Raw genomic sequence first — 113,529 nt, forward strand, 5'->3', positions numbered from 1 at the left:
TGGACCGACCAGCTCGATTCGCTGGGACGCTATCTCTATCACCAGGAGGAAATCGCACCATGCCAACCACCGAACAACCCGCCCACGTCAGCCTCCGACGGGTCTACCCCGTCAGCCCCGAAAAAGTCTGGCGCGCGTGGACCGACCCGCAAGCGCTGAGCCAGTGGTTCGGCCCTGGCGCGGCCTCGCTGACCAAGGCCGAGATCGACCTGCGCGTCGGCGGGCAATACCACCTCGCCTTCGCCGGCCCCGACGGCGGCCTGAATCAATTGACCGGCGTCTATCAGGAAGTGGCGCCTTATACGCGGCTGGTATTCACCTGGGCCTGGCACAGCACGCCGGAACGGCAGTCGCGCATCAGCATCGTTTTAACGCCGGTGGCGGAAGGTACGGAGCTGAGCTTCGTACACGACCGCTTCTTCGACGAGCAGGCCCGCATCAACCACGAGCGCGGCTGGGCTCTTTTCTTCAGCAGTCTTGATCGTTACTTTTCAGGAGGTTCGCTATGAAATACCAGGGAAGCTGCCATTGCGGCAGAGTGAAATTCGAGGCCGAGGGCGAGATCGCCTCGGCGCTGTCCTGCAACTGCTCGATGTGCCAGCGCAAGGGCACCTTGATGTGGTTCGTGCCGCGCCCGGACCTGCATTTGCTGACACCGGACGACAACGCCAGCACCTATCTGTTCAACAAGCACGTGATCAAGCACCGCTTCTGCCCGACCTGCGGCATCTCGCCCTACAGCGAAGGCACGGCGCCGAACGGCGATCCGGTGGCGGCGATCAATCTGCGTTGCATCGAAGGGATAGACCTGGCCGCCATCCCCGTCAATCACTACGACGGGCGATCGATTTAAGAAACTCTGCGGCCTGATGTTCCGTGACACCATGTTGCTGGTCCGCGAACAATGGCGATGCGGTGTCGGAGACCATGAAGTCGGGGCGCGTCGTCGGCCCCGTCAACTGGATCTGTCCGTGCAAGCCGAGCGTGCCGGGACGGGTCGGTATTTCGTTAGCCAGCCTACCTTCAAGCGGCGGCTCGTCAAGCTGGCTTTCACTGTCCCACAGCTCATAAATCCTGTCGAAGACAGCCCTGGATACTTCCATCCACACGCCGACGCAGTAGTCGAGGGGACGGGCTATCACCTTCAACGGCAACAGCCCGCGCACAAAGTAGCGATGAGTGTCGTCGCTGTCGCCCCAGATCGCGCACAGGTCCTCGTTCTCGCGGCAGCGCGCTTGCCGCTCGGCGGCCGACAGTGCGGCAATCGCATCGGGGCGCTTGAAAACAAGTTCGAGTTCATCCAGCGCATGCAGCTCGCCACAGTCCGAGCAGGCGGTCAAATCAGTCATATCCATCCTCCGGTTTGCATGGTCTTATTTTTAATATAACATGCTGTCAATTCAAGGAGATCGACACATGAAATGCTGGTCAATTCCATATGCCGTACTGGTGGGTGGCGCAATTGCCGGCGCGCTCGACATCACGTTTGCCATTTCCTTTGCCGTCTACAATGGCCTGACGCCGGAGCGCCTGCTGCAGATCGTCGCCAGCGGCTTGCTGGGCAGCGCGGCCTTCAGCGGCGGCGCATTGACGGCGGTGGTTGGATTGCTGTGCCACTTCGCCCTCAGCTTCGCGTGGATGGCGCTGTTCCTGCTGGCGGCGCGACAGGCGCCGGCATTGCTGGCCAAACCGCTGCTGTCGGCGGTGCTGTTTGGCATCCTGGTATTCCTGGCGATGCGGCTGGTGGTGCTGCCGTTGTCGGCCTTCCCCCGCCCTGTCACGTTCCAGCCGCTGTCGACGGTGCTGGACCTGGCTTCCCATATGTTTTTGTTCGGCCTGCCGATTGTGTGGGCCACCCGCAAGGCAAAGCTCTGAACCCACAAGGAAGCGCAGATGGAATCACGCTCTACCGATGCAACTGAAATGCTGTTCTCCTACGGCACGCTGCAACAGCCGGAAGTGCAGATGGCGACGTTTGGCCGCCTGCTGTCCGGCCATCAGGACAGCCTGCCGGGCTATCGCCTGTCGGCGGTGGCGATTGACGATCCGGCCGTGGTCGAAACCAGCGGCAAGACGCATCATCCCATCGTTTCCCACACCGGCTCGCCGGACGACAAGGTTGCCGGCTCGGTGCTGGCGGTGACAGCCGATGAGCTGCGGGATTCGGACCGCTACGAAGTGGCGGCCTACCGCCGCCAGAGCGTCAAGCTGGCTTCGGGCACCGTCGCCTGGGCCTATGTTGATGCACGAGACGCGGCAGTCCTTTCGTAAAAGGTACTTCACGGTTTGCCGGGAATATGTTTCGCTTGCGCGCCATCCCCGTGCAAACGCGCTATCGCCGCCTTCCGCGCCGACCGGCAGACCTCGGCAAGCAGCCATGCGTCACTACCGGGAAGGCGCAGCCAGATGGCTTTCCAGGCATTGCGGTTGCCGCTGCCGTACAGATTCGCAAAGCAGGACGGCGATACCGCGTGCTCGCCGTATTTGATTTCCGCCCCCTTCACTGTGGCGAAATACTGCTGGCGGTCGAAGCTGGCGCGCAACCGTGTTCCCTCTGGAAGAAAAACCTCTTTCCATTGGTATCCCGCCTCGGACGCCGCAGCCGGCTGCTGCGGGGCCGGCGGCGCGGGGTTGATGTAGTTGCGAATTGCCTCGATAACGAAGGGCTCCAGGTGCAGAGAATCCGACCAGAAATGGCCGGTGAATTCGCCTAACTCGACCAGCACATCGTCGGGTACACGAATCGGGAATTGGAGGCTATACCCGGGCATGGTGGGGACTGCCTAAAATCAGTTTTTACTAAGCGCTGCTAACCACTACTGCCCCGTACTACAGCGCGCTAACACTTACTAAAGATGCCGTGCTGAATACTAAATGCCGCTATATTTTCGGCCTGTATTCGTCAGATGCGGTTAGTGGATTTTAGTTCCGAAAATATCGCGGACTCGCATGAAATATCGATGGTTAGCGGCAGGTAGTACTGGTTATCGTGTTTTAGTAAAAGCCGAAAAAACAGGACCCGCCCTGTGCACGCTCGCGGCGCGGGCAATAAAAAAGGGCAGCCTTTTCATCGGCTGCCCTTCTGCTTTACGGCACTACGCTAGATTCAGATCGCTGCAATCGCCGCGTTGAAGGTGGCGCTTGGACGCATGACCGCTTCGGTCTTGGCTGGATCCGGATAGTAGTAGCCGCCGATATCCATCGCCTTGCCTTGCACCGAGTTCAGCTCTTCGACGATCTTGGCTTCGTTGGCCGCCAGCGACTTCGCCAGTGGCGCGAAGTAGGCTTGCAGTTCAGCGTCGTCGGTCTGGGCCGCCAGCGCCTGCGACCAGTACAGCGACAGGTAGAAGTGGCTGCCACGGTTGTCCAGCTCGCCGGTGCGGGTCGATGGCGACTTGTTGTTGTCCAGCAGCTTGCCGGTGGCTTCGTCCAGCGTCTTGGCCAACAGCTTGGCCTTGCTGTTGCCGGTCTTGATGCCCAGGTCTTCCAGCGATACCGCCAGCGCCAGGAACTCGCCCAGCGAATCCCAGCGCAGGTGGTTTTCCTCCACCAGCTGCTTGACGTGCTTAGGCGCCGAGCCGCCGGCGCCGGTTTCGTACATGCCGCCGCCCGCCATCAGCGGAACGATGGACAGCATCTTGGCGCTGGTGCCCAGCTCCAGGATCGGGAACAGGTCGGTCAGGTAGTCGCGCAGGATGTTGCCGGTCACCGAGATGGTGTCCAGGCCGCGGAAGGCGCGTTCCAGCGTGTAGCGCATGGCGCGGGTCTGCGACATGATCTGGATGTCCAGGCCCTTGGTGTCGTGGTCCTTCAGGTAGGTTTGCACCTTCTTGATCACTTCGTTCTCGTGCGGACGATAGCTGTCCAGCCAGAACACGGCAGGCATGCCGGAATTGCGGGCGCGGGTGACGGCCAGCTTGACCCAGTCGCGGATCGGCGCGTCCTTGACCTGGCACATGCGCCAGATATCGCCTTGCTCGACGTTCTGGGTCAGCAGCACTTCGCCGGTGGCCAGGTCGGTGATGTTGGCGATGCCGCCTTCCGACACTTCGAAGGTCTTGTCGTGCGAACCGTATTCCTCGGCTTGCTGGGCCATCAGGCCGACGTTAGGCACGGTGCCCATGGTCTTCGGATCGAAGTTGCCGTGCCATTTGCAGAAGCCGATCATTTCCTGGTAGATGCGGGCGAAGGTCGATTCCGGCATCACGGCCTTGACGTCCTTCGGACGGCCGTCGGCGCCCCACATCTTGCCGCCGATGCGGATCATGGCCGGCATCGAGGCGTCGACGATGATGTCGTTCGGCGAGTGGAAGTTGGTGATGCCCTTGGCCGAGTCGACCATCGCCAGTTCCGGACGGTTGGCGTGGCAGGCGTGCAGGTCCTTCAGAATCTCTTCCTTCTGCGAGGTCGGCAGCTTTTCGATCTTCTCGTACAGGTTGGCCATGCCGTTGTTGACGTTGACGCCCAGTTCATCGAACAGCGCCGCGTGCTTGGCGAACGCGTCCTTGTAGAAGATGCGCACGCAGTGGCCGAACACGATCGGGTGCGACACCTTCATCATGGTGGCCTTGACGTGCAGCGAGAACATCACGCCGGTCTTGAAGGCGTCGTCGATTTCCTTCTCGTAGAACTCCAGCAATGCCTTTTTGCTCATGAACATGCTGTCGATGATTTCGCCGGCTTGCAGCGAGACCTTAGGTTTCAGCACGATGGTCTTGCCGGAAGCGGTGATCAGTTCCATCTTGACATCACGGGCCTGGGTCAAGGTCAGCGATTTTTCGCCGTGGTAGAAGTCGCCGTGGTGCATATGCGAGACGTGGGTGCGCGAAGCCTGGCTCCACTCGCCCATCGAATGCGGGTGCTTGCGGGCGAACTCTTTGACGGCCTTCGGCGCGCGGCGGTCGGAGTTACCCTCGCGCAGCACCGGGTTGACCGAGCTGCCGACGCACTTGCCGTAGCGGGCCTTCAAGGCCTTGTCTTCGTCGGTCTTGGCATCTTCCGGGTAGTCCGGCAGCTTGTAGCCGCGCGCTTGCAGTTCGCGGATGCAGGTGGTCAGCTGGCCGACCGAGGCGCTGATGTTCGGCAGCTTGATGATGTTGGTGTCGGCCAGCTGGGTCAGTGCGCCCAGTTCGGCCAGGGTGTTCGGGACCTTCTGCTCGTCGCTCAGGAATTCGGGGAATTCGGCCAGCACCCGTGCCGCCACCGAAATATCGCTGGAGGTCACGTCCACGCCAGCCGATGCAGCGAACTTCTTGATAATAGGCAGCAGCGAATAGGTCGCCAGCATAGGCGCTTCATCGGTCAGCGTGTAGATGATTTTAGTTTTCTGTGTTGCCATGTTCATTCCATGTCATGCGGGCGATACCCGCCGATTGAATTCCTCCGTTCCAGATTACAAGATGATGTGTCGTAATCTGGCAACGGCCCCAACCTGCATTTTAGCCCTGTTGGCGGTCCATGCCCAGAGGCGGATTCTGCGTAGTAGGGTTTTTACCGGCAATAAATGCAAAAAAGGCAGCCATCGAGGCTGCCTTTCTTTCCGTCCGCCTGGCGGATTATTGCTTTTTCTTGCGGGAACGCAGTCCGGCCAGCATCAGCAGGCCAGCGCCCAGCATGGCGTAGGTTTCAGGCTCCGGCACCGGCGCCAGCGTCTGCTGTACCGTCATCACGGTCTGCGGAGTGACATAGTAGGCGCCGTAGTCGTCATGCATACCCTGGCGGTATTCGTAGCCTACGCCGTAGCCAGTGTCATAGTTATTCGTTATCTGCAGAGGATAAGACTCGCCCGAATTGTGAGTTTCCATACGGATGGCAGAAAATTCCAGTTTCCCGCCTATTGCATAAGAAAACGAATCAAGGTGGCATTCCGCAGCAAAGGGACCGGAAGGACAATTGAGAATCTTGTTGCCGTCGATGCTGAACGTGGTCAGTTCGGAGCGCTCGACGGTGCCGTTGTGATTCGCATCAACGCCTGTAAACGTGCCGGCATAGGAAATGTCAGGCCGGAACGTACCCCACGCATCGAAGCCGGTCCAGGTGAAGCTCCATGCGCTTGGCACTTCGGCGGCCTGGGCGAAGGAACAGCATACGGCGAGAACGCTGCTGGTAATAAGTTTCTTTAACATGGATAGCCCGTAGAAGATTAGGTTGACAAACAATTATCATATAAATAATTGATTTAAATATAATCATATCATTGACATATCAATGTGCAACTAGTTTTTACAAAATAAACAATTGCTGACGCTTCGACAATCAATACATATTTCTTTGTTGCATGAGTGTTGAAAGTGATTATGTGAGAGTTTACAAGCCTCATCCGCCCTCTAAGATTCATGGAAGCGTTCCACCAAATTCTCATTTGGATATTTGGAATGCATATAAGGCCTTAAGGAGGCAGTATGAAATTTCAGAATTGGACAGTGGCAAACCGCTTGGGACTGGGTTTTGGCCTGGGCGCCGTATTTTTGTTGGTCATCATCGCGCTGGCCCTGACCAGCATGCGGCAGATCCAGGGACGGCTGGACGAAATCACCAAGATCAACGATGTCGAAACCAAACTGGCCCAGGTTATGGACCTGACAGTTACAGAGCGCGCGCTGGCCACGCGCAACCTGATCCTGCTCAAGGAAGACAAGGAAATCCAGATCGAGGTCAACCGTATCGCCGAGCAGCAGAAGAAATATGCCACCGCCCAGGACAAGCTGGGGCAGATGTTCGCAACGGTGAACGGCACCTCGACCGAGGAAAAAGAGCTGCTGGAACAAATCCGCAAGCAATCGGAGCTGGCGCTGCCGTTCATCGAGCGCGCCGCCGCGCTGGCGCTGGAACAAAAACAGGACGACGCCTATAAACTGCTGCGCTATGAATTCCGGCCGGTGCAAAAGCGCTGGTGGGAATTGCTGCGCAAGCTGATCGCCATCGAGGAAAAACAGAACGTCGAAGCGGCCGACGCGGCCGAGGTGGCCTACGCCCAGGCCCGCACCGTGATGCTGATCATCGGCTCGCTGGCCCTGCTGACCAGCGTGGCGGCGGCCTGGCTGATCACCCGCGGCGTCACCCGCGAGCTGGGCTGCGAGCCGGGCGAAGCGGCCGAGATCGCCGGCCAGATCGCCGCCGGCAACCTGACGGTGCGCATCGATCCCAAGGCCAACGACCAGCACAGCCTGCTGTTCGCCATGCGTTCCATGCGCGACAGCCTGGCCCGCATCGTCAACCAGGTGCACGCCAGCACCGAGACCATCGCCGCCGCCGCCGGCCAGATCGCTTCCGGCAACCTCGACCTGTCCTCGCGCACCGAGCAGCAGGCCAGCACGCTGGAGGAAACCGCCTCGTCGATGGAGGAGCTGACCAGCACCGTGCGCCTGAACACCGACCACGCGCGCCAGGCCAACGGCCTGGCCGAATCGGCCTCCGACGTCGCCGCCAGGGGCGGCGCGGTGGTGGCGCAGGTGGTCGACACCATGGCCGCGATCGACGTCTCGGCGCGCAAGATCGTCGACATCATCGCCGTCATCGACGGCATCGCCTTCCAGACCAACATCCTGGCGCTGAACGCCGCCGTCGAAGCGGCGCGCGCCGGCGAACAGGGACGCGGCTTCGCGGTGGTGGCCACCGAGGTGCGCAACCTGGCCCAGCGCTCGGCGGCGGCGGCCAAGGAAATCAAGGACTTGATCGGCGATTCGGTCGACAAGGTCCAGGCCGGCAACCGCCTGGTCGAGCAGGCCGGCACCACCATGCACGACGTGGTGTCCAGCGTCAAACGGGTGACCGACATCATGTCCGAGATCATGCAGGCCAGCCAGGAGCAATCGTCGGGCATCGAGCAGATCAACACGGCGGTCACGCAGATGGACGACGTGACCCAGCAAAACGCCGCGCTGGTGGAGGAAGCCGCCGCCGCCGCGCACGCCATGCAGGACCAGGTCAACAGCCTCAACGACCTGGTCAGCGTGTTCCGCACCGAAGCCAAGTCCGGCGCGCTGCGGCCGGCGCTGCAGCGGGTGGCCGTGGCGGTGCCGGCCAAGTCGCCGCGCACCCCTGCCCTGACCACGGCGGTACGCGCACGCGGCGCAGCCAAGGTCGATGCGCAGGAATGGGAACAGTTCTGATCCGGAGGATGAGTGATGGGTAAGCTGGACAAAATCGAAGACGTGGGCATGCCGGGCGCGCCCAATATATTCTGGCACGGCAGCCAGGTCAGCGCCGAGGTGCGCAGCCGCCACGCCGGGCAACGGGCAGCGACCATCTGGCTCACCGGCCTGAGCGGCGCGGGCAAGTCGACCCTGGCGTCCGCGCTGGAAGGCCGGCTGGTCGGCGCCGGCCACATGGCCTACGTGCTGGACGGCGACAACCTGCGCCACCACCTGAACCGCGACCTCGGCTTCTCGCCCGCCGACCGCCAGGAAAACATCCGCCGCAGCGCCGAAGTGGCGCGGATCATGAACGACGCCGGCCTGTTCGTGATCTGCGCCTTCATCTCGCCGCTGCGCCAGGACCGCGAGATGGCGCGCCAGATCATCGGCGCCAACAACTTCCTCGAAACCCATGTCAGCACCTCGGTCGCCGTGTGCGAGGCGCGCGACCCCAAGGGCCTGTACCAGAAGGCCCGGGCCGGGCTGATACCGGAGTTCACCGGCATCTCGGCGCCGTACGAGGAACCGCTGGCGCCGGCGCTCAAGCTGGACACCGGCGCGCTGCCGCTGGACGCCTGCTGCGAGCGGCTGTTTCAACAGCTGTCGCGCCGCTTCATCTGAGGCCGCCATGAACGCCGCCATGCGCGCCGCGCGGAACTACGATGTCTTCAACGGCGACGCCGACGGCATCTTCGCGCTGCACCAGATGCGCCTGCACACGCCGCTGCAGGCCGAGCTGGTGACCGGCGTCAAGCGCGAGATCGAGCTGCTGCGGCGCGTGCCGGACGGCTGCAGCGGCCAGGTGCTGGTGCTCGACATCGCGCTCGACAGCAACACGGCGGCGCTGCAGCGCCTGCTCGACGGCGGCGCCGAGGTCGACTATTTCGACCACCACTCGGCCGACTGCGCCTTCGACCATCCCCGCCTGCGCCTGCATTGCGACGGCGCGCCCGACGTCTGCACCAGCATTTTGGTGGACCGCCACCTGCAAGGCCGCCACCGGCCGTGGGCGGTGGCGGCGGCCTTCGGCGACAACCTGGCCGAGGCGGCCTGCCGGCTGGCCCGCCGCATCGGCCTGGACGGCGGCGCCGTCGAGGCGCTGGCGCAGCTGGGCCAGGTGTTCAACTACAACGCCTACGGCGAATGCGAGCAGGACCTGCACATCGCCCCGGCCGCGCTGTACCGCGCGCTGGCCGGCCACGAGCACCCTTTCGATTTCATCGCCGGCAGCCAGATCTACCGCGACCTGTGCGCCGGCTACCGCGACGATTGCGCGCGCCTGCAAGGCTTGCGGCCGCACGCCGAACTCGACGCCGGCGCGGTCTACATCCTGCCCGCCAGCGCCTGGGCGCGGCGCGTCAGCGGCGTGCTGGCCAACCGGCTGGCGGCCCAGCACCACGGCGCCTCGTTCGCCGTGCTCAACGAACGCGACGACGGCTCCTACCTGGTCAGCGTGCGCTCGGGAACGCCGTTGACGCACAGCGCCAACGGCTTTTGCCAGCAATTCGACACCGGCGGCGGACGCAAGGCCGCCGCCGGCATCAACCGCCTGCCGGCGGCGGAACTGGGCCGTTTCATGGACAGCTTCCGCCGCTATTACACCGCGCCGCCCGCCGGCCTGCTTACCGAGGAAAAACCAGCATGAACGATATGACCAACAACGGCGGCGTCCAGCGTCCGCGTCCCGTGATGATGATACCGCTGCGCCGCTGCGGCAGCCACGCGCTGCGGCTGCGGCTGAATATGTCGCCGCAGTTCTATTCGCCCTACCCGCTGCACATCGTCGACCTGGTGCCGCTGCTGCCGCTGTACGGCGACCTGCGCGACGACCGCGCCTACTTCAACCTGGTGGTCGACGTGGTGGGCCTGCAGGCGGTCAGCATGGTCAAGTGGCCGGAGGTGGTGTTCGATCCGGTGGAGATCTTCGAAACGCTGCGCGGCCAGCCGCGCAGCGTGCACCGGGTGGTGTGGGAGCTGCTGCTGCGCTCGGCCGAGCAGCGCGGCGCGCAGGTGGTGATGGACAAGTCGCTGGACAGCGTGCACTACGCGCAGGAGCTGATGACGCTGTACCCCGACATGCTGTTCGTGAACGTGGTGCGCGATCCGCGCGCCCAGGTGGCGTCGATGAACCGCGCCATCATCCACGATTTCGACACCCGCCTCAACGCCCAGGCCTGGCTGGCCGCGCACCAGGCGGCGGACCGCGTGATGCGGCAATGGCCCGAGCGCGTGCTGACGATACGCTACGAAGACTTCCTGTCGCAGCAGCAGGCCACGCTGGAGTCGGTGTGCGGCTTCCTCGGCATCGATTTCCTGCCGCAGATGCTGGACGGCGCCGCCTCGCGCGAGGCGCGCCAGCTGTCGCAGATGTCGGCGCTGTGGTCGTCCAACTGCTATCCGCCGATCGCCGCCAACATCGACAAGTTCAAGCAGCAGCTGACCTTGGACGAGATCAACCTGATCGAGACCCTGACCGGCGACTACATGGACCGCTACGGCTACACCCGCCTGGCCGCCGGCGACGCCGCCATGCAGCCGGCGCTGCTCGAACAAGCCCAGCGCAGCTCCAAGGTCGTCCGCGAACTGGCCTGGCGCGAACTGGAGCACAGCAACTTCCGCGACTACGCGCTGCGCCGCAGCCGCGCCGACTACCTGGAACGGCTGCGCGCGCGCCTGCTGGGGCAACCGTCGCCACCCGGCATCGGCCAGCTCGTCACGCTCGACCAGCTGGACCCGGCCGCGTTCGCGCCGGCCGATTAAGGCGAGCGCGAATAGCCGCCTGCTCGTCATTCCCGCGCAGGCGGGAATCCATGCGGCGTATGGGTTCCCGCCTACGCGGGAACGACCGGTACTTCAAGCCAATCAGGCCTGGGCGGCCAGCTGCTCGGCGCACTTGGCCAGCGCCAGCCGCAGTTCGCGCATCTTGGGCGGCTTGCTCAGCACCTGGTCGACATTGACCGGCGCCTCGCCGCTGTCCGGGATCAGGCGCTGGCCCCAGCCGGTCAGCAGCACCACCGGCGTGGCCGGGGCCAGCCGCTTGACCGTCTCGGCCACCTTGCGGCCGTCGACATACGGCATGCCGAGGTCGGTGATCACCACCGCAAACGGATTCCCCGCCTGCTCGGCCGCGCAGAACTGGTCGATGCCGGCCTGGCCGCCGTCGGCCTTGGTGACATGGTGGCCGTCCAGGCTCAGGATATTCTCCAGCGACGCCAGCACCGTGGGGTCGTCGTCCACCACCAGGATGCGCAGGCCCGGCCCCGGGCCCTGCACCTGCGCCGGCGCCGAGCCGGCCGCGGTCGACGGCGCCACCGGGAAATACATCTTGACCGCGGTGCCGTGGTTCAGCCTGGACTCGATGGCGATGCTGGCGGAATGCCGCTCTATCATGCCGTACACCGTGGCCAGGCCGAGGCCGGTGCCGCGCTCGCCCTTGGTGGTGAAGAACGGCTCCAGGCAGCGCCGCTGCGTCGCCTCGTCCATGCCGGTGCCGCTGTCGGCCACCTCCACCAGCACATACGGGCCGGAACCGTCCTCCAGCTGCTCGACGTGGCGGGTGCGCAGGGTGACGGCGCCGCCTTCCGGCAAGGCGTCGACGGCGTTGAAGATCAGGTTGGTCAAGGCTTCGCGGATCTCGCCCTCGACGCCGAGGATGGCCGGCAGCTCGACGCCCAGCTCCTGCCGCATCTCGATCACGATGCCGCGCTGCTGCGGCATGTCCGACCAGCGCGCGCGGGTCAGGTCGACCACGTGCTGCATCATCAGGTTGACGTTGACGGTGCTGTGGGTCAGCTGCGGTTCGCGCTGGCGGTAGAACTCGCGCATGCGCGCCACCGTCGAGGCGACGTCGTCGATGGCGCGCTCGATCACCTGCAGGCAGGCGCGGCCGTTCTCGCTCAGGCCGCGTTCGGTTTCCAGCAGCGACTCGGCATACAGGCCGATCGGCGAGATGGCGTTGTTGATGTCGTGCGCGATGCCGCTGGCCATTTGTCCCAGCGCCCGCAGGCGTTCCTGCTTGGTCACCTGCACCTGGCTCTGGTGCAGGTCGTCGTAGGCCTGCTGCAGCGCGCCGTACAGCCTGGCCTGGTTGGCCGCCAGCGCCACGTGCTCGCTGAGCTGGCGCAGGAATTCGCAATCGGTGCTGGAAAAGGCGTTGACCTCGGCGCGCGCCACGATCAGCACGCCGAACACGGTGCTCTCGGCCAGCAAGGGCGCCAGCACCATCGAACTCATGCCCACCTTGGCCAGGCGCTTGGGGAAGGGAAAATCGACCTCGCGGATATCCGGCTCGTACACCAGGTGGCCGCGCACGCAGCGCGACAGGCCGTTCTCGTCGATCTCGATGCGGGCCGCCTCGCCCATCGCCATCGCCTCCGACAGCTGGTAGCTCTGCATGCCGACGCAGCTGACCACCAGCTCGTCGCCCTGGTACAGGCAAATGGCGCCGAAATCGATCGGCAGCTGGTCCTCCAGGCAGCGCACCACCACCTGGAAGATGCTGGGCAAGTCCTGCCGCTCGCCGATCGAGCGGGTGATCTGGTGCAGCAGGCTCATGCGCGCCAGCTGGGCCACCACCTTGCGCTCGGCCGCCTGCCGCTCCGCCACCTCGGTTTGCAGCGCCACGTTGGCGTGGATCAGTTCATCGCGCGAGACGGTGGTCTGGCGCAGCCGCTCCACCATGCCGTCGAAGGACCTGGCCAGGTTGCCGATCTCGTCGTCGGCGCGCGCGTCCAGCAGCACGTCCAGGCTGCCGGTGCCGATCACCTTGGTGGCCTGCTGCAGGCGCGCCAGCGGCTTGCTGACGCTGCGGATGGTCAGGCCCATCGCGCCGATCACCACCAGCAGCACCAGCACGCCCAGCACCGCGCCCACCGTCACCAGGTCGGACTGCGCCGACAACATCTTGGAGCGGCTGATGCGGGCCAGGTCCTCGGCATCGGACATCATCGCCTGCGCCCGGTTCATCATCAGGCCCGACAGCCTGGCCTCCAGTTCCAGCAGGATGGTGCGCCGCTCCGGCGTGCGCGCGAACTCCGCCTGCAGCCCCTGCAATTCGTTGAACAGGCCCAGCAGCGACTGCTGGCGTTCGCGCACGTCGCGCAGCAGCATCTGCTCGTCCTCGTCGTCGTAGCCGCCGTCGCTGGCGATCATGGTCTGCAGCGACTGGTGCCGTTGCAGCCATTGCGCCTTGGTGCGGGTCTGGTGGTGCTGCACATACTCCAGCGACAGGTAGCGCAGCGCGGCCGCGCCGCGCAGCACATCGCCGGTGATTTCCGCCTTGGCGATCTCATGCCGCATCTGCTGCGTGGTGCGGGCGAACACCACCGCCATGATCGCCAGCAGCGCGATGCAGATGATTTGCGCCAGCTTGAGGCGGGTGGAAATTTTCACGCGATGGCCTCTAGTAGATGATCGTCACTTCGGTCGGGCTCACGGTCCTGAGTCCGTCGAGGTAGATGTAGTCGAGGAAGTTGGGCACCTCGCGCGCGGCCGTCAGCCCGCCCTTGATGGCCCAGCGCGACTGGTCTTCCAGCACCAGCAGCAGGCTCTGGTCGAGCTCCAGGCCGAAATGGTGGGCCGGCCACGCGGCCAGCATGGCGCTGGCGCCGCTGGCCGACAGCTTGGGGAAGAAGGCCACGCCGGCGGCCGGGTGTTCGCGGCAAAAGCGCTCGCCCTGCTCCAGCGCCTGCAACAGCCGCACCATGGTCTGCGGATTCTGCTTGATGTAGCGCGACAGCGCCACCATATTGTAGATGCTCTCGTAGACGTCGGCCCCGGTGAAGCGGATGGCGTTGGCGCCCAGGCTTTCCTCGGCCGAACCCAGGAAGGGATCCCAGCCGCTGACGGCGTCCACCGTGCCGTCGGTGATGGCCTGCTGCAGGCCGTCGGGCGGGTAGTTCACCAGCGTCACGTCGTGGCTGTCGAGGCGCTGGCGATTCAGGAACACCTCCAGCGTGAAGTGGCCGGAGGTGCCCAGCGTCACGCCGATGCGCTTGCCTTTGAGGTCGGCCGGCCGGGCGATGCCGCGGTCGCGCCGCGCCACCAGGCCGTGGTCGCGGCCGGTGCGGAAGATGGTGCTGATCACCTGGATCGGCGTGGCGTCCATGGCGAAGAACATGATCGGGATGTCGGCCACCGTCGCCATGTCGGCCTGGTTCGAGGTCACCGCCTCCAGCGCCTTGCGGCCGCTGGTGTGCGGCTGCAAGGTGACCGCCAGTTGCCGCGCGCTGAAATAGCCCTGGGCCTGGGCCGCCATCACCGGACAGGCGCCCACATATTCGGTGTTGGTGGCGATCACCAGCGCGGTCGGCGCCGGCATGGGCTCGACGGCCGGCCGCAGCACCAGCCAGCTGCCGATGCCGGCCAGCACCACGACCAGGGCCGGCAGCAACAGGGTGGCGAGGGAAAAACGCTTCATGTCAGCCGGCGTGCTGGGTGGGAACGCGCGCGCCGGGCATCGCGGCCACCCCGCTTTGCAGCGGCAACTCGATGCGGAAGGTGCTGCCCTCGCCGGGCCGGCTTTCCACGCTGATGCTGCCGCGCATGGCTTCGACCAGGCGCTTGGTGATGGTCAGGCCCAGGCCGGTGCCCTCCTCGTTGCTCTCGTCGCGGCCGGCGCGGCCGAACGGCAGGAAGATCTCCTCCATCTGCGCGGGATTGAGGCCGATGCCGGTGTCGCTGACGGCGATGCAGCCCTGGCCGCCGCGCGCCACGCTGCAGTACACCGTGACGCTGCCGTGCACATGGTTGTACTTGATCGCGTTGGACAGCAGGTTGACCAGGATCTGCTTGAGCCGCATGCGGTCGACGCACAGCTCGAGCTTGCAGTCGGCCGGCATCATCAGCGCGATCAGGCGCTTCTCGGCCAGCGGCGCGACGATGGCCTGCACTTCGCGCAGCACCTCGTCCAGCAGCACCGCCCCCACCATCAGCGACACCTTGCCGGCCTCGATCTTGGACAGGTCCAGCATCTCGTTCACCAGCTGCAGCAAGTGCCGGCCGGACGAGACGATGTTCTGGCAAAAGCGCTGGCGTTCACCCTCGGCCTTGGGGAATTTGTCGCTGGCCAGGATCTGCGCGAAGCCCAGTATGCTGTTGAGCGGCGTGCGCAGCTCGTGGCTCATGTTCGACAGGAACACCGACTTCTCGCTGTTGGTGCGCTCGGCCTCCTTGCGCGCCGTCTCCAGGAACAGGTTCACGCGGCCCAGCTCGTCGATGCGGTCGCGCAGGGCCGCCTCCAGCTTGATGTTCTGCGTGCGCAGCTGGCGCGAATCGAGCGCGCGCGCCAGCACCGGCAACAGGGTCGCGGCCTTGAAGGGTTTGATGATGTAGTCGAAGGCGCCGATCTTCATCGCCTTGACGGCGGTATCGACGGTGCCCTCGCCGGTCATGATGATGCAGGCGATGGTGGAGTCGAGCCCGCGCGCCGCTTCGATCAGGCTCAGCCCGTTCATGCCGGGCATGATCATGTCGGTCAACAGCAGGTCGAAGCTATGCTCGCGCAGATGGGCCAGCGCCAGTTCGCCGGTGGGAAAGCCGACGGCGTCGAACTCGTGTCGCCCCAGGATGTCGCATAGCGCCTTCAGATGGGCAGCCTGATCGTCCACCACCATGATGCGTGAACGCGGGACAAACTCGGACATGTCGCCTCCTGAAAACCATTGTTGGCTTTAGCAATTATGCCTACTTTACCGGGCGGAAATCTCACCAATTCTATCCAGCGTCCAGCTTGCCTTCTGCCTGCTGCAGCCGGCCGTACATCATCTTCTGGTAGCGGAACGCGTCGCGGATATTTTCGCGCAGCGTCAGGTCGTCCCAGGGCTTGGTGTAGAAGCGGTAGATCTCGCCGCGGTTGATGGCGTTCAGCACCGCCTCCAGCTCGGTGTAGCCCGACAGGATGATGCGTATCGTCTCCGGGTACATGTCCTTCACGCGGCTGAGGAACTCGGTGCCGTTCATGCCGGGCATGCGCTGGTCGCTGATCACCACCTGCACCTGGTGGCTGGCCAGCAGGTCGAACGCTTCCTCGGCGGTGTCGGCGCGCAGGATGCGGTAGCCGTCGGGGCGCAGCAGGCGCGTCAGCGCGGAGCGGATGCTCGATTCGTCGTCCAGCAACAACAGTGTCTGCTGTTCGCCCGGCGCATCCTCGGCCGGCAGCGCCAGCGCGCGCTCTTCGCGCAGCAGCGCGCCGAAGTCGGTCGCCGGCAAGGGCTTGCTGAACAGATAGCCCTGCATCTCGTCGCACTGGTAGCGCCGCAGATAGGCCAGCTGGGCCTCGGTCTCCACGCCCTCGGCGATGACCTTGAAACCCAGGCTCTGGCCCAGCGCGATCACCGAGCGCACGATGGCTGCCACCTTGGGTTCGGCCAGCATCTCGCGCACGAAGGATTGGTCGATCTTCAGGTAGTCGACCGGGAACAGCTTCAGGTAGGCCAGGCTGGAGTAGCCGGTGCCGAAATCGTCGATCGACAGCGCGATGCCCATCTGCTTGAGGCCGCGCACCACCGCCACCGCGCCCTCGACGTTGTGCATCACCAGGCTCTCGGTCAGTTCCAGTTCCAGGTAGTGCGCGTCGAGACCGCTGTCGGACAGCGCCGCCTGCACTTCCCGGCTCAGCCCGGGATCGCGGAACTGGCGCGCCGAGACATTGACCGCCACCCGCTGCGGCGTCAGGCCGGCCTGCTGCCACTGCTTGTTCTGGAAGCAGGCGGTGCGCATCACCCAGCGCCCGATCGCCACGATCAGGCCGGTCTCCTCGGCCACGCCGATGAAGCGCGCCGGCGACACCATGCCCATGCTCGGATGGCGCCAGCGCAGCAGCGCCTCCATGCCGACCACGGCGCCGCTGCGCAGGTCGAGCTTGGGCTGGTAGTGCAGGCTGAGCTCGTCGCGCTCCAGCGCGTGGCGCAGCTCGGCCTCGATCATGGCGCGCTCGGTGATGCGGCTGTGCATGGCCGCCTCGTAGAACTGCAGCTGGTTGCGGCCGCCCTCCTTGGCGCGGTACATGGCGATGTCCGCGTGCTTGAGCAGCTGGTGCGGCTCGCCGCCGTCCAGCGGGTAGACGCTGACGCCGATGCTGCAGGTGACGGTCAGCGCCTGGTCGGCGATGGTGATCGGCGCGGCCACGGTTTCCTGCACCTGCTGCAACACGGCCGAGGCCGGCGATTCCGGCGAGTCCGACAACAGCAGCAGGAATTCGTCGCCGCCCAGGCGGGCCACGGTGTCGCTGTCGGCCAGGCAGGCGCGCAGGCGGATCCCGACCGTGCACAGCAGCTCGTCGCCGGCCTGGTGGCCCAGGCTGTCGTTGACCAGCTTGAAGTTGTCCAGGTCAATGAACACCACCCACAGGTGATGGCCGTAGCGTTCCGCATAGCTGATCGCCTGCGCCATGCGGTCGCCGAACAGCGCCCGGTTCGGCAAGCCGGTCAAGGGATCGTGGTTGGCCTGGTGCTCCAGCTGGTTCTGGTAGTTGATCGACTCCGTCATGTCGGTCAGCACGCATACATGGTGGCTGGGCGGGCCGTTGGGCACCGGCACCGGCGCCACGTGCAGCCGCACCCACAGCAGCTGGCCGTCGCGATGCACGATGCGCAGCGTCATGGTCAGCTCATGCACGCCGCTCAAAGCCACGCGCAAGGCGTCGCGGTCGGCGTTTTCCTGCTCCAGCAGCAGGTCCAGCCGGCGCCCCGCCGCCTCGACCTCGGCATAGCCGAACAGCCGCGTGAAGGCCGGATTGATGTAGTCGATCAGGTCGCCGCCGGGGCCGTGGGCGGTGATCACCACCGCGTTGTCGCTGGCCTCCAGCGCGCGGCCGCGCAGCTGCAAGGTCTGCTCAGCCTGCTTGCGGTCGGTGATGTCCTCGATGGTGCCGAGCACGCCGATGATGTTGCCGCGCTGGTCGTGGAACGGCAGCTTGTTGATCAGGTACCAGTGCAGGCGGCCGTCGCCGCGCAGCAGCTGGTCTTCGTCGTTGAAGCGCGCCTTGCCGGTGGCGACGATGGTGCGGTCGTCGGCGCGGATGGTCTCGGCATTGTGGCGCCAGGGGAAGTCGTCGTCGGTCTTGCCGACCACCTCCTCCACCACCCGCAGGCCGGCGGCGGCGGCGAACACGGTGTTGCAGCCGCAGTATTTGCCGTCCAGGTCCTTCCAGAAGATCTGGTGGGGGATGTGGTCGATGACCAGCTGCTTGAGCTCGCGCGAGGCGTACAGCGCGGCCTCCATGCGCAACTGCTCGGTGACGTCGTGCGCCACCACGAAGCGCGCCTGGCGGCCGGCGATCACCAGCGAATGGGAGGAAATCTGCACCTGGATGCGGCCGCCGTCGGCCTTGACATGGGTCCAGTCGCCGGCCAGCTCGGCGCCCTTGAGCGGCGCGGCGGCCAGGTTGCGTTCCAGCGCGGCGATCTGCTCGGGCGGACGGATGTCCTTGATCGTCATCTGCAGGAATTGCGCTTCGGTGTAGCCGTAATGCGCCACGGCGGCGGCGTTGACCATCAGGAAGCGCAGCGTTTGCAGGTCGTAGATCCACATCGGCTGCGGATGCTGCTCGAACAGCCGCTTGAAGCGCAGCAGCGATTCATAGACGTCGTAGTCGCTGAGTTCGTAAGCCATGCACAGGAAGCGGTCCGGCCGGTGCTCGGTTGCAGGTTGCAACTCGATCGACTGGGTCACCGGATGGAAGCTGCCATCGGCGCCCAGCAATTCAAGTTCGCCATGCCAGTAGCCGCTCTCGTGCGCGGCGGCCAGCGCCGCGTCCTGCAACACCAGCGCCGCCCAGTCGGTGTACAGGCGCGCCGCCGGCTCGCCCAGCTTGTAGGCCCCCAGGTGCTGGCGGCAGTGCAGGTTGAGCGCCAGCACCCGGCCGTCCATGCCCACCGTGAAGACAAAATACGGGCAATGGTCGAAGAAGGTTTGCGGATCGACGGCGTCGCCGTTGACGCGCTGTCGCCCCTCGACCATCGCTGGCATCGACTGGTCTGTTGCAGAGTGAGGCCCTGGATCGATTTGCATGGGTTTATCTTAACAGAAGCAAATCATGCACAGCGCGCACTATTGACCCTGCGCTATTTGGCGGCGTTGACGATGGCGCTGATGATCTCCGGATAGGCCTGGGCGCCGGTCGCGCGGTTGAACAGGCCCGAGGCGTGGTTGGCGGTCGAGCCGCTGTCCCAGTACATCGGCACCAGGCCGTGCAGGTAGGCCGAGCGGGTCAGGTACTGGTCCCACAGCTTGCGGTAGGTCGCGCTGGCGCCGCATTCGGTGCGCAGGCTGGCCGCGTATTCGCCCAGGATCACCGCCACGCCGTTGTCGATGAAGCGCGTCTTCATCTTCTGGAACTGGGCGTCGACGTAGGCCTCGTTGGCCCAGGTCTCGGTGGCGGCCGGATCGGTGGCGCTGGCGCCCCACTGGCAGATCGCGCCGCTGGTGTTGAGCGTGAAATCATACGGGTCGTAATCGTGCACCTCCATCATCAGGCGCTTGCTGGCGGTGTCGCTCGGCACGGTGTTGGTGGCATAGGTGTAGTCGATGTTGGTGTTATATCCCTGCACGATCAGGTGGCGCACGCTGTTGTTGCCGCCGGTCGCGCGCGCGGCGTTGACGAAGGTCTGGTTGAAGCTGTTCTGCACCGCGATGTTCTCGGCGGTCGGCGCGCTATACACGTTGGTCACCATGACCTCGTTGGTGCCGGCGAACAACAGGTAGTCGTCGTAGTACTTGAAGGTATTGCCGATCTGGGTCCAGAACTTGCTCAGGCGCGCATTGACGGCCGCCTGCTGGGCGTAGGTCGGCTGCTGCCAGCCGCCGTCCCAGTGGACGTTGATGACGGCATACAGGCCGGCCGCGCGCGCGGCGTCCACCACTTCCTTGACGCGCGCCATCCAGCTGGCGCTGATGTTGAAGCTGCTGTCGGCGTACTGGCTCCACGACACCGGAATGCGCACGCTCTTGAAGCCGGCGGCCTTGACGGCGTTGAACAGCGCCTGGTTGGCGGGCGGATTGCCCCAGGCCGTTTCGCCGCCTATCGATTCCAGCGAATTGCCCAGGTTCCAGCCGGGCGACATCTGCGCCGCCAGCTGCACGCTGGTCAGGCTGCGCATGGCGCCGGCGCGCACCGCCGTGGCCGCGCCGGAGCTGGAGCCGCCGGTGCTGGTGGTGAACTTGATCCAGTACCAGTAAGGCGTGCCGACCACCGGCGTGGTGTCGGCATAGCTGGTCGCCGAGGCGGCCAGCACCGCCACGCGGCTGCGGCCGTTGGCGTCGCTGTCGGTGTCGCGATACACCTGCACGCCGGTGACGGCGCCGCTGACGGTCCAGCTCAGCTTGATGTTGTCGGAAGCGCCGGTCGCCGTCAGGCAGACCGTGGCGCCGCCGCCGCTGCCGCAGTTCTGCGCCTGCGCCAGCGAGCCCGCGCACAGTGCGAGGACCAGGAGTAATGCCGATTTCACGTTGTGACTTTGCATGCTTGTCTCCGTTAGATTTGTTGTAGCGCGCATCGGGGCGCGCTCAACCATTCTGGGAGTGCATGCAACAGGTCGCAATTGTGATAATCACCAAACAACAGAACGAATTTAAAGGGTCTACAGCATGATGCTCAGCAGCGCTTCAAACGATGCCGGCTTCGCCAGGTGGGCGTTGAAGCCGACCGAGAAAATGCGCGCGTAGCCGCCGGTCTGCTGGCTGCGCAGGGCCGCCGCGGTGCGGAAGCGGTCCATGTCGGGCATATCGATATCGAGGAAAATGACATCCGGCCTGAACTGGTCCGCCAGCGTCAGCGCACCCTCCGCGCCGTAGGCGATGGCGGTGGAATACCCGCAGGCTTCCAACAGGGCGGCGACGGTGCCGGCGGCGGCGTGATTGTCATCAACCACCAGCACGCGCTGGGTTTGCATTCGATCGTCAGGCATGACGCTCTCCTTTTAGTGAATAAGAGCATCATGCGCCTGGCGGCATCAGGTTTCTGTACGGTCGCGTACAGTGGGACCAGGGCGCATCTTACTCAACAGCAACAACAAGCCCGCGCCCAGCAACAAGGCCCTGCCCGGCTCCGGGACGGCGCTGGCCAGCGTGAAGTCGTCCATGACAAACCAGCCGTCGTCGCGCGCGATGTTCAGCCGTGCGACATGGCTGAAATTCGCCGCCACCCAGCTGTAGCTGGCGCCGATGGCGACCTTGCCGGTGCCGCCGATCAGCTGGTTGTCCGCGTCGTAGGCCGTGATGTTGATCCAGCTGGCGGTCGCGCCGTTGGTGGCCGGCGCGGCAAACCAGGCGCCGGCGAAGTTGAAGCCGACGCTGCTGCTGACGCCGAGATCGTCGACGCCATAGCCGTTGGTGACGAACAGCGCGCCGGAATGCGCGCCGTTGCCGTAGCCTTCCACGCTGGTGTCGCCCAGATACCAGTCGCTGCTCCAGCTGAGGCCGGCGTACGGGCTAGTCATCGGCGTCAGCTCGCCATCGGCCTGGAGGTCGTCGAAATTGAGCGCGCCCGCGCCGGCTTGCGCCGCCAGCAACAGGCCGGCGCTGGCGAATAATCCGATCAGAAAGTTTTTCATCGTTGTTCCTTGTTAGTTGCAGGCGTCGCCGGTGACGACGGGAATCGCCGAACCGCTGACCGTCATGCCGAATTCGACCGTGCTGCCCGGATAGATGTCGTGGTTCCAGCTCTGGTTGGGCGTGGCGGTGTAGGTCGGGCTGGCGCCGGCGACGCCGGCGTTCCAATAACCCTGCACCACCGAGTTGTCGCTGTAGGTCCAGCTCACCGACCAGCCCTGGATCACGCTGCTGCGGTTGTTGGTGATGCGCACCGCCGCGTTGTAGCCGCCCTGCCAGGCCGCCGTCACCACATAGCTGCACTGGTTGACCGGCTGGGTGGGCGTGACCGGGCCGGCCGCCACCGGCGTCACCGCCACCTCGCCGCCCACGTCCATCGCGCGGCCGTAGGCGATGCCGCGCCCTGCCGTGCTCATGTACACCTGGCCGTAGATGTTCGTGTCGCCGTTCACCATGCGGGCGTTGCCGGGGCCGCCGAACTGGCGGGCGTCGTCGTTGACGCGCACCCAGCTGGCGCCGGCGTCGGTGGAGCGCAGCACGCCGCTGGTGGTGCCCACCGTGCCCTGCATAAAGAGCGTCGGATAGCCCGCATCCGGCGCCGCCTTGCAGAAGCCGATCGCGCCGCACTGGTTGACGCCGGCGATCTTGCTGAAGCTGGCGCCGGAGTCGGTCGAGCGGGCCAGGCCGCCGCCGTTCAGGCAGACCCAGAGATCGCCCTCGTGTCCCGGCGCGACGCGGATCAGCGGCGAGCCGCCCGCCGCCAGCGTGCCCTGCTGGACAAAGGAAGCGCCGCCGTCGCTGCTGGCCAGCAGCTTGCCGTTGTCGTAGACGTAGAACTTGTTGGGGTTGACCGGATCGGCCACCGGCCGCGCGTTGCTCACGTCCAGGCCGGCCACCGCCGTCCAGCTGGCGCCGAAGTTGGTCGAGCGGTAGCTGGTGGCCGAGCCGGCCGGGCTGTGCAGCATGACGTAGCCGTCGGCCGACAAGGCCAGCTGGCCGTGGTCGCCGTTCATCGCGGCCGCCTTGTTCCAGCTGGCGCCGCCGTCGGTGCTGTAGTAGATCGCCGTGCCGGCGCGCGCCATGATGCGGCCGTCCTGCGCGGCGATCGCCAGGCCGCTGGTGGTGCCCATCTGCGGCGTGTGCTGCACGCCGTACTGGCCGGCGTCGGCGTTGATGAAGCCGTCGAAGTCGCCGATCGCCGACACCAGCGGCCCCTGCGGCACACTCTCGACCTGGAACGGCACCGTCTCCTCGATGCCGGCGACATCGAAAGCCCAGCTGGTGGTGGCGGCGTTGATGTCGCTAGTCTTGAACAGGCCGTTGCCCGAGCCGACCCACACCTTGCTGGTGTCGAAGGGATCGAACTCCACCGAACCGGCCCAGTGGATGGACTGGCCGTTGCCGATCCAGCCCACGCCCCGTTGGTCGAGCGCGAAACCGCGCGCCACCACGTCGGTCCACGAACGGCCGGCGTCGCGGGAGGTCAGGATGCGGTCGCCGTAGCTGTTGGCGCCTTGCGGCAGCCAGGTGTTGATGGTCGACGCCACCAGGTGTTTCGGATCGGCCGGGTCGACGCTGATGCCGCCGTAGGGATGGGCCGCGCCGGCCGGCGTGATGTTGACCCAGTTGCCGCCGACCGCGCTGTATTCCCATACCTGGCCGTTGTCCATCGGCTCGTTGCTGGCGGGATGCGGGCCGGCGCCGTTGGCGTAGGTGATGTACAGCTTGCCCTTGGAGGACATGACCGCGCGTTGCGGCATCAGGCCGGCGGCCGGGCCGCCCTTGACCGGCGCGAAGCTGGCGCCGCCATTGGCGCTGAAATACAGATTGGGTCCGACCGAGCCGTAGCGCGAGACGCCAACGAAGATGCGCTGCGCCACGCCGCCGCTGACGCTGGCCGGATCCAGCAGCACGAAGCTGACGCCGTTGTCGTTGGGCGTGTCGCCGACGGCCAGGCCGTCGACATGCTTCCAGGTCGCGCCCGAGTCGGTGCTCCTGAACAGGCCGTTGCGCCGGGTGCCGACGTACAACACGTTGCCCGAGCCCGGATCGACCTGCAACTTCTCGCCGTTCTGGCGGCCCATGCCGTTGCCGTGGGCCTTGAACTGCGCCGTTACATCGGTCGCGGCGAAGGTCTTGCCGTAGTCGCTGGAGCGCAGGATGACGGTCTTGCCGTTGCTGAAGTAGCTGGTGCCGGCCAGCAGGTAGACATTGGCCGCGTGGCGCGGATCGATCGCCAGCGACTCGATGCCCATCAGGCCGACATCGGCCTCGCCAACCCAGTCGGTCAGCGCGGACCAGCGCGACTGCGCCGCATCCCAGCGGTAGGCGCCGCCGACGTCGGTGCGGACGAACACCACGTCGCGCTCGCTCTTGCTGGCGACGACGCCGGTAACGAAACCGCCGCCGCCGATGGCGACCGAGTCCCAGTGGTAGGTTTCCGCCGTAGCGGCGAGCGGGATCAGCAACGCTGCAAGCAGCGCCGCCAGGGGGTGAACTCTCATTGTTGTCTCCGTTGGATTTATTTTTATCGCGTATCGGGACGCGTGAGACCATTCTGCGAGTTCAGCCCCCCGCTCGCAATTATGAAAATCACCAAACGACAGAACGAAATTGGGTCAGATGCCGCTTCCGCCCTTCGTTGCGGCAAACCCGGATTGACATACCATGCATAGCCGCACAAACTTGCATGATGCACAAGACCCCGACGACCGCCATCCTCCGGATCCAGCGCTGGCTGGCGGGCGGCCTGCTGTGCGCCGGCCTGGGACTGTCCGCAGCCGCCGCTGAACACCTGGTGATCGACTACGTGGTGTCCAACAGCCCCCAGCGCAATGCGTGGCTGGGCATCATCAACCAGTTTGCCGCCGCCAATCCGGACATCCAGGTCGAACACCACGGCTACCCGCAGGAGCAATACAAGCGCGACTTCAGCGCGCGCCTGAGTACCGGCCGCGCCGACCTGGCCTTCTGGTACGCGGGCGAACGCCTGCGCGACGCCGCCAGGAACAAGCTGCTGTCGCCCATCGATGGCGAGCTGGTCACACTGATGAAGAAAAAGAAGTTCGCGCCCGCCGCCGTCGAAGGCACGCGCATCGATGGCGAGGTCTATGGCTTTCCGCTGTACTACTACGCCTGGGGCTTTATGTACCGCAAGTCGCTGTTCGAGCGCCTGGGTTTGCGGCCGCCGGCCAGCTGGAGCGAGTTCCTGCAAACCTGCGAGCGCCTGCAGGCGGCGGGCGTGACGCCGCTGGCGGTGGGCGCCAGGAGCGGCTGGCCGGCGGCCGCCTGGTTCGACTACCTGAACCTGCGCATCAACGGCATCGACTTCCACCGCAAGCTGCTGCGTGGCGACGCCAGCTTCGGCGACGCGCGCGTGCGCCAGGTGCTCGACACCTGGGGCGACTTGCTGAGCAAGGGTTACTTCCTGGAGGCGACGATGGACCAGGAACCGGAACGCGTGCCGCCGTATCTGTACCGCGATCATGTCGGCATGGTGTTGACGGCCAGCTTTGTCGCCGCCAAGTTTCCGGCGGCGGTGGCGGCCGACATGGGCTTCTTCGCCTTCCCGAGCTACACGCCCAACCTGCCCGCGTATGAGGAGGCGCCGCTCGATGTGCTGGTCCTGCCCGCCAGGGGCCTGAACGCCAGCGCCCGCAACCGCTTCCTGGCCTTCCTCGCGGAGAGCGGCGCGCTGCGCCAGATCGCCGAGGCCGACCAGACCTTTTCGGTCCAGGCCGACCCGGCCGCACCGCCCACCTTGCTGGGCGACGCCACCAGCGGCATCCTGGCCGGCGCGGCCGGACTCACCCATTTCTTCGACCGCGACGCCAGGGCGGACCTGGTCGCGCCCATGTATGAAGGGCTGCGCCAATTCCTCAAGCCGCCGCATGACACGGAGCAGGTGCTGCGCACCGTCGAGAGCGCGCGCCAGAAAACCCGCATGGCCGCGAACCGTCAGTAAGGAGTGAATTCAGAGAGGCGCCTGGACCGTTTGCAGCGGCTGCGCCGACTGCGCCCGCCGCAACATCAACTCCAGCTCGGGCGCCGGCACCGGCCGCGAAAAATAATAACCCTGCATGACGTCGCAGTTGGCCTGGCGCAGGAACTCGACCTGCTGCGCGTTCTCCACGCCCTCCGCCACCACCGACAGGCCCAGGCTGTGCGCCAGCGCGATGATGGCGATCGCGATCGCCGCGCCGTCGCCCGGCACGTCGCTGACGAAGCTGCGGTCGATCTTGAGCTGGTCGATCGGGAAGCGCTTCAGGTAGGCCATCGACGAATAGCCGGTGCCGAAATCGTCGATCGACAGGTGGATGCCGGCGGCCTGGATGCGCTGCATCAGCGCCAGGTTGGCCTCGACGTTTTCCATCATCGCGCTTTCCGTCAGCTCCAGCTCCAGCAGGTGCGCCGGCAGTCCGGTCTCTTCCAGCAGCGCCAGGATCTCGTCCATCAGGTCCTTGTCGCGGGTCTGGTGCGCCGACAGGTTGACCGCCATATGGGCGATGCCCTCCAGCAATCCCTCGCGCTGCCACTGCGCGGCCTGGCGGCAGGCGGTCTGCAACACCCAGCGTCCCAGCGGCACGATCACGCCGCTGTCCTCGGCCACCGGGATGAACTCCGCCGGGCTGACCGGTCCCAGTTCCGGACAGGTCCAGCGCGCCAGCACCTCGAAGCCGATCATGCGGCCGCTGCGCGTGTCGATCTGCGGTTGGTAGTGCAGCGCCAGTTCATCGTTGTCCAGCGCGCGCCGCAGCCTGGCCTCCATCGTCAGCCGCTTGTGCGCGCGCAGCGTCATCTCCTGGTGGAACACCTGGCTGGTGTTCTTGCCCAGGTGCTTGGCGTGGTACATCGCCATGTCGGCGCCGCGCATCAGCGACTCGGCGTTGTCGCCGTGCGCCGGATAGGTGGCGACGCCGATGCTGGCGCTGACGTACAGCTGCTGGCCTTCGATCGGGAACGGCGCCGCCAGCGCGCCCAGGATCTTGTCGGCCACGCCGGCCGTGACGCGCGCCGCGTCCTCCGCCTCGACGATCACCACGAATTCGTCGCCGCCGATGCGGCAGATGACGTCCTGCGCCCGCAGCGTCGCGAGCAGGCGCTGGGCCACCATCTGCAACAGCAGGTCGCCGCAGGTGTGGCCGAGCGTGTCGTTGACCACCTTGAAGTTGTCCAGGTCGAGCAGCAGCAAGCCGACCGCGCCGGCCTGGCGGTCGGCCCGGCGCAAGCAAGTGTCGAGGTTCTCGTTGAAGGCGTTGCGGTTCGGCAGCGCCGTCACCGGATCGACCAGGGCCAGGTAGTTCAGGCGGCGCTCGGCCGCGCGCACGGTGGCGCGCATGCGCGACACCAGCAGCCAGGCCAGCGCCATCGACGCCAGCGCCACCAGCAGCATGTAGGCGGCAAACGCGGCCAGGCGGCGGTACAGCGGCGCCTGCGTCGCGCGCAAGACCACGCTGCCGATCACGGCGCCGTTGGCGGCGACCGGCTCCAGCACTTCGAGCGCGCCGGCGGAAAACACCTGGCGCCCGGCCCGCAATGCTTCGTTGACGGTGGGCGGCGTGCCGCCGGCACGCCGGTAGCTGGCCAGCGGCACGCTGCGCCGATCGAGGATGGCGGCGCTCTCCACCACCGGCGACAGCGCCAGCCCGGCCAGCGTTTCGGTGGCGGCGCGCTGGTCCTCGAACATCAGCGCGGCGCTGCTGTTGCTGCCGACGATGCGCGCCTGCACCTGCACATCCTCGAGCAAGGCGTCGCGCAGCACAAAATACTGGAACACCACCAGCAGCAAGGCGGCCACGCTGAGCGCGGCGCCGGCCACCAGCAGATTGCTGCGCGCGACCGTGCTGCCGAGCGGACCCGCCGGGGCTCCCGCTGCCGCTTCAGCTTCCCGAGGCCGCGCGCGCGTCATTGCACGCTCCTGGCCAGGCGCAGCAGCTTGGAGCTCAGCACCATGCGCGCGCCGCGCAAGGCGCCGAGGTCGGCGTCGAACACCACCCGCTTGTCGTCCATGAACAGCGCCAGCATCACGCCGGCGCGGGCGATCTGGCGGTCGTCGGCGACGGTCAGCACGCTGGCGCCGGCCGCGGCCAGGTCCTGCCGCAGCTGCGGCCAGGCGTCGCGGTCCTGGCGGTCCAGCACCAGCAGGTGGCAGTTGCGCGGCGCCGCGCCGGCGGCCAGCACGCGCACCTCAAGCCGATGACCGTTGACGCTTTTGTCGCGCAGTTCCTGCAGCGCCGCCAGCAGCGCGTTGCCGCTGTACGCGCACAGCACCAGCGGACTGGCCTGCGGCAGCGCCTCGGCCGGCCATTCGGCGAACACCGCGAAGTTGAACACGAAGGCCGCCTTGAGCTGGTATTCGGGCACCGCGCTTTCCGCGCGCGCGGCGCCGCCCCACCCGCCCAGCAGCAGGGCAAACGGCAAGGTGGAGAACCACACGGCTATGGCGCGCACCATCGGCATCTCAATAGTCCAGTATCAGTTTCAGTTGCAGCCGCCGGCCATCCTGCTGGATCGCGTCTTGCAGGTGCTCCACCGACGCCGGATCGGCATAGCGGCGGTTGAACAGGTTGTAGGCGGTCAGCGCCAGGTCGGCGTGCGGCGCCAGGCGATGCGAATACAGGTTCAGGTTAGCCAGCAGGAAGGAACCGGTGCTGCCGCCCTGGATCATGCTGCGCCGGCCGACGTACTGGGCCTCGGCGCCGGCGCGCCATGCGCCGTGCAGCGGCAAGGTCAGGTTCAGCTTGGCCAGCTGGCTGGGCGTGTTGACGTTGCCGCCCTCGCCGTCGCCGCCGTCCTGGCGCGTGCGCTGCCAGCTGTAGCTGGCCTTCAGGCGCGCCGCGTTGTTCCAGTTTTGTTCGTATTCGAATTCCACCCCGCGCGCCACGGCGCGGCCGGCGTTGACAAAGATCGGCAGGCCGCCCTGGTCGACCTGCGTGATCAGCGCCGACACCACGTTGCGGAACGCCGATACCGTCACGCGGCGATTGCCGGGCAGCTGGCGCACCAGCGCCAGCTCTGCGCTGACGATGCGCTCGCGGCCCAGCGTGGGATTGGCCAGCTGGCCGCCGTCGCCGGGCGCGCTGTAATACAACTCGTAGCTGTTGGGCGCGCGGTAGGCGTTGCCGTACATGGCCTTGACGGTGGTCTCGGCGTTCCACTGCTGCACCAGCGCCAGGCGCGGGCTGAACACGCCGCCGGTGGCGGCATGGCGGTCGTAGCGCAAGCCGGCGTTCAGCAACAGCGCCGGCGTCAGCGCCAGCTGGTCCTGCAGGTACAGGCCGTAGCGGTTGCCGTTGTGGTTTTCGTTCAGGTACAACGCGTAGGGCGCGTCGTCGAAGTTGAGCATGCGCTGGCGATAGTCGTCCTCGAAGGACAGGCCGGCCAGCAGCTTGTGGTCGCCCAGGTTGGCCAGCAGCGTCAGGTCCGCGCCCCACCAGCGGCTGGCGAAGACGTCGCGGTTGAGGGTGCCGGCGGCATCGTCGTTGACGTAGTCGCCCAGCGAGCCATACTCGGCCCAGTAGGCGCGCGCGCTGATCTCGACCTGCGGCGTCAACATCGTGCGGTAGGCCAGGTCGACGTAGTTTTGCGTGTCGATCGTGCGCGAGCGCGGATCGTTGAAGCGCTGGCTGTACGAGGCGGTCGGCACGCCCTTGTCGCGCTCCGCGTGGATCAGGGTGGCGGTCAGGGCGCCATGGATGGCCTTGGCGAACAGGCGGTGGCCGCTTTCATAATCGAGGCCGCGCGCCACGCCGTCGCCGACGCCGTCCTGGGCGTAGGCGGCGTAGAACTGGTCGCGGCCGTCGGTCTTGTAGCGGCTGGCGGCCAGCAGCCAGTCGGTGCCGAAGCTGTCACTCCAGGCCTGGCTGGCATGGCCGCGGCGGGCGCCGTCCTGGCCGCCGGCCAGCGTCAGCGCGCTGCCCTCGATGTCGCGCGGGCGGCGCGTGATGACGTTGATCACGCCGAAGAAGGCGTTGGCGCCGTACACCGACGAACCGGGACCGGGCACGTATTCGATGCGCTCGACCAGTTCCAGGTCGAGCGGAAATTCCCCGCCCATCGGCCCCGAATCGAACACCGCGTCGTTGATGCGGTTGCCGTCGATCTGCAGCAGGAAGCGGGTGTTGTAGTCGCCCGGCCGCAGGAAGCCGCGCGCGCCGACGTAGCTGTAGTTGCGGTCGTAGCTGGCGTAGACGCCGCGCACGCTGCGCAGCACATCGGCCAGGCTGCGCCAGCCATAGGCGCGGATATCGGCGGCGGTGATCACGGTGACGCTGGACGGCGCCTCGCTGGCGCGCTGGACGAACTTCGACGCGCTGAACACTTCCAGCGACACCAGTTGCTCCAGCGGCAACGTGGTCAGGTCTTGCGCATCGGCGCAGGGATAGCACGCGAGCAAACCGCAAAGTATTGGGAGGTGTAGCGGCGCCGGTCGCCGTTGGTTCATCGTTGCCATATGCCGCTCATCACCCGAATAATTGCTCTAGTAAAACATGTTGGCAGGTTGAAGCGCGCTTGTACAGTCGGCACTGCCGATGACCATCATGCGCTGGTGTTTCCGCAACAACCCAGACGGTCCGCGCAGCCGTCTTGCCGACTTCCCGCCATTTTTCGTCAGACGAACTCGGCTTGATATTTATCAAGCCGTTTGAGGTTCGCCCAAGATATTGTTTGCGCAATATTTAATAATAAGCAACTAGGGACATGCAAGTGACTTCGACAAATCGACATCACTCTTGAACCACGCCAGTAATGCCTCCACAAGGGGCGGCACGCTGCACCTCTCGCCATACCAGCACGCAGAGGGGGACATTTGGGTTAGTGGCTCGGGATTCACCAAAAGGGAATTCTGGATGACCAATTATTCTGACATTTGCATCATCGGCGCAGGCATCGGAGGATTGACTTGCGCCACCCGTTTGATCGGTGCCGCCATCAGCAAGCACCTGCGCATACGGGTGTTCGATCTGAATGCCGCAGTGGGCGGGCGCATCCAGTCGCGCAAAATCAATGGAGAGGAAATCGCCGAACTCGGCGCCGCCCGCTACTCGCCGCAGCTGCATCCGAACTTCCAGCAGCTGATGCAGGGCAGCGAACTGCCGCATGCGGTCTATCCGTTCACCGAGGCGGTATTCCACGATCGCGTGCAGGAGCAACTGCAGGCCACACTGCTGAGCCTGAAGCCTATGCTGAAAGAACATCCGCAGGACTCGTTCCTGCAGTTCGTCAGCCACTACCTGGGCGCCGCCGAGGCCACCCGCATCATCAAGGCCACCGGCTACGACGCCCTGCTGCTGCCCATCGTCTCGCCGGCCATGGCCTACGACATCATCAAAAAGCATCCCGAGACCCAGAGCATCACCGAGAACGCCGCCAACGAATGGCTGTATGCCACCGACGGCTACGGTGAGCTGCTGAGCCAGCTGCAAGGCGAGGCCCAGGCCGGCGGCGTGCAGTTCGAGCTGGGCCACCGCCTGCTGTCGGTTGAAAAATCCGGCGCCGACCATGTGCTCGCCTTCAACCACATGGGCGAACGGCGGGTGCACCGGACGCGCCACCTGGTCATGGCCGTGCCGCCCACCGCCATGGCGCGCCTGAACCTGGACCTGCGCTCCGGCTGGAGTCCGTTCCAGTACGATTCCCTGCCCTTGTTCAAAGGCTTCCTGACGTTCGACGAGGCCTGGTGGCAAGCACTGGGACTGACCGACAAAGTGCTGATGGCAGAGAACCCGCTGCGGAAAATCTACTTCAAGGGCGACAAATACCTGCTGTTCTACACCGACAGCCAAAGCGCGACTTATTGGCGGGACTGCCTGACGCAAGGCGAGGACGTTTATCTGGAACATGTCCGCCGCCATCTGGAAGAAGTGCTGCCGCTCAACGGCCAGCCGCTGCCGCCGATCAAGGGGCATTTTTACAAGCATTGGCCGCACGGCGTCGAGTTTTGCATGGACACCGACGCCGACCATCCGGCCGCCCTGCTGCACCAGGACGGCATCATCGCCTGCTCGGACGCCTACACCTCCCATTGCGGCTGGATGGAAGGCAGCCTGATCAGCGCCCGCCACGCCAGCCAGCTGCTGCTCGAACGGCTGAGCCAACTGCCCGACGCCGCGAACGACGCCCAGGCATACGCCACCTCCACCGCTGAGGACGTATGAGTCTGCTGGATTTTCCGCGCTTTCATTTTCGGGGTTTCGCCCGCGCCAATGTGCCGACCGCCAATCGCAACACGCACGGCCACATCGATATCGCCACCAACACGATATCGATGGCGGGTGACCCCTTCGACCTGGACCGCCCTCCGTCCGACTTCCACCAGCACCTGAAGCAGCTCGCGCCGCGCTTCAACGCTGCCGGCAAGCCGGATCCGGAAGGCGTTTTCAGCCAGGCGGCCGGCTACAACGCCTGCGGCAACAATCACTTTTCCTGGGAAAACGCCAGGATCACCGGCGTGCAGCTGCGGCCTGGGGAGGTCGATACCGAGGACGCGCTGGTCGGCGCCAAGCTGGCCTTATGGGGCCACTACAACGACTATCTGCGCACCACGTTCAACCGCGCCAGGTGGGTCGACAACAATCCCTCCCAGCCGGACACCACGCTGATCTATGCCGGCCAGTTCACGCTGAGCGGCATGCAGGCCACGCCCAACACGCCGGCCCTGTTCAGCGCCGACATCGCGCAGGCACATTCGGTGCGCTGGCTGGGCGGCGGCCATATCACCGAGCGCAGCGGGCACTTCCTGGACGAGGAGTTCGGCCGCTCGCGGCTGTTCCAGTTTTCGGTGGCGAAGCGGGATCCGCATTTCCTCTTCAACCCGGACACGCCGCTGCCGGCCAGCATGCGCGCCCTGCAACAGGCGCTGGCCGGCGACGACGTGCTGGGGCTGACAATCCAGTACGCGCTGTTCAATATGTCGACGCCGCAGAAGCCGGACTCGCCGGTGTTCTACGACCTGGCCGGCAGCATTGGCCTGTGGCGACGGGACGAGCTGGCCACCTATCCGGCCGGCCGCCTGCTGCTGCCGCGCCAGGCCAGCCTGGGACCGGTGCTGGTCAAGGTGGATGGGGAGCGGGTCTCGCTCAATATGCCGACCGCGATTCCGTTCACCACCCGCGCGGCCGGCCCCGTGTCCGAGCAACATCCGACGCACGCCCTGGGCGGCAAGGCGGCGCTGGGCGACCTGCTGCTGCATGGCGCCGATGGCGTGCTGCTGGCCCGCATTCCCGAGCAGCTGTACCTGGATCACTGGCGCCATCATGGCGTGGTCGACGTGCCGCTGCTGCACGCCGCCGCAAGCGCCGGCCCGCTCAGCCTGGGCAGCGCGCAGGCGCAGTGGGACGAAGCCGATTGGGTGCACCAGTCCGACAGCAACCAGCTGTACCTGGAAGCGCCCGACCGGCAACGGAGGCAGGACTACCCGCAGACGGTCACGCTGCAAAGCCGCTACCGCGGCGAGTTGAAGGCGCATCCGGCGCTGGCCGTGCAAGCCGAACACGGAGAGTTGCTGGCGCTGGAGCTGCAACCCTCGGCGCTCGGAACCGGCTACACCGACCTGACCGTCACCGGCCGTGCATCCGGCGCCACCCGCATCAAACTGGGCGAGGAACAGGACGGCCAACACCTCGGCGTCCGCGTGCTGCCCGACGACTGGCATCTGGATGACGTGCCGGCCGAACAGGTCGACTACGCCTTCCTCTACCGCCATGTGATGAGCTACTACGAGCTGGTCTATCCCTTCATGGCGGACAAGGTGTTCAGCCTGGCGGACCATTGCAAGTGCGAGACCTATTCGCGCCTGATGTGGCAGATGTGCGATCCGCGGAACCGCGACAAAAGCTACTACATGCCGAGCACGCGCGAACTGTCGCTGCCGAAATCGCGGCTGTTCCTGAAATACCTGACCCAGGTCGAAGCCGCCGCCAAGACCGCCGCACCGCCGGAACCGGCGCCGCACGTCATCCGCAGCAAGGAAGCGCTGGTCGACGAGCTGAAAAAGGCGGTCGACCTGGAACTGTCGCTGATGATGCAGTACCTGTATGCAGCGTACAGCATCCCCAACTACGAGCAGGGCCAGCAGTTGGTGGAAGCCGGCCGTTGGCAGGCGGACGAGCTGGAGCTCGCTTGCGGCGACGCCGACCGGCGCCGCAACAGCGGCGCGCGCGGCGCGCTGCTGGAGATCGCCCATGAGGAGATGATCCACTACCTGTTGATCAACAACGTGCTGATGGCGCTGGGCGAGCCGTTCTACGCCGGCGCCCCGCTGCTGGGCCAGCAGGCGCGGGAGCGCTTCGGCCTGGACACGGAATTTGCATTCGAACCGTTTTCCGAGCACGTGCTGGCCAGGTTCGTGCGCTTCGAATGGCCCGACTATCTGCCGACGCCGGGCAAGTCCATCGCCACCTTCTACCTCGCCATCCGCCAGGCCCTGGCCGAGCTGCCCGAGCTGTTCGATGCCAACGGCGCCAACGGCGGCAAGCGCGGCGGCGAGCACCACCTGTTCCTGAAGGAACTGACCAACCGCGCCTATCCCGGCTACCAGCTGGAAGTGGGCGACCGCGCCAGCGCGCTGTTCGCGATCGACTTCGTCACCGAGCAGGGAGAAGGCGTGGCGGTCGATTCGCCGCATTTCGACGTCTCGCACTTCCACCGGCTACGCGCGCTGGGCGGCCGCTTCTCGTCGCGCGAGAAACCGTTCGAGCCGGCCGTGCCGTCGCTGAAGAACCCGGTGCTGGCGGCGCGCGCAGACTGCACGGTGGTGACCGACCTCAAGGCGCGTTCGCTGATGCAGCTGTACCAAGGTTGCTATGCGCTGACCTTCGGCCTGATGGCCCACCATTTCGCGCAACAGCCGCTGGGCAGCCTGCGCCGTTCGCGCCTGATGAACGCCGCCATCGACATCATGACCGGCCTGTTGCGGCCCTTGTCGGCCGCGCTGATGAACATGCCGTCCGGCCTGCCCGGCCGCAACGCCGGGCCGCCGGTGCCGGAGCCGCCAAGCGCCGTCATCAGCAGCGACTACAGCCTGGGCTGCGAACAGCTGGCGCAGCAATGCCTGGCGCTGGCGCAGTACGGCCGCTGCCTGGAGGACGGCGTGGTCGGCCTGGCGCAGATCGAAATGTTGGAGTTTTTTAATCAGCAATTAACCGATTTATCTCGGGGAAAGATGTCTAGAGAGGCCTGAAATGCAAAAGATCATCATCGTCGGCGGAGGCCTGGCGGGCAGCCTGACCGCCATCTACATGGCGCAGCGGGGACACGACGTCCACGTCATCGAAAAGCGCTGCGATCCACTCGGGCCCAATGCGGCCAGTGCCGACCCGATCGGCTCGCGCGCGATCGGCGTCAGCATGACCGTGCGCGGCATCAAGGCGGTGCTGGGGGCCGGCATCAGCAAGCAGGAGCTGGACCAGTGCGGCGAACCCGTGGTCGGCATGGCGTTCTCGGTGCGCGGCGACTTCAAGGTGCGCGAGCTGACCCCGCTCGAAGGCCTGTTCCCGCTGTCGCTGGACCGCACCGCCTTCCAGCGGCTGCTGAACCGGCACGCCGTCAAGCACGAGGTCAAATACTACTTCGAGCATAAATGCCTGGATGTCGACCTCGACCGGAAAAGCGTGCTGATCCAGGACAGCAGCGGCGCACTGCAGCATCTGCAAGGCGACCTGATCATCGGCGCCGACGGCGCCCACTCGGCGGTGCGGCGCGCCATGCAAAGCGGCATGCGGCGCTTCGAGTTCAAGCAGACCTTCTTCCGCCACGGCTACAAGACCCTGGTGCTGCCGAACGCGGCCGGACTGGGCTTCCGCAAGGACCTGCTGTACTTCTTCGGCATGGATTCCAAGGGCTTGTTTGCCGGCCGTGCCGCCACCATCCCGGACGGCAGCATCAGCTTCGCCATCTGCCTGCCCTACACCGGCACGCCCAGCCTGGCCACGCTCAACCGCGAAGCCATGGCGGACTTCTTCAGCCGCTACTTCGGCAGCCTGCCGCCGGCCAGCCGCCAGGAACTGCTGGACCAGTTCATCGCCCTGCCCAGCAACGACCTCATCAATGTTCGCTCCAACACCTTCCACTACAAGGGCAATGTGCTGCTGATCGGCGACTCGGCGCACGCCACCGCGCCCTTCCTCGGCCAGGGCATGAACATGGCGCTGGAGGACGTGTACGTCTTCGCCACCCTGCTGGACCGCCAGCCCGATGCGATGGGCCAGGTGCTGGCCGAGTTCACCCGCCAGCGCAAGGTTCAGGCCGACGCCATGCAGGATATGGCGATCGCCAACTACGAGGCGCTGAGCAACCCGAATCTGATTTTCTTCCTGCAGACCCGGTACACCCGCTACATGCACAAGAAATTCCCCCGTGTTTATCCGCCCGACATGGCGGAGAAACTGTACTTCACATCGGTTCCCTACGATGAGTTGCAACAAATCCAGAAGAAGCAAAACGTTTGGTACAAACTTGGAAGGGTAAATTAATGAAGATTCTCGTTATCGGCGCCGGACCCGCAGGACTGATTTTCGCCAGTCAGATGAAGCAAGCCCAACCCTCCTGGGACATCCGCATCGCGGAAAAGAATACCCAGGAAGAAGTGCTGGGCTGGGGCGTGGTGCTGCCGGGACGGCCGCCGCGCCATCCGGCCAATCCGCTGTCCTACCTGGAGCAGCCGGAACTGCTCAACCCGCAGTACCTGGAAGAGTTCAAGCTGGTGCACCACGACCAGCCCAACCTGATGAGCACCGGCATCACGCTGTGCGGCGTCGGACGCCAGGCGCTGGTGCAGGCGCTGCGCGCCAAGTGCGTGGCGGCCGGCATCCCGATTCAATACGAAACGCCGCTGGCCAGCAAGGAAGCGCTGGAGGCCGAGTACGACCTGGTGGTGGTGTCCAACGGCGTCAACCACAAATCGCTGGAGTTGCCGCAGGCGCTGGCGGCGCAGGTCGATTTCGGCCGCAACAAATACATCTGGTACGGCACCACCCAGCTGTTCGACCAGATGAACCTGGTCTTCCGCAGCAACGAGCATGGCATCTTCATGGGCCACGCCTATAAATACTCGGACACGATGAGCACCTTCATCGTCGAGTGCAGCGAACACAGCTTTGCCCGCGCCGGGCTGGAGAACCGCAGCGACAGCGAGGTCGCCGCCTATCTGGCCCAGACCTTCCAGGCCGAACTGGGCGACCACGACCTGATCAGCCAGCCGGGCCAGGGCTGGCGCAACTTCATGACGCTCAGCCGCGAACAGGCCAGCGACGGCAAGTTCGTGCTGATCGGCGATGCGCTGCAATCCGGCCACTTCTCGATCGGCCATGGCACCACGATGGCGGTGACGGTCGCCCTGCTGCTGGCGAAAACCCTGAGCGCCGAAGCCGACACAGCCGCCGCGCTGGCCAACTTCAACGCCCGCGCGGTGCCGCTGGTGCGGCTGTTCAAGGACCACGCCGACGGCAGCCGCCGCTGGTTTGAAACCGTCAGCGACCGTATCGGACTGAGCAACGCCGAACTGACCATCAGCTTCGACAACCGCCGCAAGGACTTGCCGCCGTTGCAGGATGCGCTGATGGCCACGCTCGGCTACGCCCTGGGTCGATAAGGAGCCGCCATGCCGACCTACGCCACCCCGCCGCTGCTGCCGCTGCAATGGAGCAGCGCCTACATCTCCTACTGGTCGCCGCTGCGGGATGAGGACGAAGTCACCTCCGGCTATTGCTGGTTCGACTATGCCCGCAATATCTGCCGCATCGACGGCCTGTTCAATCCCTGGTCGGAACGGGAAACCGGACACCGGCTGTGGATGTCGGAAATCGGCGACGCCGGGCGCGAGCGCAGCCGCAAGCAAAAGGTGGCGTATGCCAGGCAAGGCGTGCAACTGCAGGAAACGGCGCTGCCGGACGAGGTGGCGCCGTTCCGTGAACTGTTCCTGCCGCAGGCCATCCTGCGCGACGGCGAGGCGCTGCACGACGGCCGCCACGCCGTGCTGGGCCAGCCGGCCGACGCCTGGGTGATTGAACGGCCCGGCAAGGCGCGCTCGGTGTTCTACCTGCAGGCCGGCGGCAACCAGCTGCTGCGCATGGTCACCGGCAACGACCCGCAGCATCTGTCGGTGCGCGACTTTCCGAACTTCTCAACCGCCGACATCGCGGACAGCATTTTCATCCCTGCCCAGTCCTAGCCATTTATTTCGAAGGAAACCTGTATGCCCTTGCTTGTCTTTATACTCGGCTTGACGATCTTCTCGCTGACCACGTCCGAATTCATGGTGGCGGGCATGATGCCGTCGCTGGCGCTGGCGCTGGGCGAACCGGTGACACGGATCGGCTACCTGATCTCGCTGTACGCCATCGGCATGGTGGTCGGCGGCCCGCTGATCACCGTCGGCATGCTCAGGCTGCGCATCACCAAGAAAGAAGGCTTGCTTGGGCTGCTGAGCCTGTACGTGATCGCCCAATCCATCGCCGCCTCGGCCACCAGCTATGAAGTCATGGCGATCGCGCGGCTGGCCACCGGCGTGGCCGCCTCGGCCTGCTTCGGCGTATCGCTGGCGATTTGTGCCGACGTGGTCGACGTCCGCGCGCGCGGGCGCGCCGCCGCCGTCGTGATCGGCGGCCTGATGCTGGCTTCCGTGGTCGGCGTGCCGATGGCCACACTGATCGACCAGCATCTGGGATGGCGCGCCAGCTTCTGGCTGGTGGTGGTGCTGACGGTGCTGTGCATGGTGCTGGTGACGCTGCTGGTGCCGCGCTCCAAGCCATCCCAGGCGGTCAGCCTGGGCAGCGAACTGAAGGAGTTCAGGAATCCCCATCTGTGGGCGGCCTACGCCAGCAGTGGCCTGATCATCGGTGCGATCTTCGCCGCCTTCAGCTACTTCGCGCCCATCCTGACCGAGGTGAGCGGCTTCCCGCCCTCCTCGATCCCCTGGCTGCTGGGCGTCTACGGCGTCGCCAACGTGGTGGGCAATGGCGTGGTGGGGAGGTTTGCCGACCAGTACACGATACCGATCATGGTCGGCGGCATGCTGATCCTGAGCATCAGCCTGGCGCTGTTCGCAGTGTTTGCGCACGAACAGACGGCCAGCATCGCCTTGCTGGTGGTGACCGGGCTGGTCGGCATGTCGATGAATCCCGCCATCATCGCGCGGGTGATGCGGACCGCGCATCCCGGTCCGCTGGTCAACACCATCCACACCTCGGTTATCAACATCGGCCTGGGCGCCGGATCGTGGATAGGCGGACTGGGCATCGCCGCCGGCTACGGCTTGCGCTCGCCGTTGTGGGTGGGCGTGGCGCTGGCCGTGCTTGCGCTGATCAGCCTGCTGCCCCTGCTCGGCGGGCGCGCGGTCCGGATGAATGCGGTGTCGAATTGATAATTATTGTATAGTATATGTTTTATTTTCAACACCATTCCAAAAGGCAAGCGACATGAAAACAGCATCACTCGTCCTGGGCGCGGCACTGGCGCTCGCCGGCAGCGCGCACGCGGGCAACTACACGCTCGACTTCGACGGCCCGAAAATTTGCACCGCCAACGGCAGTGGCTACGGCGCGCACCAGGATTGCTCCAACGGCAATGGCAGCATCGGGCAGGATTACGGCGACATGGCCGGCGTGGTCGATGTGCAATACTCCGCGCCCTACACCGGCCACGGCACGCTCAATTGGTGGAGCACCGGCTACAACACCCTGTATGGCGTGCTGTGGGCCGGCTCGAACGACGCCCATTCGGCCGCCCGCATCGATCTGCTGCCGCAGCAAGCCGGCCAGGTGGTGAGCCTGTCGCGCTTCGACCTCGGCACCTATGGCGGCGCGCACACCACTTCGGTGACGGTGTCGGCGATCGGCGGCGGCGTGTTGTTCAGTTTTGACGGCATTATCCCGACCAATAACTCCGCAACCACCCTGGTGCCGAACGTCTCGTCGGCCAGCGGCCTGAGCATCCAGTGGCATGACAGCGCCTACAACGTCGGCATCGACAACATCAAGTTCTCGGTGAGCGCCGTGCCGGAACCGTCGTCGTACGCCATGCTCGCTGGCGGCTTGCTGCTGCTCGGCGCGATCGCGCGCCGCCGCCGCAGCTGACTACTCAGCGGAAACCGTCAAACGACACTTGCAGCATGTGGCGCACGATATCGTCGGGCGCCATCTTGCTGTACTTCTGTAGATACTCCACCGCCGGATCGCAGGTGCGGGCGTAATAGCTGAACAGGATGACGTCGGTGGGCAGCTCGCTGCTCAGCTGCCCCTGCTGCTGAGCCTGCTTAACCAGGGCCTCCAGCTGCCGGTTCAGCTTCATGATGCGCAGCATGTATTTCACATTGCGTATCAACATATCCCGTACATGCGGACTGGTGGACGGCAAGAACGGCAAGCCGCCATCCAGCCGCACCCGCAGCGCCCATTCCAGCAAGGCCGACAATTTCTGCACAGGGCTCAACGCCGCATCGAGCGCCGCCACGTAGTCGAGCGCGCCGTCGAGCAGGCGTATCAGCGCCTCGCCGACCAGCTCCTCCTTCGATTTGAAGTGCTTGTACAGGCTGGGCTTGGAGATGCCCACGGCGCCGGCGACATCGTCCATCGTCATCAAATCGTAGCCTTTATGACTCAGCACCACCGTCGTGGCATCGAGAATCGCACTCTCGCGCAACTTAAACGCTTGATTTTTAAAGCTTAATCTCGGAAGGATACTCATTGGTAAATTTTCGCTACTAATCAGTAGCTTTTGTTGTTTGGTGGTAGTAATATTAGCACGCCGGTAGAACCGCGGCCAGAATAACCCACAACAGCACATGAATCCAACACGCAAACGCATCGCCGTCATCGGCTCCGGCATCTCCGGCCTGGCCAGCGCCTATTTCCTCAGCCGCAAGCACGATGTCGTGCTGTTTGAGGCCGGCGACTATCTGGGCGGCCACACCAATACCGTCGAGGTGACGCTCGAAGGCCGCAGCCACGGCGTCGACACCGGCTTCCTGGTCTACAACGAGCACACCTATCCCAACCTGGTGGCCTTGTTCGACGAACTGGGCGTGGCCAGCAACGCCAGCGATATGTCGTTCGCCGTTTCCATGGACCACGGCAAGCTGGAATGGGCCGGCACCAGCCTCGACACCGTGTTCGCGCAACGCGCCAACCTGGGCTCGCCGTCGTTCCTGCGCATGCTGTGGGATATCCTGCATTTCAACCGCCATGCCCGGCGCCTGCTGCAAGAGTCGACCCAAGGCGGCCTGAGCCTGGGGCAGCTGCTGAAACAGCAGGGTTACGGCGCCAGTTTCCGCGACGCCTACCTGCTGCCGATGGCCGCCGCCATCTGGTCCAGTTCGCCGAACGATATCCTGAACTTCCCCGCCGCGACCTTTCTGCGCTTTTGCCTCAACCACGCGCTGCTGCAAATCAACGACCGCCCGCAATGGCGCACGGTGGCGGACGGCGCCCGCCATTACGTCGCGAAGATCGCCGCCACCCTGCCGGACTGCCGGCTGCGCACGCCGGTCAAGGCGGTGCGGCGCGGCGCCGCCGGCGAGCTGATCGTCCGCAGCGCCGCCGGCGCAGAGAACTTCGACGCGGTGGTGTGCGCCACCCATGCGCCGACCACGCTGTCCCTGCTGCCGGACGCCAGCGAGACCGAACGCGCCATCCTCGGCGCCGTGCGCTACCAGCCCAACACCGCCTATCTGCACACCGACACCGGCCTGATGCCGCGCCGGCGCAAGGTGTGGGCGGCCTGGAATTACCTGGCCGGCTCGCAGTCGTCAGGCCAGCGCCCGGTCTGCGTCAGCTACTGGCTCAACCAGCTGCAGGCGCTGCCGTTCAAGACACCGCTGATGGTCACGCTCAATCCGCATGCCTTGCCGGCCGCCGACACCATCCTGGCCCAATTCGATTACGCCCACCCGATCATGGACCAGGCCACGATCAGGGCGCAACAGCAACTGGCGCAGATCCAGGGCAACGGCGGCATCTGGTACGCCGGCGCCTGGACCGGCTACGGCTTCCACGAGGACGGCCTGAAATCGGCGTTGCGTATCGCCGCCGCATTCGACGTCGCGCCGGACTGGGCCACGCTGCCATGAAGCAGCCCGCCCACCAGCTGGTGCACGGCCAGGTGATGCACGCGCGCCTGCGGCCGGTGCGCCACCGCTTCGTCTACCCGGTGCTGTATGTGCGTCTCAACCTGGCCCGCCTGGACGCCTGCAATTCCGGCTGGTTCGGGGTCGACCGCTGGCGGCCGCTGTCGATCCGCCGCCGCGACTACGGCCCGCACGACGGCTCCAGCCTGGAACTGTGGATGCGCGCGCTGCTGCGCGAGCATGACATCGCCGCCGACGGCGAGATCTGGCTGCAGACCTTTCCGCGCATGGCCGGCTACGCCTTCAATCCCGTCAGCTTCTGGCATTGCCACGCCGCCGACGGCCGGCTGTGCGCCGTGCTGGCCGAGGTCAACAACACCTTCGGCGAAAGCCACCGCTATCTGCTGCGCATCGCCGCCGACGGCACGTGCGCGGCCGCCAAGCAGCTGCACGTGTCGCCGTTTTGCGCGGTGCAGGGACACTATCGTTTCCGCTTCCGGCTGAGCGGCGCCAGCCACTGCACCGGACTGGACTATCACGACGACCACGGCCTGCTGCTGAAGACCGCGCTCAGCGGCCGCCCGATGCCGATGACCGACCGCGCACTGGCCGGCGCCCTGCTGCGCTATCCGTTGCTGGGGATAGGCATCGTCGCCCGCATCCACTGGCAGGCGCTCAGGCTGTGGCTGAAGCGCGTACCGTTTTTCCGCAAGCCGCCCGCCCCCGCCGACCACACCACCGTGCACCAGGAGACCGCCCGATGAACCGCACCTTGTCGACCCAACTGCCGTCGGCGCCAGTCGGCGCCCGATGGTTTCTCACGCTGCTCAACAATATTCGCCAGGGCCACCTGGAACTGGTCACGCCGTGCAACACCCGCATGGTGTTCGGCGACGCCCACGCGCCGGCCGGCGCCACCCTGACCGTGCACGACTGGCGCGCCTGCCAGCGCATCCTGCGCGCCGGCGACATCGGTTTTGCCGAGGCCTATGCCGCCGGCTGGGTCGATACGCCCGACCTGACCGCGCTGCTGCGCCTGGCGCTGCGCAACGAAGCGTCGCTGGACCGCATGCTGTTCGGCGGTGCGCTGGCGCGCTGCTGGTACCGGCTGCGCCACTGGCTGCGGCCCAACACCCGCAGCGGCAGCGCGCGCAACATCCACGCCCACTACGACATCGGCAACGATTTCTACCGGCTGTGGCTCGATCCCAGCTGGACCTATTCCAGCGCCCTGTTCGACGGCGACCACAGCCTGTCGCTGCAGGCCGCGCAGCAGCGCAAATACCAGCGCATCATCGACACGCTGCAGTTGCGCCCCGGCCAGCGCGTGCTGGAGATCGGCTGCGGCTGGGGCGGATTCGCGGAACACGCGGCGCAGCAAGGCATCCACGTGCATGGCGTGACGATCTCGCCGTCGCAGCTGGAGGTCGCGCAGCGCCGCGTGCAGGCGCTGAAGCTGCAGGACCGGGTGCAACTGGCCTTGTGCGACTACCGCGACCTCGACGGCGAATACGACGCCGTGGTGTCGATCGAAATGTTCGAGGCGGTTGGAGAGCAATACTGGAACCAGTATTTCAAGACGGTGGCGGCGCGCCTGAAGCCCGGCGGCCAGGCGCTGATCCAGTCGATCACCATCGGCGAGCAATTCTTCCCGCGCTATCGCAGCAGCACCGATTTCATCCAGCAGTACATTTTCCCCGGCGGCATGCTGCCCAGCATAGAGCGCTTCGAGCGGCACGCCGCGCGCGCCGGCCTGCGGCCCTTGCAGCGCCACGCCTTCGGCCGCGACTACGCCGAAACGCTGCGCCGCTGGAACGCCCAGTGCAACGCCGCCCACGCGCAAATCGCCGGCCAGGGCTACGACCAGCATTTCATGCGGATCTGGCATATGTACTTCGCCTATTGCGAAGCCGCCTTTGACGAGGGAAGAACCGATGTCGTCCAGTTCCTGCTGCAAAAATCCTGAGCCGGCACGCTGGCTACGCGCCTGGCGCTGGCTGGCGATCGGCGGCCTGCTGCTCGCCAGCGCGTGCCACGCCGCCAGTTGGCAAGACGAGCTGCCGCAAGCCGAGCGGCTGGGTGACGGCGAGCTGAGCTGGCTGGGCTTCCGCATCTATCACGCCACGCTGTGGGCGCAGCAGCGGCCGTTCCAGCCGCAGGCGGCGTTTGCGCTGCAACTGCGCTACTACCGCAGCATCAGCCGCCAGCGCCTGGTGCAGACCAGCCTGGATGAAATGCGGCGCCTGCGCGGCGCCGGCCTGGACGCGGCCACCTTGCAGCAATGGGAACGCGCGCTGGAGCGCGCCTTCACCGACGTCGCGTCCGGTGACGAATTGATCGGCGTCTACCTGCCCGGCCACGGCATGCGCCTCTACAACCAGCAACGGCTGCTGGCCGACATCGACGACGTCGGTCTGGCCCTTGCCTTCTTCGGCATCTGGCTGGACCGCGAGACGCGCGACCAGGACTTGCGCCGCAAACTGATGGGAGCGCCGCAGTGACCACCGCGACCAAGCCGTCGGACAGCCAGCCGCGCTGGTGGCGGCTGCCCGCGTATGGCCTGCTCGGCCTGCCGCTGGCGATGGCCGCGCTGCCCGTGTACCTGCAGGTGGCGGCCTACTACAGCGTGCTGCGCGGCGTTGGGTTGGCCGAACTGGGATGGGTGCTGTTCGCGGCGCGCCTGCTCGACACGCTGCAGGATCCGCTGCAGGGCCATCTGATCGACGGCCTGCGCGGCGGCATCAAGCGCTGGCTGGCGTTGGGTGGCGCAGTACTGGCGCTGGCCTTCGCCGGCCTGTGGGCGCCGCCGGGCGCGGGCGTGTCGCCGACGCTGTGGCTGGGCGCCATGCTGGTGCTGGCCTACAGCGCCCACAGCATGCTCAACATCGCCTACCTGACCTGGGGCGCGCGCCTGTCCGGCGGCGCCGCGCAACACGGCGGCGCCCGGCTGCCGGCCGCGGCCTGGCGCGAGGGCGCGGGATTGGCGGGCATGATCATCGCCAGCGTGATCCCCGCCACCATCATGAGCGGCGCCGCCGACCGCATCCCGGCCCGCATGGGTCTCTACAGCCTGGCGTTCGCGGCGCTGCTGCTGGCCGCGCTGCTGGCGCTGCTGAAGCTGGCGCCGGCGTGGCCGGCCGCCCCCCAGCCGGCCGGCGACTGGCGCGCGACGCAGCGACGCATGGCGGCCAATCGCGGCTTCCGGCGCCTGCTCGCGCCGTATTTCCTGAATGCCTGCTCGGTCTCGCTGCCGGCGACGCTGGCGCTGTTTTTCATCGGCGACCAGTTGCGGGCCGCGCCGCTGGCGGGCGCCTTCCTGGGCTGCTACTTCATCGCCGCCGCCTGCGGCTTGCCGCTGTGGACCGCGCTGGCGCGCCGCATCGGCGTGCTGCCTTGCTGGCGACTGGGCATGGCGCTGTCGATCGCCAGCTTTGCCGGCGCCGGACTGCTGGGCGCCGGCGACGTGCTGCCCTACTTTGCGGTTTGCGTCGCCGCCGGCGCGGCGCTGGGCGCCGACCTGGCCATGCCGCCGGTGCTGCTGGCCGAGACGCTCGCGCCCGACGAGGCGGCCGGCGCCTACTACGGCGTGCTGACGCTGCTGGGCAAGCTGGCGCTGGCCCTGTCCGGCCTGGCGTTGCCGCTGCTGGCCGCGCTCGGCTACCGGCCCGGCATGGCCGGCGCCACCGGCGGCGCACTGGCGCTGGTGTATGCCGCCCTGCCCTGCTTACTGAAACTGCTGGCAATGGCGGCGCTGTGGCGCGCTGCGCCAACGTCGGTTCCCGCCTGCCGTTACCGGAGTACATCATGAAAACCCTGTTCACCGGCCTGTTGCTGGCCCTGCTTGCCGGCTGCGCCGGCCCCGACGTCCAGCAATACAAGGCGCTGCAGCCGGCGCTCGACCTGCCGGCCTACTTCAACGGCACCACCGACGCCTGGGGCATGTTCCAGCGGCGTAGCGGCGACGTGGTCAAGCGCTTCCATGTCGTCATCACCGGCACCAGCGTCGACGGCACGCTGACGCTGGACGAACAGTTCCGCTACGACGACGGCAGCAGCCAGCGCCGCGTCTGGCGCCTGACGCGCGCGGCCGACGGCGTCTGGCACGGCCGCGCCGACGACGTCGAAGGAGAGGCGCTGGGCGAACTGGCCGGCAACGCGCTGCACTGGCAGTACACGCTGCGGCTGCCGGTGGACGGCCGCAGCTACGACATGCGCTTCGACGACTGGATGTTCCTGATCGACGACTGCACCATGATCAACCGCGCCAGCATGGGCAAGTTCGGCGTCGAGCTGGGGCAAGTGACGCTGATGTTCCGGAGACGCGCATGCGCGCCCTGAACCGGCCGATCGCGGCTTGGGCCGGCCAGCGGGTCTGGCTGGTAGGCGCCTCCAGCGGCATCGGCGCCGCGCTGGCCGTCGAGCTGCTGCAGGCCGGCGCGCGGGTGGCGCTGTCGGCCCGCCGCGCCGACCTGCTGCAAGCGGTGGCCGCCGGCCATGCGCAGGCCATCGTGGCGCCGTTCGACATCCTCGACCACGATGCGTGGAGCGCGCGCTACCATGATATCTGCGCGCAGGCGGGCGGCGTCGACCTGATCGTGTTCTGCGCCGCCGCCTACCATCCGGAACGCAGCTGGGATGTCAGCGCCGCCGGCGCCGCCCACACGCTGGCGGTGAACCTGGGCAGCGTCTACACCGGCCTGGCCACCGTGCTGCCGGACATGCTGGCGCGCGGCAGCGGCGGCGTCGCCATCGTCGCCAGCGTGGCCGGCTACGTCGGCCTGCCCAACGCCAGCGTCTACGGCCCCAGCAAGGCGGCGCTGATCAACCTGGCGGAACTGCTGTACACCGACCTGCGGCCGCGCGGACTGAACGTCTACCTGATCAATCCGGGCTTCGTGCAAACCCCGCTGACCGCGCAGAACGCCTTCCCCATGCCGGCCTTGCAGACGCCGCAGGCGGCGGCCAAGGCGATCTGCCGTGGCCTGACCGCCGGCGAATTCGAAATCCACTTCCCCAAGCGTTTCACGCGGCTGGTGAAGTTGCTGCGCTGGCTGCCCTACCGCTGGCGTTTTGCCGTAATCACTCACTTCCTGGTGCCGCAATGACCGATCCCGAACCACTGCTGGCCTGGTACGCGTCGCTGACGCCCGACAGCGTGACCCAAGCCGGCAAATTTTATGCCGCCGACGCGCAGTTCCGCGACCCGTTCAACGACGTGCGGGGCATCGCCGCGATCGAAGCGATCTTCCGCCACATGTTCGTCCATACCGAGCAGCCGCGCTTCATCATCGGCGAACGCATGGCGCAGGGCGACCAGGCTTTCGTCACCTGGATGTTCGTGTTCAGCCTGCGCGGCGTGCCTTTCCAGATCGAAGGCAGCAGCCATCTGCGCTTCAACCAGGCCGGCCTGGTCGTCATGCACCGCGACTACTGGGACGCGGCCGAGGAACTGCTGCAAAAGCTGCCGCTGGTCGGCGCGCCGATACGCTGGCTGCGCGGCCGCTTCCGCGTCCCCATGCCCGCGTCATGAGCAAGACGCTCAAGCTGATCCTGGGCGACCAGCTCAACTGCCGCCACAGCTGGTTTGCGCAGCCGTCGCCGGACGTCGTGTTCGTGCTGATGGAAATACGCCAGGAAACCGACTACGTGCTGCATCACGCTCAGAAGATCATCGCCATCTTTGCCGGCATGCGCGATCTGGCGCGCCGGCTGCGCGCGGCCGGACACCGCGTGCACTATTTGTCCATCGACGCCCCGGACAACCGCCAGTCCTTGCCCGCCAACCTGGACTACCTGCTGGCGCACCATGCGGCGGACGCCTTTGCCTGGCAGGCGCCGGACGAATGGCGGCTGGACCGGCAGTTGGCGGACTACGCCGCCGGCCTGTCGATCCCCGCCAGCATGGACGACAGCGAACACTTCTACGCAGGACGCCACGAGGCCGCGCAGTTCTTCAACGCCCGCGCCGCCTGGGTGATGGAACCGTTCTACCGCCACATGCGCAAGCGGCACGACGTGCTGATGACCGGGAACGGCGCCCCGGCCGGCGGCCAGTGGAATTTCGACCACGACAACCGCGAGGCCTGGCCAGGCCTGCCGTGGGAGCCCGTCGATCCACGCGGCCGGCACGACCACAGCGCCCTGTGGCAGACCATCGAGGCCGCCGGCGTGCGCAGCTTCGGCGAGCCGCAGGCCGGCGACTTCGCCTGGCCGCTCAACCGGGAGGAAGCGCTGCAGCAGCTGGACAGCTTCGTGCGCGATGCCCTGCCACATTTCGGCCGCTACCAGGATGCGATGAGCCTGCGCGCCTGGCGGCTGTTCCACTCCTTGCTATCGTTCGCACTGAACACCAAGATGCTCGATCCGCGCACGGTGGTCGAACGGGTCGAGGCCGCATGGCGCGACGGCGCCGTGCCGCTGGAATCGGCCGAAGGCTATATCCGGCAAATCCTCGGCTGGCGCGAGTACGTGCGCGGCGTCTACTGGCACCGCATGCCCGGTTACGACCAGCTCAACGCCTTCGGCCATGCGACCGCGTTGCCGCACTGGTTCTGGAGCGGCGAGACCCGGATGCGCTGCCTGGCGACGGCGATCGGCCAGTCGCTGCAGCACGCGCACAGCCATCACATCAATCGCCTGATGGTCATCGGGAACTTTGCCTTGCTGGCGGGGCTGTCGCCGCAGGAGCTGCATCAGTGGTACCTGGGCATCTACATCGACGCCTTCGAATGGGTGGAGCTGCCCAACACGCTGGGCATGAGCCAGTATGCCGACGGCGGCCAACTGGCGACCAAGCCTTACGTCTCCAGCGCCGCCTACATCGACCGCATGAGCGACTACTGCAAAGGCTGCCATTACCAGAAAAAACTGCGCATCGGCGAGCGCGCCTGCCCCTACAACGCGCTGTACTGGGACTTTTTTGCCAGGAACGAACAACGGCTGGGCGGCAACCATCGCCTCGGCATGGTCTATCGCCAACTGCACCGCATGGATGCCGCCGACCGGCAAGCGCTGCAGGAACAGGCCGCCGCAACCCGCGCGCGCCTGGCTGATTTGTAACTTCCGGTAGCGTTTCCGCTCCCGATACGGCCTACCCCTACCCAAACAATATAGCTGAGTGCAAAAGTCTTATTGGAAAAGACAGGCCCAAATCGCCTAAGATTTCCCCTTGGCAGATTCATCAAAAAAAGGGCGCCGGCCGCAGCAAGGCCGGCAACCCGGAGACAACCCTTTATCGTGAGCACCGCATGAGTACTTTTTCAACCATAGACGTGATCGTCTTTCTTTTTTATTTCATCCTTGTGGCAGGCTACGGCATCTGGATTTACCGGCGCAAGCAGGCCGGCTCCGGCTCGGCCTCGCACGACTACTTCCTGGCCGAAGGCTCGCTGACCTGGTGGGCCATCGGCGCCTCGCTGATCGCCTCCAACATCTCGGCCGAACAGTTCATCGGCATGAGCGGCTCCGGTTTCCGCATCGGCATGGCGATCGCCGTGTATGAACTGATGGCCGCCGCCACGCTGGTCATCGTGGCCGTGTTCTTCATGCCGGTCTATTTGAAGAACCGCATCTACACCATGCCGCAGTTCCTGGAACAACGCTACGGCAAGGCGGTCGCGACCACGATGGCGCTGTTCTGGCTGGGCCTGTACGTGGTGGTCAACCTGACCTCGATCCTGTATCTGGGCGCGCTGGCCATCAGCAGCCTGTCCGGCATCGCCCTGCTGCCCTGCATGCTGTTCCTGGCGGTGTTCGCGGCGGTGATCACGCTGGGCGGCATGAAGGTGATCGGCTACACCGACGTGGTGCAGGTGACCTGCCTGGTGGTCGGCGGCCTGGTCACGACCTGGCTGGCGCTCGACATGGTGGCCGCGCTGGCGCACAAGCAAGGCGCGCTGTCCGGCCTGTCCGAACTGTACAACCATACCCGCGACCACTTCGACATGGTGCTCACGCGCGACAATCCGAACTACATGGACTTGCCGGGCCTGTCCGTGCTGCTGGGCGGCATGTGGATCGTCAACCTGAACTACTGGGGCTGCAACCAGTACATCACCCAGCGCGCCCTGGGCGCCGACCTGCCGACCGCCCGCAAGGGCCTGCTGTTCGCGGCCTTCCTGAAGCTGCTGATGCCGGTGATCGTGGTCCTGCCCGGCATCGCCGCGTATGCGCTCGACAAGTCCGGCGCGCTGGGCGACGCCATGAAGGTCGGCGGCGAAGTCAATCCCGACCGCGCCTACCCTATCCTGCTGGGCCTGCTGCCATCGGGACTGAAGGGCATCGCCTTCGCCGCGTTGACCGCCGCCGTGGTGGCCTCGCTGGCCGGCAAGGCCAACAGCATCGCCACCATCTTCACGCTCGACATCTACAAAAAGGCCTTCAACAAACAGGCCAGCGAGCAGCGCATGGTGTGGATCGGCCGCGTCAGCGTGGTGGTGGCGATGGTGCTGGCCGTGCTGATCGCGCCGATGCTGGGCATCGACAAGAAAGGCGGCTTCCAGTACATCCAGGAATACACCGGCTTCGTCTCGCCCGGCATCCTGGCCATGTTCCTACTGGGCTTCTTCTGGAAAAAAACCACGGCCGGCGCGGCCATGTTCGCCACCTTGGGCGGCCTGGTCGGTTCGATCGTGCTGAAGTTCCTGCCGACGATGATGGACCTGTCGTTCCTGGTGCCGATCGGCTTTGCCAAGGTCACCGCCAGCGGCCTGGCCGAGATCCCCTTCCTCGACCGCATGTTCATCGTGTTCTGGGTGGTGGTGGCCGGCATGGTCGTGATCAGCAAAATGGCCGGCGTCAAGCGCGACAGCTTATCGAAGCACATGCATATCGATACCTCGCTGTTCCGCGTTGACGGCGCTTTCGCGCTGGGTTCGGCTGTGATCGCCGTCGCGCTGACGACGATCTACAGCCTGTGGTGGTAACGATTTAACGGGAGCGCTTGCCGTTCACATCATAAACGGCGGCCTCCAGATGAACCACGGTGCTGACGGCCTGGTCGTCGGCAGCACTGGTCGCCAGGGAGAGCTTGTAATCGCCCTTGGCGACCTTCCACGTCTTCGATGCCGAGTCATAGACCGCAAGCAAACGCGGATCGACCGTGACGGAAGATTGGACACCCGCCCCCGGCTGCACCTCGACCTTCTGGAAGCCAGCCAGGCGCTTGGGCGCTTCCCAGCGCGCCGTCAGCGGCGACACGTAGACCTGGGCCACCTGCTTGCCAGCCACCTTGCCCACATTCTTCACCGTGAACGATGCCCGCAGCACGCCGCCCTTGACGCTGGCGGCCAGGTCCGAGAAAGCAAACTCGGTGTAGGACAAGCCGTGGCCGAATGGGAACAAAGGCTTGAGCCCCTTCAGGTCGAACCACTTGTAGCCGACCGCCGCGCCTTCGCTGTAGTCGACATCGAAGCGCCGGTCCGCCACTTCGGGGAAACCGTCCAGCGCCGGGCGCGGCAATTGCGATTCCGATGCCGGGAAGGTGGCCGGCAAATGGCCTGAAGGATTGACCTCGCCGAACAGCACGCCGGCAATCGCCTCGCCGCCGCTGGTGCCCGGATACCACGCCTCCAGCACGGCCGATACCTTGGGCAGCCACGGCATGGTCACCGGCCCGCCGGTTTCCAGCACCACCACGGTGTTGGCGTTGGCCGCCGCCACCGTTGCGATCAGCTCGTCCTGCTTGTCGGGCAGCGACAGGTTGGGCATGTCGAAGCCCTCGCCCGTCCATTGGGTCGCGAACACCAGCACCACGTCGCTGTCTCGCGCCAGCTTGGCCGCTGCGGCGCGGTCGCTGCCGTCGTTGTACGCCACCGTGGCCGACGGCAGCCGGGCCTGGATGGCCTTCAGCGGCGACGACGGATAGACCATGACCGGGCCTGGCCAGGTCTTGGGCGTCAGCTCGGCCGCCGCATTGCCACCGGCCGGATACACCAGCGACGAACCGCCACCGGCCAGCACGCCGCGATCGGCATAGCCGCCGATCACCGCGATCCGTTTGGCGGCGCGCTTCAACGGCAAGGCGCCGTTGCTGTTCTTCAGCAGTACCATGCCCTCCTGCGCATCCTTGCGCGACACCGCCGCGTGCGCAGTGAAGTCGATCGTCTCAGGCGCCGGCGCCACCGGGTGGTCCACCACGCCGTGTGCAAACATCGCATACAGGATGCGGCGGACCATGTCGTCCAGGCGCGCCTGCGGCACCCAGCCGTTCAGCACGGCCTCCTTCAGCGGCGGGCCGAAATAATCGGCCAGGTCGAACGGCATGCCGGATTGCTGGTCCAGCCCGGCATTGGCGGCCGGCACCGTGCTGTGCGTCGCGCCCCAGTCCGACATCACCCAGCCCTTGAAGCCCCAGTCCTTCTTCAGCACCTCGTTCAGCAGATAGCTGCTCTCGCAGCCATAGGCGCCGTTGATGCGGTTGTAGGAGCACATGACAGCGCCGGGATTGCCCTCTTCGTAAGCAATCTGCAGCGCCAGCAGGTCCGACATGCGCGCCGAACGGTCGTCGATCCTGACGTTGAGCGTGGTGCGGCCGGTTTCCTGGTCATTCAGGGCAAAGTGCTTGAGCGTGGACACCACGCGGTTCGACTGGATGCCCTTGATCTGCGCGCCGACGATCTTGCCGGACAACAGGGGATCCTCGCCCGCATACTCGAAGTTGCGGCCGTTGCGCGGCTCGCGCATCAGGTTGACGCCGCCGGCCAGCAGCACGTTGAAGCCGTAGGCGCGCGCTTCGGCGCCTATCATGGCGCCGCCCGCATAGGCGGTCTGCAGGTCCCAGGTGGCCGCCGTGTTCAAGCCGGACGGCAGCGCCGTGCCCGGCCGCACGTCAGGGCCGGCCTGGCTGGCCACGCCCAGGCCGGCGTCGGTCTCCCACAGGTTGGGGATGCCCAGGCGCGGCACGCCGTAGATGAAGCCGGCCGATTGCTTGTGCGACGGCGCCGGCCGCGTGGTCTTTTTCGACTCCATGTCGGCGCCGAAGTAGCCGTAGACCAGCTTGAGCTTCTCGTCGAACGTCATCGCCGCCACCGCCAGGCGGGCCCGCTCCTCCGCGCCCAGCTGCGCATTCATCCACGGCGTGGCCAGCGGCACGGCGGTCTCGCCGGCAACGCCGGTTTGCGCGCCGACGCTACCGCAGCAAAGCGCCACGGCGGCCGATATCAGGCTGATTTTTCTCTGAAATTTCATGTGTCTCCATCACTTTCTGAATTGTTTGCGGGCGATTGTGCCCCCGGCGCGCAAGCCGGGCAATTACGAAAATGACGAAAAGCCGGAACGATATTCCGCAACAACGACAAATCCGGCCGCCTCCCGGAGGAAAGCGGCCGGATAGTCAGCAACGCTTATTTGAAGCTGTAGTCCAGGCTGACATACACGTAGCGGCCGCGCGGATCACCCCAGTTATCGTTGTAGCCCAGCGAAGAGCCAGGATCGAAGGCCGGATCGCGGTTGAACACATTGTTGGCGCCGACGCGGACCACCGCGTTCTTGATGCCGGAATAGGACAGCGATGCGTCCAGCGTGGCGATGGAAGGAATCCGCCGTCCCTTGGCATAGAAGTCATACCATTGGTTCTGCACGGCCGACGGTGAGCGGTCGACCTTGGTGCCGGCCACGTACTTGACGATGCCGGTGCCGCTCCACGGTCCCAAATCCCAGTTCACGCCGACGTTGGCCAGCACGCGCGGATTGCCGTACTCGCCGGTGTCGCACGACGTGTTGTTCGGGCAGTTGATGTAGACGTTGTCGGCCAACAGCACCGTGTCGTAGCGCAGCGTGTAGTTGGCTTCGCTAAACACCTTGATGCGGCCCAGCTTCTCGGTGCGGAAGGTGTAGGACGCGTCCAGGTCGATGCCTGAGGTGTGCGACTGGAAGCGGTTGACCCAGCCAGTCTTGATGTTGGACAGCTGGCCGCGCAAAGGCCCCAGCCGCGCCCGGTCGGCCGCCGACAACGCCGCATAGGCCGCGATATCGTCGGCGGTGACTTCGTCGCGCGTCACGTGCGACTTGTAGGCGCCGTCTTCGTTATCGAGCACCGTCGTGGTATCGAGGATGTCGATCTTGTTTTTCCACTTGATGTCGTAATAGGTCAGGCCGATGTTCAGGTCCTTGAACGGTTCGATGACGAAGCCGATGTTGTACTGGTTCGATTTCTCCGGCTGCAGATCCTTGGTGCCGACGTTGGACGCCTTGACCTGACGGGTGCAGTAGGTATCGAAATACACATCACCCTCGACGCAGCGGTGCGGGTCCTTGGTCTGATAGAAGGCGTCGCGACCCTGGCTGAAGCGCTGCGGCAGCGACGGCGCCACCATGCCGGTGCTGTAGTTCGCGCGCAGCATGATCTCCTTGCTCGGCTTCCACTTCAGGCCGAACTTGGGATTGGTGGTGGCGCCGGCCAGCTCATATTTGTCGTAGCGCACGGCGGCCTGCGCCTCCAGTGTCTTCAGCAGCGGCAGGCTCAGCTCCGCATACACGGCCGACAATTTTTCCGAACCAGAAATCGGCGGCAACACCGCGTACTGGCCCAGCAAGCCTTGCTGCCAATCCTGCGACGGCGTGTACGACAGCGAATTCTTGCGAAGCTCGGAACCCACCGAGACGCCGATCTTCCCGCCCGGCAGTTCGCCGAATTCGGTCGCGGCCTGCACCTTGATGGAATCGGATTTGCTGCGGGTCTTCACATACATCTCGCCCGACAACTCCCTGATCAGGGCGTCCGAATTTTTGTTGATGCCGAAGGGATTGAAACGCCCATCGTCGACCGCCTTGTTCAATTCCTCCAGCTTGTAGGCGCCCAGGGTATCGGTGCGGCCCCGCTCCTCGCCGTGCGACAAGGTCGCCGACCAGTCCCAGCCTCCCAGCTCGCCCTTGAGACCGGTCAGCAGCCAGAGGTTGTCGACGTTGGTCTTGATGCCGCCCTCGTAGACCGGGAAATCGCGCCGCACCGTCACCGGTTTGCCGTAGGTGTTGAAGGGATTCGAGGCCGGGATCACCAGGTTGTTGCGCGCGCGGTTCTGCAGCCACGACGACTGGCCGACGATGCGCTTGTCGAAGTTGGTGAAGAAGGCGTTGGCGAACAGCGTCAGGTCCGGTGCAATGTCCCAGTTCAGCGCGGCGGTCGCGCCAGCGCGGCGCGACGGCTTGACCAGGTCGGTGAATTCCGCCGTCGCGGCCAGGCAGCCGTTGCGGGTCGGCGAAGGGAACCATTCGGCGCCGCTCGGATAAGGCAGCTTGGAGCCCGCCGCGCATTCCGGATCGGCGAAGCGATTGCCGCCGATCGACAGCGTGCCGGGCTCGGTGCCGTGGGCGCCGTAGACGTTGGCGTACTGCAGGCCGCCGCTGGCGCCGAAGTCGATGTGGTTGGCCCAGTCGCGGTCGGTGCCCTTGATGCGCTTGGTGTCCTCGTACATCGCGGCGTAGGTCAGGTTGAATTTCTGCGTGGCGCGGTCGCCGTAGCCGCCGGCCACCGACAGCTTGCGCACATCGCCGCCGCCCAGCGTGGTGGTGCCGTAGCTGGTGCTCAGGTCCACGCCCTGGTAGTTCTGGCGCATGATGAAGTTGATCACGCCGCCCACCGCGTCGGTGCCGTAGATCGCCGAGGCGCCGTCCTTGAGCACCTCGATGCGCTCGATCGCCGCCAGCGGCAGCATGTTCAAGTCCACCGAGGTGAAGCCGTTGGAGTCGTCCGAGCCGGACACCGGCAGGCGGTTGCCGTTCAACAGGATCAGGGTCGGCATGCCGCGCAGGCTGGCCGTGGTAGCGCCGTTGCGGAAATCGTTGCCGCCGCCGAAATCGCGGCCATTGCCGCCGACCGAAGGCAGGTTGCGCAGCACGTCGAGCACCGAGGTCGCGCCGGAGCGTTTGATGTCTTCCTTGGTGATCAGGGTCATCGGCGAGACGCCCTCTTGCGCGATGCGCTTGATGTTACTGCCTGTGATTTCCACCCGCTCCATCTTGGCGTCCGCCTTGGGCGCCTCCTCCAGCTGCGCGTACGCCACGCCGTGGGCCGACAACAAGGCCAGCGCCAACTTCACCCAGCGCACACATATTTTTTCCTGAAACATATTACTCGTCTCCTAGTGATGACGTCCCCCATCGCGTGTGGAGGATCGTTGTAATGAAACTGCCGGTTTGCTTCGATGGCGTGCGTCAACAGGCTATCGAATCGCAACAGAGCTTACGTGGCTCGGCTGATGACGTCTTGGCAGTCTCAGCACTGGAAACGTACGAAATCGGCACAACCGGGGCCAAAACGAACATGGCTCCCGAAGGAGCCATGCATTAACACCACTGTCTGGATCGCGCTGCCGAGGCTAGCCGGAATGCTCTTCCGTTTGCTTGGCGGCGTACATGGCCTGGTCGGCATAGCGCATCAGCTGTGCGATGTCGGCGCCGTGCTCGGGATAGTGCGCAACCCCGACGCTGGCGGTGACCGCCAGGCCCAGGCCGGTGGCCAGCAGCATAGGCGCCGCCAGCACCTGGTGGATCTTGTCGACGATCTGCAGCGTGTCATCGGCCACCAGCACTTCTTCCACGATGATGACGAACTCATCCCCGCCGAGCCGCGCCACGGTGTCCGATACGCGCACGCAGTGCTTCAGCCGGTGCGCCACTTCGCGCAACAGCAGGTCGCCGCAGGCATGGCCGTGTTCGTCGTTGACTTGCTTGAACTTGTTCAGGTCGATGAACAGCAGGGCCAGCCGGCCCTGGTGGCGCTGGGCGCGCGCCACCGCCATCTGCAAGCGGTCGAGGAACAGCCGGCGATTGGGCAGCTGGGTCAGTTCATCGTGCTGGGCCATGAAGCGCAGCCGGGAATGCAGTTGCTTGCGCTGGATCGCCGTCGCCACCTGATTGGACACAAACATCAGCAATTCCTGGTCCTGGTCGGTGTAGCCGGACTGCTCCGGCCCGTCGCCGCTCTGCAGCATCAGCACGCCGATGCTGCCTTGGCTGGTCGTCAGCGGCACGCCCAGCCAGCAATCCGGCAGCATGCCGTCCGCCTGCAATGCCGGCGGCAGCGCGGCGGCGGTGGCCGGCGTCAGCAGCACAGCTTGTCCGCTGCGCAGCACCTGCTCGCCCAGCCAGCACGCCAGCGGAGGCGGTGAGGCGCGGCCATGGGCGTTGACGTGATAGGAAAACTCCACGCATTCTTCCTTGTCGCTCCGTAGTGCGACCGCGAATCCGGGCGCCGGCAGCATGGCGCCGATAATCTGGTGGATCTGCTGGAACAAGGCCGGCAGGTCGTCGCTGGCATGCGCCGCTTCCGATATCGCATACAGCGCCGCCTGCATCGTTTCCGCCTGCTTGGTGGCGGTGATATCCCTGGCCACCGCCACGCGCAGCTGATCGGTCTCGGACCAGCGCGCCGACCACATGATGTGGACGATCTTGCCGTCCTTGCGGACGTAGCGGTTTTCAAAGCGGGAGGTGGGCTGGCCGTCCATGATGGCGCGCGCCGCCGCCAGTGTGCGCTCGCGGTCGGCCGGCGCCACCAAGTTGATCATCTGCATGCCGATCATTTCCTGCGGCGCATAGCCGAAGATGCGCTCGCAGGCGGCGCTGACAAACACGAAACGGCCGTCCGCATCGACCATGCAGACGGCGTCCATGAGCAAATCGGCAAAGCGGGCTATCGTGGCGGCTGTAGTTTTATGCATATCGGCCAATTCTAGTACCGAATATCGCTGTCCAAGACAATTCCCCCGCAGATTGTGACCAAAGACCAACACCCACGGACTAGGGTTGGTGCAAGACTATTTTGCAATATTGACTCTATCAAAATGCCACCTTGCATTAAATGTGGCGATCTCGTACTGCTATCCTATCGCAATAATCTGGTTCAGAGCATCGCAGGCCAGTACAAACACATCTTCCGGCGCTCGTTTCATCGGATGCGCTTTCGCTCCCCGGCATTTCCAGTCATACGATTTAGGCTGGTGCGCCAGGATATAGCTTACAACGCCGCGTGTGCCGACAAATCGAATCGCAAACGGGTTGGTGTCGTTGTAGGATGCGGTCGTCATCGGCAGGCCAATAACGATACCAGTGCGCTCGTTAAATGCCTTGGGTGACAGCACCAGCAGAGGATGTGTGTCCTTGATTTCGCGGCCTGCCTGTGGGTTGCAATCAATCCAGATGACATCGCGCCGATCGGGTGACCATGTCTTTTTGGCCGCCATCAGATTTCCTCGACGCCCACCGGCGCCGTCGCCATCACCTCGCCGCCATGGATGGCCGGATCGAACAGCGCCAGTTTCTGAGCCAGCGACAGCTTGGGAGCCCCCACCGCCCGCACAGTAACGCCAGATTCTTCCAGCACCACCTCCACCGGCTGCCCTACTGAAAAATGCGCGGATCTGGCAATCGCCGCCGGGATACGCACCGCCAGGCTATTGCCCCACTGTTGAATGGTAAGATTTACTGATTTTGCCATGATATCCTCCCGATGTATCGACAAGTATATACATGGTCCGGTCCATGTCAACGGGCCGGAACGCCATGACAAAAAGGGGACACCGGCTGCCCTTTTACGTCCTTCCGGTTGCCAATAGCAAGCGATCACCGTTACAATTTCCCGGTCGGTCTCCCCGTGCCGGCATACCAAAGGAAATACCCCTTAATGCCCACACTGGTCCGCGCAGCCGTACTCACCAACTTCCTGGAAGTCGCCCTGCACCTGGGCCTGAATCCACAAGCCGAACTGGCCGAGGTGGGACTGAACAAGAAGATGTTGCAGGACCCGGACTTTTCCATCCCCGTGCACGCCGCCGTGCAATTGCTGGAAAACGCCGCCGCCCGCAGCGGCTGCCCCACTTTCGGCCTGCGCATGGCCGAGTCGCGCCAGTTTTCCGACCTGGGCGCGGTGGCCCTGCTGCTGACCCACCAGGCCACACTGCGCGATGCGCTGAATGTGACGGTGCAATACCGCCATCTGCTCAACCGCGCGCTGGCCATCTATCTCGAAGAAGCGGGCGACATGGTGATCATCCGCGAGGAAGTGGTGACCGACACCCCGCTGCCGGCCCGCCAGGCCATCGAACTGGCGCTGGGCGTGATGGCGCGGCTGTGCGCCAGCCTGCTGGGCGCGGCATGGCGCCCGGCCAGCGTCAATTTCAGCCACGATGCGCCGGAAGACAGCCGCATCCACCGCCGCGTGTTCGGTTGCCCGGTGCAGTTCGGCGCCGAGTTCAACGGCATCGCCTGCCCTGCCGCCGCCTTCGACGCGCCCAACCCGCGCGCCGATCCCGCCATGGCGCGCTATGCGCAGCGCTTTGTCGACTCGCTGCCGGCCGTGGGAGAAGCGTCGCTGGTGTTCGAGGTGCGCAAGGCGATCTACCTGCTGCTACCGATGGGCCGCGCCACCATCGAGCAGATCGCCCAGGCGCTGGGCATGAACGTGCGCACGCTGCAGCGCCGTCTGGAGGACGACGGCGCCAACTTCAGCGACTTGATCAACGAAGTGCGGCGCGACCTGGTGCAGCGCTATATGAACAACCCCAGCTACTCGCTGGCGCGCATCGGCGACCTGCTGGGCTATTCCATGGCCAGCAGCTTCACGCGCTGGTTCACCGCCCAGTTCGGCGCGACGCCGGCCGCGTGGCGGGCCGCCAACGGCAAACCCTACGCGAGCCCGGTGTAAGCCTTTAAGGCAGGCTGAGGATCATCTTGACGCTGTCGTCCAGCGCCGCCTTGTCGATGTAGCCGATGGCTTTCGGATCGGCCGCGACAGCCTTCTTGACCTCCGCATTCGAACCGAATTCCCTCGGCGCCGTGGCCTTGCCGGTAAACACCAGCTTGGACCAGATCGCCTTTACCTGCGCCGGGTCCTTGTCCGCCACCTTGTGATAGAACTCGGCGCGGATGGCCGAGCTCTCCGCCTGGTCGACCGGCGTGAACATATTCGATTTACCGAGGAAGAACTGGGCCGCCTGCTCCGAGAACATGCGGGTGGCCGGGTTGGCCTTGTTGACGATGACGACGGTTTCCGCGCGCGCCGTCAGCGCGGCTGCGCACAACATGGCGGCGAGATTCAGCTTATGCATGGAGGGTTCCTTAGAAGACAAAATCAAGCGAGGCGGCGGCCACGGTCACGCTGCGCTGCAAGCCGGCGGCCGGTGCGTAGATCAGCATGCCGTTGCGCTGGTGCGGATGGACCCGGTCCACTTGCACCTTGAGGTCGATGGACTTGGTGAAGTCCCAGCGCACGCCCAGCGTATCGGAACTTTGCTCCGACGCGGTCAGCGCGCCGCGCACCGCGCCGGACAAGGCGCCGCTGGCCGGGAAGCCCGCCGGCAGCGTGATCGAGGTACCGGCGCTCTTGGCCACCGCGTGGGTGTAGTAAGGCAGCACCTTGCCGATGCGGTAGCCGGCCATGGCGTACCAGGAATTGGTGTCGGGGATGTAGACCTTGTCCTTGGCGCGCCGCTGGCCGTACTCCGCCTGCAGCAGCAGCTTGTTCCAGTCCAGCGTGGCGCCGACGGCGGCGAAGGTCATCTTCTTGCCGCTGACCGCGAGGTCGTCGCCCAACTGGCCGAAGCCGGCGTTGCGCAGCGTGCCGGCCAATGCATTGACCGGCGTGATGTCGTTGCTGCTCATGGATGCGCCCAGCCAAGCCGCGCGCAGCGTCAGCGGGCCGTGCTCGGCCGATACGCTCAGGCCGCGCACCGGCGCGCGGTAGGTCGCCACCGTGCCGGTGCTGACCAGGAACAGCTTGCCCCGGCTGACACCCAGCACGCCCTGCGCGTTCAGCGTGGTGTCGCCCAGCGCGTGCTGGTAGTTGAAGTCGATGCCGTCGCCCGACTCGATCGGCGCCTGCGCGTACATCTCGACCGGCGGCCGCATCATGGTGTTGGCGTAGCCGACGTTCTGGTAATCCGAGATCATGAACACCGGCAGCGCGACGCGGCCGACGCGCACGTTCAGTTCATCGGTGGCCTTGTACTTGAGGAAAGCCCAGGTCAGGTCGGTGGTAAAAGTCGGGCTGGTATTCTTGCGGGTCAGCACCTGCACGGTGTCGGACAGGCGCTCGTTGAAGCCATAGCTCGCCTGCAGGCCCAGATTGGTGTCCAGGCCGATACGGGCCTGGTCGCCGATGCCTTCGGCCTGGTTGTAGCGGACAAACTGCGCTTCATTGGTGTTGCTCTTGGCGACGCCCAGCGAGCCGAAGCCGCTGATGTTCAAGCTGCCCTGGTCGGCGCCGGCGTGGCTGCACGCGGTTAGCACAGCGCAGGCCAATATCGTTTTTTTCATGGTGATCCCTATCGTTTTAGTTTACAGGCCCCAGTGCATCAGCAACATCACCAATGCAGCCAGGAACACTGTCTCTCCCACCATCAGCGCGATCGGCTTGATGCCGACCGCCGCCAATTCCTTCAGCTGGGTTTTCATGCCCAGCGCACTGATCGCGATGGTCAGCGCCCAACGCGATGCGTCGTTGCCCAGTTGTTGCACGGCCGCCGGCACCCAACCGGTGCTGTTGATGCAGGCCAGTACCAGGAAGCCGACCGCGAAGCCGGGCAGCAGCGGCGGCCGCTTGCCGCCCTCGCCTGCACTGGCGCTCTGCGCGCGCGTGACCAGCGTGGCGCACAGGATCACCGGCAGCAGCATCGCCACCCGCATCAGCTTGACCACGGTGGCGGCGTCGCCGGTCTCGCGCGACATGCTGTAGCCGGCGCCGACCACCTGGGCGACGTCGTGGATGGTCCCGCCCAGGAACACGCCGGCCTGCTGCGGCGACAGCTCGAACCAGCGGCATATCATCGGGTAGGCGATCATCGCCACCGTCGACAGCGCCGACACGCCGATCACCGTGAACAGCGTGGCTTTTTCCTTTTGCGGATGCGCAGGCAGCGCGGCGGCCAGCGCCAGCGCGGCCGAGGCGCCACAGATCGCCGTGGCGCCCCCGGTCAGCAGGCCGAACAGCCGATTGAAGCCCAGCGCCTTGGCCACCACGATGGACAGCAGGATGGTGACGGTGACGATCAGTACCACCATCACCACCGGCCGCCAGCCCAGCGCCGCCATCTGCGCCAGCGTCAGGCGCAGGCCCAGCAGCGCCACGCCCAGCCGCAGCACGGTGCGCGCCGTGTATTCGATGCCGGGCTTGCACTGGCCCTCGGCCGACAGGAAATTCAGCGCCATGCCCAGCAACAGGGCAAACAGCATCACCGGCGCGCCGTAGTGCTCGGACAGGAAACTGGCGGCGGCGGCCACCATCGCGCTGACGACGAAGCCCGGCGCCAGCGCGCGCGCACGTTGATGGGCACTGCTCAGGACTGCGGTATTCATGTTGTGGACTCCGGGCCGGGCAGGCTCAGATAAACCCTGCCCTCTTCAATGTGGATGGGATAGGTGACGACTTTCACCGTCGGCACGTTTTGCAGGCAGCCGGTGGCGAGGTCGAAGCGCAGGCCGTGCGCCGGGCACTGCACCTTGCCATCGACCACCTTGCCGCCCGCCAGCGAGGCGCCCTGGTGCGGGCAGCTGTCGTCCAGCGCGTAGTAGCGGCCGTCGGCGTGGAACAGGGCGATGCACCAGCCTTCCAGCCGCAGCCAGGCGTGACCGCCCGCCGCCGGCAGCCGGGCGGGCTCGATTTCAATGCGGAAGCTCATCAGGCTGGCGAGTCGGCGTCGGCCAGCGCGTCGCGCATGGCGGCCAGCAGCGCCGCCGGCGCCTGGGCGCCGGTCAACGTCAGCCTGCCATTGATGGAGAAGAACGGCACGCCGCTCATGCCGGCGCGCACGTCGGCGGAGCGGTATGGCGTCTCGGCGCCGCGCAATTCGGCCTGCATGGCGGCGCGGTCCAAGCCGGCCGCCTCGCCGTGCGCCAGCAGCACCACCGCATTGCCGATGTCGTCGCCTTCCTCGAAATAGGCGCGCAGCAGGCGCTCCAGCAAATCGTCGCGCTGCGCCGCGCTGGCGTGCAGGCCGGCCCAGGCCAGCAACCGGTGGGCGTCGGCCGTACTCGGCATGACGCCGATGGCGCCGTAGTCGATGCGGACGCCGGCGGCGTCAGCCGCGCGCTGCACCATGGCCTGGCGCTGGCGCATCGCCGCTTCTCCGCCCAGGCGCTGGCGATAGAAAGCCTCGAACGGCCAACCCTGCGACGGCACGGTCGGCAGCAGCTGCACGCCCAGCCAGTGCAGCTGCACTTCCACCTCCGGCCGTTCGGCGCGCAGCTGCGCCAGCGCGTCCTGCAGATGGCGCTTGCCGATCAGGCACCACGGACAAATGAAATCGAAGCCGACGTGGAGATTCAAGGTGGTACTCATGCTGCCTCTTTCAGTTGCAGGTTGGCGGCGTTGCGCACGTCGAGCAGGTAGTGGCGGCGCGCATAGACGAACACCAGGGCCGCCACCACGCTCACCAGCGGCACCAGCCGGCAGGCCGTCGCCAGGCCGTAGCGGTCGGCCAGCACGCCGGTCAACAGCGGACCAGGCGCCAGGCCCAGCAGGTTGTTGGCCAGGGTCAGCGTGGCGAACGCGGTGCCATGCACCGAGCGGTGGGTCAGGTTGGCGACCATCGCCCCGACCGGGCCGGTGGTGCCGGCGGCCAGGAACATGCCGGCGCAGATCAACACCATCTGCGGCACGCCCGGCGCCAGCGCAAAGGCCAGCGACAGCAACAGGCAGCTGAGCACGCAGTAGGCGATCGCCAGCGAGATCTTGCGTTCGGGCGCATTGCGGCACATGCGGTCGCTCAGCATGCCGCACAGGATCATGCCGGCGCCGCTGGCCAGCACCACCACCGCCGCACCCAGGCCGGCGCGGTCCGCGCCCAGGCCGTAGTAGCGATTGATGAAACTGGGCATCCAGACGATGAAGGCGCCGCCCACCAGCAGCTGCAGGCCGCTGCCGACATACACGGCGCGGATCGAGGCGCTGTTGAACAGGCTGCGCAGCGGCGCGCGTTGCCGGCCATCATTCGCGCTGCGGCCGGGGGCGATGCGCGCCTCGCGCACCAGCATTGGATACAGCAGCGCCAGCGCCAGGCCGAACAGCGCCATGCCGCCGAAGGCCCAGCGCCAGCCCAGGTGCGCGGCGATGCCGCCGCCCAGGCCCATGCCCAGCACCGAGCCGAACATGCCGCCGGCCATGAAGGCGCCGGTCAGCGTGGCCCGCAAATGCCTGGGGAACACCGACAGCACCACCGCCAGGCCGACGCTGCCATACGCAGCCTCGCCGACGCCGACCAGGAAGCGCGCCGCAAACATCTGTTCGTAGTTCTGCGCCAGGCCGCAGCCCAAGGTGGCCAGGCTCCACAGCACGGCCATCAGCACCAGGCAGCGCACCCTGCCCCAGCGGTCCGCCAGCAGCGACAGCGGGAAGGTCAGCAAGCCCACCATCAGCGCGACGATGCCCGAGAGCAGGCCGAGACGGGAGTCGCTCAGCAGCCACTCGCTTTTCAGCAGCGGGAACACGGCGTTGAGCACCTGGCGCGACATATAGTCCGAGATCAGCAGCCCGAAGGTCAGCGCGAACACCAGCCAGGCATAGGGCCGCGCGATGGCCGGATCGTCGTCGCCGGCGTCGGTGTTGGGATGGAAGGCCATGATGCTCAGGTCCGCAGCGGTACGTTCTTCTGGCCGCGTGCGCGGTTCGGCGCCATGCCGTTCATGCGCAGCGTTTCCTCGGCATCCTTGTACTGCACGCCGATGCGGTAGATCTGGCGCGCTTCCTTGCCGCTGGCGATCTCGCGCCCCAGTTCACGCGCCACGCGCACGCACTGCTCGATCTGCTGCACCGACGTCATGCGCTGGCCCAGTTGGCCGATCAGCGTGTCCTCGGTGCCGCAGCGTGGATGCATGCCCATCGCCATCGACATCATGTTAAACGGCAGTACGTTCTTCAGCAGCGATTCGGCCGTGATGCAGGCGCCGTCCGGCGCGCGGCGGATGAAGTCCATGAAGTTGAACGGATTGGGGCCGTCGAAGCCGCCGCCGATGCCGATCCACGTCAGGTTCAGCGGGCCGGTGTAGACGCCCTTGCGCACCAGGCGGTCCAGCGTTTCCAGCGCGTGCATGCCGGTCAGCTGGAAGTGCGGCTGGATGCCGGAAGCCTGCAGGCGCTTCAGGTGCTCGGCCACCCAGGCCGGGCCGGCCGGCACCGTCATTTCGCTGTAGGCCGCGTGCATCATCGGCGAGGCCAGCGAGGTGCCTTCCAGGTATTCCGGATACAGCAGCTCCATGATGTTCATCTGGGTGGTGTTGATCGCCACGGTCACCTGGTCCGGCTTGGGATCGAGGTCGGCCAGCATGTGGCGGGTGTCGTCGGACAGCCATTTGGCGGCCTGGCCGTCGTCTTCCGGCGCGAACGAGATCGAGCCGCCGACCTGGATGATCATGTCCGGCACGCGGGCGCGCACGCCGGCGATCAGCTCATTGAACTTGGACAGGCGCTTGCTGCCCTTGCCATCGAGTTCGCGCACATGCAGGTGCAGCACGGTGGCGCCGGCGTTGTAGCAGTCGACCGCCTTCTGGATCTGTTCTTCCATGGTCACCGGGATATCTTCCGGGAAGTCTTCAGGCGCCCACTCCGGGCCGTACGGCGCGGTGGTGATGACTACCTTGTCCTGGTTCTCCGGGTGCAGGGAATCGTCGAGAAATTGCATGGTGTCTCCTTGGTTTTTTAATAGGGTACGTCGCCGACGATGCCTGCCCGTTCCATCCTGCGATGGCATGGCGGGTAGTCCATCACGGCATAGTGTTGGGTCGCGCGGTTGTCCCAGATCGCCACGCTGTCCGGCTGCCAGCGCCAGCGCACCTGGTATTCGGGGATGTAGGCCTGGCTGATCAGATAGCTGAGCAACTGGCTGGCGCCCGGATTGGCGTCCTGGCCGTAACGCACGCGATCGGGCGTGTGGTAGTTGCTGATGTGGGTGGTGAAGGCATTGACGAACAGGATCTTCTCGCCAGTCTCGGGATGGGTGCGCACCACCGGATGCTCGGCGTCGGGGAACTGCGCCTTCAACGCGTGGCGCTTCTCGATCGGCATCGCTGCGCCGAAGCTGGCCTCAATGCTGTGGCGCGCGCGCAGGCCTTCGATCTTCAGCTTGATATCGTCCGGCAGCCGCTCGTAGGCCAGCGCCATATTGGCCCACATGGTGTCGCCGCCGACCGGCGGGCACTGGACGCAGCGCAGCACCGCGCCGAACTGCGGCGCGTTGCGCCAGGTGGCGTCGGCATGCCAGGCGTTTTCGTAGCGGTCGGCCGGCTGGTCGGGGCTCTTGTAGATCTGCACCAGGCCCGGATGATCGGGATCGCTGCCCGCCACCGGATGGTCTTCCAGCTCGCCGAACTTGCGCGCGAAGGCCACATGCTCGGCGCGGCTGAAGTCCTGGCCGCGCAGGAACAGCACGCGGTGGCGCAGCAGCAGTTCGCGGATGTCGTCGAACAGGAAGTGGTCGTTGATGGCGTCGGCCAGGTTCACGCCGTGCAGCTGGGCGCCGATGGCGCAGGTCAGTTGTTCTACTCGCATCGCATACTCCTCAGATCACGAAGATCGACGAACCGGTGGTCTTGCGGGCTTCCAGGTCGCGGTGCGCCTGCACCGCGTCTTCCAGCGCGTAGTGCTGGTTGATCTCGATCTTGATGCGGCCGCTGCCGACATGGTCGAACAGCTCGCCGGCCAGCGCGGCCTTCTCCGCCGGATCGGCGATGTAGTCGGCCAGCGCCGGACGGGTGACGAACAGCGAGCCTTTCATCGCCAGCAGCACCGGATCGAACGGCGGTACCGGGCCGGAAGCGGTGCCGACGCAGACCAGCAGGCCGCGCTTGCGCAGCGAATCCAATGAGGCCATGAAGGTGTTCTTGCCGACGCTGTCGTACACCACGTCGACGCCGACGCCGCCGGTCAGCGCGCGCACGCGCTCGGCGACGTTCTCGGTGCTGTAGTTGATCACGTGGCTGCAACCGTGGGCCAGCGCCAGTTCGGCCTTGGCCGGCGTCGACACGGTGCCGATCACGTTCAGGCCAAGCAGCTTGGCCCATTGCGAGACGATCATGCCGACGCCGCCGGCGGCGGCGTGCAGCAGGATGGTGTCGCCGGGCTTGAAGTCGCGGATGCGGCGCATCAGGTAGGCCGCGGTCAGGCCGCGCATGGTGGCGGCGGCGGCGGCTTCGAAGGAGATGGTCTCCGGCAGCTTGATCAGCGGCGCGGCGGATATCACCCGTTCGCTGCTGTAGGCGCCCAGCGTGTTGATAAAGCCGGTGTAGGTGACGCGGTCGCCCAGCGCCAGGTGGCTGACGCCCTCGCCCAGCGCTACGACCACGCCGGAAGCTTCGACGCCGATGCCATTCGGCAGCGGGATCGCGTAGGTGCCGTTGCGAAAGTAGGTATCGGCGTAGTTGATGCCGACCGCCACATGGCGCACCCGCACCTCGCCGGGGCCCGGATCGCCAACTTCGACCTGCTCCAGGTACAGCACTTCCGGTCCACCGGTGGTGTTAAAACGCACTGCCTTTGCCATGCCATGTCTCCTTGTTCTTTACTTGTGGTGCGTGCCGCCCAGTGTTTTATCGAGTATAGCCCCGGTCTTCCGGCCGGAATCGAACATAGGACGACAGCGCGTTCTCATTTCGCGACAGTCTTCTTCAGCAGCCGCTCCAGCAGCGCCGCCGCTTGCGGCCAGGGGCCGTAACCGGAGGCCGGATTCAGGTGGCCTACCTCGCCCAGTTCCACCAGCTCGGCGCCCCAGCCATCGGCCAGCGCGCGTACCGCCTCCAGGCTGGCCAGGTGGTCGTTGCTGCTGGCCGCCACCAGCGCCGGGAACGGCAGGCGCCGGCGCGGCAGCGGCGTCCAGCCGTTGGCCGCCAGGGTGGCCGGACGCGGATAGGGTTCCGGCCACTCGGCGTTCAAATCGGGAGGCGTGACCAGCAGCGCGCCGGCGATCGGGCGCTGGTGGCATGCAGCCCAATGAGCCACCATCAGCACGCCGGCGCTGTGGGCGACCAGGATCACCGGTCCCTCGATGGAGGCGATCTCCGCGTCCAGCGCCGCCACGCGCGCCTCGCAGCTCAAGCCGTCCACCTCCAGCGGCGGCACGGTGCGCGCGCCGGGCGTGGCCTCGGCCAACAGGGTTTGCCAGTGCTGCGGCACATGGTCGCGCAGGCCGGGCACGATCAGCAGGGTCGGTGTCCTGGCCGCGTCGGCGTCGCGGGCCGGGGCGGCGCTTTTCAACTGGTAGTCGCGGAACTGCTGGCGCAGCACCAGCTTTTGCAGCTTGCCGGTGGCGGTGTGCGGCAGGCGGTCGACAAACACCACTTCGTCCGGGCACCACCAGCGCGCCACCCGCGTAGACAGGTGTGCCAGCAGCTCGGCCGCCGCGACGTTCTGGCCGGGCTTGCGCACCGCGATCAGCAGCGGGCGTTCCTGCCAGGTCGGATGGGCGACGCCGATCACCGCCGCTTCGGCGATGGCAGGATGGTCCATGGCGGCGTTTTCCAGATCGATCGAGGAGATCCACTCGCCGCCGGACTTGATGACGTCCTTGGCGCGGTCGGTGATCAGCATGTAGCCGTCCGCGTCGATGGTGGCGACATCGCCGGTGTCGAAATAGCCGTCGGCATCCAGCAGCTCGCCGGCACTGCCGCCGTAGTAGGCGCTGGCTACCCAGGGACCGCGCAACAGCAGGCGGCCGGCCGCGCTGCCATCGTGCGGCAGCGCCTTGCCTTCGTCGTCGACAATCTTCAGCGTCACCCCGAACACCGGGCGGCCCTGCTTCATCTGCTGCTTGCGATAGGCTGCTTTATCCAGCTTGTGGTGCTTGGCCATGGGCCGGCACACGGTGCCCAGCGGCGACAGCTCCGTCATGCCCCAGGCGTGCAGCACTTCGGCACCGAAGCGGTCCTCGAAGGTCTCGATCATCGACAACGGCGCGGCGGCGCCGCCGATCACCACGCGCCGCAGGCACAGCTCCTCCCGTGGATCGAGCGCCTGCTGTTCGACATGGCGGAACAGCATCAGCCACACCGTTGGCACGCCCAGCGCCAGCGTAACCTGCTGCTCGCGCATCAGCTGGTAGACGCTGGCGCCGTCCAGCGACGGGCCGGGGAACACCAGCCGTGCGCCGCACAACGCGCCTGCATACGGCATGCCCCAGGCGTTCACATGGAACATCGGCACCACCACCAGCGCGGTGTCGGCGCCGGACAGCCCCAGGCCGTCGACGCCGCAGGCCGCCATCGCGTGCAGCACGGTTGAGCGGTGCGAATACAACACGCCCTTCGGATTGCCGGTGGTGCCCGAGGTGTAGCACAGCGCCGCGGCGCTGCCCTCGTCCAGTTGCGGCCACAGGAACTGCTCGCTTTCCGTCGCCAGCAGCTCCTCGTAGCAGCCGATCACCGGCAAGGGAGGCATGTGGGCGCGGTCGGTCAGCGCATAGAAGCCGCGCACGCTCCTCATCTTCGGCATCAGGTCCGACACCAGGCCGGCAAAGCCGATGTCGAAGAACAGCAGCTGGTCTTGCGCGTGGTTGGCGATGTACTCGATCTGCTCCGGGAACAGGTGCGGGTTGATCGTGTGCAGCACGGCGCCGATGCCGGCCACCGCGTAATACAGCTCCATGTGGCGGTAGCCGTTCCAGGCCAGCGTGGCCACCCGGTCGCCCGGCTTGACGCCAAGACGCAGCAAGGCGTTCGCCAGCCGGCGGGCGCGCCGTCCGAGCGCGCCGTAGGTGCAGGTGTGGACCGGACCTTCCGACGTGCGCGACACGATTTCCCGGTCCGGGTGGGCGTGGCAGGCGTGCTCGATGAGCGACGATACCAGCAGCGGTTGGTGCTGCATTAGTCCTAGCATTGCAAACTCCTTATGTGGATTCCTTGGCCTGCATTTGCAGCAGTGCGCGGCGCACCGAGGCGGCGAACCAGCGCCCGCCCTGCAGACCCGGCACGCCGTTCCGGTTGAGGGTGGCGGCGATCTTGTTGTACGAGGCGCCGCAGGCGCGCAGCGTCTGCAGCTGCGCCGTCAGCGCGGGCGAGGCCGGCGGCGCGCCGGCGCTCATTTGACTTTCCTCAGCAGGAAGTGCGACAGCGCCGGCACCAGCACCAGCGCGCCCACCATGTTCAGCGTGAACATGAAGGTCAGCAGCACGCCCATGTCGGCCTGGAACTTGATCGGCGACCAGGCCCAGCACACCACGCCGGCCGCCAGCGTCACGCCCACCAACGCCACCACCTTGCCGGTGAACTGCAAGGCGTGGCTGTAGGCGTCCGCCAGCGAGGCGCCGGCGCGTTGCTGCGCCAGCTGCACCGACACCAGGTACAGCGCGTAATCGACACCGATGCCCACGCCCAGCGCGATCACCGGCAAGGTGGCGACCTTGACGCCCATGCCCAGCAAGACCATCAGCGCCTCGCACAGGATGGAGGTCAGCGCCAGCGGCAGCACCGCCACCAGCACCGCGCGCCAGCTGCGGAAGGTGACCCAGCACAGCACGATGACGGCGGCGTACACGTACAACAGCATCTTGTGGTTGGCTTCACGCACCACGATGTTGGTGGCGGCCTCGATGCCGGCGCTGCCGGCGGCCAGCAGGAACTGGCGTTCCGGCGTGCTGTGGGCGGCGGCGAAGGCGGCGGCGGCTTCGGTCACCCGCTCCAGCGTCTCGGCCTTGTGATCGGACAGGTAGGCGATCACCGGCATCAGCGCGCAATCGCGGTCGAACAGCTCGGGGTTGTTGACCGACGCCTGCTGCACGCCGTAATTGAGCACGTCCTGGTTGCGCGACAGCGTCAGCCACTTCGGGCTGCCCTCCGAGGTGCCGGCGGTGATCTGGCGCACGGCGTCGGCCAGCGACACCGTGGTCTGCACGCCGGGCACCTGCTTGAGCGCCCAGGCCAGGCGGTCGGCCTCCATCAGCGTTTCGTATTTGAGGCAGCCCTCCTTCGGCGTCTTGACCATCACCGCGAACTGGTCGGACGACAGCGAATAGTTGGCGGTGATGTAGGCGTTGTCGCGGTTGTAGCGTGAGTCGGCGCGCAGCTCGGGCGCGCCGGGATCGAGATCGCCGATCTTCAACCGGGTCGACAGCGCGTAGCCGCCCACCGCCAGCAGCAGCGCGGCGGCGACGGTCACGCCGGCCCAGCGCGGCGTGGCGAAGCGTTCCAGCCCGCGCCACAGGCGTTCCATGCCGCGCGGCGCGCCGGTGTGCACGCGCATGGCGCGGGCCGCCGCCGCCGGCGACACGCCGACATACGACAACAGCACCGGCAACAGCAGCAAGTTGGTGAAGATCAGCACCGCCACGCCGATGCTGGCGGTCATGGCCAGGTCGCGGATCACCGGGATATCGATCATCATCAGCACCGCGAAGCCGACCGCGTCGGCCAGCAGCGCGGTCAGGCCGGCCAGGAACAACCGGCGGAAGGTGTAGCGCGCCGCCACCAGGCGGTGCGTGCCGCGCCCCACGTCCTGCATGATGCCGTTCATCTTCTGCGCGCCGTGCGAGACGCCGATGGCGAACACCAGGAACGGCACCAGGATCGAGAACGGGTCGAGCGAAAAGCCCAGCGCCGCCACCAGGCCCAGTTGCCACAGCACCGCCGCCAGCGAGCAGGCGACCACCAGCGCGGTCGAACGCACGCAGCGGGTGTAGGCGTAGATCACCAGCGTGGCGATGGCGGCGGCGGCGCCGAAGTACATCAGCACCTGCCGCATGCCGGCCAGCAGTTCGGCGATCAGTTCGGCGAAACCGATCACGTGGATCTTCACCGGATACGCGGCCGACTGGTGCGCCTGCACCGTCTTCTCAATGGCCTGCGCCAGCTCGCGGTAGTCGATCGCCTTGCCGCTGGCGGGATCCTTGTCGAGCAGCGGCACGAACACCATGGTCGACTTGAAGTTATTCGCCACCAGGCTGCCGACGATGCCGGAGCGCGCGATGTTGATCTTCAGCTGCTCGACGGTGCGCGCCGAGCCGTCGTACCCGTCCGGCATCACCGGGCCGCCCTGGAAGCCCTCCTCCGTCACCTCGGTCCAGCGCACCGACGGCGTCCACATCGATTTCATCCAGGCGCGGTCGACGCCGGGCGTCAGGAACAGGCTGTCGTTGACCTGCTTGAGCGCCTCCAGGTAGCGCGGCTCGAAGATATCGCCCTGCGGGTTCTCCACCACCACCCGCAGCGCGTTGCCCAAGCCACGCAGGGCCGGCTTGTGCAGCAGGTAGTTCTGGATGTAGGGCTGGCCTTGCGGCAGCATTTTTTCGAAGCTGGCGTTCAGGCTCAAACGGGTGGCGGCCAGCCAGCCCAGCGCCAGCGTGGCCAACGCGCACAGCACCACCATCGCCATGCGGTGGTTGAACACCAGCCGTTCCAGCCAGTTGCCCGAGCGGCGGTCGAAACCCGCCAGCTCGCGCACCACCGGCATATCATCCGGTCGATTGTCCGGTCCATTGCATCTCATGTCCATATTTGTCTTTCTATTTGAGTGGCTGTACGCGCAGGCCGCGCGCGCCGCCGATCAGCAGGCGCTGGCTATCCAGCGGCAGCGCGGCGGCGGCGGATCCCGGCGGTATGCCGGCCATCGGCGCGAAACTGGCGCCGCCGTCGCGGCTGCGCAGCAGCTGGCCGGACTGGCTGACCAGCAGCAGTGCGCCGTCGGCCAGCACGGCGCCGGCGGTCAGGCCGGTCTGGGTGCCGGTGTTGGCGCGCTGCCAGTTGCGGCCGCCGTCCTCGCTGTGCAGCGCGGTGCCGCGCAGGCCGTAGACCAGCAGCGTGCGGGCGTCGCCGGTGACGCCGAGGAAGCTGCCCTGGTAAGGCGTGGGCAGCGCCTCGAAGCGCTCGGCGCCGGCGGTGCGGCGCAGCACCAGCCCCTGTTCGCCGACGATGTACAGCGCGTCGCCGACCATCCGGATGGCGTTCAGGTGCAGCGCGCGCGGATTGTCCAGCAGCTCTTCGCAATGGCGCCAGCTGCGGCCGCGGTCATCGCTGCGCAGTGCCAGGCCGAAGGCGCCGATGGCCAGGCCGTGGCCGGCGTTGTCGAACCAGATATCGAGCAGCGGCTTGTCGCCGGCCAGCACATCCCTGCGGCCGTCGTATTGGCGGCGCCAGCTGGCGCCGCCGTCGGTGGTGTGCAGCACCACGGCGTCGTGGCCGACCGCCCAGCCTTCGTGCGCGTCGGCGAAGGTCAGCGCCACCAGGTCGGTCGACAGCGGCACGCTGGCCTGTCGCCAGCTGCCGCCCTGGTCGTCCGAGTACAGCACGTGGCCGCGCTGGCCGACCGCCACCAGGCGCTTGCCGGCGGCCGCCACGCCGTTGACCAAGGTGCGGCTGGCCAGAGGGCTGGGCTGGGCCGGCAGGACCAGCGGATCGACAAAGCCGGCCGGCGCGGCGGATGCCGGTGACATGCTCAGGGCAACGGCCAGGGCCGGCGCCAGCAAACGGAAAACTGAAAACATAGGGGACTCGCAAAAGACTACCGGCCCGGAAACCGTCATTCCCGCGCAGGCGGGAATCCATACTTTGCCGGGCAGGATACTCAGCATGGGTTCCCGCCTGCGCGGGAACGACGGGGTTGGTGCTGTGGCCTTAGCGCACGCCGGCGCCGGACAGCGCTTCCGGCGACCACTGGGCAGGCTTCAACGGATCGATGTATTTCAGACCGCCGTACGGACCGGACATGCCGGTCAGGTTGTAGGCCCCGCTGACGAAGTCATAGATCACGTGGTTGCCGGTGTAGGTGGCCTGCACGTCGTACGCATAGATCAGGTGATCGAACGAAGAGCGGTACAGCTGGCCGCGGCCGTCGTACTGGTCCGACGCCAGCGCCACCCAGCTGTCCTCGTCGATGTAGAAGGTGCGCTTGCCGTAGATGTGGCGCTTGCCCGGCTTGAGCGTGGCCTCGACCACCCACACGCGGTGCAGCTCCCAGCGCACGAAGTCCGGATTCAGGTGATTGGCCTTGACCACGTCCGCCACCACCTTGGCGCCGAACAGCGCGTATTCGCCGTATGGCACGATCATCTCCTTCTTGCCGACCAGCTTGAAATCGAAGCGGTCCAGCGCGCCGTTGAAGATCCAGGCGTCGTCGTAGGTGGCGGCGCCGGCGGCGCCGGGATTCGGCGTGTCGTAGGCGACGTCCGGCGCCAGCTTGACGCGGCGCTGGCCCGGCAGGTACTGCCACACCTTCCTCGGCTGCACCGACGGATTGACGGCGTCGAACGCCATCAGGCCTTCGCCGGCGCGGCGGGCCGGCGCCAGGTAGGTCAGCTTGGTGCGGAAGAAGACGTCGTTCTGTTTGGCCACCTCGGTGTGCTTGGGATCGGCCAGCGGGAATTCCTCGAAGATCTCGCCGGCCGTGGCCAGGCTCGGCGTGCCGGAGGAATCGACGTTCCACGATTCATACTTGGTGGTGAAGGCCTGGCCCTGGTAGCGCAGCAGGTGATTCCACATCACCTCGTTGCCGGTCTTGGGGATAGGGAACGGCACGCCGGACAGCGCGTTCTCCACGCCGACGCCGCCGTCGGTGGCCTTGGCGTTGACGGCGTTGAGCGCGGTGTTATCCAGCTGCGCCTTGGGCAGCGCCACGGTGCGGTGGGTTGGATAGACGTCGACCCGGAAGCCGGGATAGCGCTTGAGCAATTCGCGCGTGCCGGCGGTCAGCTTGTCTTCCATGCCGGCCAGGTTCTTGCCGGTGATGACCAGGCGCGGCTTCTCGCCCGCATACGGGTCGGGACGCACGCCGCTGCCCTTGACGTAGCCGGCCGGCGGCGACGCCAGGCCGCCGGTGTACTCGGGGATGGTGCCGTCCTTGTTGCCAGCCTTCTCGGCGCCGACCGCGGTCAGCGTGGCGCCCAGTTGACGGGCTTCTTCCGGAGTGACGGCGGCCTGGACGGCGAAAGCGGCCATCAGCGCGGTCAGCATGAGGGTTTGTGTACAGTTCATGATGGATCCCAAATCAGAAGGTGGTCTTGAAGGTCGCGGCCAGGAAGCCACGGTCTTTGAGCAGCGAGGTGACGCCGCCGAACGACGTCACGGCGCCGCTGGTTGGATCGGTCGCCAGCGGACCGAAGAAGCTGACGTACTTGAGATCGAAGCGGTACTTCTGGCGCACGTCGAACGACACGCCGAGCGAGTAGTTGCCGGCGCCCTTGTTGCCGCCCGCCTGCACCGCCGAATTGCCCTTTATGCCGACCGAATAGGCCAGCGGCATCGACACGTCGACACCCGGCAGCGCCTGGAACCAGGTCGAGCTGTAGGTGGCCGACATGGCGTAGAAGTCATGGCTGACCTTGTCGACGCCGTTGTAGCTGTCGCGGCCACGGAAGAACTGCGGATTCTGCGTCAGTCCGGCCACGCGGTTCCAGACGAATTCCACCGCCCAGGTGGAGGCGTCGGCCACCGGCGTCCTGGCGGTGGTGCCGAGGAAGTTCAGCACGCCGTGGATGGTGTTGCCGCGCGTGCCGCTGACCTCGCCCTGCTTGGGCAGGTCGGCCGCCACCACCACCAAGGTTGGCGCCACCTTGGCGTTCAAGGCGTTGAGCACGGCGACGTTGGTGCCGACCGGCATCAGCAGCGCCGGGGTGGAATAGATCGGCATATTGCGGCGGTAGGACAGGTCCGCGCCCACCGCCACGCCGGCCACGCTCCTCGACAGCGACAGGCCCAGCACGTCGATGCCGCTGGCGTATTCGAGCTGGTATTCGTTGCCGCCCAGCTGGCCCGGATAGAACAGGCAGTTGTTGCCCGCCACCGCCGCGCCCGGAATAAATCCCTTGCAGACGGCCTGGCCGACCGCGCCGGCGCCGAACAAGGCGGTCGGCAAGCCGGCCAGGCGCACGTTGGCCTGCGGCAGCAGGTCGGAGGTGCGGCGCAGGTACAGGCCGGCAGTGCCGTCCAGCCATTCCGGGCTCCAGCGCGTGGCGACGCCGAAGTCGCCGCTGTTGGGCGCGCGGCTGTCGGCGCGGCGCGCGGCGGGCGCGCCCAGCGGGCCGAGGATGAACGATTCGCCGCCCTGGAAGGCGTAGTCGTAAAAGCCGAGGAAGGAGCCCGACTCCGGCAGGCGCGCCGGCTTCCAGTTGAAGAAGTACTGCGCCGCGAAGCCCAGTTCGGCGGTCGGCGAGAATTGCGCCGACACGGCCTGGCGCGGCAGGAACAGTTCCTTGGCCTCGGAGCCCGGCACCGAATAGCCCTTCAGCAGGTCGACCGGCGACTGGCCGTAGCTGACGCCGTGGATCGGCGTCAGCAGGCTCTCGCCCCAGTACACGGTATACTGGCCCAGCTTGACGTTGACCGGCATGTCGGCCACTTCGAAATTGCCGAACACGAAGGCATCGAGCACCTCGCCCGAGGCGCGGTGGTAGCGCTTGGTGTAGTTGGACAGGCCGATCGCCGGCTTGCCGCCGTCGGTGTGGTTGGAGCTGGCGACGTTGGTGTTGTCCAGGCTGCCGTAGGCGCCGTCATACCAGGCCGCGCCCGAGATGCGCATCCCCATGCGCTTCTCGAACACCAGGTCCAGCTCGGTCATCAGGTCGAGCCGGCTGGAGACCATGCCCTTGTTGAAATTGCGGTCGCCGTCGTCGTAGTTGGCCGACTTCAGCAGCGAGGCGTTCTGGCCGCTGAGGCGGTGGCCGTAGTTGTACTTGATGGTGTTATCGAAACGCAGCGCCAGGTCGGGGTTGCCGGTATCGATCTCGGCCGCCTGGGCGCCGCCGATGGCGCACAGGGCGGCAGCGGCGGCGATCGCGTGGCGGACCAAAGGTGCAGGGCGCAAAACGGCTGTGGCGGCGCCCCGGGGCGCGCCAGTGGTGGTGATGTGCATCGTGCTGTCTCCAGATGTTGTGGCCGCCGATCAATGCCGGACTTATGGTGTCCGGTCGGCGTCGACGGTAAGCCATCATAGAATTCGTCGCTTGCAGTCGCGCATCCATTTGATGACGACCACTTCGCATTTCACGACAGGTATGCACCAACCGCACAGTAGCGGGCGCTTTGCGCCAGCACAGATAGGCCTCGCCTCTTCCGCCGTAACCTATCCGCTTAATCCGGGGTGCAAAGATGGCGATGACTGCGGCGGCAGAACGGGTGCTGCGTGAATATGTGCGGCGAGCTCAGACAGAGGGAGAGCTTGAAAAGCTGACGATCACTAATGCAGTCAGGCTGACGCCACAACAGCAGGAAACGTTGAAATTCTTGCTAGCCGCACTGTGGGATAAGCAAGACTATCAATGCCCTGCCGTGTTGCCGCTCAAGCCAAATCATGGCTACCAGAGTCGCGTTTTAAAGGATGGATACACAGGCCAGCAATTTATTGACTGGTTAGTCATCGGTTGTTCTGATGCCGCGACCGCCAGCGCGGCCACCGATGGCACACGCGTTCATCTGGGCTCCGGCCCCATGCAAGACGCTACAAGCAGAACATACAATCTGATTGTCCCGATCCGGTCAGATATCCACGGCAGCGTGTACATCGATGACGTCATACCGAAAGGACTGCCGGCGATACGCAGAAAAGGAGGGAGCAGTCCCCGTGGCTGATCCTAAAGACTGTTACCCGCTCGCTGCCGAGGCAAGTAACACTGAACGATAGGGGCTGTAGGACTGCAGGATCAATATATCACGACCCGCGTGATAGTCAAACGCCTTGGCTTTAGCAGCGCTCAAAGATGACGGCGATGCCCTGCCCGCCGCCGATGCACATCGTCACCAGCGCATAGCGGCCGCCGCCGCGGTGCAGCTCGTGGATGGCCTTGGTGGCGATGAAGGCGCCCGAGCATCCGACCGGATGGCCCAGCGCGATCGCGCCACCGTTCGGATTGGTCCTGGCCGGGTCCAGCTCCAGCGCGCGGCTGACCGCCAGCGCCTGCGCCGCGAACGCTTCGTTTGACTCGATCACGTCCATCTGGTCGATCCGCAGGCCGGCCTTGGCCAGCGCCAGCCGGGTGGCCGGGATCGGCCCTTCGCCCATCAGCTCGTTCGACACACCGGCCACCGCATAGCCGGCCAGGCGCGCCAGCGGCCGCTGGCCGTTGCGCGCGGCCACGGCGGCGTCGGCCAGCAGCAGGAAGGCGGCGCCGTCGTTGATGCCGGACGCGTTGCCGGCCGTGACCGAGCCGTCCGGCTTGAAGGCCGGCCGCATCGCCGCCAGCGTCTCCAGCGTGGTGTTCGGCTTCACATGCTCGTCGGTGTCGAACACGATGTCGCCCTTGCGGGTCTGCCGCAGCACCGGCACGATCTGGCCGACGAAGCGGCCCTCGGTGATCGCCATGCCGGCGCGGCGCTGCGACTCCAGCGCGAACGCATCCTGCTCGGCGCGCGTGATGCCCCACTTGGCGGCCAGGTTCTCGGCCGTGATGCCCATGTGGCCGACGCCGAACGGGTCGGTCAGCACCGCCACCATCATGTCGATCGCCTTGGCGTCGCCCATGCGGGCGCCGCCGCGCAACGCCGGCAGCATGTAGGCGCCGCGCGACATCACTTCGACGCCGCCGCCCAGGCCGTATTCAAAGTCGCCCAGCTGGATGCCCTGCGCGGCGTTAACCACCGCCTGCAAGCCGCTGGCGCACAGGCGGTTGACCTGCATCGCCACCGAATCCTTGCCCATGCCGGCGGTCACCGACGCCACCCGCGCCACATAGGCATAGCGGGCGTCGGTCGGGATGCAGGTGCCCACCACGGCATTGCCGACGGCGTCCGGCGCCACGCCGGCGCGGGCGATGGCGGCCCGCATCACTTGCGCGGCCAGGTCGGCCGGCTCCATGTCGGCCAGGCTGCCGCCGAAGGCGCCGATGGCGGAGCGTACTGCGCTTAAAACAACAACGTCTTGGGTCATGCTGATTCCTCGGTGCGGATTGATCGGCCGGTCAGTCTGGCGCGCCGGCGATGGCGTTGTCAATCGCCGGCGGCGCCCTGTCGTCAAGTGTCGAGACGCTGTCGCGATATGCAAACCCAACTGCATGTTTACAGCCGTCGGGCGCAGCGTTATAGTCTGAGCAACAAGCTAGCTAATCGGGCCACCCACCGGAGCGCCAAGGCATGAACCTGTCCCCCGACCATCCCACCAAACCCGTCATCCTGGTGGTTGACGACACGCCCGACAACCTGATGCTGATGGCTAACTTGCTCAAGGATAGCTACACCGTCAAGGCCGCCAACAATGGCGAGAAAGCCCTGCGGATCACCCGCGACCAGCCGCCGCCGGACCTGATCCTGCTCGACATCATGATGCCCGGCATGACCGGCCACGAGGTGGCGCAGCTGCTGCAGGCCGATCCGGCCACGCGCGACATCCCCATCATCTTCCTGACCGCGATGGCCTCCAGCGACGACGAGACGCGCGGCCTTGAAATGGGCGCGGCCGACTACATCACCAAGCCGATCAGCCCACCGGTGGTGCTGGCGCGGGTGCGCACCCAGCTCAAGGTCAAGGACGCGGCCGAGTTCCTGCGCGACCAGAACGCCTACCTGGAACGCGAAGTGCAGCGCCGCACGCGCGAACTGGGCGCGATCCAGGACGTCACCATCCACGCCATGGCCTCGCTGGCCGAAACGCGCGACAACGAAACCGGCAACCACATCCGCCGCACCCAGCACTATGTGCGGGTGCTGGCCGAACACCTGCGCGACCATCCGCGCTTCCGCCGCTTCCTCGACGCCGCCACCATCGCCCTGCTGTTCAAGTCGGCGCCGCTGCACGACATCGGCAAGATCGGCATTCCCGACCGCATCCTGCTCAAGCCGGGCCGCTTCACGCCGGAGGAATTCGAGATCATGAAGACCCACACCACGCTGGGCCGCGACGCCATCGCCCACGCCGAGCAACAGCTGGGCATGGACGTCGACTTCCTGCGCCTGGCCAAGGAGATCGCCTACGCCCACCAGGAAAAGTGGGACGGCAGCGGCTATCCCGAAGGCCTGGCCGGCGACGCCATCCCGATCTCGGCGCGGCTGATGGCGGTGGCCGATGTGTACGACGCGCTGATCAGCCGCCGCGTCTACAAGGAGGGCATGCCGCACGAGAAGGCGGTGCAGATCATCATCGACGGCCGTGGCAGCCACTTCGACCCCGACATCTGCGACGCCTTCCAGGCCTGCCTGCCGGCGTTCCAGCAGATCGCCGCGCGCTTCGCCGACAGCGACCACGACATGGCCAGGCAGGCCGCCGCGATGGCCCACATCGCGCCGGCGGCGTGAGCGGGTGCCCATGAGGTCGCCGCTGGAGTATCTCGAACGCCTGCGCCTGCGCCAGAAACTGGTGGTCGGCTTCTGCTCGATGCTGCTGCTGGCGCTGGCGCTGGGCGTGCAAAGCCTGCGCACCCAGGACCAGCTCAACCGCGACATGCAGCGCCTGCTCACCGAAGGCATGATCGGCATCGTGCAGGTCAAGGAAGCGCGCATCCAGCTGACCCACTTCGAACTGGCCCTGTACAAGGTGGCCCACGCCCCCGACCCGGTGGCGGCCGACGACGCCCTGCAGCAGCTGGACCTGGCGCGCGAACGGCTGCATTTCGCCGACGACGAGGCGCGCGCCACCCTGCTGCGGCTCGACAACCAGCAGCGCCTGGCAACCTTCGACACCATGCTGGCGCGCGTCGAGCGCACCGCCGACCAGGCGCTCGAACTGGTCCGCCTGCACCGCTCCGGCGAGGCCGGCGCGCTGCTCGACAGCGAACGCTTCCAGCAGACGCTGGGCACGGCCGACCAGCAACTGGCGGAGATCGCCGCCGTCAAGGATTCCAACGTGCGCAGCACGATCTACCACATCCGCCAGTTCGCCGTCACCAGCAGCACGCTGACCTATGCGCTGCTGATCGGCGGCCTGGCGCTGGCGCTGCTGTTTGCCGCGCTGATCAGCATGTCGATCCGCCGTCCGGTCGACCGGCTGCGCCAGGCGGTCGACACGCTGGCCGCCGGACAGCTCGACATTCAGATCCCGCACACCGACTACCGCAACGAAACCGGCGACCTGGCGCGCGCCATCGCCAAGCTGCAAGTCGAGTCCAGGCAACTGGAAATGCAGCGCTGGATCAAGTCGCAGGAGGCGGCGATCCAGGCCGAGCTGCAACTGGCCAACACGCTGGACGAGGTGGCGCAGCGCTTCCTGACCTTGGCGGCGACGCTGTTGCGGGCCGGCCAGGGCGTGCTGTACACGCTGGACGACAGCGGCCAGAAATTGCTGCTCAGCGGCAGCTATGCGGCCGACGCCGGCCGGCCGCCGGCGCCCGAGCTGGCGCTGGGCGCCGGCCTGCTGGGCCAGTGCGCGCAGGACCGCCAGCCGCGCCGGCTGACCGGCCTGCCGCCGGAATATGCGTCCATCCAGTCGCAACTGGGGCAGGCCCAGGCGCGCCACCTGATGGTGCTGCCGCTGCTGCATGCCGACCGCCTGATGGGGGTTCTGGAGATGGCCAGCTTCGACCCGCCCGGCGAGGCCGAACAGGCGCTGCTGGACGAATTGCTGCCCAAGCTGGCGATGACCATCGAAATCAAGATGCGCAACCAGGCGGTGCGCACCCTGCTGGAACAGACCGAACGCCAGTCGGCCGAACTGGCCTCGCAGCAAGTGGTGCTGAAGGCCACCGAAGCCTGGTACCGCGGCATCATCGAGGCGGCGCCGGACGGCATGCTGGTGGTCGACGCCCACGGCCAGATCATGATGACCAATCCGCAGCTGGACCAGCTGTTCGGCTACGACGCCGGCGAGCTGGCCGGCCGGCCGCTCGAGACGCTGGTGCCGCTGGCGGCGCGCGGCCGCCATGTCGGCGAGCGCGACGGCTTCATCGACCACGGCAGCGCGCGCCAGATGGGCACGGTCGGCGCCGACCTGCACGGCCTGCGCAGGGACGGCAGCGAATTCTCGATCGAGATCGGCCTGTCGCGACTGCCTGCGATCGAGGAGCGCGGCGTCTGCGTGTGCGCCTCGGTACGCGACATCAGCGACCGCAAGCAGGCCGAGGCCGAGGTGTTGCGCGCCAAGGAGATCGCCGAGGACGCCACCCGCGCCAAGAGCGACTTCCTGGCCAATATGAGCCACGAAATCCGCACGCCGATGAACGCCATCATCGGCATGAGCCACCTGGCGCTGAAGACCGAACTGGACAAGAAGCAGCGCAACTACATCGAAAAGGTGCATCGCTCGGCCGAGAACCTGCTGGGCATCATCAACGACATCCTCGACTTCTCCAAGATCGAGGCCGGCAAGATGAGCATCGAGCAGGCGCCGTTCCGGCTGGAGGACGTGCTGGAGAATTTCGCCAGCATGATAGGCTTGAAGGCCGACGACCAGGGCCTGGAACTGCTGTTCGCCACGCCGGCCGACCTGCCGACCGCGCTGGTCGGCGACGCGCTGCGGCTGGGCCAGGTGCTGATCAACCTGGGCAACAACGCCGCCAAGTTCACCGAGCGCGGCGAGATCGTGGTCGGCATCGAACTGCTGAACGAGATCGACGGCCGGGTCGAGCTGCACTTCTGGGTGCGCGACAGCGGCATCGGCATGACGCCGGAACAATGCGAGCGGCTGTTCCAGTCGTTCAGCCAGGCCGACAGTTCGACCACGCGCAAATACGGCGGCACCGGGCTGGGGCTGGCGATCTCGAAAAAACTGGTGGAGCTGATGGCGGGCCGGATCTGGGTCGACAGCGCGCCCGGCCAGGGCTCCACCTTCCACTTCCACGCCTGGTTCGGGCGCCAGACCGAGGTGCAGCCGCGCCGCATGTTCCACGCCGACGAGCTGCTCGGCCTGCGCGTGCTGGTGGTCGACGACAACGCCAGCGCGCGCGAGATCCTGTCGACCATGGCGCGCAGCTTCGGCCTGGAGGTGGACGTGGCCGACAGCGGCGCCGGCGCCCTGCGCGCGATGGTCGCGGCCGAGAACCAGGCCCTGCCCTACGACCTGGTGCTGCTGGACTGGCGCATGCCCGGCATGGACGGCGTGGAAACGCTGCACCGCATGCAGACCGGCGCCGTCACGCACATCCCGTCGGTGATCATGGTGACCGCCTTCGGCCGCGACGAAGCGCAGGACGCGGCGGCGCGCCAGCAGGTCGTGCTGCCGGCGGTGCTGACCAAACCGGTGACGCCGTCGACCTTGCTCGAAGCGATAGGCGAGGTGCTGGGCAAGGGCGTGGTGGCCGAGACCCGCCAGGCCGAGCGCCAGGACCGCAGCGCCGCCGACCAGGCCAGCCTGGCCGGCGCCCGCGTGCTGCTGGCCGAGGACAACGACATGAACCAGGAGCTGGCGCGCGACCTGCTGGAGAGCGCCGGCATCGTGCTGACCATCGTCGGCGACGGCCGGCAGGCGCTGGACTTGCTGGCCGGCGGCGCGCCCTTCGACGGCGTGCTGATGGATTGCCAGATGCCGGTCATGGACGGCTACACCGCCACCCGCGAACTGCGGGCACAGCCGCGCTTTGCCGGCCTGCCCATCCTCGCCATGACGGCCAACGCCATGGCGGGCGACCGCGAACAGGCGCTGGCGGCCGGCATGAACGACCATATCTCCAAGCCGCTCAACGTGGCGGCCATGTTCGCCACCATGGCCAAGTGGATACACCCGGCGCAGCCTGCCGCCGCGCCGCTTATCGACACCGGTGGCGTGCCTGCGCCCGGCGCCGCAGCCATCGACGCCGCCGGCGCGCACGCCCTGCCCGCGTCCTTGCCCGGCATCGACCAGCGCGCCGGCCTGGCGACCAGCATGGGCCGCCCGGAGCTGTACCGGCGCATGCTGGGCCGCTTCCGCGACGGCCAGGGCCGCTTCCGCGCCAACTTCGACGAAGCGCGGCGCGGCGACGATCCAAGCGCGCCGGCACGCGTGGCGCATACGCTGCGCGGCACGGCCGGCAATATCGGCGCCAAGGATGTGGCGACAGCGGCGACCGCGCTGGAACTGGCGTGCAAGGCCGGCGCCGGCGACGACCAGATCGCGTCCTTGCTGGTGGCGGTCGAGCAGCAACTGGCGCCGGTGCTGGCCGGCCTGGCCGTACTCAACGGCGCCAGCGGCGGCGCGGTGTGCGCCGCGTCGCCGCCTCCCGCGTCCGCGCCGTTGCCGCCGCAGGCCCCGGCCTTGCTGCATCAACTGCGTACGCTGCTGGCCGACAGCGACACCGCCGCGCTGGAAGTGCTGGGCGCACTGGAGACCCTGGCCGAGGGGCACCCGCTGGCGCGCCAGCTGCGCAAGGTCAGCCAGGAAATCGAGCGCTTTGATTTCGACGCGGCGCTGCTGGCGCTGGACGCGCTGGCGCCGCCCGCCTGAAGCGCCGACGGGACTACGCCGCCGAAGGCGCGGCCGGCAAGCTGATGATCAGCGTGGTGATCTGGGCCTCGTCGTCCACCGCGAACACCACCTCGCCATGCTGGGCGCGCGCCAGCAGGCGCGCCGAATAGGTGCCCAGGCCGGTGCCGCTGGCCTTGCCGTCGGTGACGAACTTGTCGAAGAAGCGCGCCCGTATCGCCTCCGGTATCACGCCCTTGTTGACGATCTCGATGCGCACCGGCTGGCCGGCGTACAGCGTGGCGATCACCCGGCTGCGCTCCGGCGCCGCCTCGCAGGCGTTCTTGATCAGGTTGTTGAGCAGCGAATAGCTCAGCATGGCGTCGCCCAGCACCTGCGGCGGATCGGTGCCGACGTCGAAGTCGGTATCGACCGCGATCACCAGCTGCTTGCCGGCATAGGTGGCGCGCGCCGTCTCCACCACCCGCCGCAGCATGTCGCTGATCGCCAGCGGCTCCGCCCGCAGCAGGTATTTTCCGGTCTCGATCTTGTACAACTCGGTCGACAGGTTGACCATGTCGATCACCTGCAACATGGCCTGCTCGGCCAGCCGCAGATGCTCGTTCTGGCGCCGGTCGAGGTCGCCCGCGTCGATCAGCGACTGCACCAGGCCAATGGCGCCGGCCAGCGGCCCTTTCAGGTCATGCCGGGTCATCGCCTCGACGTCGTCGCGCAGGCGGGCGATCGCCAGCATGTTGTCGTAGTCGGCCTGCAGGTGGCGGCGCAGCTCGACATAGCGCATGAAATTGTCGACCCGCAGCTTGAGCTGGGTCGGATCGATAGGCTTGGTGACGAAATCGACCGCGCCCAGCTCCATGCCCTGCAGGCGCGCGCTGTCGTCGCTCAGCGCGGTGACGAAGATGATGGGCACGTTCTCGGAACTGGGATGCTCGCGCATGCGGCGCGCCACCTCGAAGCCGTCCAGGCCGGGCATCATCACGTCCAGCAGCACCAGGTCGGGCGGCGTGTCGGAACAGCACAGCGCCAGCGCCTTCTCGCCGTTGTGGGCGGCCTTGATGCGGTACTGGCCCTTGAAGATATTGGCCAGCACGTGCAGGTTGTCGGCGGTGTCGTCCACCAGCAACAGGGTCGGCGGCGGCGGTTCCAGCGGCGGCAGGTGGATGGCGGACGCCGGCACGGCAACCGGGTCGGCCGCTGCGCCCGCCACCAGCGGCACGGCCGGGGCAGCCGTCGCGGATGCGGGCGCCAGCATGTCCGGCGCCGCCGGTGCCACGTGGTGCGCCATCGCGCGCTGGACGCTGGTGGCCAGCCGGCCGGCCGTGTAGGGCTTGACCAGCAGGTCGCTGACGCCGCTGGCGATAGCCGCCTCGATGCGGCTGCGCTCGGCCTCGGCGGTGATCATGATGAACGGCGTATGCACATGGCGCGGGCTGGCCCGCAACAGCTGCAACAGGGCGATGCCGCTCATGGCCGGCATGTTCCAGTCGGAGATCACCAGGTCGTAGCGCTTGCGCTCTATCATGCGCCAGGCTTCGGCGCCGTCGCCGGCCAGCTCCACCGGCCCGTAGCCCAGCGCGGCCAACTGGCCGGCCGTGACCTTGCGCATCGTTTCGACATCATCGACCACCAGCACCTTCAGCACTTGCGCCATGCGTCCTCCCGTGTCGGCCACGCCCCTCGGCGGGGCGGCTGGCTTCCATTATCCGGCATTTTTGCCGCCGTGACACATCGGCCGGTTCCGATGGCGCCGTGGCGCCTAGCGCACGTCCAGCAGCTCGACGTCGAAGATCAGGGTGGCGTTCGGAGGGATCGGACCGGCGCCGTTTTCGCCATAGCCCATGGCGGCAGGCACGATCAACGTGCGCTTGCCGCCGATTTTCATACCCTTCACGCCCTCATCCCAGCCCGGGATGACGCGGCCGGCGCCGAGCGGAAAGCTGAATGCCTCGCGCCCGATCGAGGAATCGAACTGCGCGCCGTGCTGCAACGGCGCGGTCGGCAGGTACAGCCAGCCGGTGTAGTTGACGACGGCGGTCACGCCGGCCACCGCTTCCTTGCCGGTACCGACCACGGTATCGATCTTTTGCAAAGGCGCGGCGGCGGCCGCGGCCTCTTGCGGCGCCTTGGCGCGCTCGCAACCGGCCAGGGCCAAGGTCAGGGTGAGTCCAATAACACAGGTGGATAGCAATTGTTTCATCTTGTACTTTCGAGTGGAATGTTAAATCGGCAATTCATCAAGTCTCGCTGTCGCAAATGCGGTCGCGCCCGGCGGACTTGGCCTGGTAGAGGCGGCGGTCGACCCGGTCCAGGAAGACGTTGCGGTCGTCGTGGGCGCCGGGCACGATGGTGCCGACGCCCATGCTGACGGTGATCATGCGGCCGACGCCCGAGCGGGCGTGCGGAATTTCCTTGCGCTCCAGCAGCTTGCGGCAGCGCTCGGCCACGTTGCGGGCGGCGTCCCCGTCGGTGGCCGGCAGCAGCAGGATGAACTCCTCGCCGCCGAAGCGCGCACACAGATCGCGCGAGCGGGAGGCGCAAGTGTCCAGGGCTTGGGCCACGCGGCGCAGGCACTCATCGCCCTGCACGTGGCCGTAGTGGTCGTTGTACTGCTTGAAGTAATCGATGTCGATCACCACCAGCGACAGCGGCTCGCCGGTGGCGTGCGCCTTGGCCCATTCGACCGGATAGAGGGTGTCGAACATGCGGCGGTTGGCCACGCCGGTCAGGCTGTCGCGGTAGGACAGCACTTCCAGCTCGCGCTGTAGTTGCAGGATCTTGTCTTCGGCCTGCTTGCGCTCGGTGATGTCGAACATGAAGCCCACCAGCGCCTCGACGCTGCCGTCGGCGCGCCGCATCACGTGCACCACGTCACGGATCCAGACATAGTCGCCGTCGGCCGTCAGGGCGCGGTAGTCGGCTTCGTGGTCCACGCCCTTTTGCGACTGGGCGATGCAGAAATCGACCGTTTTCTGACGGTCTTCCTCGTGGATCCGCTGCGCCCAGTCGTTCGCCGACAGCCAGCTGGACTGCTTCCAGCCCAGCAGTTGCTCGATCTGCGGGCCGATATAGCTAAAGCTCATCGTGGCCCAGTCGATACGCCAGGGGATGGCGCGGGTGGACTCAAGCAGGGTGCGATAAACGAGCGGATCGGTGTTGGCGACGGCTTCGGAGGCTGGATGCGGAGAGGTCATGAATCACTTGAATGAGCAGGGACGGCATCATTGTGCACTAAATATGGCGACCTCATACGGCTATCCTCTCGCGCCCCCCGCCGGTTGGCCGGACCATTGATTTGACTGCCGTGACCAGCGCCAGTAGTTGCACCATGAAAAACTGACCTCATCAACAAACAGGCACGCCTGTTTTCACTTCATGAGGGAAATACCATGGTTGTACTGGATGGACTGCGGGTCGTCGAAATCGCGGGAATAGGACCGGGGCCGTTTTGCGGCATGCTGCTGGCCGACATGGGCGCGCAAGTGACGCTGGTCGAGCGCGCCGGCGGCAAGGCCGGCGATCCGCTCGACCTCGGCAAGAACGCCATCGTCAACCGCGGCAAACGCTCGCTGGCGCTGGACCTGAAGGATCCGGCGGCGATCGAGGCGGTGCTGCGGCTGATCGAACAGGCCGACGTCGTGATCGAGGGCATGCGCCCCGGCGTCATGGAGCGGCTGGGACTCGGGCCCGAGGTGTGCCTGGCGCGCAATCCGGCGCTGGTCTACGGCCGCATGACCGGCTGGGGCCAGCACGGCCCGCTGGCGCAGGCGGCCGGCCATGACATCAACTACATCGCCTTGTCGGGCGCGCTGTGGTACTCGGGCGCTCCCGGTAGCGCGCCGATGGCGCCGCCGACCCTGGTCGGCGACCTGGGCGGCGGCGCACTGTATCTGGCGATGGGCATCCTGGCCGCCGTGCTGCATGCGCGCGCACACGGCGTCGGCCAGGTGATCGACGCCGCCATCGTCGACGGCAGCGCCAACCTGATGAACCTGCTGCTGTCGGCCCACGCGGCCGGCCAGCAGCCGATGGAACGCGGCTGCGGCCTGCTCGACGGACCGCACTGGTACGGCAGCTATGCCTGCGCCGACGGCCTGTTCATCAGCATCGGCGCGCTGGAACCGCAATTCAGCGCGCTGCTGTTCCGGCAGCTCGGGCTGGCGGACGATCCCGAATTCCAGCACCCCTACGATCCGCGCCACTGGAGCGCCCTGCGCGCCCGACTGGCCGGCATCTTCGCCAGCCAGCCGCGCCAGTACTGGGTCGACTTGATGGAAGGCAGCGACGCCTGCTTCTCGCCGGTGCTGACGCCGGCCGAGGCCGCGCGCCATCCGCATATGACGGCGCGCAACGTGTACTTCAAGCGCGACGGCATCCTGCAGGCGCGGCCGGCGCCACGCTTTTCCGGCAGCCCCGACCCGCTGCCCGGCCCGGTGCCGCGGCGCGGCGAGCACGGCGCCGAGATCCTGCGCGCGGCCGGCCTCGACGAGGCGGCCATCGCCGGCCTGCTGCACCAGGGCTGACGCGGCCAAGCGACAACCTGCACTGCGGCGATTGGCCGGACCGCGCCTTTCGCTGCAATGACCTGCGCCCGCCCCGCCCCATTTCTACTATCGATCATTCACTAAGGAGACAGCATGGGTCACGTATTCAGAACCGAAGAACAACAAGGCGCAGTCGATGGACTGAAGCGCTACCTGGCGGACGAAGTCAACGACGTCTTCCACAAGCAATACCGCGACCAGTTCGTGCCGCGCGAGAAAATGGCCGAGCTGATGGGCAAGCTGACCCAGTTCGGCCTGGTGTCGGGCACCATCAGCGAAGAGCATGGCGGCATGGGCATCGACTGGCTGACCATGATCCAGCTGTTCGAGGAAGTGGCCGCGACGTCGATCGACATGTCGGTGCCGGTGCTGATCAACTCCTTCGGCGCGCTGATGCTGTCCAAGCTGGCGCCGCAGCACCTGCGCGAGCGCTACCTGCCTGGCCTGCTGGACGGCTCGTCCTTCGTCAGCGTCGGCATCTCGGAACCGGACGTCGGCTCCAACGTGCTGGAGATCAAGACCCGCGCCCGCCGCGACGGCGACCACTACATCATCAGCGGCGAGAAGACCTGGATCAGCAACGGCGCCTATTCCGACTTCCTGATCTGCACCTGCCGCACCGGCGACGATCCGCGCAAGGGCCTGACCCACTTCCTGCTCGACCGCAAGGAACATCCTTACGAGGTGCGCAACATCCACAAGCTGGCCTGGAACAGCCAGTCGACCGCGCAGATCTTCCTCGACGACGTGCGCGTGCCAGCCACCAATATGATCGGCAACGAAGGCGAGGCGCTGAAGAACACGCTGTCCTTCTTCGAGCGTTCGCGCGTGTTCGTCGCCGGCCAGGGTCTGGGCGTGGCCCGCCGCGCGCTGGAGGAAGCGGTCAAGTACGCCAAGGAGCGCAAGCAGCACGGCAAGGTCATCGCCGGCCACCAGTTGATCTCCGGCATGCTGGCCGACATGGCCACCAAGGTCGACGCCGCCCGCCTGCTGACCTACCGCGCCGCCGAGATGATCGAGCGCGGCGTGCCGGCCGAGATGGAAGCGGCGATGGCCAAGTACTTCGCCTGCGAAATCGGCGTCACCGTCGCGCGCCAGGCGGTGCAGATCCACGGCGGCAACGGCCTGACCACCGAATTCCTGGTCGAGAAGCTGGCGCGCGAAGCCATCGTCACGCCCATCCCGGAAGGCACGTCGCAAATGCAGCAGTTGATCATCGGCCGCGCCCTGACCGGCGTCAACGCGTTCTGAACCCGCCGCCAGGCGAGCACGAGGTGGCAAGCATGGAGATCGTATTGCACCAATGGGAGATCTCGCCCTACTGCGGCAAGGTCAGGCGCATCCTGCGCCACAAGCGGCTGGCTTTCCAGACCTGCGACTACAACGGCCTGCGCGCGCTGCGCGTACGCCGGCTGACGCCGCCGGGCAAGCTGCCGGTGCTGGACTATGGCGGCACACGCATCGCCGACAGTTCGCGCATCGCCGCCTTCATCGAGCAACGCCACCCCGACCATCCGCTATTTCCCGCCGAGCCAGCGCAGCGCGCGACGGCCCTGATGTGGGAAGACTGGGCCGACGAATCGCTGTTCTGGTTCGAGGTGTATTTCCGCGTCCACGACGCCGCCGCGCTGAAGGCGTCGGCGGCGTCGATCTGCGCCGGCCGCCCGCCATGGGAACGCTACCTGATCGTGCCGCTGCTGCGCCTCGACTACCGCGCCCGCTTGCGCGCCCAGGGCCTGGGGCGGCTGACGGAGGCCGAGGTCGACCGCCTGTTCGCACAACACCTGGACAGCCTGGACGCGTTGCTGGAACACAGCCCGCGCCTGGTCGGCGAGCACACCACCATCGCCGACATCGCCGTGGCCGCCATGCTCGATGAAATCATCCGCACCAGCCACCGGCGGGCCGTCATCCACGCCCGCCCGCACCTGTGCAACTGGCTGACGGCCATGAGCGCCTAGGTGCATCGCACAACACAAGGAGAACCATATGGACGACGTAGTACATTTTGAAATCATCGGTCCGGTCGCACGCCTGACCCTGAACCGCCCCAAGGCCATGAACGCCATGAACCTGGCCATGCTGGCGCGCCTGGACCAGTTGCTGGGCCAGGTCGCTGCCGACCCGGCGCTGCGGGTGCTGGTTGTCACCGGCGCCGGCCCGGCCTTCTGCGCCGGCGCCGACCTCAAGGAAGCGCTGGCCAGCGGCGCGCCGGCGCCGGGCGAGGCCGACTTCCTCGACCGCGCACGCAGCGTGCTCGATACGCTGCGCAACTTCGGCAAGCCAGTGATCGCCGCACTGAACGGCGTGACCATGGCCGGGGGCCTTGAGATCGCCATGTGCGCCGACATCATCGTCGCCGCCGACAGCGCCACCATCGGCGACGCCCACGCCAACTTCGGCGTCTACCCGGGCGCCGGCGGCGCCGCCATCCTGCCGCGCCTGATCCCGCTGAACCAGGCCATGTACCTGCTGTTGACCGGCAAATCGCTGAGCGCCGCCGACATGAAGGCCTGCGGCCTGGTGGCCGAAGTCCATCCGGCCGCCGAGCTGGCCGACGCCACGCTCAAGCTGGCCGCGCGCATCGCCCAGAACAGCCCGATCGTCATGCAGCGCATGAAGCAGGTGGCGCGCACCTCGGCCGACAAGAGCAGCGCCGACGCGCTGCTGCACGAACAGGTGATGCTGCGCCAGCACCTGCGTTCCTACGACCTGAGCGAAGGCCTGCAAGCCTTCTCCGAAAAACGCGCGCCGCAGTTCCAGGGCCGCTAAACAGCAAGGACATCACATGAGCGAAATCTACATCGTCGGCGTCGGCATGACGCCGTTCGGCCGCCACCTCGAACGCAGCCTGTACGACCTGATAGCCGAAGCGGTCGGCCTGGCGCTGGACGACGCCGGCTGCGACAAGGCGCAGCTGGGCGCGGCCTACTACGGCACGCTGACCAACGGCCAGTTCCAGGGCCAGACCGCGATCCCCGGCCCGATCGCCATGCGCCGTCTGGGCATCCAGGGCATCCCGGTGTTCACGGTGGAAAACGCCTGCGCTTCCGGGTCGTCGGCCTTCAACCTGGCCACCGTGGCGCTGCAGGCGGGCAGCTGCGACATCGCGCTGGCGGTGGGCGCGGAAAAAATGAACATCGCCGACAAGGCCAAGATGTTTTCCGCCTTCGACGGCGGCTGGGACGTCAGCACCGTCGAGCAGAACAAGGCCACCTTGCTGGCCATGGGCGACGGCGTGACGCCGCCGCCGGGCTCGATGTCGGAGCGCCCGTACAGCGTGTTCATGGACGTCTACGCCGCCATCTGCCGCAACCACATGCGGCGCTACGGCACCACCCAGCGCCAGATCGCCGCCGTCGCCGCCAAGAACCACGCGCACTCGGTGCACAACCCGCTGGCGCAGTTCCAGAAGGCCTTCAGCATCGAGGAAGTGCTGGCCTCGCCACCTATCGCCTACCCCCTGACCACCCTGATGTGCTCGCCGATCAGCGACGGCGCCGCCGCCGTGGTGCTGTGCAACGCCGCCGGATTGAAACGCCTGAACGGCGCCGCCGGCCGCGCCGTGCGCGTGCTGGCCAGCGTGATCCAGACCGGCAGCGACCGCGGCCTGGACGAGCCGCAGAAAATCGTCGCCCACCTGGCGGCCAGGAAAGCCTACGAAATCGCCGGCGTCTCGCCGGCCGAGGTCGACGTCGCCGAGGTGCACGACGCCTCGGCCATCGGCGAAATCCTCAACGCCGAATCGCTGATGCTGGTGCCGTTCGGCGAAGGCGGCCCGGCCGCCGAGCGCGGCGACTTCAGCATCGGCGGCCGCATGCCGATCAACCCGTCCGGCGGCCTGGAATCGAAGGGCCATCCGATCGGCGCCACCGGCCTGGGCCAGCTGCACGAGCTGGTCACGCAATTGCGCGGCGAGGCCGGCCAGCGCCAGGTGGTCGGCGCCCGCATCGCGGCCCACGAAAACGGCGGCGGCCTGTTCGGCATCGAAGAAGCCGTGGTCGCCGTCACCCTGCTGGCCAAACACTAATCCAACCAAGGAAATCCATCATGCGTATTCAAGACAAAGTCGTCGTCATCACCGGCGGCGCCTCCGGCCTGGGCCTGGCCACCGCCAACTACCTGCTGACCGAAAAAGGCGCCCGTATCGCCATCTTCGACCAGGACGTCGAAGCCGGCGAGCGCGCCGTCAAGGCGCTGGGCGGGGAGCGCGCGATGTTCGTCGCCACCGACGTCGCCGACGAGGCGTCGGTGCATGCCGCCACCGAGGCCGTCATGGTGCGCTTCGGCGCCATCCACGTCTGCATCAACGGCGCGGCCATCGCCAGCGGCTTCAAGGTGCTCGACCGCGACGGCAACGCCGCGCCGCTGGCCAAGTTCGCCAAGACCACCGCCGTCAACCTGAACGGCGTGTTCAACGTCATGTCCAAGTGCGCCGCCAAGATGGCGAAGAACGAGGCCGAAGGCGGCGAGGAGCGCGGCGTGGTGATCAACATCTCGTCCGGCGCGGCCTACGAAGGCCAGATCGGCCAGTCGGCCTACGGCGCCACCAAGGCCGGCGTGATCGGCATGAACATCCCGGCCGCGCGCGAGCTGGCGTCGGTGGGCGTGCGCGTCAACGCCATCGCGCCCGGCCTGTTCCTGACCGCGATGGTGGCGGCGCTGGATGAAAAAGTGCTGGCCGCGCTGAAGGACGCGATGGAGGCGCCCAAGCGCCTCGGCGATCCGCGCGAGTTCGCCCACACCTGCGCCTACATCATCGAAAACGCCTACGTCAACGGCGAGACCATCCGCCTGGACGGCGCCGCACGCCTGCGCGCGCGCTGATCCATTCATTGCATCGCCGCCACGGAGCCGCCCATGAAGATGAATTTTTGCCGCGTGATGCGCCTGATGGCGCAGCGCTTCGGCGAGCAGGAAGCGATCGTCAACGTCGAACGCCAGCGCCGCTACAGCTATCGCCAGTATCACCTGCTGACCAACCGCATCGCCAACGCGCTGCGCGGTCCGCTGGCGCTGGGCCGGGGCGACCGCTTCCTGCTGATCCTCGATAACGACAACCTCAGCCTGCTGATGTTCCCCACCGTGTTCAAACAGGAAGCCACGGTGGCCATGACCAACCTGCGCGATCCGCTGGAGGAGCATGCGCGCCAGGTGCGCCAGGTCGCGCCCAAGGTGGTGTTCATCGAGACCCGCCTGCTCGACAGCTATTACGACACCTTGCGCGGCCTCGGCTGCGAGATCGTCGTGATGGATGGGCCGGCCGCCGGCAAACCCGGTGTGCACGCGTTCTGGGACCTGGTGGACGCCGCATCCGACGCCGACAACGACGTCGAGCTCGATACGGCAAAGCATATCTTCATGCTGCGCTTCACCGGCGGCACCACCGGCAAGAGCAAGTGCGCGATGTACGCGCCGGACAACATCCTGGCCTCGCGCGACGGCGGCTTCATCAACACCGACTTCGCCTTCAACGCCCGCACCCGGCTGCTGCACGTGGCGCCGCTGTCGCACGGCACCCTGATCACCTTCTTCCCGACCTTCTTTGCCGGCGGCGCCAGCATCACCATGAACCAGCTCGACCTGGAACAATGGCGCCGCATCGCCGAGGCCGAGCGCGTCACGCACTCCTTCCTGGTGCCGACCGTGCTGTACCGCCTGCTGGAGCTGCAGCGCGCCGCGCCGCGCGACCTGAGCTCGCTGACCACGCTGATCTACGGCGCCGCGCCGATGAGCCCGACCAAGCTGGGCGAACTGGTCGGCTGCTTCGGCCAGATCTTCGCCCAGGGCTACGCCGCCACCGAGGTGCCGATGTTCGTCTCGGTGCTGGACAAGGCCGAGCACCGGCCGGACGACGCCGCCGCGCTGGCGCGCCTGGGTTCGGCCGGTCGCATCACGCCCGGCGTGGAGCTGATCATCACCGACGAGCTGGGCAAGGAAGTGGCGCCCGGCGCCATCGGCGAAATCCGCATCCGCAGCCAGGCCATCATCAAGGGCTATTACAACGATCCGGAGGCCACCGCCGCCGAGTTCGAGAACGGCGCCTGGCGCTCCGGCGACCTGGGCCGGCTGGACACCGACGGCTACCTGCACATCGTCGACCGCATCAAAGACATGATCATCAGCGGCGGCTTCAACGTCTACGCGGTCGAGGTCGAGGCGGCGCTGGCCTCGCATCCGGCGGTGATGATGGCCGCCGTGATCGGCGTGCCGCACGCCGAATGGGGCGAGGCGGTGCATGCCGAGGTGGTGCTGCGCGCCGGCGCCGTGGTCGCGCCGGCCGCGCTGATCGAGCACGCCAAGGCCATCCTGGGCGGCTACAAGACGCCCAAGACGCTGGTGCTGGTCGATATGCTGCCGACCTCGGTGGTCGGCAAGGTGCTGCGGCGCGAAGTGCGCGAGAAATACTGGCTAGGCATGGACCGCAAGGTCGGCTGATCCCTCACTCCAAGGAAAACCCATGAAGACGACTCCACTGCTGGCCAGCCTGCTGGCCGGCATGCTGCATCAGGGCGCGCTGGCGCAGGCCCAGCCGGCGTTGCCAACCCAGCCCAAGCCGGCCACGCCGGCCACCATCGCGGCGCAGGCGGCGTTCGCGCGCAGCCTGCCGGCCGACGATCCGGCCATCGCCGCCGACATCGCCCACGGCTACCTGGGCAGCCTGCCCGACGCCGAGACGCGCGCCGCCGACGGCAAGCTGGTCTACGGCCTCAAGGGCTATGAATTCCTGCAAACGGCCGCCGCGCCGGCCACCGTCAACCCCGGCCTGTGGGTGCAGGCGCGCAAGGGCATGAGCAACGGCCTGTACCAGGTCACCGACGGCATGTACCAGGTGCGCGGGCTGGACCTGACCAATATGACCATCGTCGAGGGCAATACCGGCCTGATCGTCGTCGACCCGATGCTGTCGGCCGAAACCGCGCGCAACGCGCTGGAGCTGTACTACCGGCACCGGCCGCGCAAGCCGGTGCTGGCCGTGATCTTCAACCACAGCCACATCGATCACTACGGCGGCGTCAAGGGCATCGTCAGCGAGGCCGACGTCGCCGCCGGCAAGGTGCAGATCATCGCGCCGGCCGGCTTCATGGAGCACGCCGTGGTCGAGAACGTCATGGCCGGCAACGCCATGAGCCGCCGCGCCGAATACCAGTTCGGCACCACGCTGCCGCGCAGCGCCCAGGGCCAGATCGACCTGGGCGGCGCCAAGACGCTGTCGAACGGCACCATCACCCTGATACGCCCGACCCGCGAAATCACGCAGCCGCTCGAGACCATTGTCATCGACGGCGTCGAGATCGTCAACCTGCTGACGCCGGGCACCGAGGCGCCGGCCGAGATGATCCACTACTTCCCGCAGCACAAGGTGCTCGACACCGGCGAACTGGCGCTGCAGACCCAGCACCAGCTGCTGACCTTGCGCGGCGCCGAGATCCGCGACGGCCTGGCCTGGTCCAAATACCTGAACGGCGCCTTGCAGCGCTTCGGCGCCGGCACCGAGGTGCTGATCAGCCAGCACACCTGGCCGGTGTTCGGCCATCAACGCGTGGTCGACTACCTGTCCAAGCAGCGCGACCTGTACGCCTGGTTGCACGACCAGTCGCTGCGGCTGATGAATCATGGCTACAAGCCGGTCGAGATCGCCGAGACGCTGCGCGCCACGGTGCCGGCCAGCCTGGCATCCGAATGGTACACGCGCGGCTACTACGGCTCGGTGCAGCGCAACGCCAAGGCGGTCTACCAGCAATACATGGGCTGGTACGACGGCAACCCTGCGCATATCGACGCGCTCGGCGAAGCGGATTACGGCCGCAAGTTCGTCGCCTACGGTGGCGGCGCGGCGGCGGTGCTGGAGCACGCCCGCAGCGACTACGGCAACGGCGAGTACCGCTGGGTGGCACAGGCGATGAACCACCTGGTGCAGGCCGAGCCGGGCAACGCGGCCGCGCGCGAGCTAGGCGCGGACGCGATGGAGCAGCTGGGCTACCAGGCCGAATCGGCGGTCGAACGCAACGCCTACCTGACCGGCGCGATGGAATTGCGCAGCGGCGGCAAGACCGTGCCGCCGCCGTTGCGCACCGCCAGCCCGGACACCATCCGCGCACTGTCGATCGAGAACATCTTCGATTTCATGGGCGTGCGACTGAACGCGCCCAAGGCGGAAGGCCTGCACATCGTGTTGAATTGGCACTTCACCGAAGCGGGCAAGGCCGACCAGCGCTACGTGCTGAACCTGGAAAACTCGGCGCTGACCTGGCAGGCCGGGCGCGACGCCGCCGATGCCCAGGCCACGCTGACGCTGAGCCGTGCCACGCTGGACCGCATCCTGGCGCAGCAACTGGCGCCGAAAGAAGCGCTGCAAACGGGGCTGATCAAGGTCGACGGCGAACCGCAGGCGCTGGGTCGCTTGCTGTCGCTGCAGGACAGCTTCCCGGCCGACTTTGAAATCGTGCTGCCGCTGAAAAAGAAGTAAAACCCGCACGTTCCTCACCCAGGTCGTTCCCGCGAAAGCGGGAACCCATAGAACCTATCTGAACCAAACTCAGTACGAGGTGAATTCAGACGATGCATGGGTTCCCGCTTTCGCGGGAAAGACGGGTTCTGTTGAACGGTTCAGGGCTGCTGGCGGAACTCGGTGGGCGAGACGCCGGTCCAGCGCTTGAACGCGCGCGTGAAATTGCTGGTGTCGGCAAAGCCCAGCAGGAAAGTCACTTCCGTCACCGAACGTCCGCCCTGGCGCAGATAGCTGCACGCCATGTCCTTGCGGGTGTCGTCCAGCAGCTGCTGGAAATTGCTGCCGCGCTGGGCCAGCCTGGCCTGCAAAGTAGTCGGACTCATGCACAACGCCGCGGCCACCTTGTCGCGGCCGCATTCGCCGTCCGGCAGGAATTCGATGATCTTCTGGATAACGCCGGTGACCACGTCGTTCTTGTCCAGCTTGGCCAGATAGCTGATGCTGATGTTGTCGTTGACCTGCGCCAGCTCGGGACAGGATCCCGGCAAGATCTTGCGCAAGTCCTCGCGGTCGAACACCAGCACGCCCTCGGTATTGGAAAAGCTGACCGGCGCGCGGAACAGCGTCTCATACGGCCCAGCCCCTTCCAGCGGCAACGCGCGGCGGAAGTCCACCCGCACCGGATTGAAGCCGGGCCGGTACAGCTGGCGCATGGTCATCACCAGGAAGGCGAAGAAACAGTCCTCGGTCTCGCCGCTCACCGCCACCAGATGCTTGAAGCGCAAGCGCACCTCATCGCCCTCCTCTTCCAGAACGACGTCCGCCACCTGCGACACCAGCCGCATGTAGCGCTCCAGGCGCACGCAGAAATCCATCAGCGTGGTACTGGCGGCCAGCGCATAACCGAGCGCGTGCAGGTTCGACACATGGATATGGCGCGCCACCTGCAAGCCGAAATACGGATTATTGGTGACGTCGACACAGGCCCGGTACAGGCGCGTCATGGTGGCCGCCGGCAGACGGTTCATCGGATCGTTGGACAGCTCGCCCTCGATGCCGATGGCGCGGAAGATGCGGCTGCTGTCGATGCCGGCCGCTTCCAGCGTGCGGGCGATCGCCATGCCGTAGCTGCCGATGGTGGTGTAGCTTTGCCGGTCGTCGGCGCCGTTGTCCGGCGCTCCGGTGTTAGGTACTGTCATGTGGCTGCCCGGGCAAGAAAACAAGACCAAGTTTTACCCCAGCGGCCCGGCACTGTCAATCTGCTCATCGACGCCTGTATCACGCAAACGCGCCCTTGAACATCAGCGCCGAGGCGATCCACAGCGCGGCGCCTGCCACCACCAGAATGGTCAGCACACAAATGCAACAATCGGCCAGCTGATACTTGATGAAATCAGAATATTTCTTAGGTAGCATGTTTGTCTCCAGGGATGGAATAATCGCCACCAGCCCGCACCACGCGGAACACCGTGGAACCGTACCAACGTCCTCCGCCGACGCCCTTCAGGCCGCGCCGGTTGAGGGCGACGGCGATGGCGTCGTAGGAATGGCCCTGGGCGCGCAGGGCGAGGATGTCGCGCCGCGCCGCCGGACACAGATTGGCCAGGGCCGTCATGGCGGCGGCCGGCCTCAGGCCTTGCGCAGCAGGAAGTGCGACAGCGCCGGCACCAGCACCAGCGCGCCCAGCATGTTCAGCGTGAACATGAAGGTCAGCAGGATGCCCATGTCGGCCTGGAACTTGATCGGCGACCAGGCCCAGCAAACCACGCCGGCCGCCAAGGTCACGCCCACCAGCGCCACCACCTTGCCGGTGAACTGCAAGGCGTGGCGGTAGGCGTCCGCCAGGGTGGCGCCGGCGCGTTGCTGCGCCAGCTGCACGCTGAGCAGGTAGAGCGCGTAGTCGACGCCGATGCCGACGCCGAGCGCGATCACCGGCAAGGTGGCGACCTTGACGCCCATGCCCAGCATCACCATCAGCGCCTCGCACAGGATGGAGGTCAGCGCCAGCGGCAGCACCGCCACCAGCACCGCGCGCCAGCTGCGGAAGGTGACCCAGCACAGCACGATGACGGCCGCGTACACATACAGCAGCATCTTGTGGTTGGCTTCGCGCACCACGATGTTGGTGGCGGCTTCGATGCCGGCGCTGCCTGCGGCCAGCAGGAACTGGCGCTCCGGCGTGCTGTGCGCGGCGGCGAAGCCGGCGGCGGCGGCCGTCACGCGTTCCAGGGTCTCGGCCTTGTGGTCGCTCAGGTAGGCGATCACCGGCATCAGCGAGCAGTCGCTGTTGAACAGGTCGGGATTGCTGGTCGACGCCTGTTGGGCGCCGTAGTTCAGCACATCCTGGTTGCGCGAGATGGTCAGCCATTTCGGGCTGCCCTCCGAGGTGCCGGCGGTGATCTGGCGCACCGCGTCGGCCAGCGATACGGCGGTCTGCACGCCGGGAATCTGCTGCAAGGTCCAGGCCAGGCGGTCGGCCTCGATCAGGGTTTCGTATTTGAGGCAGCCCTCCTTCGGCGTCTTGACCATCACCGCGAACTGGTCGGACGACAGCGAATAGTGGGCCGTGATGTAGGCGTTGTCGCGGTTGTAGCGCGAGTCGGCGCGCAGCTCGGGGGCGCCGGGATCGAGGTCGCCGATCTTCAAATGGGTGCTAACGGCGAAGCCACCCGCCGCCAGCATCACCGCCACGGCGATCGCGCCCAGCGCCCAGCGCCGCTGCGTGAAGCGCTCCAGCAGGCGCCAGACGCCGCCCGATGCGCCGGCGCTTTCCTCGCGCAGGCAGCGCCGCGCCGCCGCCGGCGACACGCCGACATACGACAGCAACACCGGCAGCAACAGCAGGTTGGTGAAGATCAGCACCGCCACGCCGATGCTGGCGGTCATCGCCAGGTCCTGGATGACGGGGATGTCGATCATCATCAGCACCGCGAAGCCGACCGCGTCGGCCAGCAGCGCGGTCAGGCCGGCCAGGAACAGCCGGCGGAAGGTGTAGCGCGCCGCCACCAGCAGATGCGTGCCGCGGCCGACGTCCTGCATGATGCCGTTCATCTTCTGCGCGCCGTGCGAGACGCCGATGGCGAACACCAGGAACGGCACCAGGATGGAGAACGGATCGAGCGCGTAACCCAGCGCGGCCACCAGCCCCAGCTGCCACACCACGGCGACGATGGAGCACGCCACCACCAGCGTGGTGCTGCGCACGCAGCGCGTGTAGCCGAAGATCACCAGCGCGGCGATGGCGGCGGCGGCACCGAAGTACAGCATGACCTGGCGCATGCCGGCCAGCAGGTCGCCGATCAGCTTGGCGAAGCCCACCGCGTGCACCTTCACGCCGGCCGGTCCGTGCGACTGCAAGCGCTCCAGCGCCTGCGCGAAGGCCGCGTAGTCGATGCTCTTGCCGCTGACCGGATCGCGGTCCAGCAGCGGCACGAAGATCATGGTGGACTTGAAGTCGTTCGCGACCAGGCTGCCGACGATGCCGGAGCGGGCGATGTTGATCTTCAGCTGCTCCACCGAGCGGGACGAGCCGTCGTAGGCATCCGGCATCACCGGGCCGCCCTGGAAGCCCTGCTCCGTCACTTCGTTCCAGCGCACGGTCGGGGTCCACATCGATTTCATCCAGGCGCGGTCCACGCCCGGGGTCAGGAACAGTTCATCGTTGACCTGCTTGAGCGCCTCCAGGTATTGCGGCGAGAAGATGTCGCCCGTGGGGTTTTCCACCACCACCCGCACCGCGTTGCCCAGGCCGCGCAGCGAGGTCTTGTTGGCCAGGTAGTTCTGGATGTAGGGCTGGCTCTGCGGCATCATCTTTTCAAAGCTGGCGCTCAGGCCCAGGCGGGTCGCGCCCAGCCAGGCCAGCGCCAGCGTCATGACGGCGCAGGCCAGCACCACCAGCAGGCGGTGGTTGAACACCATGCGCTCCAGCAGGTTGCCGGAACGACGGTCGAAGTGGGCCAGCTCGCGCACGACCGGCATGGCGTCGGCCTGGGTAGTTCTCATGTCCATGTTCTCTCTCGCGTTGTGGCAGGGTCCTGCGCACCATGCGCGGCCCGGCTCTGCTTATGTGGTTCGGTGTGGATCAGCGCAGCGGCTGGCGGCGCAGGCCGCGCAGGCCGCCGAGCACGATGGCGCCGTCGTCGGCCACCGCCACGGCCGACACCGGCCCCGGCGAGGCCGGGCGCAGCGGCAGGAAGCTGGCGCCGCCGTCGGCGCTCAGCAGCACCTGGCCGGCCTGGCTCACCAGCGCCAGCCGGCCGTCGCGCAGCGTGGCGGCCGCCGTCAGGCCGACTTGCAGGCCGGTGTCGATCTTGTGCCAGCTCAGGCCCCGATCGGTGCTGCGGTAGGCGTGGCCGCGCAAGCCGTAGGCCAACAAGGTGCCGGGACCGCCGGCCAGGCCGAAGTAGCTGCCCTGGTATGGCGTGGCGATGGCGTCGAAACGCGCCGCGCCGCGATTGAGTTTGAGCAGCGTGCCCTGCTCGCCCGCGATCAGCGTGTCGCCGTCCACGCCGCGCACAGCGTTCAGGTGATAGCCGTTGGGATTGGCGACGCGCTCCAGCCAGGGTTGCCAGCTGGCGCCGCCGTCGCCGGTGTGCAGTATCAGGCCGAAGGCGCCGACCACGAAGCCGTTGCGCTCGTCGTCGAACCAGACGTCGAGCAGGGACTGGTCCGCGCCCTGCGCCGCCAGCCGCCGCGCGGCCGCGCGCACGCCGGCGTCGGCCGTGTCGCTGTCGTAGCTGCGCAGCAGCAGCGCGGCGATCGCCCGGCCGTCCAGTTGGCGCTGCCAATGCAGGCCGCCGTCGGCGCTGTGCAGCACCACGCCGTCATGCCCGACCGCCCAGCCGTGCAGCGCGCTGGGAAACTGCACCGCCACCAGGTCGGCGCTGAGCGGCACGCCGGCCTGGCGCCAGCTGGCGCCGCCGTCGTCCGACAGCACGATGTGACCGCGCTGGCCGACCGCGACCAGCCGCTTGCCGGCCACGGCCAGGCCGTTGACCAGGGCGCGCGCCGCCAGCGGACTGGCGACGGCGGGCAGCTCCAGCACGTCGACGTAGGAAGCCGCCGACAGCGACGACGACAACAGGATGGCGCCGGCCAGCAGGCCGCGCAGTGTGCGCGAGGTGCAATTCAATGGGTTCATATTCTGTGCAAAAAATCCGCCGCGTAGCCTAGGGATGAAGCCAGCGGCGGTAAAGAGAACAACAAGAAAGCTTGCTTAGCGCACGCCGGCGCCGGCCAGGGCGTCCGCCGCCCACTCGGTCGGCTTGAGCGCGCCGATGTACTTGACGCCGCCCAGGTGGCCCGAGACGCCGGTGATGTTGTAGCTGCCGCTGACGAAGTCGTAGATCATGTGGTTGCCCGATTGGACCGCCTGCACGTCATACGAGAACGTCATGTGGTCGAACGACGAGCGGTACAGCTGGCCGCGCGCGTCGTACTCATCCGACGCCACCGCCACCCAGCTGTCCTCGTCGACATAGAACACGCGCTTGCTGTAGATGTGGCGCTTGCCCGGCTTCAGCGTCGCCTCCACCACCCACACGCGGTGCTGTTCCCAGCGCAGCAGGTCGGGATTGACGTGGTTGGGCTTGGTGATGTCGGCCACCACCGGGTGATACGCCAGCTTGTAGGCGTTGTACGGCACGATCATTTCCTTCTTGCCGACCAGCTTGAAGTCGAAGCGGTCCATGGCGCCGTTGAACACCCAGGCGTCGTCGTAGGTCGAGGCGCCGGCCGAACCGGGGTTGGGCGTGTCGTAGGCGACGTCCGGCGCCAGCTTGACGCGGCGTTGGCCCGGCAGGTATTGCCAGACCTTGCGCGCCTGCTCCAGCGGATTGACAGCGTCGAACACCATCAGTCCTTCGCCGGCGCGGCGCGCCGGCGCCACGTAGGCCAGCTTGGTGCGGAAGAACACGTCGCTCTGTTTGGCGGTCTCGGTGCGCTTGGCGTCGGACAGCGGGAACTCCTGGTAGATCTCGCCGGTGGTGGCCAGGGTCGGACGGCCGGAGACGTCGATATTCCACGAATCGTAGCGGATGAACATGGCCTGGCCCTGGTAGCGCAGCAGGTGGTTCCACATCACTTCGTAGCCGCTCTTCGGAATCGGGAACGGCACGCCGGCCAGCGCGCCGTCCAGGCCGACGCCGCCGTCGATGGTCTTGGCCGTCACCGCGTTCTTCGCCGTGTTGTCGTTGACGAACTTCGGATAGTTGACGCTGCGGTGGGTCGGATAGACGTCCACGCGGTAGCTCGGGAAGCGCTTGAGCAGCTCGCGGGTGCCGGCGGTCAGCTTGTCTTCCTGGCCGGCCAGGTTCTTGCCGGTGATGACCAGGCGCGGCTTGTCGGCCGCATAAGGATCGGGACGGATGCCGCTGCCTTTGACGAACTCGGCGGGGATGGCGGTCAGGCCACCGGTGTATTCAGGGATCGTGCCGTCCTTGTTGCCGGCCTTCTCGGCGCCGAACGCGGTCAGGCTGGCGCCCAGCTGCTTGGCTTCTTCCGGCGTCACGCCGGCCTGGGCGCATGCCGCCGCGGACAGCGCCGCGGCGATGATGGTTTGCTTGAAAAACGTCATGGTCTGCTCGCGATCAGAAAGTGGTTTTGAGTGTCACGGCGATAAAGCCGCGGTCCTTCAGCAACGGCATCAGGCCGGCGCTGGAACTGACCGCGCCGCTGGTCGGGTCCACCGCCAGCGCGCCGAAGAAGTCGACATACTTCACGTCGATGCGGTATTTCTGGTACAGGTCCAGGCTCAGGCCGGCGCTGTAGTTGCCGGCCTGCTTGTTCCCGCCCGACAGCACCGCCGAGTTACCCGACAGGCCGACCGCGTAGTTCAGCGGCATCGACAGGTCGATGCCCGGCATCACCTGGAACCAGGTCGGCGAAAAGTTCAGCGCCAGGCCGACGTAGTCCTTGCCGACCTTGTCGATGCCGGTGTAGTTGTCGCGACCCTTGAAGAATTGCGCGCCCTGGGTCACGCTGGCGACGCGGTTCCAGGTCAGCTCGGCGATCCAGCTGGAGGCGTCGAACAGCGGCGTCTTGGCGGTCGAGCCGATGAAGTTCAGCACGCCATGCAAGGTGTTGCCGCGCGCGCCGCTGACTTCGCCCGGCGCCGGCAAACCGACGGCGTTGACCACCAGCTGCCCCTTGAGCAAGGTGTTCAGGCTGGCCAGCAAGGCCGGATTGGTCCCGACCGGCATCAGCAGCGCCGGCGTGCTGTTGAGCGGCATGTTGCGGCGGTAGCTCAGGTCGGCGCCGACGGAGATCCCGGCCACGCTTTTCGACAACGACAAGCCCAGCACATTGATGTTGGAACCGTATTCAAGCTGGTACTGGCTGGTGCCGCCCAAGGTGGACGGATAGAACAGGCAGTTTCCACCGGCCACGGCGGCGCCGGGGATGGCGGCGGTACAGGTGGCGTTGCCGACCGCCTGGGCGGTCGCCGCACCGGCCTGCTGCGCGGCGGCCTGCGCTGCCGCAGGCGTGCCGCCGGCGGCGATCACGGCCGCCGCCGCCTTCTGCGCATTGGCCGCGACCAGCGGGCTGCCCTGGCCGAACAGCGCCGACGGCACGCCGGCCAGGCGCAGGTTGGCTTGCGGCAGCAGGTCGGAAGTCTTGCGCAGGTACAGGCCCAGTGTGCCGTCCAGCCATGCCGGGCTCCAGCGCGCGGACACGCCGAAGTCGCCGGATTTATGCGGTGTGCTGTCGGCCGCCTTGACCGCGTTCGGCAAGCCCAGGCCGGACAGGTTAAAACTCTCGGCGCCCTGGAAGGCGTAGTCGTAGAAGCCCAGGAAGGAGCCGGACTCCGGCGCGCGGGCCGGTTTCCAGTTGAAGAAGGTCTGGGCGGCGATCGACAGTTCGGGCGTCGGCGAGAACTGCGCCGACAGCGCCGGACGCGGCAGGAACAATTCCTTGGCGTCGCTGCCCGGCACCGAGTAGGCCTTGATCAGGTCCAGCGCGGACTGGCCGTAGTTGACGCCGTGGATCGGCGACAGCACGCTCTCGCCCCAGTACAGCGTGTGCTGGCCCAGCTTGACGTTGAGCGGCATGTCGGCGATGTCGAAGCTGCCGAACACGAAGGCGTCCAGCACTTCGCCCGAGGCGCCCTTGTGATAGCGGCTGGCGTAGCGCGACAGGCCCAGCGCCGGTTTGCCATCCGCGCCCAGGTGGTTGGAGGTGGCGACGTTGGCGTTGTCGAGCGAGCTGTAGGCCGCGTCGTACCAGCCGGCCGCGCTGACGCGCAAGCCCATGCGCTTCTGGAACACCAGGTCGAATTCGCTCAGCAGGTCGACCCGGCTCGACACCGTGCCCTTGTTGAAATTGCGGTCGCCGTCGTCGTTGTTGACCGACTTCAGGATGGCCGCGTTCTGGCTGCTGACGCGGTTGGCGTAGTTATACTTGATGGTGTTGTCGAAGCGGATCGCCAGATCTGGATTGTCGGTGACGATTTCGGCCGCCTGGCCTGCCCCCATTGCGCACAGGGCGGCTCCAACCGCCACTGCGTGCAAGGCAAACCGCTGCTTCTTTGCTGGTTTCATACCGTGTCATCTCCTAGGGTTATTTTTTTACCTACTTTGTCGCAGACACCCCGGATACAAAGGGTTCTGGACCTGTCCGATACTACGGAGCCGCCGGCTGCGCGACAGGTCATTGCAGCGAAAGCTCCGGTCCAGGCAACCGCGTGCGGCGGCCGTGCTACAGGTCGCGGCGGGCTTTGCCCAGGAAGAAGTCCATGCTCCAGCGCTGGACCAGGTTGCCGTATGGCGGGCGGAACAGGCCGGTCGGGAACCAGCGCCGCACGCGGAACACCGACTTGGCGTGCGACAGCGCATAAAAGCCTTCCGGCCCGCGCCAGCTGCCGATGCCGGAATTGCCGCTGCCGCCGAACGGCAGGTCGCACTGGAACACATGCCAGGCCCAGTCGTTGAAGGTCATGCCGCCGGCGTGGACGTCGCGCTGCAAACGGCGGCATTCGGCCTCGTCGCTGCCGTAGTAGTACAGCGCCAGCGGACGCGGCGCGGCGCCGACCAGGCGCAGCGCCTCGTCGAAGGAATCGCAGGCCAGCACCGGCAGGATGGGCGCGAACAATTCCTCGCGCATGATGCGCATCGCCGGCGTGACGCCGGTGACGATGTGCAGCGGCACCACGCGGCCGCCGTCGCCGGCGCCGCAGGGCGTGACCGTCGCGCCGTGCGCCACGGCGTCGGCCAGCAGCTCGCGCACGCGCGTGGCCTGGCGGTCGGAGGCCATCCATGTATATTCGGGATCGCCGACCGGGTCCGGGTACATGCGGCGGAACGCCAGCTCGGCGGCGGCGACGAAAGCGCCCACGCTGGCCGACGGCACCAGCGCATAGTCGGGCGCGACGCAGGCCTGGCCGGCGTTGAAGGCCTTGCCGTGCGCGATCGAGGCGGCGGCCACCGCGATCGAGGCCGAGCGGCCGACGATGGCCGGCGACTTGCCGCCCAGCTCCAGCGTCACCGGCGTCAGGTTGGCCGAGGCCGCGCGCATCACCTCCTTGCCGATGGCCGGCGAGCCGGTGAAGACGATATGGTCCAGCGGCAGGCCGGCGAAGGCGCGCGCCACCTCGACGCCGCCGCCGAACACCGCCACCTGCTCTTCGGAAAACAGGCTGGCCAGCATGTCGCGCAAGACCGCGGTGCTGCGCGGCGAATATTCGGACATCTTGATCATGGCGCGGTTGCCGGCCGCCAGCGCCGTGACCAGCGGCCCCACCGCTTCGATGATGGGGAAGTTCCATGCGGCGATGATGCCCACCACGCCCTTGGGCTGGTAGACCACGCGCGCGCTGTTGCCTTTGAATAGCCAGTCGGCGCTGCGCCGCTGCGGCCGGATCCAGCGCTTCAGGTGGGCCAGCGCGTGGTCGATCTGCAGGGCCGGCGCCAGCACGTCGAGCATCTTGCATTCGAAGGCGGAGCGGCGGCCGAAGTCCTCGCTCATCGCCACCGCCAGCTTGTCCTGCCAGTCTTGCAGCGCCTGCCGCAAGTCCCGCAGGTCGCGGCGGCGCTGGTCCAGCGGCGGGTACGGTTGAGCGGCGCAAGCGGCGCGCTGGCGCGCCAGCACGCTGGCGAGGCTGTCGATGGTGTCGTTGGTCATGGGAGCTCCGGCAATTAGGTCGGGCCATATTAGGAACACGGCCGCGACGGCGCAGGTCATCGCGGCCGTATCGCCGGTCCGGGCAAACTCAGCGCGCGGCCGATAGCACCAGGCGGAAGCCGATATGGGACATGGCGCTGGCGGGATCGGCGCCGCGCCGCGCGCTGGGCCGGTAGCTGCGGCAGTAGCTCTCGTCGCACAGGAAGGAGCCGCCCCGTATCACCCGCTTGGGCGCTTGGGTCGGCACGCCGCCGGCGTCGGCCTCGTCGTCGTAGCTGTCCACCGGGCCGGCCGGATCGCGCACCGGCCCGCCGTCGGCCGTCGCGGCCAGCTGGCTGAAACGGTCGCTGCGATAGCGGTCGGCGGTCCATTGCCAGGCGTTGCCGGTCATGTCGTACAGGCCGTAGCCGTTGGCCGGGTAGCTCTTGACCGCCTGCAATCCCAGCTGCGCCCGGTATTCGGCCCGCACCACGGGAAACCGGCCCTGGTCGGGAAACACGTTGGCCTTGCCGCGCGGCCTGGCGCCATCGGCGCCCCAGGCATAGTCGGCCTGTTCCAGGCCACCGCGCGCGGCGTACTCCCATTCGGCCTCGGTCGGCAAGCGCTTGCCGGCCCAGCGCGCATAGGCTTGGGCGTCGTCCCACGACACCTGCACCACCGGATATTGCTCCTTGCCCGCCAGCGTACTGCCCGGCCCCTGCGGATGGCGCCAGTCCGCGCCCGGCACGTAGGCCCACCAGCGCGACCAGTCGTCCAGCGGCACCGGTTCGCTGACGCCGCGAAACACCATCGCCCCCGGCACCAGTTGCGCCGGATCGGGACGCGGCGTGCCGGGCGGCAGCTGGACCCGCAGGCTGTCCCATGTCGGCGCCCGCTCGGCGCTGGTGACGTAGCCGGTGGCGCGCACGAAATCGGCGAACTGGGCGTTGGTGACGGCGGTGGCGTCCATCCAGAAGCCGCTGACCTTAGCCGCGAACACCGGCCGCTCATTGGGACGGGCCAGCGCACTGGCGCTGCCCATCAAGAACGGCCCGCCGGCGATCCAGACCATGCCTGGCGGGACATCCGCGCGCTGATAGCCCAGGCCGAACGCGTAACCGATTCCCGCGCTGGCCACGGCCAACAACGCCACCACACATGCGCTGCGCCGCATCATGCCCGCCGCCGACGGCGCGCGACCAGCACGACCACCAGCAGCAACACCCCCACCAGCGCCCACGGCAAGGCCGCCAACAGCTCGGGCAGGAACACATGCTTGAGCGCGTACAACTGGCCTTGCACCTTGTAGTCATAGCCCTCCGGCATGGGCAGCACGCCGTTCTTGCGCGCGTATTCCTCGTAGTCCCGCTGCATGGCGGCAAAGCGCTGCGGCTCGCTGTCGCGCAGATCGCGGACCTCGCCGGGATCGCTGGCGATGTCGTACAGATGCCACTGGTTGTCGCCGACCGGCGGCATATTCTTCAACAGCTTGTAGTCGCCCTTGAACAGCGCGGCGTTGCCCGACAATTCATAGCCTATAGCCTGGTCCTCGCCATGCGCGCGCACTGCCCTGCCCTGCAGCACCGGCATCAGGCTGCTGCCCTGCAGCGCCTCGACCGGCTGGCCGCGATAGCTGCCGGCCGGCGCCGCGACGCCGGCCACCTCCAGCAGGGTCGGCACCAGATCGGTGACATGGGTCAGCGCCGTGGAGACGCGATCGCCCCGCGTGCCGGGCACGCCGGCGATGATCAGCGGCGTGCGCAGGCCGCCCTCGCCGGCGAAGAATTTGTACGTCGACAGCGGCGCGGCGGCGGCGCTGGCCCAGCTCGGCCCCAGGCTGGACATGGCGCCCTTGCCGCCGAGGCGGTCGAGGTCGCGGCTGTAGTGCATGCTCATCCACAGCCGTACCGCCGGGATGTCGTAGGGATCGGTCGGCTCGGCGCCGTTATCGGACAAGAACACGAACACCGTGTTGTCGTACTCGCCGGTGCGCTTCAGCTCGGCGACCAGGCGGCCGATCTGCTGGTCCATCGCCTCCGCCATCGCCGCATACACCTCCATGCGGCGCGCTTCATAGGTCTTCTGCTGCGCGCTCAACGCGTTCCAGTCGGCGCTGCTGGCCATGGTCACCATGCCGGCGCCGGCCGGGATCAGGCCCAGCTCGATGGCGCGCTGGCGGCGCGCCTGGCGCAGGGCGGTCCAGCCGGCGTCGTAGGCGCCCCGGTACTTGTCGATCAAGGCCTGCGGCGCCTGCACCGGAATATGGTTGGCCTGGAAACCCAGGTAGGCGAAGAACGGCTGGCCGCGCTGGCGGTCGGCGCGGATGTTGGCGATGATTTTGTCGACGATCAGCGTCGACGAGTAGTAGTCCGCCGGCAGATGGACCGGCCGGTCCTGCTCGAACCAGCTGGCTTTGTCGTACAGGAAAATGTAGGGCTTTTCCTCCCAGTTGTCCGAACCGCTGTCGGCCTGGATGAAGGAGCGTTCGAAGCCGCGCCGGCCCGGCAAGGTGGCGGCGGTTTTCCCCAGATGCCACTTGCCGGCGGCGTAGGTGTGGTAGCCACCGTCGCGCAACAGGGTCGCCAGGGTCACAACGCGGTCGTTGAGCACGCCGCCATAGCCGGGTTTGCCCTCATGGACGGCGGGCATGGCCTCGGGCATGTTGCCGACGCCATTGCGATGATTGTCGACACCGGTCAGCAGCATGGCGCGGGTGGGCGAGCATGATGCGGCGACGTGGAAATTCGAAAAGCGCATGCCGCGCCGCGCCAGGCTGTCGATCTGCGGCGTGGCGATCTCGCCGCCGAAGGCGCCGACGTCGCTGTAGCCCCAGTCGTCGGCCACCAGCACCACGATGTTGGGCCGCCGCTCCGGCCTCGCCTCGGCCGCCGCTTGCGGGCACGCCAGCGCCAGCGCCGCCGCGCCCAACAGCGCGCTGCGGCGCAACACGGTTCCAAGCTTACCCATAGTCGACTCCCTGGCTGGTGAGGCAGGCGCCGTCCGGGCGGGCGACGCGCTACGATGCCAGAAAGGATGCGCGAACACGGCGGCGCCCGCCTGTCATCTGCGGCTATCCTCCGGTCCGGGGAATGCGTTCAGTGCGCGAGGGTCGGCGCCAGCGCGCGCCATTCCGGCGAGCCGCGCAAGCGCTTGATTTCCAGCCAGATCGCCTCGGCATAGCCGCGGTCGGCATCATGGAAGGCCCGGTTGAAGGCCAGATAACTGGGGCGGGTAAGCAAGGGTTGCGGCAAGACCTCCAGCTTGTCGTGGAACTCGGCCCGCGCCAGCAACTCCTCGGCGACGCCGGACTGAATGACCGCCAGGTCGCCCTTGCGCGCCAGCAGTTTGCGCAGGGTCTGCTCTTCCATCGCGCTGCCGTCGTCGCCCGCCACCCCGAGCGCGGCCAGCGCCTCCCGCACCACGACTATCCCGGCCGGAAACAGCACCGGGCCGCCCAGATGGCTGAAACGGTCGCCATCCCAGTCGGCTTCGCTGCCGACGCGGCGCACCACGACATGGCTGACGCGGGCCAGCTCACGGCTCGGATCGATGCCCAGCCGGTCCATCGGAAAGGCGTAATCCGGCAGGAACGACAGGTTGCCGATCACCGGCAGCGCGGCCGCATAGGTGCCGGTGCGCAGTCCCTGCAAGCAGCGGCGCCACGGCACCGCGGCGAACGTCACCAGATCGCCCTGGCGCTCGACCGCCTTGCGCACCAGCCATTGGGCCTGGCCTTCATGGTCGGGAAAGAACAGCGGCGGAAACGCCCGGTCGCCCATGCACACGGCCAGCGTGCGCGCCGCACAGGGCGGGACCGCGCCGGCCATCAGGCTAGCAACTAACAAGGTACGAACAAAGCGCATGGACACCCCCGGTGGCAACTCACCCAGTGTACCGCGCCGCCGCCAGCAGGGAAAGCGCGGCGCCGGCGCGCTGGCGAGACCGGCGAATCGGCTGTGGCGACCTGTGGCGGCCGGCCCATCGTGCGACATTGGCGCCGCGACCCACCCCGGCGCGTGCGCAGCCGGCCCCTCACCATCTACCAAGGAATCCACATGTTTGACTACGTTATCGTCGGTGCGGGATCGGCCGGCTGCGTGCTGGCCAACCGCCTGTCAGCCGATCCGGCCGTCAAGGTCTGCCTGCTGGAGGCGGGCGGCGACAACCGCTCGGTGTTGGTGCGCACGCCCGGCGCCTTCGGCTACTTCATGTTCAGCCGCAAGTACAACTGGGCATACAAGGCGGCCCCGGACCCGCAGGCGCGCGGCGGACGGCCGATGTTCCTGCCGCGCGGCAAAGGGCTGGGCGGCAGCTCGGCCATCAACGGCATGGTCTACATCCGCGGCCTGCGGCGCGACTACGACGAATGGGCCGCGCTCGGCAACCGGGGTTGGAGCTACGACGAGGTGCTGCCCTACTTCAAACGTTCGGAAGACAACGCGCGCGGCGCCTCGGCCATGCACGGCCAGGGCGGGCCGCTGCATGTGTCCGACAGCGAGATGCAGTATCCGCTCAGCCGCACCTTGCTGGAAGCGGCGCGCCAGGCCGGCCTGCCGCTGACGGACGACTTCAACGGCACCCAACCGGAGGGCGTGGGCGCCTATCAGTTCACCATCCGCGACGGCAAGCGCTGCGGCGTGGCGGCCAGCTTCCTGGAGCCGGTGCGCGCACGGCCCAACCTGACCGTCATCACCGGCGCCCATGTGACCGGCATCGCCATGGAGGGCAAGCGCGCCGTCGGCGTGCGTTACGACGTCCAGGGCCAGCCTTGCCTGGCGTCCGCGCGGCGGGAAGTGATCCTGTCGGCCGGCGCCTATGGCAGCCCGCAGTTGCTAATGTTGTCGGGTGTCGGCGATCCGGCCCAGCTGGCGCGTCACAACATTCCGCTGGTCCATGCCCTGCCTGGCGTCGGCGCCAACCTGCAGGACCACGTCGACGCCTGCGTGCTGACCGGCAGCAGCGATCATGGCGGCCTGAGCCTGACTGTGGGTGGCGTCGCCAGGGTCGCCAAGGCAGTCTGGAACTACTGGCGGCATGAGCGTGGACTGCTGCGTGCCTCGGCCACCGAGGTCGGCGCCTTCCTGCGCTCCAGCGAGGCGCAGGCCATCCCCGACGTGCAGTATCACGCGATCCCGGTGCTGTTCGACGATTCCGGCCGCGACCTATCGCTGCTGAGCAAGGTCGGCTACTCGATGCATGTGTATGTGCTGCGGCCCAAGTCGCGCGGCAGCGTCGGGCTCAGCAGCGCCGATCCGTATGCGGCGCCGGTGATCGACCAGCGCCTGCTCGACCATCCGGACGATATACGCTCGCTGGTCGACGGCATCCGGCTGGCGCGGCGCTGGCTGGCCGCGCCGGCGCTGGGCCGCTACCGCAAGCAGGAGCTGGCGCCAGGCCCGGATTGCGTCAGCGACGAACAGATCCTGCAGGCCTGCCGCGCGCGCCTGGGGAACGGCTTCCATCCGGTCGGCACCTGCAAGATGGGCAACGACGACATGGCAGTGGTGGGCGCGGACCTGCGGGTCCACGGCGTCGCCGGGTTGCGCGTGGTGGACGCGTCCATCATGCCGACGCTGGTCAGCGGCAACACCAACGCGCCGACCATCATGATCGCCGAGAAGGCGGCAGATATGATCGTCGCCGCGCACCAGGCCACTGCATGAACACCCTGCTATTGAGAATGGTCGCTGCGGGGATGGCGGCACTGCCAGGTGCGTGCTGGGCGGCCAGCGATGGCCAGGCCCAGGTGACGCTGCATTACTACGAGCGTCCGCCGCTGCACTACACCGACGCGCATGCGCGGCCGGCCGGATTTATCGTTGAAAAGACAAGCAGCATCTTCAATCAAGCCGGGATTTCCTACGCCTGGAAAGTGACGCCAGCCAACCGCATCCTGGCCCTGATAAAAACCGCGCCGGGATACCACTGCACGCCGGGCTGGTACAAAAATGCCGAGCGCATGCAGTACGCCAGATTCTCCGCGCCGATCTACATCGACAAGCCGCTGGTGGGCCTGAGCCGGGCTGATTTCAGCGCCGGCGAGGGCATCACCGCCCGGGATCTCTTCCGTCGGCCGGCGCTGCGCCTGCTGCTCAAGCAGAATTTCTCCCAGGGCGCTTACATGGACAAGCTGATCGGACAGATGCCCGACGCAAATATTCAGCGCGTCAGCGCGGAGGTTCCGGTGATGGTCAAGATGATCAGGCTTGGTCGCGCCGACCTGATCGTCACGACGCAGGAGGAAACCGAAGCCTTTGTCGCCAGCGCCGGCTATCGGATGGATGAATTCCGCGTGCTGAAGTTCCCCGACGTGCCGGCCGAGGAAAAGCGCTATATTTTATGCGGCAACAATGTGCCGATGGAGCTCATGCGACAACTCGATGAGGCCATCAGCAAGCCATGAAAGCGTAATAAGCGCTGAATCAAACGCAAAAAGGGCAGCCACATCGGCTGCCCTTTTACATACTGGAGCGGGAGAAGAGTCTCGAACTCTCGACCTCAACCTTGGCAAGGTTGCGCTCTACCAACTGAGCTACTCCCGC

93 protein-coding genes, 1 tRNA gene and 1 pseudogene (1 of these 95 running past the window's edge) are annotated in these 113,529 nt (G+C 66.6%); 43 read left to right on the forward strand and 52 right to left on the reverse strand.

The features are described from left to right. The 3 genes in view from V6M89_RS04705 to V6M89_RS04715 are tightly spaced (each overlapping or abutting the next) and all read left to right on the forward strand, a layout consistent with a single transcriptional unit that may run on beyond the window. Positions 1–159 carry the final stretch of an ArsR/SmtB family transcription factor gene (locus V6M89_RS04705; RefSeq protein ID WP_332852091.1) on the forward strand. It extends 279 nt beyond the left edge of the window, so the window shows 159 of its 438 coding nt (coding positions 280–438); the start codon falls outside the window, past its left edge; its stop codon occupies positions 157–159. After that, positions 60–509 (forward strand): SRPBCC family protein, encoded by a 450-nt coding sequence (locus V6M89_RS04710; protein WP_332852092.1) that lies wholly within the window; start codon positions 60–62, stop codon positions 507–509. Before V6M89_RS04705 ends, V6M89_RS04710 begins: the two co-directional genes overlap by 100 nt. Further along, complete coding sequence (locus tag V6M89_RS04715; protein WP_332852093.1) at positions 506–853, forward strand: GFA family protein; 348 nt, start codon at positions 506–508, stop codon at positions 851–853. Before V6M89_RS04710 ends, V6M89_RS04715 begins: the two co-directional genes overlap by 4 nt. On the opposite strand, the gene V6M89_RS04720 is transcribed toward V6M89_RS04715, so the two are convergent. Then, the gene (locus tag V6M89_RS04720; RefSeq protein WP_332852094.1) at positions 825–1,349 is read right to left on the reverse strand and encodes a DUF2199 domain-containing protein; all 525 of its coding nucleotides are present in this window, start codon (positions 1,347–1,349) and stop codon (positions 825–827) included. The two genes, V6M89_RS04715 and V6M89_RS04720, sit on opposite strands and share 29 nt — an antisense overlap. 67 nt (positions 1,350–1,416) lie before the next feature. Here V6M89_RS04720 and V6M89_RS04725 point away from each other — a divergent pair, with 67 nt between their 5' ends. Together V6M89_RS04725 and V6M89_RS04730 are read left to right on the forward strand one after the other, a co-directional pair. Next, a complete protein-coding gene (locus V6M89_RS04725; protein WP_332852095.1) occupies positions 1,417–1,875 on the forward strand; it encodes a hypothetical protein in 459 nt (152 codons plus the stop codon). Between the two features lie 18 nt (positions 1,876–1,893). Next, positions 1,894–2,271 carry a gamma-glutamylcyclotransferase family protein gene (locus V6M89_RS04730; RefSeq protein ID WP_332852096.1) on the forward strand — a complete coding sequence of 126 codons (378 nt, stop codon included), beginning with the start codon at positions 1,894–1,896 and terminating at the stop codon, positions 2,269–2,271. An 8-nt stretch (positions 2,272–2,279) separates the two neighbouring features. Here the strand turns inward: V6M89_RS04730 and V6M89_RS04735 are convergent, their stop codons facing one another. The 3 genes from V6M89_RS04735 to V6M89_RS04745 all read right to left on the reverse strand — a co-directional run bounded on the left by V6M89_RS04735 (position 2,280) and on the right by V6M89_RS04745 (position 6,125). Continuing rightward, on the reverse strand, positions 2,280–2,771 hold the full coding sequence (locus V6M89_RS04735) for a hypothetical protein (RefSeq protein WP_332852097.1): 492 nt from the start codon (positions 2,769–2,771) through the stop codon (positions 2,280–2,282). Positions 2,772–3,106: 335 nt separating this feature from the next. Then, complete coding sequence (locus V6M89_RS04740; RefSeq protein WP_332852098.1) at positions 3,107–5,338, reverse strand: NADP-dependent isocitrate dehydrogenase; 2,232 nt, start codon at positions 5,336–5,338, stop codon at positions 3,107–3,109. 217 nt (positions 5,339–5,555) lie between these two features. Then, positions 5,556–6,125 (reverse strand): PEP-CTERM sorting domain-containing protein, encoded by a 570-nt coding sequence (locus V6M89_RS04745; protein WP_332852099.1) that lies wholly within the window; start codon positions 6,123–6,125, stop codon positions 5,556–5,558. 276 nt (positions 6,126–6,401) lie between these two features. On the opposite strand from V6M89_RS04745, the gene V6M89_RS04750 reads away from it, so the two are divergent. From V6M89_RS04750 to V6M89_RS04765, 4 genes are read left to right on the forward strand one after another with little or no spacing between them, the layout of a single operon-like run. Beyond that, positions 6,402–8,111, forward strand: a complete 1,710-nt coding sequence (locus V6M89_RS04750; RefSeq protein ID WP_332852100.1) for a methyl-accepting chemotaxis protein — start codon at positions 6,402–6,404, stop codon at positions 8,109–8,111. A 15-nt stretch (positions 8,112–8,126) separates the two neighbouring features. Then, on the forward strand, positions 8,127–8,756 hold the full coding sequence (gene cysC, locus V6M89_RS04755) for an adenylyl-sulfate kinase (RefSeq protein WP_332852101.1): 630 nt from the start codon (positions 8,127–8,129) through the stop codon (positions 8,754–8,756). Positions 8,757–8,763: 7 nt separating this feature from the next. Further along, positions 8,764–9,780 (forward strand): hypothetical protein, encoded by a 1,017-nt coding sequence (locus V6M89_RS04760; protein WP_332852102.1) that lies wholly within the window; start codon positions 8,764–8,766, stop codon positions 9,778–9,780. Further along, positions 9,777–10,895, forward strand: coding sequence for a sulfotransferase family protein (locus tag V6M89_RS04765; RefSeq protein WP_332852103.1), 1,119 nt, complete (start codon positions 9,777–9,779; stop codon positions 10,893–10,895). The genes V6M89_RS04760 and V6M89_RS04765 overlap by 4 nt, the downstream gene beginning before the upstream one ends. 102 nt (positions 10,896–10,997) lie before the next feature. Here V6M89_RS04765 and V6M89_RS04770 read toward each other — a convergent pair whose 3' ends face one another. The 8 genes from V6M89_RS04770 to V6M89_RS04805 form a co-directional block, all read right to left on the reverse strand. Further along, positions 10,998–13,526, reverse strand: a complete 2,529-nt coding sequence (locus tag V6M89_RS04770) for an ATP-binding protein (protein ID WP_332852104.1) — start codon at positions 13,524–13,526, stop codon at positions 10,998–11,000. Between the two features lie 10 nt (positions 13,527–13,536). Beyond that, positions 13,537–14,553: an ABC transporter substrate-binding protein gene (locus V6M89_RS04775; RefSeq protein WP_332852105.1), complete on the reverse strand. Its 1,017-nt coding sequence runs from the start codon at positions 14,551–14,553 to the stop codon at positions 13,537–13,539. A gap of 1 nt (position 14,554) precedes the next feature. Further along, a complete protein-coding gene (locus V6M89_RS04780) occupies positions 14,555–15,778 on the reverse strand; it encodes a hybrid sensor histidine kinase/response regulator (RefSeq protein WP_332852106.1) in 1,224 nt (407 codons plus the stop codon). Positions 15,779–15,848: 70 nt separating this feature from the next. Beyond that, positions 15,849–19,145, reverse strand: coding sequence for an EAL domain-containing protein (locus tag V6M89_RS04785; RefSeq protein WP_332852107.1), 3,297 nt, complete (start codon positions 19,143–19,145; stop codon positions 15,849–15,851). Positions 19,146–19,198: 53 nt separating this feature from the next. Next, on the reverse strand, positions 19,199–20,596 hold the full coding sequence (locus tag V6M89_RS04790) for a glycoside hydrolase family 5 protein (protein ID WP_332852108.1): 1,398 nt from the start codon (positions 20,594–20,596) through the stop codon (positions 19,199–19,201). A gap of 117 nt (positions 20,597–20,713) precedes the next feature. Continuing rightward, a complete protein-coding gene (locus V6M89_RS04795; RefSeq protein ID WP_332852109.1) occupies positions 20,714–21,040 on the reverse strand; it encodes a response regulator in 327 nt (108 codons plus the stop codon). Between the two features lie 45 nt (positions 21,041–21,085). After that, the gene (locus V6M89_RS04800) at positions 21,086–21,685 is read right to left on the reverse strand and encodes a hypothetical protein (RefSeq protein ID WP_332852110.1); all 600 of its coding nucleotides are present in this window, start codon (positions 21,683–21,685) and stop codon (positions 21,086–21,088) included. Positions 21,686–21,697: 12 nt separating this feature from the next. Next, positions 21,698–24,187, reverse strand: coding sequence for a cellulose binding domain-containing protein (locus V6M89_RS04805; protein WP_332852111.1), 2,490 nt, complete (start codon positions 24,185–24,187; stop codon positions 21,698–21,700). Between the two features lie 185 nt (positions 24,188–24,372). Between V6M89_RS04805 and V6M89_RS04810 the strand changes: the two genes are divergently transcribed. After that, positions 24,373–25,647: an ABC transporter substrate-binding protein gene (locus V6M89_RS04810; RefSeq protein ID WP_332852112.1), complete on the forward strand. Its 1,275-nt coding sequence runs from the start codon at positions 24,373–24,375 to the stop codon at positions 25,645–25,647. Between the two features lie 9 nt (positions 25,648–25,656). On the opposite strand, the gene V6M89_RS04815 is transcribed toward V6M89_RS04810, so the two are convergent. Genes V6M89_RS04815 through V6M89_RS04825 form a run of 3 tightly spaced genes read right to left on the reverse strand, consistent with a single transcriptional unit; the run spans position 25,657 to position 30,078 of the window. After that, positions 25,657–27,591, reverse strand: coding sequence for a putative bifunctional diguanylate cyclase/phosphodiesterase (locus V6M89_RS04815; protein ID WP_332852113.1), 1,935 nt, complete (start codon positions 27,589–27,591; stop codon positions 25,657–25,659). Beyond that, entirely contained in the window at positions 27,588–28,136 is a 549-nt protein-coding gene (locus tag V6M89_RS04820) for a YfiR family protein (protein WP_332852114.1), read from the reverse strand. Before V6M89_RS04820 ends, V6M89_RS04815 begins: the two co-directional genes overlap by 4 nt. Positions 28,137–28,143: 7 nt before the next feature. Beyond that, positions 28,144–30,078 carry a TonB-dependent receptor plug domain-containing protein gene (locus V6M89_RS04825; protein WP_332852115.1) on the reverse strand — a complete coding sequence of 645 codons (1,935 nt, stop codon included), beginning with the start codon at positions 30,076–30,078 and terminating at the stop codon, positions 28,144–28,146. Positions 30,079–30,532: 454 nt separating this feature from the next. On the opposite strand from V6M89_RS04825, the gene V6M89_RS04830 reads away from it, so the two are divergent. From V6M89_RS04830 to V6M89_RS04860, 7 genes are read left to right on the forward strand one after another with little or no spacing between them, the layout of a single operon-like run. Next, positions 30,533–31,840: an FAD-dependent oxidoreductase gene (locus tag V6M89_RS04830; protein WP_332852116.1), complete on the forward strand. Its 1,308-nt coding sequence runs from the start codon at positions 30,533–30,535 to the stop codon at positions 31,838–31,840. Then, positions 31,837–34,863, forward strand: coding sequence for an iminophenyl-pyruvate dimer synthase VioB (gene vioB / locus V6M89_RS04835; protein WP_332852117.1), 3,027 nt, complete (start codon positions 31,837–31,839; stop codon positions 34,861–34,863). Before V6M89_RS04830 ends, vioB begins: the two co-directional genes overlap by 4 nt. Position 34,864: 1 nt before the next feature. After that, a complete protein-coding gene (locus V6M89_RS04840; RefSeq protein ID WP_332852118.1) occupies positions 34,865–36,154 on the forward strand; it encodes an FAD-dependent oxidoreductase in 1,290 nt (429 codons plus the stop codon). Further along, positions 36,154–37,272, forward strand: a complete 1,119-nt coding sequence (locus V6M89_RS04845; RefSeq protein ID WP_332852119.1) for a tryptophan hydroxylase — start codon at positions 36,154–36,156, stop codon at positions 37,270–37,272. Before V6M89_RS04840 ends, V6M89_RS04845 begins: the two co-directional genes overlap by 1 nt. 9 nt (positions 37,273–37,281) lie before the next feature. After that, positions 37,282–37,851 (forward strand): violacein biosynthesis enzyme VioE, encoded by a 570-nt coding sequence (vioE, locus tag V6M89_RS04850; RefSeq protein WP_332852120.1) that lies wholly within the window; start codon positions 37,282–37,284, stop codon positions 37,849–37,851. Between the two features lie 24 nt (positions 37,852–37,875). After that, positions 37,876–39,042, forward strand: coding sequence for an MFS transporter (locus V6M89_RS04855; protein WP_332852121.1), 1,167 nt, complete (start codon positions 37,876–37,878; stop codon positions 39,040–39,042). Between the two features lie 55 nt (positions 39,043–39,097). Further along, positions 39,098–39,754 carry a PEP-CTERM sorting domain-containing protein gene (locus tag V6M89_RS04860; RefSeq protein WP_332852122.1) on the forward strand — a complete coding sequence of 219 codons (657 nt, stop codon included), beginning with the start codon at positions 39,098–39,100 and terminating at the stop codon, positions 39,752–39,754. Between the two features lie 4 nt (positions 39,755–39,758). Here the strand turns inward: V6M89_RS04860 and V6M89_RS04865 are convergent, their stop codons facing one another. Beyond that, entirely contained in the window at positions 39,759–40,364 is a 606-nt protein-coding gene (locus V6M89_RS04865; protein WP_332852123.1) for a TetR/AcrR family transcriptional regulator, read from the reverse strand. Between the two features lie 97 nt (positions 40,365–40,461). Here V6M89_RS04865 and V6M89_RS04870 point away from each other — a divergent pair, with 97 nt between their 5' ends. From V6M89_RS04870 to V6M89_RS04915, 10 genes are all read left to right on the forward strand, one after another. Beyond that, positions 40,462–41,745 (forward strand): NAD(P)/FAD-dependent oxidoreductase, encoded by a 1,284-nt coding sequence (locus V6M89_RS04870; RefSeq protein ID WP_332852124.1) that lies wholly within the window; start codon positions 40,462–40,464, stop codon positions 41,743–41,745. Next, on the forward strand, positions 41,742–42,506 hold the full coding sequence (locus tag V6M89_RS04875) for a DUF1365 domain-containing protein (RefSeq protein WP_332852125.1): 765 nt from the start codon (positions 41,742–41,744) through the stop codon (positions 42,504–42,506). The genes V6M89_RS04870 and V6M89_RS04875 overlap by 4 nt, the downstream gene beginning before the upstream one ends. Then, on the forward strand, positions 42,503–43,708 hold the full coding sequence (locus V6M89_RS04880) for a cyclopropane-fatty-acyl-phospholipid synthase family protein (protein WP_332852126.1): 1,206 nt from the start codon (positions 42,503–42,505) through the stop codon (positions 43,706–43,708). Before V6M89_RS04875 ends, V6M89_RS04880 begins: the two co-directional genes overlap by 4 nt. After that, a complete protein-coding gene (locus V6M89_RS04885) occupies positions 43,677–44,243 on the forward strand; it encodes a chalcone isomerase family protein (RefSeq protein WP_332852127.1) in 567 nt (188 codons plus the stop codon). The genes V6M89_RS04880 and V6M89_RS04885 overlap by 32 nt, the downstream gene beginning before the upstream one ends. After that, a complete protein-coding gene (locus V6M89_RS04890) occupies positions 44,240–45,550 on the forward strand; it encodes an MFS transporter (protein WP_332852128.1) in 1,311 nt (436 codons plus the stop codon). Before V6M89_RS04885 ends, V6M89_RS04890 begins: the two co-directional genes overlap by 4 nt. Then, positions 45,547–46,080, forward strand: coding sequence for a DUF3833 domain-containing protein (locus V6M89_RS04895; RefSeq protein ID WP_332852129.1), 534 nt, complete (start codon positions 45,547–45,549; stop codon positions 46,078–46,080). Before V6M89_RS04890 ends, V6M89_RS04895 begins: the two co-directional genes overlap by 4 nt. Further along, positions 46,068–46,847, forward strand: coding sequence for an SDR family NAD(P)-dependent oxidoreductase (locus V6M89_RS04900; protein WP_332852130.1), 780 nt, complete (start codon positions 46,068–46,070; stop codon positions 46,845–46,847). Before V6M89_RS04895 ends, V6M89_RS04900 begins: the two co-directional genes overlap by 13 nt. Beyond that, positions 46,844–47,272: a nuclear transport factor 2 family protein gene (locus V6M89_RS04905; RefSeq protein ID WP_332852131.1), complete on the forward strand. Its 429-nt coding sequence runs from the start codon at positions 46,844–46,846 to the stop codon at positions 47,270–47,272. The genes V6M89_RS04900 and V6M89_RS04905 overlap by 4 nt, the downstream gene beginning before the upstream one ends. Then, positions 47,269–48,801, forward strand: a complete 1,533-nt coding sequence (locus V6M89_RS04910; RefSeq protein WP_332852132.1) for a cryptochrome/photolyase family protein — start codon at positions 47,269–47,271, stop codon at positions 48,799–48,801. Before V6M89_RS04905 ends, V6M89_RS04910 begins: the two co-directional genes overlap by 4 nt. A gap of 188 nt (positions 48,802–48,989) precedes the next feature. Continuing rightward, complete coding sequence (locus tag V6M89_RS04915) at positions 48,990–50,666, forward strand: sodium:solute symporter family transporter (protein ID WP_332852133.1); 1,677 nt, start codon at positions 48,990–48,992, stop codon at positions 50,664–50,666. A 4-nt stretch (positions 50,667–50,670) separates the two neighbouring features. Here the strand turns inward: V6M89_RS04915 and V6M89_RS04920 are convergent, their stop codons facing one another. Both V6M89_RS04920 and V6M89_RS04925 read right to left on the reverse strand, forming a co-directional pair. After that, positions 50,671–52,929: a glycoside hydrolase family 3 C-terminal domain-containing protein gene (locus V6M89_RS04920; RefSeq protein WP_332852134.1), complete on the reverse strand. Its 2,259-nt coding sequence runs from the start codon at positions 52,927–52,929 to the stop codon at positions 50,671–50,673. A 155-nt stretch (positions 52,930–53,084) separates the two neighbouring features. Next, on the reverse strand, positions 53,085–55,808 hold the full coding sequence (locus V6M89_RS04925; RefSeq protein WP_332852135.1) for a TonB-dependent receptor: 2,724 nt from the start codon (positions 55,806–55,808) through the stop codon (positions 53,085–53,087). Between the two features lie 53 nt (positions 55,809–55,861). Between V6M89_RS04925 and V6M89_RS04930 the strand changes: the two genes are divergently transcribed. Then, the gene (locus V6M89_RS04930; RefSeq protein WP_332852136.1) at positions 55,862–56,029 is read left to right on the forward strand and encodes a hypothetical protein; all 168 of its coding nucleotides are present in this window, start codon (positions 55,862–55,864) and stop codon (positions 56,027–56,029) included. A gap of 28 nt (positions 56,030–56,057) precedes the next feature. Here the strand turns inward: V6M89_RS04930 and V6M89_RS04935 are convergent, their stop codons facing one another. The 3 genes from V6M89_RS04935 to V6M89_RS04945 all read right to left on the reverse strand — a co-directional run bounded on the left by V6M89_RS04935 (position 56,058) and on the right by V6M89_RS04945 (position 58,177). Next, positions 56,058–57,401 carry a diguanylate cyclase domain-containing protein gene (locus V6M89_RS04935; protein WP_332852137.1) on the reverse strand — a complete coding sequence of 448 codons (1,344 nt, stop codon included), beginning with the start codon at positions 57,399–57,401 and terminating at the stop codon, positions 56,058–56,060. 159 nt (positions 57,402–57,560) lie between these two features. Next, on the reverse strand, positions 57,561–57,923 hold the full coding sequence (locus tag V6M89_RS04940; RefSeq protein WP_332852138.1) for a type II toxin-antitoxin system PemK/MazF family toxin: 363 nt from the start codon (positions 57,921–57,923) through the stop codon (positions 57,561–57,563). Further along, positions 57,923–58,177 carry an AbrB/MazE/SpoVT family DNA-binding domain-containing protein gene (locus V6M89_RS04945; protein WP_332852139.1) on the reverse strand — a complete coding sequence of 85 codons (255 nt, stop codon included), beginning with the start codon at positions 58,175–58,177 and terminating at the stop codon, positions 57,923–57,925. Before V6M89_RS04945 ends, V6M89_RS04940 begins: the two co-directional genes overlap by 1 nt. A gap of 186 nt (positions 58,178–58,363) precedes the next feature. Between V6M89_RS04945 and V6M89_RS30400 the strand changes: the two are divergent. Then, a pseudogene (locus V6M89_RS30400) lies at positions 58,364–58,960 on the forward strand (AraC family transcriptional regulator); the annotation flags it as partial. Between the two features lie 132 nt (positions 58,961–59,092). Further along, positions 59,093–59,383, forward strand: coding sequence for a helix-turn-helix domain-containing protein (locus V6M89_RS30405; protein WP_442881951.1), 291 nt, complete (start codon positions 59,093–59,095; stop codon positions 59,381–59,383). Between the two features lie 4 nt (positions 59,384–59,387). Here V6M89_RS30405 and V6M89_RS04955 read toward each other — a convergent pair whose 3' ends face one another. The 15 genes from V6M89_RS04955 to V6M89_RS05025 form a co-directional block, all read right to left on the reverse strand. Beyond that, entirely contained in the window at positions 59,388–59,786 is a 399-nt protein-coding gene (locus V6M89_RS04955; RefSeq protein WP_332852141.1) for a hypothetical protein, read from the reverse strand. Positions 59,787–59,796: 10 nt separating this feature from the next. Continuing rightward, on the reverse strand, positions 59,797–60,993 hold the full coding sequence (locus V6M89_RS04960; RefSeq protein WP_332852142.1) for a porin: 1,197 nt from the start codon (positions 60,991–60,993) through the stop codon (positions 59,797–59,799). Between the two features lie 21 nt (positions 60,994–61,014). Then, positions 61,015–62,031 carry a YeiH family protein gene (locus V6M89_RS04965; RefSeq protein WP_332852143.1) on the reverse strand — a complete coding sequence of 339 codons (1,017 nt, stop codon included), beginning with the start codon at positions 62,029–62,031 and terminating at the stop codon, positions 61,015–61,017. After that, positions 62,028–62,354, reverse strand: coding sequence for a Rieske (2Fe-2S) protein (locus tag V6M89_RS04970; RefSeq protein ID WP_332852144.1), 327 nt, complete (start codon positions 62,352–62,354; stop codon positions 62,028–62,030). Before V6M89_RS04970 ends, V6M89_RS04965 begins: the two co-directional genes overlap by 4 nt. Beyond that, positions 62,354–63,013, reverse strand: a complete 660-nt coding sequence (locus V6M89_RS04975) for a DsbA family oxidoreductase (RefSeq protein ID WP_332852145.1) — start codon at positions 63,011–63,013, stop codon at positions 62,354–62,356. The genes V6M89_RS04970 and V6M89_RS04975 overlap by 1 nt, the downstream gene beginning before the upstream one ends. Then, complete coding sequence (locus V6M89_RS04980) at positions 63,010–64,293, reverse strand: MFS transporter (RefSeq protein WP_332852146.1); 1,284 nt, start codon at positions 64,291–64,293, stop codon at positions 63,010–63,012. The genes V6M89_RS04975 and V6M89_RS04980 overlap by 4 nt, the downstream gene beginning before the upstream one ends. A gap of 5 nt (positions 64,294–64,298) precedes the next feature. Continuing rightward, entirely contained in the window at positions 64,299–65,351 is a 1,053-nt protein-coding gene (locus tag V6M89_RS04985) for a 3-keto-5-aminohexanoate cleavage protein (RefSeq protein WP_332852147.1), read from the reverse strand. Positions 65,352–65,368: 17 nt separating this feature from the next. After that, positions 65,369–66,217: a TauD/TfdA dioxygenase family protein gene (locus V6M89_RS04990; protein ID WP_332852148.1), complete on the reverse strand. Its 849-nt coding sequence runs from the start codon at positions 66,215–66,217 to the stop codon at positions 65,369–65,371. A gap of 10 nt (positions 66,218–66,227) precedes the next feature. Beyond that, positions 66,228–67,208, reverse strand: a complete 981-nt coding sequence (locus V6M89_RS04995; protein ID WP_332852149.1) for a quinone oxidoreductase family protein — start codon at positions 67,206–67,208, stop codon at positions 66,228–66,230. Positions 67,209–67,312: 104 nt separating this feature from the next. Beyond that, a complete protein-coding gene (locus tag V6M89_RS05000; protein ID WP_332852150.1) occupies positions 67,313–69,535 on the reverse strand; it encodes a long-chain-fatty-acid--CoA ligase in 2,223 nt (740 codons plus the stop codon). Between the two features lie 10 nt (positions 69,536–69,545). After that, positions 69,546–69,740 (reverse strand): hypothetical protein, encoded by a 195-nt coding sequence (locus tag V6M89_RS05005; protein WP_332852151.1) that lies wholly within the window; start codon positions 69,738–69,740, stop codon positions 69,546–69,548. After that, positions 69,737–72,139, reverse strand: coding sequence for an efflux RND transporter permease subunit (locus tag V6M89_RS05010; RefSeq protein ID WP_442881952.1), 2,403 nt, complete (start codon positions 72,137–72,139; stop codon positions 69,737–69,739). The genes V6M89_RS05005 and V6M89_RS05010 overlap by 4 nt, the downstream gene beginning before the upstream one ends. A gap of 16 nt (positions 72,140–72,155) precedes the next feature. Beyond that, a complete protein-coding gene (locus tag V6M89_RS05015) occupies positions 72,156–73,133 on the reverse strand; it encodes a WD40/YVTN/BNR-like repeat-containing protein (RefSeq protein WP_332852152.1) in 978 nt (325 codons plus the stop codon). Between the two features lie 130 nt (positions 73,134–73,263). Further along, complete coding sequence (locus tag V6M89_RS05020; protein ID WP_332852153.1) at positions 73,264–74,619, reverse strand: DUF1329 domain-containing protein; 1,356 nt, start codon at positions 74,617–74,619, stop codon at positions 73,264–73,266. A gap of 13 nt (positions 74,620–74,632) precedes the next feature. Continuing rightward, entirely contained in the window at positions 74,633–76,495 is a 1,863-nt protein-coding gene (locus tag V6M89_RS05025; RefSeq protein WP_332852154.1) for a DUF1302 domain-containing protein, read from the reverse strand. Between the two features lie 236 nt (positions 76,496–76,731). On the opposite strand from V6M89_RS05025, the gene V6M89_RS05030 reads away from it, so the two are divergent. Beyond that, positions 76,732–77,211, forward strand: coding sequence for a hypothetical protein (locus tag V6M89_RS05030; protein WP_332852155.1), 480 nt, complete (start codon positions 76,732–76,734; stop codon positions 77,209–77,211). A 112-nt stretch (positions 77,212–77,323) separates the two neighbouring features. Here the strand turns inward: V6M89_RS05030 and bktB are convergent, their stop codons facing one another. Further along, a complete protein-coding gene (gene bktB / locus V6M89_RS05035) occupies positions 77,324–78,505 on the reverse strand; it encodes a beta-ketothiolase BktB (protein ID WP_332852156.1) in 1,182 nt (393 codons plus the stop codon). Positions 78,506–78,708: 203 nt separating this feature from the next. Between bktB and V6M89_RS05040 the strand changes: the two genes are divergently transcribed. Both V6M89_RS05040 and V6M89_RS05045 read left to right on the forward strand, forming a co-directional pair. Beyond that, positions 78,709–79,866, forward strand: coding sequence for a response regulator (locus V6M89_RS05040; protein ID WP_332852157.1), 1,158 nt, complete (start codon positions 78,709–78,711; stop codon positions 79,864–79,866). Between the two features lie 10 nt (positions 79,867–79,876). Next, positions 79,877–83,920 (forward strand): response regulator, encoded by a 4,044-nt coding sequence (locus tag V6M89_RS05045; RefSeq protein ID WP_332852158.1) that lies wholly within the window; start codon positions 79,877–79,879, stop codon positions 83,918–83,920. Between the two features lie 13 nt (positions 83,921–83,933). On the opposite strand, the gene V6M89_RS05050 is transcribed toward V6M89_RS05045, so the two are convergent. The 3 genes from V6M89_RS05050 to V6M89_RS05060 form a co-directional block, all read right to left on the reverse strand. Continuing rightward, entirely contained in the window at positions 83,934–85,550 is a 1,617-nt protein-coding gene (locus V6M89_RS05050) for an ATP-binding response regulator (RefSeq protein ID WP_332852159.1), read from the reverse strand. Positions 85,551–85,655: 105 nt separating this feature from the next. Then, positions 85,656–86,096 (reverse strand): FKBP-type peptidyl-prolyl cis-trans isomerase, encoded by a 441-nt coding sequence (locus V6M89_RS05055; protein ID WP_332852160.1) that lies wholly within the window; start codon positions 86,094–86,096, stop codon positions 85,656–85,658. Positions 86,097–86,133: 37 nt separating this feature from the next. Then, the gene (locus V6M89_RS05060; protein ID WP_332852161.1) at positions 86,134–87,090 is read right to left on the reverse strand and encodes a sensor domain-containing diguanylate cyclase; all 957 of its coding nucleotides are present in this window, start codon (positions 87,088–87,090) and stop codon (positions 86,134–86,136) included. 195 nt (positions 87,091–87,285) lie between these two features. On the opposite strand from V6M89_RS05060, the gene V6M89_RS05065 reads away from it, so the two are divergent. The 8 genes from V6M89_RS05065 (at position 87,286) to V6M89_RS05100 (ending at position 96,910) form a co-directional block, all read left to right on the forward strand. Next, on the forward strand, positions 87,286–88,419 hold the full coding sequence (locus V6M89_RS05065; protein ID WP_332852162.1) for a CaiB/BaiF CoA transferase family protein: 1,134 nt from the start codon (positions 87,286–87,288) through the stop codon (positions 88,417–88,419). A gap of 114 nt (positions 88,420–88,533) precedes the next feature. Continuing rightward, positions 88,534–89,691 carry an acyl-CoA dehydrogenase family protein gene (locus V6M89_RS05070; RefSeq protein ID WP_332852163.1) on the forward strand — a complete coding sequence of 386 codons (1,158 nt, stop codon included), beginning with the start codon at positions 88,534–88,536 and terminating at the stop codon, positions 89,689–89,691. Between the two features lie 32 nt (positions 89,692–89,723). Further along, positions 89,724–90,401, forward strand: coding sequence for a glutathione S-transferase family protein (locus V6M89_RS05075; RefSeq protein ID WP_332852164.1), 678 nt, complete (start codon positions 89,724–89,726; stop codon positions 90,399–90,401). A gap of 28 nt (positions 90,402–90,429) precedes the next feature. Next, a complete protein-coding gene (locus tag V6M89_RS05080; RefSeq protein WP_332852165.1) occupies positions 90,430–91,212 on the forward strand; it encodes an enoyl-CoA hydratase/isomerase family protein in 783 nt (260 codons plus the stop codon). Between the two features lie 16 nt (positions 91,213–91,228). Further along, on the forward strand, positions 91,229–92,470 hold the full coding sequence (locus V6M89_RS05085) for a thiolase family protein (protein WP_332852166.1): 1,242 nt from the start codon (positions 91,229–91,231) through the stop codon (positions 92,468–92,470). 20 nt (positions 92,471–92,490) lie between these two features. Then, entirely contained in the window at positions 92,491–93,267 is a 777-nt protein-coding gene (locus tag V6M89_RS05090; protein WP_332852167.1) for an SDR family NAD(P)-dependent oxidoreductase, read from the forward strand. A gap of 33 nt (positions 93,268–93,300) precedes the next feature. Further along, positions 93,301–94,878 carry a class I adenylate-forming enzyme family protein gene (locus tag V6M89_RS05095; protein ID WP_332852168.1) on the forward strand — a complete coding sequence of 526 codons (1,578 nt, stop codon included), beginning with the start codon at positions 93,301–93,303 and terminating at the stop codon, positions 94,876–94,878. Positions 94,879–94,900: 22 nt separating this feature from the next. Then, positions 94,901–96,910 carry an alkyl/aryl-sulfatase gene (locus tag V6M89_RS05100; RefSeq protein ID WP_332852169.1) on the forward strand — a complete coding sequence of 670 codons (2,010 nt, stop codon included), beginning with the start codon at positions 94,901–94,903 and terminating at the stop codon, positions 96,908–96,910. Between the two features lie 140 nt (positions 96,911–97,050). Here V6M89_RS05100 and V6M89_RS05105 read toward each other — a convergent pair whose 3' ends face one another. From V6M89_RS05105 to V6M89_RS05155, 11 genes are all read right to left on the reverse strand, one after another. Next, positions 97,051–98,091 (reverse strand): AraC family transcriptional regulator, encoded by a 1,041-nt coding sequence (locus tag V6M89_RS05105; protein WP_332852170.1) that lies wholly within the window; start codon positions 98,089–98,091, stop codon positions 97,051–97,053. Between the two features lie 79 nt (positions 98,092–98,170). Then, complete coding sequence (locus V6M89_RS05110; protein WP_332852171.1) at positions 98,171–98,308, reverse strand: hypothetical protein; 138 nt, start codon at positions 98,306–98,308, stop codon at positions 98,171–98,173. After that, positions 98,298–98,507 carry a recombinase family protein gene (locus V6M89_RS05115; RefSeq protein WP_332852172.1) on the reverse strand — a complete coding sequence of 70 codons (210 nt, stop codon included), beginning with the start codon at positions 98,505–98,507 and terminating at the stop codon, positions 98,298–98,300. The genes V6M89_RS05110 and V6M89_RS05115 overlap by 11 nt, the downstream gene beginning before the upstream one ends. 14 nt (positions 98,508–98,521) lie before the next feature. Continuing rightward, positions 98,522–100,894, reverse strand: a complete 2,373-nt coding sequence (locus tag V6M89_RS05120; protein WP_332852173.1) for an efflux RND transporter permease subunit — start codon at positions 100,892–100,894, stop codon at positions 98,522–98,524. Between the two features lie 79 nt (positions 100,895–100,973). Further along, positions 100,974–102,032, reverse strand: coding sequence for a WD40/YVTN/BNR-like repeat-containing protein (locus V6M89_RS05125; protein ID WP_332852175.1), 1,059 nt, complete (start codon positions 102,030–102,032; stop codon positions 100,974–100,976). A gap of 75 nt (positions 102,033–102,107) precedes the next feature. Then, entirely contained in the window at positions 102,108–103,466 is a 1,359-nt protein-coding gene (locus tag V6M89_RS05130; RefSeq protein WP_332852176.1) for a DUF1329 domain-containing protein, read from the reverse strand. Between the two features lie 13 nt (positions 103,467–103,479). After that, positions 103,480–105,429: a DUF1302 domain-containing protein gene (locus V6M89_RS05135; RefSeq protein ID WP_332852177.1), complete on the reverse strand. Its 1,950-nt coding sequence runs from the start codon at positions 105,427–105,429 to the stop codon at positions 103,480–103,482. A gap of 157 nt (positions 105,430–105,586) precedes the next feature. Further along, positions 105,587–107,008 (reverse strand): aldehyde dehydrogenase family protein, encoded by a 1,422-nt coding sequence (locus V6M89_RS05140; RefSeq protein ID WP_332852178.1) that lies wholly within the window; start codon positions 107,006–107,008, stop codon positions 105,587–105,589. An 88-nt stretch (positions 107,009–107,096) separates the two neighbouring features. Next, positions 107,097–108,164 (reverse strand): formylglycine-generating enzyme family protein, encoded by a 1,068-nt coding sequence (locus V6M89_RS05145; protein WP_442881949.1) that lies wholly within the window; start codon positions 108,162–108,164, stop codon positions 107,097–107,099. Continuing rightward, positions 108,161–109,954 (reverse strand): arylsulfatase, encoded by a 1,794-nt coding sequence (locus tag V6M89_RS05150; RefSeq protein ID WP_332852179.1) that lies wholly within the window; start codon positions 109,952–109,954, stop codon positions 108,161–108,163. The genes V6M89_RS05145 and V6M89_RS05150 overlap by 4 nt, the downstream gene beginning before the upstream one ends. 128 nt (positions 109,955–110,082) lie before the next feature. Further along, positions 110,083–110,850 carry a hypothetical protein gene (locus V6M89_RS05155; protein WP_332852180.1) on the reverse strand — a complete coding sequence of 256 codons (768 nt, stop codon included), beginning with the start codon at positions 110,848–110,850 and terminating at the stop codon, positions 110,083–110,085. Positions 110,851–111,042: 192 nt separating this feature from the next. Here V6M89_RS05155 and V6M89_RS05160 point away from each other — a divergent pair, with 192 nt between their 5' ends. Together V6M89_RS05160 and V6M89_RS05165 are read left to right on the forward strand one after the other, a co-directional pair. Further along, positions 111,043–112,650 carry a GMC family oxidoreductase gene (locus V6M89_RS05160; protein WP_332852181.1) on the forward strand — a complete coding sequence of 536 codons (1,608 nt, stop codon included), beginning with the start codon at positions 111,043–111,045 and terminating at the stop codon, positions 112,648–112,650. Continuing rightward, the gene (locus V6M89_RS05165) at positions 112,647–113,390 is read left to right on the forward strand and encodes a substrate-binding periplasmic protein (protein ID WP_332852182.1); all 744 of its coding nucleotides are present in this window, start codon (positions 112,647–112,649) and stop codon (positions 113,388–113,390) included. Before V6M89_RS05160 ends, V6M89_RS05165 begins: the two co-directional genes overlap by 4 nt. Positions 113,391–113,453: 63 nt before the next feature. Here V6M89_RS05165 and V6M89_RS05170 read toward each other — a convergent pair. Then, positions 113,454–113,529, reverse strand: a tRNA-Gly gene (locus V6M89_RS05170).

It is taken from the genome of Duganella sp. S19_KUP01_CR8 (assembly GCF_036688705.1).
Taxonomy (GTDB): Bacteria; Pseudomonadota; Gammaproteobacteria; order Burkholderiales; family Burkholderiaceae_D; genus Rugamonas.

Coding starts and splice junctions, on each gene's coding strand:
- V6M89_RS04715 (WP_332852093.1), top strand. CDS start 506: ATGAAATACCAGGGAAGCTGCCATTGCGGCAGAGTGAAATTCGAGGCC.
- V6M89_RS05120 (WP_332852173.1), bottom strand. CDS start 100,894: ATGAGAACTACCCAGGCCGACGCCATGCCGGTCGTGCGCGAGCTGGCC.
- V6M89_RS04865 (WP_332852123.1), bottom strand. CDS start 40,364: ATGAGTATCCTTCCGAGATTAAGCTTTAAAAATCAAGCGTTTAAGTTG.
- V6M89_RS05070 (WP_332852163.1), top strand. CDS start 88,534: ATGGGTCACGTATTCAGAACCGAAGAACAACAAGGCGCAGTCGATGGA.
- V6M89_RS05100 (WP_332852169.1), top strand. CDS start 94,901: ATGAAGACGACTCCACTGCTGGCCAGCCTGCTGGCCGGCATGCTGCAT.
- V6M89_RS05160 (WP_332852181.1), top strand. CDS start 111,043: ATGTTTGACTACGTTATCGTCGGTGCGGGATCGGCCGGCTGCGTGCTG.
- V6M89_RS04830 (WP_332852116.1), top strand. CDS start 30,533: ATGACCAATTATTCTGACATTTGCATCATCGGCGCAGGCATCGGAGGA.
- V6M89_RS04750 (WP_332852100.1), top strand. CDS start 6,402: ATGAAATTTCAGAATTGGACAGTGGCAAACCGCTTGGGACTGGGTTTT.
- V6M89_RS05155 (WP_332852180.1), bottom strand. CDS start 110,850: ATGCGCTTTGTTCGTACCTTGTTAGTTGCTAGCCTGATGGCCGGCGCG.
- V6M89_RS05015 (WP_332852152.1), bottom strand. CDS start 73,133: ATGTTTTCAGTTTTCCGTTTGCTGGCGCCGGCCCTGGCCGTTGCCCTG.
- V6M89_RS04765 (WP_332852103.1), top strand. CDS start 9,777: ATGAACGATATGACCAACAACGGCGGCGTCCAGCGTCCGCGTCCCGTG.
- V6M89_RS04780 (WP_332852106.1), bottom strand. CDS start 15,778: ATGTCCGAGTTTGTCCCGCGTTCACGCATCATGGTGGTGGACGATCAG.
- V6M89_RS04945 (WP_332852139.1), bottom strand. CDS start 58,177: ATGGCAAAATCAGTAAATCTTACCATTCAACAGTGGGGCAATAGCCTG.
- V6M89_RS04995 (WP_332852149.1), bottom strand. CDS start 67,208: ATGGCAAAGGCAGTGCGTTTTAACACCACCGGTGGACCGGAAGTGCTG.
- V6M89_RS05130 (WP_332852176.1), bottom strand. CDS start 103,466: ATGACGTTTTTCAAGCAAACCATCATCGCCGCGGCGCTGTCCGCGGCG.
- cysC (WP_332852101.1), top strand. CDS start 8,127: ATGGGTAAGCTGGACAAAATCGAAGACGTGGGCATGCCGGGCGCGCCC.
- V6M89_RS04940 (WP_332852138.1), bottom strand. CDS start 57,923: ATGGCGGCCAAAAAGACATGGTCACCCGATCGGCGCGATGTCATCTGG.
- V6M89_RS04855 (WP_332852121.1), top strand. CDS start 37,876: ATGCCCTTGCTTGTCTTTATACTCGGCTTGACGATCTTCTCGCTGACC.
- V6M89_RS04930 (WP_332852136.1), top strand. CDS start 55,862: ATGAAACTGCCGGTTTGCTTCGATGGCGTGCGTCAACAGGCTATCGAA.
- V6M89_RS05000 (WP_332852150.1), bottom strand. CDS start 69,535: ATGCTAGGACTAATGCAGCACCAACCGCTGCTGGTATCGTCGCTCATC.
- V6M89_RS04965 (WP_332852143.1), bottom strand. CDS start 62,031: ATGAATACCGCAGTCCTGAGCAGTGCCCATCAACGTGCGCGCGCGCTG.
- V6M89_RS05080 (WP_332852165.1), top strand. CDS start 90,430: ATGGACGACGTAGTACATTTTGAAATCATCGGTCCGGTCGCACGCCTG.
- V6M89_RS05140 (WP_332852178.1), bottom strand. CDS start 107,008: ATGACCAACGACACCATCGACAGCCTCGCCAGCGTGCTGGCGCGCCAG.
- V6M89_RS04900 (WP_332852130.1), top strand. CDS start 46,068: ATGCGCGCCCTGAACCGGCCGATCGCGGCTTGGGCCGGCCAGCGGGTC.
- V6M89_RS04735 (WP_332852097.1), bottom strand. CDS start 2,771: ATGCCCGGGTATAGCCTCCAATTCCCGATTCGTGTACCCGACGATGTG.
- V6M89_RS04730 (WP_332852096.1), top strand. CDS start 1,894: ATGGAATCACGCTCTACCGATGCAACTGAAATGCTGTTCTCCTACGGC.
- V6M89_RS04800 (WP_332852110.1), bottom strand. CDS start 21,685: ATGAAAAACTTTCTGATCGGATTATTCGCCAGCGCCGGCCTGTTGCTG.
- V6M89_RS04815 (WP_332852113.1), bottom strand. CDS start 27,591: ATGACGCGCGCGCGGCCTCGGGAAGCTGAAGCGGCAGCGGGAGCCCCG.
- bktB (WP_332852156.1), bottom strand. CDS start 78,505: ATGACCCAAGACGTTGTTGTTTTAAGCGCAGTACGCTCCGCCATCGGC.
- V6M89_RS05090 (WP_332852167.1), top strand. CDS start 92,491: ATGCGTATTCAAGACAAAGTCGTCGTCATCACCGGCGGCGCCTCCGGC.
- V6M89_RS04955 (WP_332852141.1), bottom strand. CDS start 59,786: ATGCATAAGCTGAATCTCGCCGCCATGTTGTGCGCAGCCGCGCTGACG.
- V6M89_RS05025 (WP_332852154.1), bottom strand. CDS start 76,495: ATGCACATCACCACCACTGGCGCGCCCCGGGGCGCCGCCACAGCCGTT.
- V6M89_RS04990 (WP_332852148.1), bottom strand. CDS start 66,217: ATGCGAGTAGAACAACTGACCTGCGCCATCGGCGCCCAGCTGCACGGC.
- V6M89_RS04710 (WP_332852092.1), top strand. CDS start 60: ATGCCAACCACCGAACAACCCGCCCACGTCAGCCTCCGACGGGTCTAC.
- V6M89_RS04870 (WP_332852124.1), top strand. CDS start 40,462: ATGAATCCAACACGCAAACGCATCGCCGTCATCGGCTCCGGCATCTCC.
- V6M89_RS04985 (WP_332852147.1), bottom strand. CDS start 65,351: ATGCAATTTCTCGACGATTCCCTGCACCCGGAGAACCAGGACAAGGTA.
- V6M89_RS04895 (WP_332852129.1), top strand. CDS start 45,547: ATGAAAACCCTGTTCACCGGCCTGTTGCTGGCCCTGCTTGCCGGCTGC.
- V6M89_RS04760 (WP_332852102.1), top strand. CDS start 8,764: ATGAACGCCGCCATGCGCGCCGCGCGGAACTACGATGTCTTCAACGGC.
- V6M89_RS04745 (WP_332852099.1), bottom strand. CDS start 6,125: ATGTTAAAGAAACTTATTACCAGCAGCGTTCTCGCCGTATGCTGTTCC.
- V6M89_RS04875 (WP_332852125.1), top strand. CDS start 41,742: ATGAAGCAGCCCGCCCACCAGCTGGTGCACGGCCAGGTGATGCACGCG.
- V6M89_RS05150 (WP_332852179.1), bottom strand. CDS start 109,954: ATGGGTAAGCTTGGAACCGTGTTGCGCCGCAGCGCGCTGTTGGGCGCG.
- V6M89_RS05110 (WP_332852171.1), bottom strand. CDS start 98,308: ATGCTACCTAAGAAATATTCTGATTTCATCAAGTATCAGCTGGCCGAT.
- V6M89_RS04905 (WP_332852131.1), top strand. CDS start 46,844: ATGACCGATCCCGAACCACTGCTGGCCTGGTACGCGTCGCTGACGCCC.
- V6M89_RS04920 (WP_332852134.1), bottom strand. CDS start 52,929: ATGAAATTTCAGAGAAAAATCAGCCTGATATCGGCCGCCGTGGCGCTT.
- V6M89_RS04740 (WP_332852098.1), bottom strand. CDS start 5,338: ATGGCAACACAGAAAACTAAAATCATCTACACGCTGACCGATGAAGCG.
- V6M89_RS04845 (WP_332852119.1), top strand. CDS start 36,154: ATGAAGATTCTCGTTATCGGCGCCGGACCCGCAGGACTGATTTTCGCC.
- V6M89_RS05145 (WP_442881949.1), bottom strand. CDS start 108,164: ATGATGCGGCGCAGCGCATGTGTGGTGGCGTTGTTGGCCGTGGCCAGC.
- V6M89_RS04980 (WP_332852146.1), bottom strand. CDS start 64,293: ATGGCCTTCCATCCCAACACCGACGCCGGCGACGACGATCCGGCCATC.
- V6M89_RS05045 (WP_332852158.1), top strand. CDS start 79,877: ATGAGGTCGCCGCTGGAGTATCTCGAACGCCTGCGCCTGCGCCAGAAA.
- vioE (WP_332852120.1), top strand. CDS start 37,282: ATGCCGACCTACGCCACCCCGCCGCTGCTGCCGCTGCAATGGAGCAGC.
- V6M89_RS05095 (WP_332852168.1), top strand. CDS start 93,301: ATGAAGATGAATTTTTGCCGCGTGATGCGCCTGATGGCGCAGCGCTTC.
- V6M89_RS05115 (WP_332852172.1), bottom strand. CDS start 98,507: ATGACGGCCCTGGCCAATCTGTGTCCGGCGGCGCGGCGCGACATCCTC.
- V6M89_RS30405 (WP_442881951.1), top strand. CDS start 59,093: ATGGGCCGCGCCACCATCGAGCAGATCGCCCAGGCGCTGGGCATGAAC.
- V6M89_RS04860 (WP_332852122.1), top strand. CDS start 39,098: ATGAAAACAGCATCACTCGTCCTGGGCGCGGCACTGGCGCTCGCCGGC.
- V6M89_RS05055 (WP_332852160.1), bottom strand. CDS start 86,096: ATGAAACAATTGCTATCCACCTGTGTTATTGGACTCACCCTGACCTTG.
- V6M89_RS04840 (WP_332852118.1), top strand. CDS start 34,865: ATGCAAAAGATCATCATCGTCGGCGGAGGCCTGGCGGGCAGCCTGACC.
- V6M89_RS05020 (WP_332852153.1), bottom strand. CDS start 74,619: ATGAACTGTACACAAACCCTCATGCTGACCGCGCTGATGGCCGCTTTC.
- V6M89_RS04775 (WP_332852105.1), bottom strand. CDS start 14,553: ATGAAGCGTTTTTCCCTCGCCACCCTGTTGCTGCCGGCCCTGGTCGTG.
- V6M89_RS05135 (WP_332852177.1), bottom strand. CDS start 105,429: ATGAAACCAGCAAAGAAGCAGCGGTTTGCCTTGCACGCAGTGGCGGTT.
- V6M89_RS04880 (WP_332852126.1), top strand. CDS start 42,503: ATGAACCGCACCTTGTCGACCCAACTGCCGTCGGCGCCAGTCGGCGCC.
- V6M89_RS05005 (WP_332852151.1), bottom strand. CDS start 69,740: ATGAGCGCCGGCGCGCCGCCGGCCTCGCCCGCGCTGACGGCGCAGCTG.
- V6M89_RS04885 (WP_332852127.1), top strand. CDS start 43,677: ATGTCGTCCAGTTCCTGCTGCAAAAATCCTGAGCCGGCACGCTGGCTA.
- V6M89_RS04820 (WP_332852114.1), bottom strand. CDS start 28,136: ATGGTGCGCGCCATAGCCGTGTGGTTCTCCACCTTGCCGTTTGCCCTG.
- V6M89_RS05075 (WP_332852164.1), top strand. CDS start 89,724: ATGGAGATCGTATTGCACCAATGGGAGATCTCGCCCTACTGCGGCAAG.
- V6M89_RS05060 (WP_332852161.1), bottom strand. CDS start 87,090: ATGACCTCTCCGCATCCAGCCTCCGAAGCCGTCGCCAACACCGATCCG.
- V6M89_RS05010 (WP_442881952.1), bottom strand. CDS start 72,139: ATGAGATGCAATGGACCGGACAATCGACCGGATGATATGCCGGTGGTG.
- V6M89_RS04925 (WP_332852135.1), bottom strand. CDS start 55,808: ATGTTTCAGGAAAAAATATGTGTGCGCTGGGTGAAGTTGGCGCTGGCC.
- V6M89_RS04725 (WP_332852095.1), top strand. CDS start 1,417: ATGAAATGCTGGTCAATTCCATATGCCGTACTGGTGGGTGGCGCAATT.
- V6M89_RS04795 (WP_332852109.1), bottom strand. CDS start 21,040: ATGCCTGACGATCGAATGCAAACCCAGCGCGTGCTGGTGGTTGATGAC.
- V6M89_RS04805 (WP_332852111.1), bottom strand. CDS start 24,187: ATGAGAGTTCACCCCCTGGCGGCGCTGCTTGCAGCGTTGCTGATCCCG.
- V6M89_RS04810 (WP_332852112.1), top strand. CDS start 24,373: ATGATGCACAAGACCCCGACGACCGCCATCCTCCGGATCCAGCGCTGG.
- V6M89_RS04720 (WP_332852094.1), bottom strand. CDS start 1,349: ATGACTGATTTGACCGCCTGCTCGGACTGTGGCGAGCTGCATGCGCTG.
- V6M89_RS04910 (WP_332852132.1), top strand. CDS start 47,269: ATGAGCAAGACGCTCAAGCTGATCCTGGGCGACCAGCTCAACTGCCGC.
- V6M89_RS05085 (WP_332852166.1), top strand. CDS start 91,229: ATGAGCGAAATCTACATCGTCGGCGTCGGCATGACGCCGTTCGGCCGC.
- V6M89_RS04970 (WP_332852144.1), bottom strand. CDS start 62,354: ATGAGCTTCCGCATTGAAATCGAGCCCGCCCGGCTGCCGGCGGCGGGC.
- V6M89_RS05065 (WP_332852162.1), top strand. CDS start 87,286: ATGGTTGTACTGGATGGACTGCGGGTCGTCGAAATCGCGGGAATAGGA.
- V6M89_RS05030 (WP_332852155.1), top strand. CDS start 76,732: ATGGCGATGACTGCGGCGGCAGAACGGGTGCTGCGTGAATATGTGCGG.
- V6M89_RS05125 (WP_332852175.1), bottom strand. CDS start 102,032: ATGAACCCATTGAATTGCACCTCGCGCACACTGCGCGGCCTGCTGGCC.
- V6M89_RS04960 (WP_332852142.1), bottom strand. CDS start 60,993: ATGAAAAAAACGATATTGGCCTGCGCTGTGCTAACCGCGTGCAGCCAC.
- V6M89_RS05050 (WP_332852159.1), bottom strand. CDS start 85,550: ATGGCGCAAGTGCTGAAGGTGCTGGTGGTCGATGATGTCGAAACGATG.
- V6M89_RS04915 (WP_332852133.1), top strand. CDS start 48,990: ATGAGTACTTTTTCAACCATAGACGTGATCGTCTTTCTTTTTTATTTC.
- V6M89_RS05165 (WP_332852182.1), top strand. CDS start 112,647: ATGAACACCCTGCTATTGAGAATGGTCGCTGCGGGGATGGCGGCACTG.
- V6M89_RS05105 (WP_332852170.1), bottom strand. CDS start 98,091: ATGACAGTACCTAACACCGGAGCGCCGGACAACGGCGCCGACGACCGG.
- V6M89_RS04975 (WP_332852145.1), bottom strand. CDS start 63,013: ATGAGTACCACCTTGAATCTCCACGTCGGCTTCGATTTCATTTGTCCG.
- V6M89_RS04785 (WP_332852107.1), bottom strand. CDS start 19,145: ATGCAAATCGATCCAGGGCCTCACTCTGCAACAGACCAGTCGATGCCA.
- V6M89_RS04790 (WP_332852108.1), bottom strand. CDS start 20,596: ATGCAAAGTCACAACGTGAAATCGGCATTACTCCTGGTCCTCGCACTG.
- vioB (WP_332852117.1), top strand. CDS start 31,837: ATGAGTCTGCTGGATTTTCCGCGCTTTCATTTTCGGGGTTTCGCCCGC.
- V6M89_RS04935 (WP_332852137.1), bottom strand. CDS start 57,401: ATGCATAAAACTACAGCCGCCACGATAGCCCGCTTTGCCGATTTGCTC.
- V6M89_RS05040 (WP_332852157.1), top strand. CDS start 78,709: ATGAACCTGTCCCCCGACCATCCCACCAAACCCGTCATCCTGGTGGTT.